Annotated in this window: 117 protein-coding genes, 1 pseudogene and 1 other annotated feature (2 of these 119 only partly in view); of the genes and pseudogenes, 65 read left to right on the top strand and 53 right to left on the bottom strand. The window is 66.7% G+C overall.

Going from position 1 to position 109,562, the window contains the following annotated elements; genetic code table 11:
• The 4 genes in view from BKA03_RS14040 to BKA03_RS14025 are tightly spaced (at most 45 nt apart) and all read right to left on the bottom strand, a layout consistent with a single transcriptional unit that may run on beyond the window.
• Nucleotides 1–308 carry the start of an ATP-binding cassette domain-containing protein gene (locus tag BKA03_RS14040; RefSeq protein ID WP_062075175.1) on the bottom strand. Its footprint begins 325 nt before the window's first position, so the window shows 308 of its 633 coding nt (coding positions 1–308); the start codon lies at nucleotides 306–308; its stop codon lies beyond the left edge, outside the window.
• Complete coding sequence (locus tag BKA03_RS14035; protein ID WP_062075174.1) at nucleotides 305–1,090, bottom strand: ABC transporter permease; 786 nt, start codon at nucleotides 1,088–1,090, stop codon at nucleotides 305–307. Before BKA03_RS14035 ends, BKA03_RS14040 begins: the two co-directional genes overlap by 4 nt.
• Nucleotides 1,068–2,105, bottom strand: coding sequence for an ABC transporter substrate-binding protein (locus BKA03_RS14030; protein WP_062075173.1), 1,038 nt, complete (start codon nucleotides 2,103–2,105; stop codon nucleotides 1,068–1,070). Before BKA03_RS14030 ends, BKA03_RS14035 begins: the two co-directional genes overlap by 23 nt.
• A 45-nt stretch (nucleotides 2,106–2,150) precedes the next feature.
• Nucleotides 2,151–5,327 (bottom strand): NAD(P)-binding protein, encoded by a 3,177-nt coding sequence (locus BKA03_RS14025; RefSeq protein WP_062075244.1) that lies wholly within the window; start codon nucleotides 5,325–5,327, stop codon nucleotides 2,151–2,153.
• A 732-nt stretch (nucleotides 5,328–6,059) separates the two neighbouring features.
• Between BKA03_RS14025 and kdpA the strand changes: the two genes are divergently transcribed.
• Genes kdpA through BKA03_RS13995 form a run of 6 tightly spaced genes read left to right on the top strand, consistent with a single transcriptional unit; the run spans nucleotide 6,060 to nucleotide 14,424 of the window.
• A complete protein-coding gene (gene kdpA, locus BKA03_RS14020) occupies nucleotides 6,060–7,712 on the top strand; it encodes a potassium-transporting ATPase subunit KdpA (RefSeq protein ID WP_062075172.1) in 1,653 nt (550 codons plus the stop codon).
• Nucleotides 7,709–9,748: a potassium-transporting ATPase subunit KdpB gene (gene kdpB, locus BKA03_RS14015; RefSeq protein WP_062075171.1), complete on the top strand. Its 2,040-nt coding sequence runs from the start codon at nucleotides 7,709–7,711 to the stop codon at nucleotides 9,746–9,748. Before kdpA ends, kdpB begins: the two co-directional genes overlap by 4 nt.
• A gap of 1 nt (nucleotide 9,749) precedes the next feature.
• On the top strand, nucleotides 9,750–10,319 hold the full coding sequence (kdpC, locus tag BKA03_RS14010; protein ID WP_062075170.1) for a potassium-transporting ATPase subunit KdpC: 570 nt from the start codon (nucleotides 9,750–9,752) through the stop codon (nucleotides 10,317–10,319).
• Complete coding sequence (locus BKA03_RS14005) at nucleotides 10,316–12,823, top strand: ATP-binding protein (protein ID WP_238579419.1); 2,508 nt, start codon at nucleotides 10,316–10,318, stop codon at nucleotides 12,821–12,823. Before kdpC ends, BKA03_RS14005 begins: the two co-directional genes overlap by 4 nt.
• Complete coding sequence (locus tag BKA03_RS15760; protein WP_083971605.1) at nucleotides 12,820–13,491, top strand: response regulator transcription factor; 672 nt, start codon at nucleotides 12,820–12,822, stop codon at nucleotides 13,489–13,491. The genes BKA03_RS14005 and BKA03_RS15760 overlap by 4 nt, the downstream gene beginning before the upstream one ends.
• A 33-nt stretch (nucleotides 13,492–13,524) precedes the next feature.
• Complete coding sequence (locus BKA03_RS13995; protein ID WP_062075168.1) at nucleotides 13,525–14,424, top strand: bifunctional helix-turn-helix transcriptional regulator/GNAT family N-acetyltransferase; 900 nt, start codon at nucleotides 13,525–13,527, stop codon at nucleotides 14,422–14,424.
• Here BKA03_RS13995 and BKA03_RS13990 read toward each other — a convergent pair.
• Complete coding sequence (locus tag BKA03_RS13990; protein WP_062075167.1) at nucleotides 14,421–15,041, bottom strand: GNAT family N-acetyltransferase; 621 nt, start codon at nucleotides 15,039–15,041, stop codon at nucleotides 14,421–14,423. The genes BKA03_RS13995 and BKA03_RS13990 overlap by 4 nt on opposite strands.
• 99 nt (nucleotides 15,042–15,140) lie before the next feature.
• Between BKA03_RS13990 and BKA03_RS13985 the strand changes: the two genes are divergently transcribed.
• From BKA03_RS13985 to BKA03_RS13970, 4 genes are all read left to right on the top strand, one after another.
• Nucleotides 15,141–15,494: a TfoX/Sxy family protein gene (locus BKA03_RS13985; protein ID WP_062075166.1), complete on the top strand. Its 354-nt coding sequence runs from the start codon at nucleotides 15,141–15,143 to the stop codon at nucleotides 15,492–15,494.
• Between the two features lie 284 nt (nucleotides 15,495–15,778).
• Nucleotides 15,779–16,591: a Cof-type HAD-IIB family hydrolase gene (locus BKA03_RS13980; protein ID WP_062075165.1), complete on the top strand. Its 813-nt coding sequence runs from the start codon at nucleotides 15,779–15,781 to the stop codon at nucleotides 16,589–16,591.
• Nucleotides 16,592–16,958: 367 nt separating this feature from the next.
• Complete coding sequence (locus BKA03_RS13975; protein WP_062075164.1) at nucleotides 16,959–17,558, top strand: hypothetical protein; 600 nt, start codon at nucleotides 16,959–16,961, stop codon at nucleotides 17,556–17,558.
• Between the two features lie 5 nt (nucleotides 17,559–17,563).
• Nucleotides 17,564–18,073, top strand: coding sequence for a GyrI-like domain-containing protein (locus tag BKA03_RS13970; RefSeq protein WP_062075163.1), 510 nt, complete (start codon nucleotides 17,564–17,566; stop codon nucleotides 18,071–18,073).
• Nucleotides 18,074–18,108: 35 nt separating this feature from the next.
• On the opposite strand, the gene BKA03_RS13965 is transcribed toward BKA03_RS13970, so the two are convergent.
• Nucleotides 18,109–18,873, bottom strand: coding sequence for a putative protein N(5)-glutamine methyltransferase (locus tag BKA03_RS13965; RefSeq protein ID WP_062075162.1), 765 nt, complete (start codon nucleotides 18,871–18,873; stop codon nucleotides 18,109–18,111).
• 370 nt (nucleotides 18,874–19,243) lie between these two features.
• On the opposite strand from BKA03_RS13965, the gene BKA03_RS13960 reads away from it, so the two are divergent.
• Nucleotides 19,244–19,588 carry an ArsR/SmtB family transcription factor gene (locus tag BKA03_RS13960; RefSeq protein WP_062075161.1) on the top strand — a complete coding sequence of 115 codons (345 nt, stop codon included), beginning with the start codon at nucleotides 19,244–19,246 and terminating at the stop codon, nucleotides 19,586–19,588.
• A 60-nt stretch (nucleotides 19,589–19,648) separates the two neighbouring features.
• Nucleotides 19,649–20,629: an SRPBCC family protein gene (locus BKA03_RS13955; RefSeq protein ID WP_062075160.1), complete on the top strand. Its 981-nt coding sequence runs from the start codon at nucleotides 19,649–19,651 to the stop codon at nucleotides 20,627–20,629.
• A gap of 5 nt (nucleotides 20,630–20,634) precedes the next feature.
• Here the strand turns inward: BKA03_RS13955 and BKA03_RS13950 are convergent, their stop codons facing one another.
• Nucleotides 20,635–21,204: a MarR family winged helix-turn-helix transcriptional regulator gene (locus BKA03_RS13950; RefSeq protein WP_062075159.1), complete on the bottom strand. Its 570-nt coding sequence runs from the start codon at nucleotides 21,202–21,204 to the stop codon at nucleotides 20,635–20,637.
• A gap of 62 nt (nucleotides 21,205–21,266) precedes the next feature.
• Here BKA03_RS13950 and BKA03_RS13945 point away from each other — a divergent pair, with 62 nt between their 5' ends.
• Both BKA03_RS13945 and BKA03_RS13940 read left to right on the top strand, forming a co-directional pair.
• A complete protein-coding gene (locus BKA03_RS13945; protein WP_202965730.1) occupies nucleotides 21,267–22,253 on the top strand; it encodes an ABC transporter ATP-binding protein in 987 nt (328 codons plus the stop codon).
• A 29-nt stretch (nucleotides 22,254–22,282) separates the two neighbouring features.
• Nucleotides 22,283–23,044, top strand: coding sequence for an ABC transporter permease (locus tag BKA03_RS13940; protein WP_062075158.1), 762 nt, complete (start codon nucleotides 22,283–22,285; stop codon nucleotides 23,042–23,044).
• Nucleotides 23,045–23,229: 185 nt separating this feature from the next.
• Here BKA03_RS13940 and BKA03_RS13935 read toward each other — a convergent pair whose 3' ends face one another.
• Complete coding sequence (locus BKA03_RS13935) at nucleotides 23,230–23,700, bottom strand: hypothetical protein (protein ID WP_062075157.1); 471 nt, start codon at nucleotides 23,698–23,700, stop codon at nucleotides 23,230–23,232.
• A 272-nt stretch (nucleotides 23,701–23,972) separates the two neighbouring features.
• Between BKA03_RS13935 and BKA03_RS13930 the strand changes: the two genes are divergently transcribed.
• Nucleotides 23,973–24,401: a cupin domain-containing protein gene (locus tag BKA03_RS13930; protein ID WP_062075156.1), complete on the top strand. Its 429-nt coding sequence runs from the start codon at nucleotides 23,973–23,975 to the stop codon at nucleotides 24,399–24,401.
• A 45-nt stretch (nucleotides 24,402–24,446) separates the two neighbouring features.
• Nucleotides 24,447–25,754, top strand: a pseudogene (locus BKA03_RS13925) (ATP-binding protein); the annotation flags it as partial.
• Between the two features lie 159 nt (nucleotides 25,755–25,913).
• On the opposite strand, the gene BKA03_RS13920 reads toward BKA03_RS13925, so the two are convergent.
• Nucleotides 25,914–26,486 carry a TetR/AcrR family transcriptional regulator gene (locus tag BKA03_RS13920; protein WP_062075154.1) on the bottom strand — a complete coding sequence of 191 codons (573 nt, stop codon included), beginning with the start codon at nucleotides 26,484–26,486 and terminating at the stop codon, nucleotides 25,914–25,916.
• Nucleotides 26,487–26,761: 275 nt separating this feature from the next.
• Here BKA03_RS13920 and BKA03_RS13915 point away from each other — a divergent pair, with 275 nt between their 5' ends.
• The 4 genes from BKA03_RS13915 to BKA03_RS13900 all read left to right on the top strand — a co-directional run bounded on the left by BKA03_RS13915 (nucleotide 26,762) and on the right by BKA03_RS13900 (nucleotide 31,619).
• Complete coding sequence (locus BKA03_RS13915; RefSeq protein WP_152649545.1) at nucleotides 26,762–27,379, top strand: dienelactone hydrolase family protein; 618 nt, start codon at nucleotides 26,762–26,764, stop codon at nucleotides 27,377–27,379.
• Between the two features lie 415 nt (nucleotides 27,380–27,794).
• Nucleotides 27,795–28,481 carry a response regulator transcription factor gene (locus BKA03_RS13910; RefSeq protein ID WP_062075152.1) on the top strand — a complete coding sequence of 229 codons (687 nt, stop codon included), beginning with the start codon at nucleotides 27,795–27,797 and terminating at the stop codon, nucleotides 28,479–28,481.
• Between the two features lie 44 nt (nucleotides 28,482–28,525).
• Entirely contained in the window at nucleotides 28,526–29,980 is a 1,455-nt protein-coding gene (locus BKA03_RS13905; protein ID WP_152649544.1) for a sensor histidine kinase, read from the top strand.
• Nucleotides 29,981–30,248: 268 nt separating this feature from the next.
• Nucleotides 30,249–31,619: an MFS transporter gene (locus BKA03_RS13900; protein ID WP_179398109.1), complete on the top strand. Its 1,371-nt coding sequence runs from the start codon at nucleotides 30,249–30,251 to the stop codon at nucleotides 31,617–31,619.
• A 7-nt stretch (nucleotides 31,620–31,626) separates the two neighbouring features.
• Here BKA03_RS13900 and BKA03_RS13895 read toward each other — a convergent pair whose 3' ends face one another.
• The gene (locus BKA03_RS13895) at nucleotides 31,627–31,881 is read right to left on the bottom strand and encodes a hypothetical protein (RefSeq protein WP_062075149.1); all 255 of its coding nucleotides are present in this window, start codon (nucleotides 31,879–31,881) and stop codon (nucleotides 31,627–31,629) included.
• Nucleotides 31,882–32,194: 313 nt separating this feature from the next.
• Entirely contained in the window at nucleotides 32,195–32,749 is a 555-nt protein-coding gene (locus tag BKA03_RS13890) for a hypothetical protein (protein WP_062075148.1), read from the bottom strand.
• 386 nt (nucleotides 32,750–33,135) lie between these two features.
• On the opposite strand from BKA03_RS13890, the gene BKA03_RS13885 reads away from it, so the two are divergent.
• A complete protein-coding gene (locus BKA03_RS13885; RefSeq protein ID WP_062075147.1) occupies nucleotides 33,136–33,483 on the top strand; it encodes a hypothetical protein in 348 nt (115 codons plus the stop codon).
• A gap of 475 nt (nucleotides 33,484–33,958) precedes the next feature.
• Here BKA03_RS13885 and BKA03_RS13880 read toward each other — a convergent pair whose 3' ends face one another.
• Genes BKA03_RS13880 through BKA03_RS13840 form a run of 9 tightly spaced genes read right to left on the bottom strand, consistent with a single transcriptional unit; the run spans nucleotide 33,959 to nucleotide 41,557 of the window.
• On the bottom strand, nucleotides 33,959–34,672 hold the full coding sequence (locus BKA03_RS13880) for an energy-coupling factor ABC transporter permease (protein WP_062075146.1): 714 nt from the start codon (nucleotides 34,670–34,672) through the stop codon (nucleotides 33,959–33,961).
• Nucleotides 34,673–34,685: 13 nt separating this feature from the next.
• The gene (locus BKA03_RS13875) at nucleotides 34,686–35,519 is read right to left on the bottom strand and encodes a DUF6390 family protein (protein WP_062075145.1); all 834 of its coding nucleotides are present in this window, start codon (nucleotides 35,517–35,519) and stop codon (nucleotides 34,686–34,688) included.
• A complete protein-coding gene (locus BKA03_RS13870; RefSeq protein WP_062075144.1) occupies nucleotides 35,516–36,445 on the bottom strand; it encodes an EamA family transporter in 930 nt (309 codons plus the stop codon). Before BKA03_RS13870 ends, BKA03_RS13875 begins: the two co-directional genes overlap by 4 nt.
• Nucleotides 36,442–36,750: a HypC/HybG/HupF family hydrogenase formation chaperone gene (locus BKA03_RS13865; RefSeq protein ID WP_062075143.1), complete on the bottom strand. Its 309-nt coding sequence runs from the start codon at nucleotides 36,748–36,750 to the stop codon at nucleotides 36,442–36,444. The genes BKA03_RS13870 and BKA03_RS13865 overlap by 4 nt, the downstream gene beginning before the upstream one ends.
• A gap of 5 nt (nucleotides 36,751–36,755) precedes the next feature.
• Entirely contained in the window at nucleotides 36,756–37,283 is a 528-nt protein-coding gene (locus BKA03_RS13860; protein ID WP_083971599.1) for a hydrogenase maturation protease, read from the bottom strand.
• The gene (locus BKA03_RS13855; protein WP_062075141.1) at nucleotides 37,280–38,587 is read right to left on the bottom strand and encodes a Ni/Fe hydrogenase subunit alpha; all 1,308 of its coding nucleotides are present in this window, start codon (nucleotides 38,585–38,587) and stop codon (nucleotides 37,280–37,282) included. The genes BKA03_RS13860 and BKA03_RS13855 overlap by 4 nt, the downstream gene beginning before the upstream one ends.
• Entirely contained in the window at nucleotides 38,584–39,465 is an 882-nt protein-coding gene (locus tag BKA03_RS13850) for an NADH-quinone oxidoreductase subunit B family protein (protein ID WP_083971596.1), read from the bottom strand. Before BKA03_RS13850 ends, BKA03_RS13855 begins: the two co-directional genes overlap by 4 nt.
• Nucleotides 39,466–39,469: 4 nt before the next feature.
• Nucleotides 39,470–40,363 carry an FAD/NAD(P)-binding protein gene (locus BKA03_RS13845; RefSeq protein WP_062075140.1) on the bottom strand — a complete coding sequence of 298 codons (894 nt, stop codon included), beginning with the start codon at nucleotides 40,361–40,363 and terminating at the stop codon, nucleotides 39,470–39,472.
• A gap of 18 nt (nucleotides 40,364–40,381) precedes the next feature.
• A complete protein-coding gene (locus BKA03_RS13840) occupies nucleotides 40,382–41,557 on the bottom strand; it encodes a 4Fe-4S dicluster domain-containing protein (protein ID WP_062075139.1) in 1,176 nt (391 codons plus the stop codon).
• Nucleotides 41,558–41,737: 180 nt separating this feature from the next.
• Here BKA03_RS13840 and BKA03_RS13835 point away from each other — a divergent pair, with 180 nt between their 5' ends.
• The 4 genes from BKA03_RS13835 (at nucleotide 41,738) to BKA03_RS13820 (ending at nucleotide 43,906) form a co-directional block, all read left to right on the top strand.
• Nucleotides 41,738–42,496, top strand: coding sequence for a DUF6308 family protein (locus tag BKA03_RS13835; protein ID WP_062075138.1), 759 nt, complete (start codon nucleotides 41,738–41,740; stop codon nucleotides 42,494–42,496).
• Between the two features lie 89 nt (nucleotides 42,497–42,585).
• Complete coding sequence (locus BKA03_RS13830) at nucleotides 42,586–42,876, top strand: type II toxin-antitoxin system TacA family antitoxin (protein ID WP_062075137.1); 291 nt, start codon at nucleotides 42,586–42,588, stop codon at nucleotides 42,874–42,876.
• Between the two features lie 9 nt (nucleotides 42,877–42,885).
• Nucleotides 42,886–43,434, top strand: a complete 549-nt coding sequence (locus BKA03_RS13825) for a GNAT family N-acetyltransferase (RefSeq protein ID WP_062075136.1) — start codon at nucleotides 42,886–42,888, stop codon at nucleotides 43,432–43,434.
• Nucleotides 43,435–43,495: 61 nt separating this feature from the next.
• Nucleotides 43,496–43,906: a hypothetical protein gene (locus tag BKA03_RS13820; RefSeq protein ID WP_062075135.1), complete on the top strand. Its 411-nt coding sequence runs from the start codon at nucleotides 43,496–43,498 to the stop codon at nucleotides 43,904–43,906.
• A 57-nt stretch (nucleotides 43,907–43,963) separates the two neighbouring features.
• Here the strand turns inward: BKA03_RS13820 and BKA03_RS15755 are convergent, their stop codons facing one another.
• On the bottom strand, nucleotides 43,964–44,242 hold the full coding sequence (locus BKA03_RS15755) for a hypothetical protein (protein ID WP_062075134.1): 279 nt from the start codon (nucleotides 44,240–44,242) through the stop codon (nucleotides 43,964–43,966).
• A gap of 25 nt (nucleotides 44,243–44,267) precedes the next feature.
• On the opposite strand from BKA03_RS15755, the gene BKA03_RS15750 reads away from it, so the two are divergent.
• On the top strand, nucleotides 44,268–44,564 hold the full coding sequence (locus tag BKA03_RS15750; RefSeq protein WP_062075133.1) for a TetR family transcriptional regulator C-terminal domain-containing protein: 297 nt from the start codon (nucleotides 44,268–44,270) through the stop codon (nucleotides 44,562–44,564).
• Nucleotides 44,565–44,912: 348 nt separating this feature from the next.
• On the opposite strand, the gene BKA03_RS13805 is transcribed toward BKA03_RS15750, so the two are convergent.
• The 3 genes from BKA03_RS13805 to BKA03_RS13795 all read right to left on the bottom strand — a co-directional run bounded on the left by BKA03_RS13805 (nucleotide 44,913) and on the right by BKA03_RS13795 (nucleotide 47,891).
• A complete protein-coding gene (locus BKA03_RS13805; RefSeq protein ID WP_373366736.1) occupies nucleotides 44,913–45,404 on the bottom strand; it encodes a transposase in 492 nt (163 codons plus the stop codon).
• A gap of 205 nt (nucleotides 45,405–45,609) precedes the next feature.
• Nucleotides 45,610–46,863, bottom strand: a complete 1,254-nt coding sequence (gene nhaA, locus BKA03_RS13800) for a Na+/H+ antiporter NhaA (protein WP_062075132.1) — start codon at nucleotides 46,861–46,863, stop codon at nucleotides 45,610–45,612.
• Nucleotides 46,860–47,891, bottom strand: coding sequence for a DUF4862 family protein (locus tag BKA03_RS13795; protein WP_083971589.1), 1,032 nt, complete (start codon nucleotides 47,889–47,891; stop codon nucleotides 46,860–46,862). The genes nhaA and BKA03_RS13795 overlap by 4 nt, the downstream gene beginning before the upstream one ends.
• Before the next feature lie 353 nt (nucleotides 47,892–48,244).
• Between BKA03_RS13795 and BKA03_RS13790 the strand changes: the two genes are divergently transcribed.
• From BKA03_RS13790 to BKA03_RS13750, 9 genes are read left to right on the top strand one after another with little or no spacing between them, the layout of a single operon-like run.
• The gene (locus tag BKA03_RS13790) at nucleotides 48,245–49,288 is read left to right on the top strand and encodes a TRAP transporter substrate-binding protein (RefSeq protein WP_062075131.1); all 1,044 of its coding nucleotides are present in this window, start codon (nucleotides 48,245–48,247) and stop codon (nucleotides 49,286–49,288) included.
• Nucleotides 49,289–49,320: 32 nt separating this feature from the next.
• Nucleotides 49,321–49,827, top strand: a complete 507-nt coding sequence (locus BKA03_RS13785) for a TRAP transporter small permease (RefSeq protein WP_062075130.1) — start codon at nucleotides 49,321–49,323, stop codon at nucleotides 49,825–49,827.
• A 14-nt stretch (nucleotides 49,828–49,841) separates the two neighbouring features.
• Nucleotides 49,842–51,152, top strand: coding sequence for a TRAP transporter large permease (locus BKA03_RS13780; protein ID WP_062075129.1), 1,311 nt, complete (start codon nucleotides 49,842–49,844; stop codon nucleotides 51,150–51,152).
• 41 nt (nucleotides 51,153–51,193) lie between these two features.
• The gene (gene kduI / locus BKA03_RS13775; protein ID WP_062075128.1) at nucleotides 51,194–52,033 is read left to right on the top strand and encodes a 5-dehydro-4-deoxy-D-glucuronate isomerase; all 840 of its coding nucleotides are present in this window, start codon (nucleotides 51,194–51,196) and stop codon (nucleotides 52,031–52,033) included.
• Nucleotides 52,034–52,071: 38 nt separating this feature from the next.
• On the top strand, nucleotides 52,072–52,911 hold the full coding sequence (locus BKA03_RS13770; RefSeq protein WP_083971584.1) for an IclR family transcriptional regulator: 840 nt from the start codon (nucleotides 52,072–52,074) through the stop codon (nucleotides 52,909–52,911).
• A gap of 54 nt (nucleotides 52,912–52,965) precedes the next feature.
• Nucleotides 52,966–53,754, top strand: a complete 789-nt coding sequence (locus BKA03_RS13765; RefSeq protein ID WP_062075127.1) for an SDR family oxidoreductase — start codon at nucleotides 52,966–52,968, stop codon at nucleotides 53,752–53,754.
• A gap of 44 nt (nucleotides 53,755–53,798) precedes the next feature.
• Entirely contained in the window at nucleotides 53,799–54,812 is a 1,014-nt protein-coding gene (locus tag BKA03_RS13760) for a C-terminal binding protein (RefSeq protein WP_062075126.1), read from the top strand.
• A gap of 1 nt (nucleotide 54,813) precedes the next feature.
• A complete protein-coding gene (locus tag BKA03_RS13755) occupies nucleotides 54,814–55,857 on the top strand; it encodes a zinc-dependent alcohol dehydrogenase (RefSeq protein WP_062075125.1) in 1,044 nt (347 codons plus the stop codon).
• The gene (locus tag BKA03_RS13750) at nucleotides 55,854–56,609 is read left to right on the top strand and encodes a glucose 1-dehydrogenase (protein ID WP_062075124.1); all 756 of its coding nucleotides are present in this window, start codon (nucleotides 55,854–55,856) and stop codon (nucleotides 56,607–56,609) included. The genes BKA03_RS13755 and BKA03_RS13750 overlap by 4 nt, the downstream gene beginning before the upstream one ends.
• 12 nt (nucleotides 56,610–56,621) lie before the next feature.
• Here BKA03_RS13750 and BKA03_RS13745 read toward each other — a convergent pair whose 3' ends face one another.
• Together BKA03_RS13745 and BKA03_RS13740 are read right to left on the bottom strand one after the other, a co-directional pair.
• Nucleotides 56,622–57,344, bottom strand: coding sequence for a FadR/GntR family transcriptional regulator (locus BKA03_RS13745; RefSeq protein WP_062075123.1), 723 nt, complete (start codon nucleotides 57,342–57,344; stop codon nucleotides 56,622–56,624).
• Nucleotides 57,345–57,382: 38 nt separating this feature from the next.
• Nucleotides 57,383–58,711, bottom strand: coding sequence for an L-fuconate dehydratase (locus BKA03_RS13740; protein WP_062075122.1), 1,329 nt, complete (start codon nucleotides 58,709–58,711; stop codon nucleotides 57,383–57,385).
• A 162-nt stretch (nucleotides 58,712–58,873) separates the two neighbouring features.
• On the opposite strand from BKA03_RS13740, the gene BKA03_RS13735 reads away from it, so the two are divergent.
• The 5 genes from BKA03_RS13735 to BKA03_RS13715 all read left to right on the top strand — a co-directional run bounded on the left by BKA03_RS13735 (nucleotide 58,874) and on the right by BKA03_RS13715 (nucleotide 63,476).
• On the top strand, nucleotides 58,874–59,899 hold the full coding sequence (locus BKA03_RS13735; RefSeq protein ID WP_062075121.1) for a 2-hydroxyacid dehydrogenase: 1,026 nt from the start codon (nucleotides 58,874–58,876) through the stop codon (nucleotides 59,897–59,899).
• 62 nt (nucleotides 59,900–59,961) lie between these two features.
• A complete protein-coding gene (locus BKA03_RS13730; RefSeq protein ID WP_238579418.1) occupies nucleotides 59,962–60,801 on the top strand; it encodes an IclR family transcriptional regulator in 840 nt (279 codons plus the stop codon).
• 109 nt (nucleotides 60,802–60,910) lie between these two features.
• Nucleotides 60,911–61,537, top strand: a complete 627-nt coding sequence (gene eda, locus BKA03_RS13725; protein ID WP_238579417.1) for a bifunctional 4-hydroxy-2-oxoglutarate aldolase/2-dehydro-3-deoxy-phosphogluconate aldolase — start codon at nucleotides 60,911–60,913, stop codon at nucleotides 61,535–61,537.
• Nucleotides 61,538–61,567: 30 nt separating this feature from the next.
• Nucleotides 61,568–62,677 (top strand): sugar kinase, encoded by a 1,110-nt coding sequence (locus tag BKA03_RS13720; protein WP_062075239.1) that lies wholly within the window; start codon nucleotides 61,568–61,570, stop codon nucleotides 62,675–62,677.
• 43 nt (nucleotides 62,678–62,720) lie between these two features.
• The gene (locus BKA03_RS13715) at nucleotides 62,721–63,476 is read left to right on the top strand and encodes an SDR family NAD(P)-dependent oxidoreductase (protein WP_062075119.1); all 756 of its coding nucleotides are present in this window, start codon (nucleotides 62,721–62,723) and stop codon (nucleotides 63,474–63,476) included.
• 408 nt (nucleotides 63,477–63,884) lie between these two features.
• On the opposite strand, the gene BKA03_RS13710 is transcribed toward BKA03_RS13715, so the two are convergent.
• From BKA03_RS13710 to BKA03_RS13655, 12 genes are all read right to left on the bottom strand, one after another.
• Nucleotides 63,885–64,781, bottom strand: a complete 897-nt coding sequence (locus BKA03_RS13710) for an NAD(P)-dependent oxidoreductase (RefSeq protein ID WP_062075238.1) — start codon at nucleotides 64,779–64,781, stop codon at nucleotides 63,885–63,887.
• A 347-nt stretch (nucleotides 64,782–65,128) separates the two neighbouring features.
• Nucleotides 65,129–66,193: a hypothetical protein gene (locus BKA03_RS13705; RefSeq protein WP_062075117.1), complete on the bottom strand. Its 1,065-nt coding sequence runs from the start codon at nucleotides 66,191–66,193 to the stop codon at nucleotides 65,129–65,131.
• 15 nt (nucleotides 66,194–66,208) lie between these two features.
• Entirely contained in the window at nucleotides 66,209–67,660 is a 1,452-nt protein-coding gene (locus tag BKA03_RS13700) for an HNH endonuclease signature motif containing protein (RefSeq protein WP_062075116.1), read from the bottom strand.
• Nucleotides 67,661–67,701: 41 nt separating this feature from the next.
• A protein-coding gene (locus BKA03_RS13695) for an IS3 family transposase (RefSeq protein WP_152649667.1) occupies nucleotides 67,702–68,990 on the bottom strand; the annotation gives its coding sequence in 2 pieces (ribosomal slippage) (nucleotides 67,702–68,717 and nucleotides 68,717–68,990; 1,290 coding nt in all).
• Nucleotides 68,587–68,718, bottom strand: a sequence feature (AL1L pseudoknot). (Overlaps the previous gene by 132 nt.)
• A 430-nt stretch (nucleotides 68,991–69,420) precedes the next feature.
• Nucleotides 69,421–70,194 carry a hypothetical protein gene (locus tag BKA03_RS13690; RefSeq protein ID WP_062075539.1) on the bottom strand — a complete coding sequence of 258 codons (774 nt, stop codon included), beginning with the start codon at nucleotides 70,192–70,194 and terminating at the stop codon, nucleotides 69,421–69,423.
• 86 nt (nucleotides 70,195–70,280) lie between these two features.
• Nucleotides 70,281–71,486: an ATP-binding protein gene (locus BKA03_RS13685; RefSeq protein ID WP_062075540.1), complete on the bottom strand. Its 1,206-nt coding sequence runs from the start codon at nucleotides 71,484–71,486 to the stop codon at nucleotides 70,281–70,283.
• A gap of 45 nt (nucleotides 71,487–71,531) precedes the next feature.
• Nucleotides 71,532–72,173 carry a hypothetical protein gene (locus BKA03_RS13680; RefSeq protein ID WP_062075541.1) on the bottom strand — a complete coding sequence of 214 codons (642 nt, stop codon included), beginning with the start codon at nucleotides 72,171–72,173 and terminating at the stop codon, nucleotides 71,532–71,534.
• Nucleotides 72,174–72,272: 99 nt separating this feature from the next.
• Nucleotides 72,273–73,238 (bottom strand): ATP-binding protein, encoded by a 966-nt coding sequence (locus BKA03_RS13675; protein ID WP_062075542.1) that lies wholly within the window; start codon nucleotides 73,236–73,238, stop codon nucleotides 72,273–72,275.
• 95 nt (nucleotides 73,239–73,333) lie between these two features.
• Entirely contained in the window at nucleotides 73,334–73,507 is a 174-nt protein-coding gene (locus tag BKA03_RS13670) for a hypothetical protein (RefSeq protein WP_179398107.1), read from the bottom strand.
• A gap of 241 nt (nucleotides 73,508–73,748) precedes the next feature.
• Nucleotides 73,749–74,951, bottom strand: coding sequence for a DUF2130 domain-containing protein (locus BKA03_RS13665; protein ID WP_062075544.1), 1,203 nt, complete (start codon nucleotides 74,949–74,951; stop codon nucleotides 73,749–73,751).
• A 121-nt stretch (nucleotides 74,952–75,072) separates the two neighbouring features.
• Nucleotides 75,073–75,399, bottom strand: a complete 327-nt coding sequence (locus tag BKA03_RS13660) for a type II toxin-antitoxin system HicB family antitoxin (protein WP_062075545.1) — start codon at nucleotides 75,397–75,399, stop codon at nucleotides 75,073–75,075.
• Between the two features lie 384 nt (nucleotides 75,400–75,783).
• Nucleotides 75,784–76,359, bottom strand: coding sequence for a hypothetical protein (locus BKA03_RS13655; RefSeq protein WP_152649587.1), 576 nt, complete (start codon nucleotides 76,357–76,359; stop codon nucleotides 75,784–75,786).
• Nucleotides 76,360–76,611: 252 nt separating this feature from the next.
• On the opposite strand from BKA03_RS13655, the gene BKA03_RS13650 reads away from it, so the two are divergent.
• The 3 genes from BKA03_RS13650 to BKA03_RS13640 all read left to right on the top strand — a co-directional run bounded on the left by BKA03_RS13650 (nucleotide 76,612) and on the right by BKA03_RS13640 (nucleotide 77,752).
• On the top strand, nucleotides 76,612–77,139 hold the full coding sequence (locus BKA03_RS13650; protein WP_062075547.1) for a hypothetical protein: 528 nt from the start codon (nucleotides 76,612–76,614) through the stop codon (nucleotides 77,137–77,139).
• Between the two features lie 179 nt (nucleotides 77,140–77,318).
• Nucleotides 77,319–77,558: a hypothetical protein gene (locus BKA03_RS13645; protein WP_062075548.1), complete on the top strand. Its 240-nt coding sequence runs from the start codon at nucleotides 77,319–77,321 to the stop codon at nucleotides 77,556–77,558.
• Nucleotides 77,546–77,752: a 3'-5' exonuclease gene (locus BKA03_RS13640; RefSeq protein ID WP_179398106.1), complete on the top strand. Its 207-nt coding sequence runs from the start codon at nucleotides 77,546–77,548 to the stop codon at nucleotides 77,750–77,752. Before BKA03_RS13645 ends, BKA03_RS13640 begins: the two co-directional genes overlap by 13 nt.
• 244 nt (nucleotides 77,753–77,996) lie before the next feature.
• Here BKA03_RS13640 and BKA03_RS15015 read toward each other — a convergent pair whose 3' ends face one another.
• Nucleotides 77,997–78,488, bottom strand: a complete 492-nt coding sequence (locus BKA03_RS15015; protein ID WP_062075550.1) for an excalibur calcium-binding domain-containing protein — start codon at nucleotides 78,486–78,488, stop codon at nucleotides 77,997–77,999.
• Nucleotides 78,489–78,541: 53 nt separating this feature from the next.
• Nucleotides 78,542–80,011 (bottom strand): GmrSD restriction endonuclease domain-containing protein, encoded by a 1,470-nt coding sequence (locus BKA03_RS13630; RefSeq protein ID WP_083971776.1) that lies wholly within the window; start codon nucleotides 80,009–80,011, stop codon nucleotides 78,542–78,544.
• Nucleotides 80,012–80,179: 168 nt separating this feature from the next.
• Between BKA03_RS13630 and BKA03_RS13625 the strand changes: the two genes are divergently transcribed.
• Both BKA03_RS13625 and BKA03_RS13620 read left to right on the top strand, forming a co-directional pair.
• Entirely contained in the window at nucleotides 80,180–80,407 is a 228-nt protein-coding gene (locus tag BKA03_RS13625; protein ID WP_062075551.1) for a hypothetical protein, read from the top strand.
• 283 nt (nucleotides 80,408–80,690) lie between these two features.
• Nucleotides 80,691–82,460 (top strand): AAA family ATPase, encoded by a 1,770-nt coding sequence (locus BKA03_RS13620; protein ID WP_062075552.1) that lies wholly within the window; start codon nucleotides 80,691–80,693, stop codon nucleotides 82,458–82,460.
• A 1,059-nt stretch (nucleotides 82,461–83,519) separates the two neighbouring features.
• Here BKA03_RS13620 and BKA03_RS13615 read toward each other — a convergent pair.
• On the bottom strand, nucleotides 83,520–85,391 hold the full coding sequence (locus BKA03_RS13615; protein ID WP_062075553.1) for a DUF2075 domain-containing protein: 1,872 nt from the start codon (nucleotides 85,389–85,391) through the stop codon (nucleotides 83,520–83,522).
• Nucleotides 85,392–85,532: 141 nt separating this feature from the next.
• Between BKA03_RS13615 and BKA03_RS13610 the strand changes: the two genes are divergently transcribed.
• Complete coding sequence (locus BKA03_RS13610) at nucleotides 85,533–85,889, top strand: nucleotide pyrophosphohydrolase (RefSeq protein ID WP_062075577.1); 357 nt, start codon at nucleotides 85,533–85,535, stop codon at nucleotides 85,887–85,889.
• Nucleotides 85,890–87,141: 1,252 nt separating this feature from the next.
• Here the strand turns inward: BKA03_RS13610 and BKA03_RS13605 are convergent.
• Genes BKA03_RS13605 through BKA03_RS13595 form a run of 3 tightly spaced genes read right to left on the bottom strand, consistent with a single transcriptional unit; the run spans nucleotide 87,142 to nucleotide 89,052 of the window.
• Nucleotides 87,142–87,627, bottom strand: a complete 486-nt coding sequence (locus BKA03_RS13605) for an endonuclease NucS domain-containing protein (protein WP_062075555.1) — start codon at nucleotides 87,625–87,627, stop codon at nucleotides 87,142–87,144.
• Nucleotides 87,628–87,637: 10 nt separating this feature from the next.
• Nucleotides 87,638–88,060, bottom strand: a complete 423-nt coding sequence (locus BKA03_RS13600; RefSeq protein WP_062075556.1) for a DUF8426 domain-containing protein — start codon at nucleotides 88,058–88,060, stop codon at nucleotides 87,638–87,640.
• Between the two features lie 8 nt (nucleotides 88,061–88,068).
• Nucleotides 88,069–89,052 (bottom strand): hypothetical protein, encoded by a 984-nt coding sequence (locus BKA03_RS13595; protein WP_152649588.1) that lies wholly within the window; start codon nucleotides 89,050–89,052, stop codon nucleotides 88,069–88,071.
• A gap of 76 nt (nucleotides 89,053–89,128) precedes the next feature.
• Here BKA03_RS13595 and BKA03_RS13590 point away from each other — a divergent pair, with 76 nt between their 5' ends.
• Both BKA03_RS13590 and BKA03_RS13585 read left to right on the top strand, forming a co-directional pair.
• Nucleotides 89,129–89,818, top strand: coding sequence for a DUF429 domain-containing protein (locus BKA03_RS13590; protein WP_062075558.1), 690 nt, complete (start codon nucleotides 89,129–89,131; stop codon nucleotides 89,816–89,818).
• A gap of 45 nt (nucleotides 89,819–89,863) precedes the next feature.
• Nucleotides 89,864–90,685 carry a hypothetical protein gene (locus BKA03_RS13585; RefSeq protein WP_152649589.1) on the top strand — a complete coding sequence of 274 codons (822 nt, stop codon included), beginning with the start codon at nucleotides 89,864–89,866 and terminating at the stop codon, nucleotides 90,683–90,685.
• 64 nt (nucleotides 90,686–90,749) lie between these two features.
• Here BKA03_RS13585 and BKA03_RS13580 read toward each other — a convergent pair whose 3' ends face one another.
• Nucleotides 90,750–91,484: an NYN domain-containing protein gene (locus BKA03_RS13580; RefSeq protein WP_062075560.1), complete on the bottom strand. Its 735-nt coding sequence runs from the start codon at nucleotides 91,482–91,484 to the stop codon at nucleotides 90,750–90,752.
• Nucleotides 91,485–91,617: 133 nt separating this feature from the next.
• On the opposite strand from BKA03_RS13580, the gene BKA03_RS13575 reads away from it, so the two are divergent.
• Together BKA03_RS13575 and BKA03_RS13570 are read left to right on the top strand one after the other, a co-directional pair.
• Entirely contained in the window at nucleotides 91,618–92,139 is a 522-nt protein-coding gene (locus BKA03_RS13575) for a hypothetical protein (RefSeq protein ID WP_152649590.1), read from the top strand.
• A 108-nt stretch (nucleotides 92,140–92,247) separates the two neighbouring features.
• Nucleotides 92,248–93,114 (top strand): DUF8757 domain-containing protein, encoded by an 867-nt coding sequence (locus BKA03_RS13570; RefSeq protein ID WP_152649591.1) that lies wholly within the window; start codon nucleotides 92,248–92,250, stop codon nucleotides 93,112–93,114.
• Here the strand turns inward: BKA03_RS13570 and BKA03_RS13565 are convergent, their stop codons facing one another.
• Complete coding sequence (locus tag BKA03_RS13565) at nucleotides 93,115–93,552, bottom strand: DUF488 domain-containing protein (protein WP_062075563.1); 438 nt, start codon at nucleotides 93,550–93,552, stop codon at nucleotides 93,115–93,117. It abuts the gene before it with no gap.
• A gap of 311 nt (nucleotides 93,553–93,863) precedes the next feature.
• Here BKA03_RS13565 and BKA03_RS13560 point away from each other — a divergent pair, with 311 nt between their 5' ends.
• Nucleotides 93,864–94,196 carry a ribbon-helix-helix protein, CopG family gene (locus tag BKA03_RS13560; protein WP_062075564.1) on the top strand — a complete coding sequence of 111 codons (333 nt, stop codon included), beginning with the start codon at nucleotides 93,864–93,866 and terminating at the stop codon, nucleotides 94,194–94,196.
• Nucleotides 94,197–94,465: 269 nt separating this feature from the next.
• Nucleotides 94,466–94,933: a nucleotidyltransferase domain-containing protein gene (locus BKA03_RS13555; RefSeq protein ID WP_062075565.1), complete on the top strand. Its 468-nt coding sequence runs from the start codon at nucleotides 94,466–94,468 to the stop codon at nucleotides 94,931–94,933.
• A 306-nt stretch (nucleotides 94,934–95,239) separates the two neighbouring features.
• On the opposite strand, the gene BKA03_RS13550 is transcribed toward BKA03_RS13555, so the two are convergent.
• Nucleotides 95,240–95,611 carry a hypothetical protein gene (locus BKA03_RS13550; protein WP_062075566.1) on the bottom strand — a complete coding sequence of 124 codons (372 nt, stop codon included), beginning with the start codon at nucleotides 95,609–95,611 and terminating at the stop codon, nucleotides 95,240–95,242.
• 188 nt (nucleotides 95,612–95,799) lie between these two features.
• Here BKA03_RS13550 and BKA03_RS13545 point away from each other — a divergent pair, with 188 nt between their 5' ends.
• From BKA03_RS13545 to BKA03_RS13525, 5 genes are all read left to right on the top strand, one after another.
• Entirely contained in the window at nucleotides 95,800–96,132 is a 333-nt protein-coding gene (locus tag BKA03_RS13545) for a hypothetical protein (protein ID WP_062075567.1), read from the top strand.
• A gap of 46 nt (nucleotides 96,133–96,178) precedes the next feature.
• Nucleotides 96,179–97,255 (top strand): ImmA/IrrE family metallo-endopeptidase, encoded by a 1,077-nt coding sequence (locus tag BKA03_RS13540; RefSeq protein WP_062075568.1) that lies wholly within the window; start codon nucleotides 96,179–96,181, stop codon nucleotides 97,253–97,255.
• 170 nt (nucleotides 97,256–97,425) lie between these two features.
• The gene (locus BKA03_RS13535) at nucleotides 97,426–97,764 is read left to right on the top strand and encodes a ribbon-helix-helix protein, CopG family (protein WP_062075569.1); all 339 of its coding nucleotides are present in this window, start codon (nucleotides 97,426–97,428) and stop codon (nucleotides 97,762–97,764) included.
• A 97-nt stretch (nucleotides 97,765–97,861) separates the two neighbouring features.
• Nucleotides 97,862–98,674, top strand: coding sequence for a type IV toxin-antitoxin system AbiEi family antitoxin domain-containing protein (locus BKA03_RS13530; RefSeq protein ID WP_062075570.1), 813 nt, complete (start codon nucleotides 97,862–97,864; stop codon nucleotides 98,672–98,674).
• Nucleotides 98,664–99,560, top strand: a complete 897-nt coding sequence (locus tag BKA03_RS13525) for a nucleotidyl transferase AbiEii/AbiGii toxin family protein (protein WP_062075571.1) — start codon at nucleotides 98,664–98,666, stop codon at nucleotides 99,558–99,560. The genes BKA03_RS13530 and BKA03_RS13525 overlap by 11 nt, the downstream gene beginning before the upstream one ends.
• A gap of 24 nt (nucleotides 99,561–99,584) precedes the next feature.
• Here the strand turns inward: BKA03_RS13525 and BKA03_RS13520 are convergent, their stop codons facing one another.
• Entirely contained in the window at nucleotides 99,585–100,130 is a 546-nt protein-coding gene (locus BKA03_RS13520; protein WP_062075572.1) for a uracil-DNA glycosylase family protein, read from the bottom strand.
• 162 nt (nucleotides 100,131–100,292) lie between these two features.
• On the opposite strand from BKA03_RS13520, the gene BKA03_RS13515 reads away from it, so the two are divergent.
• Nucleotides 100,293–100,613 carry a DUF4190 domain-containing protein gene (locus BKA03_RS13515; RefSeq protein ID WP_062075573.1) on the top strand — a complete coding sequence of 107 codons (321 nt, stop codon included), beginning with the start codon at nucleotides 100,293–100,295 and terminating at the stop codon, nucleotides 100,611–100,613.
• A gap of 17 nt (nucleotides 100,614–100,630) precedes the next feature.
• Here the strand turns inward: BKA03_RS13515 and BKA03_RS13510 are convergent, their stop codons facing one another.
• Nucleotides 100,631–100,936, bottom strand: coding sequence for a hypothetical protein (locus BKA03_RS13510; protein WP_062075574.1), 306 nt, complete (start codon nucleotides 100,934–100,936; stop codon nucleotides 100,631–100,633).
• A gap of 166 nt (nucleotides 100,937–101,102) precedes the next feature.
• Between BKA03_RS13510 and BKA03_RS13505 the strand changes: the two genes are divergently transcribed.
• The 7 genes from BKA03_RS13505 (at nucleotide 101,103) to BKA03_RS13475 (ending at nucleotide 105,844) form a co-directional block, all read left to right on the top strand.
• Nucleotides 101,103–101,702: a DUF6318 family protein gene (locus BKA03_RS13505; protein ID WP_152649593.1), complete on the top strand. Its 600-nt coding sequence runs from the start codon at nucleotides 101,103–101,105 to the stop codon at nucleotides 101,700–101,702.
• A gap of 10 nt (nucleotides 101,703–101,712) precedes the next feature.
• Entirely contained in the window at nucleotides 101,713–102,726 is a 1,014-nt protein-coding gene (locus tag BKA03_RS13500) for a hypothetical protein (RefSeq protein WP_179398105.1), read from the top strand.
• Between the two features lie 32 nt (nucleotides 102,727–102,758).
• Complete coding sequence (locus BKA03_RS13495; protein ID WP_062076346.1) at nucleotides 102,759–103,340, top strand: helix-turn-helix domain-containing protein; 582 nt, start codon at nucleotides 102,759–102,761, stop codon at nucleotides 103,338–103,340.
• Entirely contained in the window at nucleotides 103,334–103,792 is a 459-nt protein-coding gene (locus BKA03_RS13490; protein ID WP_062076345.1) for a hypothetical protein, read from the top strand. Before BKA03_RS13495 ends, BKA03_RS13490 begins: the two co-directional genes overlap by 7 nt.
• Nucleotides 103,793–103,893: 101 nt before the next feature.
• On the top strand, nucleotides 103,894–104,484 hold the full coding sequence (locus BKA03_RS13485; RefSeq protein ID WP_152649665.1) for a hypothetical protein: 591 nt from the start codon (nucleotides 103,894–103,896) through the stop codon (nucleotides 104,482–104,484).
• Nucleotides 104,484–105,530, top strand: a complete 1,047-nt coding sequence (locus tag BKA03_RS13480; RefSeq protein WP_179398103.1) for a hypothetical protein — start codon at nucleotides 104,484–104,486, stop codon at nucleotides 105,528–105,530. The genes BKA03_RS13485 and BKA03_RS13480 overlap by 1 nt, the downstream gene beginning before the upstream one ends.
• Before the next feature lie 146 nt (nucleotides 105,531–105,676).
• Nucleotides 105,677–105,844, top strand: coding sequence for a hypothetical protein (locus BKA03_RS13475; protein WP_179398102.1), 168 nt, complete (start codon nucleotides 105,677–105,679; stop codon nucleotides 105,842–105,844).
• Nucleotides 105,845–105,851: 7 nt separating this feature from the next.
• Here BKA03_RS13475 and BKA03_RS13470 read toward each other — a convergent pair whose 3' ends face one another.
• The 4 genes from BKA03_RS13470 to BKA03_RS13455 form a co-directional block, all read right to left on the bottom strand.
• Complete coding sequence (locus BKA03_RS13470; protein ID WP_062074389.1) at nucleotides 105,852–106,160, bottom strand: alpha/beta fold hydrolase family protein; 309 nt, start codon at nucleotides 106,158–106,160, stop codon at nucleotides 105,852–105,854.
• Between the two features lie 405 nt (nucleotides 106,161–106,565).
• Complete coding sequence (gene glpK / locus BKA03_RS13465) at nucleotides 106,566–108,065, bottom strand: glycerol kinase GlpK (RefSeq protein ID WP_062074442.1); 1,500 nt, start codon at nucleotides 108,063–108,065, stop codon at nucleotides 106,566–106,568.
• A 165-nt stretch (nucleotides 108,066–108,230) separates the two neighbouring features.
• A complete protein-coding gene (locus tag BKA03_RS13460) occupies nucleotides 108,231–109,118 on the bottom strand; it encodes a fructose bisphosphate aldolase (protein WP_062074388.1) in 888 nt (295 codons plus the stop codon).
• Nucleotides 109,119–109,294: 176 nt separating this feature from the next.
• Nucleotides 109,295–109,562: the 3' portion of a DUF2254 domain-containing protein gene (locus BKA03_RS13455; RefSeq protein ID WP_062074387.1), read on the bottom strand. The gene runs 989 nt beyond the window's last position; the window shows 268 of its 1,257 coding nt (coding positions 990–1,257); its start codon lies beyond the right edge, outside the window; it ends in the stop codon at nucleotides 109,295–109,297.

The raw sequence follows: 109,562 nt of genomic DNA, 5'->3' as shown, positions 1-109,562 counted from the left end.
CCGGAGCGGCGCTCGCGATCAAGCACGAGCCTGACGTTGGCAATGGCATCGAGGTGCGCACAGAGCCTGTCCTCTTGGAACACGGCGGAGCGGCGCAGGTCCTGCGCTCCGGTGACGCTGCCAGCGTCGGGCGTCTCGAGTCCGAGCAACAGCCGACCCACCGTCGTCTTTCCGACGCCGTTTGGCCCGGTGAGTGCGGTCACTCTCCCCGGCTCGAGGACCAGGCCGAGCCCGTCGAGCACCACCAGGTCGCCGTACCTCTTGGTGACGGCGTGGAGCGTGACGGGAGCCGGCGTTTTACTGCTCATGAGGCCCTCACAGGTGCACCGGGAACGGAGCGCAAGGCTCTGAGCAGCAGCCGCTCACATACGACGCTCAGCACCACGATCACGATCGTCCACGCGAACAGGTCCGCCGAACTGAGGAACACCTTCGCCTCGTAGAGGCGCTCACCGATGGACCCCGTCGCGACGCCGATGACCTCGGCCGCGACCCCGCTCTTCCACGCGAGGCCAACCCCCACGCGTGTCGCTGCGGCGAGGAAGGGAAGCGCCGCGGGGATGTCGATCGCCACGAGTCGGCGACGGAATGGCATGCGAAAGACCTGGGCGGCCTCCAGCATCTGCGGGTCTCGCTGCGCGATTCCCTGCAGCACGTTGGCGTACATCACGGGAAGCACCATGAGCAGGCTCGTGAAGACCGGCAGGTGCGAACTGTCGGTCCACAGGAGCAACAAGATGATGAAGCTCACGACCGGAGCGGACCTAATCGCCGCGATCGCGGGTTCCCACAACGCCCTCGCCACGGGCGACGCCGCCGAGGAGATCGCGAGCACCGCTCCAAGGACCACGGCGCCCGTGAAGCCCAGGGTGATGCGGCCAAGGGACCAGCCGATTGTGGCCCAAAAGTCGCCCGTCGGCAGGAGGGTGACGAGGGTGCGCGCCACCTGCATCGGCGAGGCGAGCAGAAAGTCCCTGTGAACGGCAACGGCGGCCGCCTGCCACATCGCCAGCCAAAAAACAGCCGCGCCAATGCGGCGGGCGACCGCCCGCGTCGCTGTGCCGGTCTTATCCGGCGAAGTAGAAGTCATCTCCAGGCATACTGCCACCGACCGACGCCGGGTCCGCGTTGAAGAGCACCTGCAAGTAGCCGGCGAGCGCCGACTTCATCGCGGCGCCGGACACATCCGTGATGTAGCACAGCGGGATGGCCTTCTCGGCGAGCGTCGCATTGGGCACGATGCCCGCGGCGACGATCAGCGGTGCGGCTTCTGCCGGCTTGGCGTTGACCCACTCGGTCGAGGCCGCGTAGTCCTTCATGAACTGTGCGACGGCGTCGGGGTGCTCGGTGGCGAACGAGTTGCGGACGACGACCACACCGGTGATGAGCTGCGAGTCGGGAGAGACCTTGGCCCACTCGGAGGTGAGGTCGAGTGCGGTGCGCAGGTCGGGGCTGGCCGCCTCGGCGATGGTCACGAACGGCTGCGGAAGAACGCCGATGGCGCCGGGCGTCGCGGTGAGCTTGGCGACGACCTCGGTGTGCTCCGACAGGAACTGGAGGTCGACGTCGACGCCGGGCTTGAGGCCCGCCTGCTCGAGCAGGTAGTCCATGACGTACTCGGGCGAGGCGCCCTTGCCGGTCAGGTAGACCGTCTTGCCCTTGAGGTCGGCGATCGAGTGGATGGTGTCACCGGACTCGACGATGTTGAGCACGCCGAGCGTGTTGATCGCCAGCACAGAGATCTGCGCGTCGGTTCCCTTGGTCTTCGCGTAAAGCACGGCCGCGAGGTTTGAGGGGACGAGCGCCATGTCGACGCTGCCCTTCGCGACGAGCGGGACGACCTCGTCGGGCGACGCGTACATCTGGACCTTGTAGTCCTCGGGGGCGGTTCCCTTGGTCGCGTCGTCCATCAGCCCGACGAGACCCATCGTGGTGGGGCCCTTCAGGGAGGCGATGTTGACGGCGACGGGAACAACAGGCGCCTGCGACACCACCGCGGTTGCGGTGGGCGACGGCGAGGTGACAGTGGCGGCGTTGCCGGTTGAGCATGCCGTCAGGATGAGTGCGGCGAGCAGGGCGCCCGACGCGGTAAGGGTTTTCTTCATGGGGTTTCCTTGTAGGTGAGACGTGGGGATCTCTAGTGGGTGGGCTTATGGCTTGGCTATGGCGTCGCCACGGAAAGGGGCGTAGGTGGTGTGGAGCAGTTCGTGGGCGAGGTGGGAGTTTGGCTCGCCGTAGAAGTCCTCGTAGAGGCGCAGGATGTCGGGGTTCTGCTGCGAGTCCTTGAGCGCCATGTCCTCGTCGATGTTCGACAGGATCATCGTCTTGATTCCGGTCTCGCCCTGGCTCTTGGGCTTGGGGTGACCCGCGCCGTTGATGCAGCCGCCGGGGCACGCCATGATCTCGACAAGGTCGAATCCCATGTCATCGCCTGCCAATAGGCGCTTGATGATCGGGTCCGCGTTGCCCAGGCCAGAGATCGCGGCGATGCGCAGTGTGCGACCTGGCGCCTCGATGGTGGCGACCTTGAGGTACGGGTACTCTTCGGAAGGCACGAAGTCGAGCCGGGTACGCAGGGGTTCGCCCGTGAGCTTCTCGACCGCCATGCGTGTCGCGGCCTCGGCCACTCCGCCCGACGAACCGAACAGCACGCCTGCACCGGAGACCTGCTTGTAGGGCAGGTCGAACTCCGCGGGCTCGATGTCTTCCTTCTCCAGGCGGAGCATCTGCACCATCTCGAGGAACTCGGTCGTGGTGAGGACTGCGTCGACGTCGCGGATGCCCTCGGGAGCGAACTCGGGGCGAGCGGCCTCACTCTTCTTGGCCATGCACGGCACGATCGAGACGACGTAGAGGTCGTCGAGGCTAATGCCCTCGCGCTTGGCGAAGTGAGCCTTCACCGTCGCGCCCATCATCTGCTGGGGTGACTTGCAGCTCGAAAGGTGAGGCAGTATTCCGGGGTAGCGGCGCTCGGCGTAGTTGACCCAGCCGGGGCAGCACGATGTGTAGAGCGGCATCACGCCGCCGTTGCCGAGCCTGTCAAAGAGCTCGGTCGTCTCCTCCATGATGGTGAGGTCGGCGGCGAAGACGAAGTCGAAGCTCTTGTCAAAGCCCATCTTCTTCATCATGCCGGCGACGAATGGAGCGACCTCCATGTGCGAGAGGCCATACTCCTTGGCGATGTGCGCGCGCACCGCAGGGGCCACGAAGCCCACGACCTTCTTTGTCGGGTCGTTGATCGCGGTGAAGACGTCGCCGCGCTCGCGCACATAGTCCAAGGCGCCCGTGGGGCACGTGCGCACGCACTGTCCACACGAGACGCAGTCGGTCATGTTGAGCGGCTCGCCAGTAGAGGTGCACACCCGCATCTGTCCCTCGCGGAACTGGAAAGCAAGCACGCCAGGGCCCATGATCTCGGCGCAAGCGGCTACGCACAGCCCGCAAGAGATGCACTTGTTCTGGTCGCGGATGATGAACTGGTGGTCGCGCACAATCGGGGAGCGCGGCCGCACGTGCAGCGTCGGCTCGAAGTGAACCTCGTGTGAACTCGCCTCCTTGCGGAGTGAGCAGGTGTTCTGCGCGGAGCAACCACACGTGAGGCAGCGCCCCGCCTCGGCGCGGGCCTGCGCCTCGGTGAGGCCAAGCTCGACCTCGCGGAAGCCGCCGAAGCGGTCGTCGATGCCAAGTTCCGCCATGACCGCGCGGGACAGGTTGGGGATGTCCTCGAACTCCGCCTGCGGCAAGTCCTCGAGGGATCCCCTGCTGCACGAGTAGTCCTCGTGGCTGGGCTTGATGTAGCCGTTGGTGAGGAACTCGCCGATCGCCTCTGCCGCGCGTCGGCCGGCAGCAATCGCCGCGATCACGGTGGCAGGTCCCGTCACACAGTCGCCACCCGAGAAGATCTTCGCCTCGGACGTCTGCATCGAGAAGCCGTCGACATCGATGTTGCCCCACTTGTTCAAGCGGACGGGCAGGTCGTTGTAGAGGAAGCCGGTGTCGGTGTTCTGGCCGATGGCGCCGATGATCGTGTCGGCTTCGATGACGAAGTTGCTGCCCTCGACGGGAACGGGGCGGCGGCGGCCGGAACGGTCGGGTTCGCCGAGCTCCATGCGCATGCAGTGGAGCCCCTTCATGCCGTTGTCGTCGACCGAGATTCTCTGCGGTGCGGCGAGGAAGACCATCTCGACGCCCTCGCGCAGGGCCTCGTGAACCTCGATGGCCTGGGCCGGCATCTCGTCCTGCGTGCGGCGGTAGACCAGTTTGACGTTCTTGGCGCCCCTGCGCAGCGCGGCGCGGGCGCAGTCGATCGCGGTGTTGCCGCCGCCGATGACGATGACGTTGTCGCCGATCTCGCCGTCGTTGCCCTTGGTGACGTGGCGCAAGTAGTCGATTCCGAGCACGACGCCGTCGGTATTGTCGCCGTCGATGCCGAGCGGGGTTGCGCGCCATGAGCCGATCGCCAGGTACACGGCGTCGAAGTCGCGCTTGAGGTCCTCCAGGAGGATGTGCGTGCCGAGCGCCTTGTTGCAGACGATGTTGACGCCGAGCGCCTCGATGAGGTCAATTTCCTTGTCGAGCGTCGTCTTCGGCAGGCGGTACTCGGGGATGCCGTATCGCATCATGCCGCCGGGCTCGGGCTGGTTCTCGAAGACCGTGACTCCGTGGCCCGCGATGGCGAGGTAGTTGGCGGCGGCCAGACCCGATGGCCCCGCGCCGATGACGGCGATGCGCTTGCCGGTGGCGTCGGCAAGGCGAGGGCGCCACGGGTGCTTGCGGGCCATGTCCCAGTCGGCCGCGAAACGCTTGACCGAGTTGATGGCGACGGGCTCCTCCACGAGGTTGCGGCGGCACTCGTCCTCACAGGGGTGAGGGCACACGCGTCCGCAAGCGGAAGGGAAGGGGTTGCGGTCCTTGATGACGCGAATGGCGGCCTCGAAGTTGCCGTCCGACACGTGCTGCAAGTACGTCTGGATGTCGATGTTCGCGGGGCAGGTCTGCACACAGGGGGCGACGCAGTCCGCATTGTGGTCGCACAGAAGCTGCTCGAGGCGCACCTTGCGGTAGGCCTCGAGACGGTCGGTGTGGGTCTTGATTTCCATGCCTGGAGTGATGGGCGTGAGGCAGGCCTTGACGTCACGGGGATTGTCGGAGCCGACTTCCACCACGCACATGCCGCAGCTGCCGTTGGCTCGCTTGAGGCGCACGTCATTGCAGAGCGAGGGGATGTTGATGCCCTCGTTGCCGAGCGCCTGAAGAATGTTCAGACCGCTCTGAACTTCAATCTCGCGGTCGTTGACCTTTACGGTCACGCGCTCCGGTTCAACCATGTCCGCCACGACTTCCTCCGACTGCCTTGTCCGTTTTGGTTGGCACGGCTTCTCGCCGCGGGACTCTCAGCCAAGGCCTTTGGGGGAGGCCAGATGCGTCAAATGCACCTCTTTTCACGGTAGGCCCGGGGGGTGTGGGAATCTACGGACCTCGGTCCCGGGGACCAGGGCGGGACCTTTTCGTAGGACCCGGGACTAGGGCCTTTTTGGCCCATATGCGGGCACGATGAGGCGCCGGGGCCGGACGTGCAGGGACCGGACGCGAGAGACCCGCGATGCCCGTGAGCAAGGCTTCAATGGCCCCTAGCGACCGTGGCTCCGGTGAAGAACTCACTACTCACTGCGCTCGCGGCCGCTCACTGGTGCTTGGCCTTCCCGGCGCTGGTCGTTGCAGTAGTGAGTTCTTCACGTCGGGGTTGGGGCGGTGGGGGTTGGGGCGGCGGGGGTTGGCGGCGCTCGGTGCCCGCGATCCCGGTGAGCAGCGCCTCGATGGCCCATTGCGGGCGCTGGTCGCCCGTTCCGCTCACCAGGTCGAGCCCGATGCGGGCCGGCTCCAGCCCGTCTGCGCGGCATCTGGACGCGTCTGGGTAGCGTCAGGAAACTGGCGCGGTAGGTCTTCGGGGGCCTGCGATGGGGCCATGGACACAGTTCTCGCCGTCGTCGCGGTGGTCGTTGGCTTGCTCTCGCTGATCTACATCGCCTGGACCCTCATCCAGCCATGGAGGTTCTAGGGTGCTCGCGCTCGGACAGATCGGCCTCCTCGTCATCGTGCTCGCCCTCGTGCAATGGCCTCTAGGCAACGCACTCGCCGCCGCAGCGACGGGGACCCGCCACACCCGCGTCGAACGCGCTGTCTATCGCGTCGTGGGGGTAAACCCCGAGTCGCGCCAGTCGTGGAAGTCGTACGCCATCGCCCTCATGGCGTTCTCCGTCGCAGGCGTGGCGGTGCTTATGTCGCTTCTCATGCTCAACAGGCACTTGCCTCTCTCGCAAGGCACGCCCGGCATGGCGTGGGCGGGGGCGCTCAACACCGCCGTGAGCTTTGTGACCAATACGAATTGGCAGTGGTATTCGGGGGAGACCACGCTCGGCTACGCGGTGCAGGCCGGGGGCCTCACGGTGCAGAACTTCCTGTCCGCAGCCGTCGGCATCGCCGTGGCCTTCGCGCTTGCCAGGGCCTTTGCGGCGCATAGGGCCGACGGCGTCGGCAACTTTTGGGTGGACATCACCAGGGTGACGACCCGCATCCTGGTCCCGCTCAGCGTGGGCGCGACGCTCTTGTTCCTCGGCGGTGGGGTCATCGACAACCTCAACGGACCTCGCGTTGTCACGACGCTCGCGGGGGCAAGCCAGACCATCCCTGGCGGTCCCGTCGCGACTCAAGAAGCTATCAAGCAGATCGGCACGAACGGCGGCGGCTTTTTCAACGCCAACGCCTCGCACCCATTCGAGAACCCGACGGCGTGGACCAACCTGTTATCCATCGCCTTGCTGCTGGCCATCCCCTTCGCGTTGCCGCGAGCGCTAGGCATCATCTTGGGCAGCAAGCGCCAAGGTCACGCAATCCTGGCGGCGATGGCCTCCCTGTGGGTGGCGACCGTCGGCCTGCTCACGTGGGCCGAATTTGCGGGCAAGGGAGCGGCTCCCGCGCTCGCGGGCGCGGCGATGGAGGGCAAGGAGACGCGATTTGGGTTGGCCGCTTCGGCGCTCTATGCCGCGTCGACGACCGCCACCAGCACCGGTTCCGTCAACGCGTCGCACGACTCCCTCACCGCGCCCGGATCGCTCACCGCCATCGGGTCGATGCTCCTGGGGGAGATCGCGCCGGGAGGCGTGGGCTCTGGCCTCTACGGAATGCTTGTCATCGCCGTGCTCGCGGTGTTCCTGGCGGGCCTCATGGTGGGTCGCACGCCCGAGCTCTATGGCAAGAAGATCGGCTCGCGCGAAATGTCGCTCGTTGCCGTGTACACGGTGGTGACGCCCGCGCTCGTGCTCGGAGGCACGGCCCTGACGTTGGGCGTGAAATCTCTCAAGGACGCGGCCGTCACACAACCGGGCCTCCACGGCGTCACGAGCGTCCTGTACGCGTACGCGAGCGCCGCCAATAACAACGGGTCCGCGTTTGGAAGTTTTGCGGCGGGAGGAACGTGGCAAGACCTGCTTCTCGCGGTGGCGATGTTCGCGGGACGTTTCGTTCCCATCCTGCTGGTGCTCGCCCTCGCGGGTGCGCTCGCGGCGGCGCCCCGCATCCCGGTTGGCGCCGGAACGTTGCGGTCCGATACGCCTCTGTTCACGACGCTGCTCGTGGGAGTGGCGCCCATCATCGCGCTGGTGGCATACGCCCCTGTGCTCGCACTCGGACCCCTCGGGGAGGCGCTTCAATGACCCGCACCGACACCGCAACGGGACTCGTGCTCGACGCGATTCCCACCGCCATGAAGAGCCTCAACCCCGCGCGCCTATGGCGCAACCCCGTGATGATGGTGGTGTGGGCCGGAGCGGCGGTCACGACGCTCGCCGCGGCCATGCGGCCGGGCTGGTTTGCCATCGGCGTCGCGGGCTGGTTGTGGGCCACTGTCGTGTTCGGTGCGTTGTCCGAGGCGGTGGCCGAGGGTAGGGGTAAGGCGCGCGCCGCCTCGATGCGCCGCAACAGGATCGACCTGGTCGCCAGGCGCATCGTGGGCCAGGGCGAGGAGACCATCTCGGCTGCCGATCTCCGCCAAGGCGATCTGGTGAGGGTGGCCGCGGGCGAGACCATTCCCGCGGACGGCGAGATTGTCGAGGGCGCCGCGACGGTCGACGAGTCGGCCATCACGGGCGAGTCCGCGCCGGTGATCAGGGAGTCGGGGGGCGACAGGAGCTCCGTCACGGGCGGCACGCGCGTGCTTTCCGACTCGTTCGTCATGAGGATTACCGCGAAGCCTGGCGAGAGCTACGTGGATCGCATGATCGCGCTCGTGGAGGGCGCTACCCGCCAGAAGACACCGAACGAGGTGGCGCTGTCCATCCTGCTGAGCGGCCTCACCCTGGTGTTCCTCGTGGTGGTGCTCACGCTCGGGCCGCTCGCGCAGGGCTCCGTCGGCGATGTCCCGAGCGTCGTCACGCTCGTTGCGCTGCTTGTGTGCCTCATTCCCACGACCATCAGCGCGCTGCTGCCCGCCATCGGCATCTCGGGCATGGAGCGCCTCATGAAGCGCAACGTGCTCGCCACGTCGGGAAGGGCGGTAGAGGCCGCGGGTGACGTGAGCGTGCTCCTGCTCGACAAGACGGGCACCATCACTCTGGGAGACAGGCACGCCACGCGCTTTGTGCCCGCGCCTGGAGTCGCCGCCGAACGCCTCGCCGCCGCCGCATACTCCTCCTCCCTCGCCGACGAGACCCCCGAGGGACGCTCGATCGTCACTCTCGCCTCACGGAAGCTCAAGGAGAACGTGCCTGAGGCGGGACTGCATGAGACCTTTGTTCCCTTCACAGCGACGACGCGGATGTCAGGCATCGACTCCAACAACGGCGTGGAAGTGGTGGCGCTGCGCAAAGGCGCGGCCACGGCGGTCACTTCGTGGGTGGAGGCGGCGGGCGGCGCGGTCGCAGTGACCGTCGACGTCGACGTGGCCGACGCGAGCGCCCAAGGCGCAACGGCCCTGCTCGTTGCCGAGCGGGTGGGCGATCGGATACCCGAGGCGCTGGGGGTGATCGTTCTCGAGGACATTGTGAAGGAGGGTCTTCCCGAACGCTTCGCGCTCTTGCGCAAGGTGGGCATCGAGACCGTGATGGTCACCGGTGACAACCCCCTCACCGCCGCGGCCATTGCGGCCAAGGCGGGGATCACCGACGTGATGGCCGAGGCGACACCCGAGGACAAGCTCGCGCGCATCCGCGCCGAACAGGCCCGCGGGCGACTCGTCGCGATGACGGGCGACGGCACCAACGACGCCCCCGCTCTCGCGCAGGCGGACGTCGGGCTGGCCATGAACACGGGGACGTCGGCCGCCAAGGAGGCCGGAAACATGGTCGACCTTGACTCGGATCCGACCAAGCTCATTGACGTTGTCGACATCGGCAAGCAGTTGCTCGTCACGCGCGGAGCGCTCACCACGTTTTCGGTCGCGAACGACGTCGCCAAGTACTTCGCGATCCTGCCCGCACTGTTCGCCACTTCGCTGCCCTCGCTCGGCGCCCTCAACGTCATGCGCCTTGCCACGCCCGCGTCGGCCATCCTGTCTGCCGTGATCTTCAACGCCTTGGTGATAGTGGCGCTCATCCCGCTCGCGCTCAAGGGCGCCAAGTTTCGCCCAGAATCGGCCGACAGGCTCTTGCGCCGCAATCTGCTTACCTACGGACTCGGCGGACTCGCCGTGCCCTTCGTCGGCATCGCGCTCATCGACCTGGCCGTCAGACATATCCCCGGACTCGGAGGCTGACATGAAGATCTGGATCCGGTCTCTCGGCGCGTCGCTGCGGATGCTCGTCGTAGCAACTGTGGTACTTGGAGTGGCCTACCCGCTGATCGGGCTCGCGGCGGGCCTCGCGCTCCCTCACCAAGCCGAGGGCTCGCTCATCACCGTCAACGGGAAGGTGATCGGGTCGTCGCTGCTCGGTCAAGACTTCGCAGGTGACGGGTGGTTCCACGGCAGGCCATCGGCCTCAAACTACGACGGCCTCGCCTCGGGAGGCTCCAATCTTGGCCCCAACAACCCCGCCCTGGTAGCCGCCATCGCGGATCGCATTGCCAAGGTCGCGGCGCGCGAGGGAGTCGCGCCCGCACGCGTTCCCGCCGACGCGGTGACGGCCTCGGCGTCGGGGCTCGACCCGCAGATCTCGCTGGCGTACGCCGAACTGCAGGTCCCGCGAGTGGCCGCACAACGCGGCATGAGCGAGGCCGCGGTCCGCGCACTCGTGGCCCACGCGACCACGGGAAGGGCGCTGGGCGTGCTCGGGGAGCCCGCCGTGAACGTCGTGACGCTCAACGCGGCCCTCGCGGGGCGACAATGACGGTTATGGACGATGCGGTGCCGACGCTCGGGCGAGGGCGCGGTCGTCTGCGCGTCTACCTGGGCGCCGCGCCCGGCGTCGGCAAGACCTACGCGATGCTCGACGAGGGCCACCGGCGCGCCGAACGCGGTGCGGATGTGGTCGTGGGATTTGTCGAGACTCACGGCAGGGCCGCGACCGCGCAGCAGGTCGAGGGCATGGAGGTCGTGCCTCGCGTGCGACGGACCGCCGCCGGCATCGAGGTCGACGAGCTCGACCTGGCGGCGGTCATCGCGAGGGGTCCCGACGTGGCGCTCGTCGACGAGTTGGCCCACACCAATGCGACGGGCTCCGGCAACCCCAAACGCTGGGAGGATGTCGAGGCGTTGCTCGACGCCGGCATCGACGTGGTCACAACGGTCAACGTCCAGCACCTCGAGTCGCTCAACGATGTGGTGTTCGACATCACTGGAGTGCGTCAACGCGAGACCGTCCCCGATGAGGTGGTGCGCGCGGCCGACCAAATCGAGTTGGTGGACATGAGCCCCCAATCGCTGCGTAGGCGCATGTCCCACGGCAACATCTACGCGCCGGAGAAGATTGACGCCGCGCTCACCCACTTCTTCAGGGAGGGGAACCTCACCGCCCTGCGGGAGCTCGCGCTGTTGTGGCTGGCGGATCGTGTCGATGCCTCGCTCGACACGTACCGCACGGAGCACCAGATCGACGCCGCGTGGAAGACGCGTGAGCGTGTGGTCGTGGCGCTCGGCGGCGGACAGGAGGGCGAGGCCCTCGTCCGCAGGGGAATCCGAATCGTCCAGCGGGCGAGCGGCGGCCAACTCTTCGCCGTGCACGTGGCGCGCACGGATGGCCTCGTCGCAGGCGGCGCAGGCGACCTCGCAAGGCAACGACGGTTGGTGGAGGAGGCGGGCGGCACCTACCACGTGATCGCGGGCGACGACGTGGCGTCGGCGATTCTCGACTTTGCGGCGGGCGTCAATGCCTCGCAGATCGTGGTGGGCGAATCCACGCGGCCCCGCCTTCTCGCCGCCTTCTCGACGTCGGTGACGCGGGCGATCATCAGGGGATCCGACGACGTTGACGTGCTGGTCGTCACGCACTATGGCTCCGATACGGACGCCGCGAGGCGTAAGCGCGAGGCAAAGCTCTCGGGTCTGCGTCAACGCTGGGGCTGGGTGATAGCCGTGGTGGGCAACCTCGCTCTCGCGTGGGTCTTGACTGTCTCAGGTGGCGACGAACTTCCCTTCGCGTTGATGTCCTTCTTGGTGATGACGCTCCTGGTTGCGTTCGTGGGTGGACTTGGCCCAGCGCTGGTGTCTGCGGCGCTCGCTGCGGCGTTGTCGAACGTGTTCTTCACCGAACCTCGGTTGACCTTCAAGATGTCTCATCCGGAACAGGCCGTTGCCGTCGTCCTGCTGTTTGTCGTCGCCGTCGCGGCGTCGCGGGTGGTCGCGACCGCCTCGAAGCGTTCTCGCGACGCGGGGATTGCGCGCACCGAGGCCGACCTCGTCACCACCGCGTCTCTCGACGTCCTGGCGGGTGCCGACAGGTTGCAGGCACTGCTGCTGAGGCTGCGGGAGGCCTTCGACCTCCAAGGTCTTGTCATCTTGGACGCGCAAGGAAACCTCATCGCGGCCGACCCCCCGGACGTGAGCGCCACGGGAACGACCGTCGTCGCCCTCGACGATGGCGCGCAGGTGGTCATCGACGGCCCGCCGCTGGGGCCTCGCTCGCTCAGGGTGATCGCCGCGATCGCGGCGCAAGCGAGCGCCTTGGCCGAGCGCACCCGCATGGCGCAGGAGCGCAGGGTTGCGCGGGTCGAGCGTGAGCGGGGAGCCGTGCGCGACGCGGTGCTCGCAGCCGTGAGCCACGACCTTCGCACGCCTTTGGCCGCGATCAAGGCGTCGGCGAGCGCGCTGCGGAGCTCCCAACTCACCGTCACGGCCGAGGACGCCAGGGAGCTGTTTGCCTCGATCGAGGACGGCGCGGACCGCCTCCAGGCGCTTGTCGACAACCTGCTCGACATGTCGAGAATCGACGCGGGGATCGTGTCTCCTCGTGCGGCGCCGACGTGGGTGATGGACTTGCTGGTGAGTGCGGTGTCTGGGGTGGAACCCGAGCGAGTAGAGCTCGACGTCCCAGCGTCGTTGGGGACCGTGATGATCGACGGCGGTCTCGTGGAGCGCGTGGTCGCCAACCTGGTCGAGAACGCCACCAGGTACTCGCCCCCCGACATTCCCGTCCGGGTGAGCGCCGCGCGCGTTGGAGGCGACCTCGTCATCACGGTGGTCGACCGCGGACCAGGCGTAGACGCCGGTGACCGGCAGCGCATTTTCGATTCCTTCCAGCGCCTTGGTGACGCGCCCGCCGGCTTGGGAGTGGGCCTCGGCCTGGCGGTGGCCCGCGGGCTCGCCCGATCCCTGGGCGGCGAGGTGAGCGCGGAGGAGACGCCGGGAGGCGGTCTCACCATGGTGGTCAGGGTGCCGGAGGCGGAGTCGCCGTGAGGGTGCTCATCGTGGAGGACGACGGCGCGCTCGCGGGCGCGCTCGCCATCATGTTGCGCTCGCGAGGCGATGAGCCGATCGTGGCGAGATCCGGGAGGGAGGCCCTCGACCTGCTGGCCTCCGTCGAGACGGACATCGTGATTCTCGACCTGGGCCTTCCCGACATGGACGGCGCGGCGGTCCTCGAACAGGTGCGCGCCTGGAGCGCCGTGCCGGTCGTGGTGCTCTCGGCCCGTCACGATGCCGCCCAAAAGGTCCGTGCCCTCGACCTGGGTGCGAACGACTACGTCACGAAGCCGTTCAACGTCGACGAGCTGCTCGCGCGGATGCGCGCGGCCACGCGTGGGGCGGACGCGGCGCCCGATCGACGCGTGGTGACAACCGCTGCCTTCAGCATCGACCTGGCGCGGCGCGTCGTGATGCGCGAAGGCGCGGAGGTGGCCGTGACGCCCACCGAGTGGCGACTGTTGGAACTGCTGGCGCGCGAGCCGGGCGTTGTGGTGGAGCGCGAGCGACTCCTCGACAGCCTGCGCGGGCCGTCGGTCCCCCACAGTTCTCACTACCTGCGGGTCTACGTCCAGCAACTGCGGGCCAAGCTCGAGCCTGCGCCAGGGACTCCGCGCCACCTCGTGACCGTGGCGGGTGTTGGCTACCGGCTGGATGTCTAGCGCGAGCGCCGATGTTTGACTAAGGTCAACCATATGGATGCGCGCCTCATCGGGACCTTCAGACAATTCCAACGCGTCGTCACCAGCGAGGTGGGCGCGCTGCAGGACGACTTCCTTGGCCGCGGACGCCCGTACGGCGCGTCGCGCGTGTTGTGGGAGATGGGGGACGGTCCGGTCGAAGTAGCCGACTTGCGCGAGCGCCTCGGTCTGGACGCGGGCTACGCGTCGCGCCTGCTGAGCGTGCTCGAGGGCGAGGGGCTTGTGAGCATCGACCCCAGTCCGGACGATGCCAGGGCCAAGGTGGTGTCGCGCACCGAGGCAGGGCGGGACGAGGCCGCAACGCTCGACCGCCTCTCCGACGGTGCCGCCGTCGACTTGCTTGCCCATTTGAGCGAGGCCGAGTTGGTCGAGCTGGACCGTGCCACTCGTGTGGTCACGCGAGCGCTGGCGCGACGCCACCTCACGATCGAGATCGTCGACCCCGACTCGCGCGATGCGCGCTGGTGCGTCGGCGAGTTCTTCGCGGAGATCGACGCGCTGTTCGATACGGGTTACGACCCGTCCAAGGCGGTCGCCGTCGGCGCCGCGGACCTCACCCCGCCCCACGGGGCGTTCCTCGTCGCTTACCTGCACGGACAGCCCGTCGGCTGTGGCGGCGTGAAGCTTCCCGAAGGCGAGCCGGCATTCCTCAAGCGGATGTGGGTTGCTCCGTCCGCGCGGGGGCTGGGCGTGGCTGGCCTCATGCTCGACCGGCTCGAGGCTCTCGCTGCGGAGGTCGGCGCGACCGCCGTCACGCTCGACACGAACTCCAAACTGACCGCCGCCGGGCGGCTCTATGGCACGCGAGGCTACGTCGAGGTGCCCGACTTCAACGGCGAGCCGCACGCCGATCGCTGGTACCGCAAGGAGTTATCAGCCGCGAGCGCGCGCTAAATGGCGCCGGACACCCAACCGGGCGCGGTCGACCGCGCCCACGTGACCGCATCGTCGTCGTCCCCGATGCGAGCAAAGCCCACCTTCGGGTAGAAGGCCTGCGCGGCCTTATTGGTGCGGGGGGCGACCAGGTGAACTCCGAGGACGCCCTGCTCGGCCAACTGGGCCACCAAGGTGTCGATCAGTCGCCTGCCCCAGCCGGCGCCCTGGAGTTCGGGGAGCAGGTCGATGTGCAGGTGCGCTGGATAGTCTGCGACGGCATCGGACAGGCACCGCGTCGGGTCGGCGGCCGAGGGCAGGAGCCACCCATCGCGGTCGGTCCTTGCCGTGTGAAGCGGTTCGCGTTCGGGCCACCACTCGCCACTGAACCATTGCTGAAAGGCCTCGGTATCCGCGGCGGCAACCACGTAGCCGCGGGCCTCACCGCCGATGTCCACGACCCACGCGAAGCACGAAGGGCCGTGCAGGTAGGGCGAGGCAAAGACATCGGCGAGCGCCGTGTCGTCCCCAAAGCGCCCAGCCGCGTCCCCGCCGTCCGCACCCGTGAGCAGGCAAATGCGCGCGATCTGCTGCTCGTCGGCTGGTGTGGCGGGGCGAATGCGCGGAATGGAGGCCATGATCTGAGGTTACGGCCCGACGGGCGGATTCGTCACTAGGAAGGTACGACCGATGGGTATCGCCGAGCGGATGCCGGCCGCGGGTGAAATCATGGACAGATGACTTACGACGAGGAGTTGGCACAGCGCATCCGCGAGCGCGTATTCGCCGAGCGCGACCTCGCGGAGAAGCGGATGTTCGGCGGCCTCGCGTTCCTGCTCGAAGGCAGCATGGCGATCGCGGTCAGCGGCCAAGGCGGACTGATGGCACGCGTGGCGCCCGCGGACGCGGCGGAACTAGTGACCCGAGACGGGGTGGCCCCCATGATCATGAACCGGCGGCCCATGCGCGGCTGGCTGCGGGTCGCGCCGGATGTGGTCGAGAGCGAAGAGGCGCTGGATGAGTGGGTCGCGAGGTCCGTCGCCTATGTGAAGGGCACGATCAACGCCCCCCAAGAAGGCGGACCGGCGTAGGCAGGGGCGCCAACCGTCGCAGACGGCGAATGCCCTGGCTGCGATCACCGGGGGCATGACCGCTGCGACCACCCGGCGTGTTCGCGAAGTCGGCGCACGTGGCACACCGGAACGGAGAGCGCTCGAAGTCAAGCCGCTGTTTGGTGGCGGGGTACGTGGTGACCCACTACAACGCGGTAGGGGCCGATGCGGGTACGTGGTGACCCACTTCCGGGGAGAGGGGGCGGGAGCACTGTGGGCCGAAGGGTCCGGGTTGCGCGGCGGGCGCCCCGTAGCCTTGACCCGTGAAACTCATAGGCACAGACATCGACGGCACCATCCTTCCGCGCACGGGCGTGTTCTCCGCGCGGACGATCGCGGCGCTGGGTTCGCTCGCGGGAGCGGGCATTCCGTTGGTGCTCGCCACCGCGAGGCCCCCGCGCTGGGTTGACTCCGTTGCCCTGCAGTTGGGCATCGCGGGCGAGGCCGTCTGCGCCAACGGCGCGGTGTTCTATGACCTGGCCACCCGGTCGGTCGTGGACCACATCGGACTGCCCGAGGAGGCGTTGCTCGAGGTGGCCGACGCGCTACGTTCCGCGTTCCCGGGAGTGATCCTCGGTCTCGAGACCACCACGGGGCTGGCGATCGAGCAGGGCTTTCCGGCCCGCGAGAGCAACACCAACCCGCGCGAGGTGGCCCCGTTCGAGCGCATGGAGTCGGTGCGTGATTTGACGGGCGTCAAGATGCTTGCGCTCCTGCCGGGAAGCCACCCCGACGAGATGCTCGAGATCGCGTTGCCCCTGGTAGGACACCTGCTTGAGCTATCACATTCCTCGGTCACCGACCCGCTTCTGGAGTTGGCCCCGCTGGGCATCAGCAAGGCCACGGGACTGGCACGGCTCGCGGCGCACCACGGCGTCGATGCTGAAGACGTGATCGTCTTTGGCGACGCGCCCAATGACGTTCCGATGTTCGAGTGGGCGGGCACCGGCTATGCGGTGGGCAACGCGCACGGCGCGGTGAAGGCGGTGGCGAGCCACGAAACCGCCTCCGTCGACGATGACGGCGTGGCCATGATTATCGAGGCGCTGGTGGCGGAGGCTCTCGCCGCGCGGTAGGGGTTTGCAGGGTATTGGCGCCGCCGCTACTCGCCGCTACTCTGGTGCCAGGCAGGGGGAGGGCATGGAAAATCCGGAGTACGGGCCGCCGCCCAGCGGCGAGCCCATCTGGCATGGGGCGCAGCCGCCCGCGCGCGCGCAGGATCCGACGCCCCAAAGCTCCTATCCACCGGGGCCAGCCTCCGCGCCGGCCAGTCCGGTCGCCTACCCCCCGACGTACCCGGTCGCCGGCCAGCCTACGTACCCGGTCGCCGGCCAGCCGACGTACCCGGTCGCCGGCCAGCCTACGTACCCGGTCGCCTACCCCTCGCCATACCCTGTCGCGTACCCGCCCCCGTTTGGGGCCGGAGGCACCGACAGGAACTGGATGGGCACCGTGTCCCTTGTTCTCTCGCTCGTGGGCATGTGGCTGCTGGGATTAATCTTCGGAATCCTTGGAATCAACGCCGCCAATAAGGGCCGCGCGAACAACCGCGCCATGTCTATCTGGGGCGTGTCGATTGGCGTCTCGTGGGTGATTGGCATCGTCGTGCTGGCGGCGATTTTCGGCTTCGGGAGTGGCTCGCTCTTCGGCGACCGCGTGCCCTACACGCAACTCGCGGTGGGCGATTGCATCCAGAAGCCACCAGGCTGGGACGACGCAGGGAGCGACCTGGGGGCGGTAAATGTCACGCGAGTGTCGTGCGGCAAGCACCACTGGGGCCAGGTCTATTACGCGGATGTCCTCGGCGGCGCCACCTACCCGGGCGACGACGCGGTGCGGACGAGGGTGGAGGACATGTGCTTCTCTGATGCCGCAGCGGCAAATATCGTCCCGGAGCACCTTGATCAGGTTCTCGTCTCCTACATCATGCCGACCGCCAGCTCGTGGACGCACGACAACCGCCACGTGATCTGTTTCGCGTCCGACGAGCAACATACGCTGACCACGTCGTGGGTAGTTGGGCCTCAGGTGGCGGAGGCGTGATGCCAATGGACGCACCGACAGGAATCGAGACGCGATACGTTCCCGAACGTCGGCTCGCGTCGGTACGCGGCGAGCTATTTCAGCCCGAGGTGGCGGCGTTCCTCGAGCGCGGCTTCACGCTCTTGTTCGAGTTCACGAACGCCCACCCGGGTCTCCGCTCGCGTCACACCACCCTTGAGTCGCCCACGTACGCCCTCTACTACGGCACCTTTGGATTCGACGCACCAACCCTCGTTGAGGCGTGTGTGGTCCTGGACGGCGATGTGGAACCCCATGGTGATATCGCCGTCCGCACCGAACCGGCGCACTGGGAGGCGTACGTGCCGCTGACAAAGCGCCGCCTCGCTCTGCCCGCATTGACCGCGGCCTATGACGAGTTGGGCGAGTGGGTGTCGCGGAGCGCCAGGATGCTGACGAGCATTCCACCGCGAGAGGTGTACATCGCGGACGTCATGGGCGCGGGCGCCGACGACCACGTGTGCGACGTGGCGTTCCCTTTCGAGCAGCGCAGGTAGGTTGCGCAGGTAGGTCTCGCAAGTGAGTCGCGCCGCTAGCGCCTCGCCACCACGACGACGGCGTCGATGTCGTCGTCGGTCTCCACGTGGGCGGTCAAGCCCGCGACCACGGCGGCCGCGAGGGTTGCGTCGCTCAGGTGATCGCTCGTCTCGACGATGCACACGCCATCGGGTGTGAGGAGTCGCAGCGCCGCCTCAAACACGCGTGCCTGCATTGCGGCGCCGTCGGCGCCCCCGTCGAGGGCGGCGAGAGGCTCATGGTCGCGCGCCTCCGGGGGCATGAGCGCAACCTCCCCGGTGGGCACATACGGAGGGCAGGAGGCCAACACGGCAACGCGGCCACGCAGCGAAGCGGGCAGGGCCGCGTCCATGTCCGACACCAGGGCTTGCGCGCCGAATCTGGCCAGGGCCTTCGACGCAAGGGCGACGGCCATTGGGTCGATGTCGGCGGCCCACACGGAGAGGTCGGGCCGGGCGTGCGCCACGGCCGCTGCAATCGCGCCCGATCCGCAACACAGGTCCACCACGATCGACGACGGTGGGGCGAACTGTGCGGCGAGCTTCGCGACGAATTGGGTGCGGACGCGCGGCACGAATACTCCTGCGGCCGCTGGGATGCGCAGGCCCGCAAACTCCGCGTAGCCGATCACGACCTCGAGCGGCTCGCCAGCGATGCGCCGAGTGACCATCGGCTCGAGCTCGTCCTCGTGGCCCGCAGCAGACCGCAAGGCCGCCGCCTCGTCCTCGGCAAAGACGCAGCCCGCTGCGCGCAAGCGTGCGACCAGGGCATCGTCCGTCATGGGTCCGACGCTACCCCTAGCGCCTGACGTTGTCCGGCAGCAAGAGCCCTACCGGAAGGGCGTGAAGAAGGGCGGTAGTGGCGATGAGCGCGGCCCGATTGTTGGACACGGCTGACGGTGACGTCGGGGAAATGTGATCAATATCGCATGGCCGTTTCTTTACATCTGCCAGGCGTTCTGCCGTTTGGTGAATCATGTCGGAGAATATGGTTGACGAGTTGTGCATGCTTGAGCACCTCACGCCGCAGGAGCGCGAGGCCCTCGCCGCGACGTTGGAGCGCGTCGTCGACACGATGGTGACGCACTAGGTGCCAGTCGCCCCCAAGAAACCTCTTGACGCGTCGTCGGTCGTGTCGTAACGTACAACCAAATGGTTGTAGAAATCGATCTCCCCGACGCCGAGGTGGACCTGATCTTCAGGGCCCTCGCCGATGCGACGCGCCGCGACATCGTGCGCCGCACCCTCACCGCCCAAGCATCGGTCTCGGAACTGGCACGCGGATACGCGATGTCGTTCGCCGCGGTGCAGAAGCACGTCGCCGTCCTCGAGGAGGCGGGCCTTGTCACCAAGCATCCCCACGGGCGCGAGCGCATTGTGACCGCGAACCCCGCAATGATCGCCCGCGCCAGGGCCCTGCTCGATCAATACGAGCTGCTGTGGCGTTCCCGCATCGACCGCCTCGACGGCCTCTTGACCGACGACGCCCCCCGTTAGTCTTCCGTCCCCACTGGTCCCCCATCCCCACGCCGCGATCCCGCACGAAAGGTCCCCGCCATGCCCGTCGTTTCGATTTCCAAGGACCCCGCAGCCCTCACCATGACCGTCGTCGCCGAGTTTGCCGCGGCGATTGATCGCGTGTGGGACGCGTACGCCGACCCCCGCCAGTTGGAGAAGTTCTGGGGCCCCGTCGAGTGGCCCGCGATGTTTACCAGGCATGACTTTGCGGTGGGCGGGCTTTCCTCCTACGTCATGACCGGTCCCGAGGGCGAGACCGCCGGCGGTTACTGGCGCTTCACGGCGGTAGAGCCGCTGCGCCTGTTCACGGTGATTGACGGCTTTGCGGGCGACGATGGGGCCCCGAACCCGGAGCTGCCGTCCATGAAGATGACGTTCACCTTTGAGGCCCTAGATGCGGGCACGCGGGTCACGACGCTGACGCTCTTCACGAGTGCCGATGCGCTTGAGCAGGTCATCGCGATGGGCATGGAGGAGGGCATGCGCTCGGCCATGAGCCAGATCGACGGCGTCCTCGCGGACCTGGCGACGTTCGCCGCCACGCTCCCCGTGGCCGCTCAGATCCTCTCCGGTACCCAGGTGCGGGTGTCTCGCGTGATTCGCGGCGACGTCGAGCAGGTGTGGCGCGCCCACCACGAACCGGAGCTCATGAAGAAGTGGCTGCTTGGCCCCGATGGCTGGACGATGCCTGTGTGCGAGGTTGCCGCCGAGGTGGGCGAGACGTACCGGTACTTCTGGGAGCCTGAGGGCGAGGGCGAGGGTTTCGGATTCGATGGCGAGTTGCTTGAATCCAACCCGCCCTACCGCTCCGTCGCCACCGAGCACATGACGGGCACCGACTATCCGAGCACCGTCAACGAGCTCACGCTCACGCCCACTGCGGGCGGCACGCTGCTGTCGCTCGTGATCACCTACCCGAGTGCCGAGGTGCGCGACATGGTCCTCGCGACCGGCATGACCGACGGCATGGAGACCTCGTACGTCAGGCTCGAGGAGGAGCTGGCACGGGCATCGGCGTAGGGCGACTACTCGTCGTCCCCGCGCCGGAGCCGAAGCGCCGAGACGTCGAAGTTGGCAATGCGGTCCGCCGCGGCGCGGGCTCGCTCCTCGTTCGTCGCCGTTCTTGGGGGCTCGACCTCCCGCAGGGCTCGAGCAAATGCGGCGTTCAGGTCGGTCGCCATTCGCTGAAACGTGCGAGCGGCCCGCATCTCTTCGTCGGTCAACGAGCTCCCCAACTCGACCCAGGCCTGCTTGAAGGGGGTGTAGATGGCCGCGAAGATCTCTCGTGATTCGGCGGTGGATCTCACGATCACCCTGCGCCTGTCAGACGCGTCTCGTATTCTCTCGACCATGCCCACGCGTTCGAGTCGATCGATCAGGGTGGTGACGGCGCCGGTCGTGAGCCCGAGGTGCTCGGCGAGGTCGCCCGCGGTGAGGTCTCCGTACTGGTCAAGCACGTCGCACGCGCGGCCGTCGGTCGCGTTGATTCCCATGAATGCGACGACGGCGTCGTCCATTGCGGCGCTCGCGCGTTTGGCCTCACGAGAGGTCTTCCGGAAGGAAATGGCCAGAGACTGGCGTTCTTCCCTTGGCATTCCGATTTCTCGATCTCAAAGATAACGACGACTCAAGATAGCCATACTGGAGGCACTACCCCATGACTGCCATCCTCAAAGCGCGCAACCTCAGCAAGACCTACAAGATTCGCTCCCGCGGCAAGGACGCGCCCAAGACGGTCGAGGCCGTCAAGGGCGTCGACATCACGGTCAACGAGGGCGAGATCGTCGGCTTCCTTGGCCCCAACGGCGCGGGCAAGACCACCACGCTACGCATGATCACCACGTTGCTCGACCCCACCGGTGGCGAGGCCACCGTGGCGGGCCACGACCTGGCTCGCGACCCGATCGGGGTGCGTCGCAGCATCGGCTACGTCGCCCAAATGGGAACTACCGACCCCTCCGCCATCGTGGGCGAGGAACTCGTCGATCACGCCAAGCTCTACGGCATCGACCCCAAGGTGGCCGCCGAGCGAGGCAAGGTTCTCCTCGCGGATCTCGACCTCCAGGACGCGTGGACCCGCAAGTGCGGGTCGCTCTCTGGGGGGCAGCGTCGGCGACTCGACATCGCCATGGGGCTCATCCACGAGCCCAAGCTGGTGTTCCTTGACGAGCCGTCAACGGGGCTTGACCCGCAGTCACGCGCCAACCTGTGGCACCATATCGCGCGCTTGCGCGAGGAGTACGGCACCACGGTCTTCATCACCACCCATTACATGGATGAGGCCGATGCCCTGTGCGATCGCATCCTCATCATCGACCACGGCGTGATCGTGGCCGAGGGCACGCCCGAGGAACTCAAGCGCCGGGTCGGCGGCGATCAGGTGATCCTCTCGGTCGCTCCCGAGCTCGCTGCCCGCACGGCAGAGGTGGCCGCCCGCCTGATCGCGGATTCGCATCCGGAGGTGGAGGGCGGCGAAGTTCGCCTCGTCTCCGCGGACGGGGGCACGGCGCTTCCCAAGCTCCTGGCGGGCCTGGCCGCGGCCGGTCTCGACATCGACGGCGTGGCCGTCAGGCGTCCCACTCTCGACGACGTCTTCCTCACCCTCACCGGTCGCTCGCTGCGCGACGACGTCGCCGCCGCCTAAGCCCGGCGCACCAAGAAAGGGACCCCATTATGACCATCATCCGTGACTCCTGGACCGTGTTCACCCGCGCGCTGCGACTCAGCGTTCGCCAGCCCATCTGGGTGGTCTTCGGTCTGCTCCAGCCCATCCTCTACCTCGTCCTTTTCGGCCCGCTGCTGAAGGGCATCGCGGCCAACAACCCGAGCTTCGGCGGCGACGCGTGGAAGGTATTCGTGCCCGGCCTGCTGGTTCAGCTGGGCATGTTCGGCGCCAGCTTTGTGGGCTTCGGCCTCGTGGCCGAATGGCGCTCGGGCGTCATCGAGCGCATGCGGGTTACCCCCGCGAGCCGCGCCTCGCTGCTCATCGGCCGCGTGGCACGCGACGTGCTCGTGCTGCTGATTCAGGGCTCGATCCTGGTACTGGCGGCGCTGGCCATGGGCCTGCGGGCGCCGTGGTGGGCGCTCGGGGTCGGCATCGGCACGGTGGCCCTGTTGGGAGCTTGCTTCGCGTCGCTCAGCTACGCCGTGGCGCTCAAGGTCAAGAGTGAGGACGCCCTGGCGCCGCTGCTCAACGGCATCATCCTGCCGGTCGCGCTGCTGTCGGGCATCTTCCTGCCCATGACGCTCGCGCCCCAGTGGCTGCAGCACGTGAGCGACGCCAACCCGCTCAAGCACATCATCGACGGCGTCCGCGCGATGTTCAGGGGAGACCTTACGTCGTCGACCTCGCTGTGGGGCATCGCGCTCACGCTCGTGCTTGTCGTGGGCGGCCTGCTTGTGGGCACGCGGGTGTTCCAGCGCGAGTCGGCTTAATCGGGGGCCGTCGTCGCCTGCACCTGCACCTGCGCCTGCACCTGCGCCTGCGCCTGCGCCTGCGCCTGCGCCTGCACCTTCGTCGGCACGGGCACGGGGTGCACGTCGGCCGACGCCTCCCTGTGTGCACGGCACAGGTCCGCAGTCCCCAGGGTGGCGGCGGCCAGGGTGTCCGACGCGGTCGCCTACTCGGAGCGACCCAAGTACGGGGTCGGCTGCGTCTGCTCGCCCTCGGGACCAAAGAACTCGAGGCGGCACATCGCGCGCACTGCGGCCACGAACCATTCGCCGATCATCTCGTCGTACTCGCCCTGCACTCCCGAGAAGCCCACGGCCAGCCCGTCGCGAATGATGCCGCCCGGCCACTTGATGTCGCCTGGCTGGTACAGGTGCGACATGTCTGTGCGGAGGCGCGTCGTGTCTACACCCGTGCGTAGCGCGAGCCTGGCCTTCGCGGCCGCGTATTCATAAAAGTTGACCGGGTCGTCTCCCAGGTGCGCCTGGAACAGGGGCTCCCCGGCCGGGTTGGCGGGGTTGAGCAGCACGATCGCGCCGATGTAGCCGTTGAAGATGTCCTGCTCGTACGCATAGCGAATCGAGGGCTGGAGGGTGTCCCACGCGCGGGCGCAGATCTCCGGGGTGAGTCCTGTGAACATCGTTGTTCCCTTCTTCCGGCCGCGCGGCGCGGCCACTGGACCCATTGTCTCTGGTCTCGGGTACTTGGTGTGCCTACAGGACGAGGGTGGCTGGGGGAACTGGGTACTTGGTGTGCCTACAGGAGGCGCGCGGCGAGGGGGTTCGCTGCACGGTTCCGGGTGCCGCCCGTGACGAACTCACTACCGGATTGACCAAGGCCCGGTTTCTCACGCACGCGGCGCCGGCGCCGGGTTGTTTTGGTAGTGAGTTCTTCACCGGGCACACTGGTCGCATGAGCGACTTTCAGGTGATTGAAATGGGCGGACTGGACGACTGGCGGGACTACTACGGCGGTTTCCATCCGGACAGGTCTCGCGACGGGCGGCGGGTGCTCGACCATGAGCTGCCGATGCAGTTCATCGGCGTCACCGCCAACTCGATGGAGCCGGGTGAGGACGCGGGGTACTGGCACACACATTCCTCCGACGAGGAGCTGTACATCTTCTTGGCCGGAACGGGCGCGATGGGCCTCGATGACGAGGTGGTTCCGGTGGGCCCAGGGACCACGATCCGCGTGGGCCAGGGCGTGTGGCGCACCTGGGGTTGTTCGGCCGATAGCGATGTGAACCTGCGGTGGCTCTGCATCCGCGGAGACGGCGGCGACCTCCCGCACCTTCCCGACGACGGCGTGCGCGACAACGACCGCCCGATGCCCTGGTAATTGCCACCCGGGACCTAGTCAGTCGATACGCCGAGGCGTACGCTCTGGCGGCAAGACCTGAGGAGGCCAACGATGACCGCCTGGCGCATTCGCGACATCCACGCCGACGACCTGGACGGCATTCTTCACCTGTACGAACAGCAACGCTCGTCGGGTGTCACGCCCGTCTACGCGCTCCCCGAGGTCCTCACCTCCGCTCGTGAAGATGTCGCGGTGGTGGCCACCACTCAGGATGGCCAGATCATCGGCGCGTGTGTGGGACGGGTGGCGCACAACCAGGCGTGGGTGGTCTTCCACGCGGTGACGCCGGAGAGGCGCTCGCAGGGAATCGGCAGCCAGATGCTGCGCGCGGTCGAGCAGCGCCTCGCGGACAACGGCGCCAACGTGTTGTCCGCCCTAGTTCCCGCGGAGGAGGTCCCCACACACGCCTTCCGTAACGCCGGCTATACCGAGAAGAAGCAGTTGCGCTACTTCGAGCGGCGCGTCCCCGTTCAGCGCGCGGAGGCCAAGAATCTGGCGGAGCTCGGTGGGCGCATCCTGCCCAGGGACCTGTGGGACGCGGTCGGCGGCATGCGGCGTGAGAAGGATCTGCTTGAGAAGCGGCTCGTGATGCCGCTCGCTCAGCCCGAACTCGCCGAGCAATATGGCGTCGCGCCCCCGCGCGCGGTGGTCCTCTTTGGCCCTCCTGGCACGGGCAAGACGACGTTTGCCAAGGCGATCGCGTCGAGGCTTGACTGGGCGTTCGTCGAGATATTCCCCTCGCGCCTCGCCGCGGATCCGGCGGGGCTCGCGGGCGCCCTGCGTGAGACGTTCCAGCGCATCGACGAACTCGAGCATGCCGTCGTCCTGATCGACGAGGTCGAGGAGATCGCCTCGCACCGCCGCGGCGATCCGCCCTCTCCCCTCCAGGGCGTGACCAACGAGCTCCTCAAGATCATCCCCGCGTTCAGGGAGCGCCCGGATCGCCTGCTGGTGTGCGCCACCAACTTCATTCGCTCGCTCGATAGCGCGTTCTTGCGCCACGGACGCTTCGATTACGTCATCCCGATCGGGCTTCCCGATGCCGATGCGCGGTCGTCGATTTGGGAGCGGTTCGTGCCCGCCTCATCGGCGGGCACGGTGGATCTGGCCTCACTGGTCGCGGCCTCGGAGGGCTTCACTCCTGCGGATATCGAGTTCGCGGCGCGGAGGGCGTCGCAGTCGGCGCTAGAGGCGGCGGTGGCGAGCGCCGATGCCGCTGCGGGCCCCACCACGGCCGACTACCTGGAGGCAGTGGGCGCCACGCGCGCGACGGTGTCAGCAGAGGTCGTCGCCGAGTTCGCGGAAGACATCGAGTCGCTCGCCCGCCTCTAGGGAATCCCGGAACACATAGTGCACTGACTATGAATGCGACCTAGGCGGGATTGGTGCCTTGCGGTGCGGTGCCATGCCTTGCGGTGCGGTGCCGTGCGGTGCGGTGCGGTGCGGTGCGGTGCGGTGCGGTGCGGTGCGGTGCCATGCCGTGCGGTTGCCCTACTCGCCAGCCCTGCGGATCCAGCGCTCGAGGTGCGCGGCCTCGCGCTGAAGCGGCTCGGGGTCGTCGAGCGCATGGGTGAGTGCGGCCGCGCCCTGCATCACGGCAATGAGGTGGGTCGCCCGCGCCCGCGCGGCCGCCTCGGCGAATCCGAGTTCGGCGAACTCTCCCGCGGCCCAATCGATCAAGGCCGAGAACACCTCGCCCGCCGCCGCTCCCAGCTCGGGAGAGTGCCTGCCCAGTTCGGCGCACACGGCACCCAAGGGACAACCGAACGCGCGCACGTTGTCCGCGTCGTCCAGGTACATATCGAGGAAGGAGACGAGCCTGTCCTCGGGAGCAGCCAGGTCGCGCCAACCCTCGATGACGGACAGGTAGCGCCCGGAAAGCGTGTCAACGATTGCTTGCCCGACGTCGTCCTTGGTCTTGAAGTAGTAGTAGACGGAGCCCGGGGCGACGCCGGCATGTTCGGCGATGTCCGCGATCGATGTTCGCTCGAAGCCGCGTCGGTACGTCAGGTCGAGCGCGGCGTCGGCGAGGCGGTCGCGTTTGTCGGTCGCGGGGCGCGGCATGGGATCTCCTACGAAGACGGTGAATCAACGAAGACGGTGAATCAACGAAGACGGTGAATCCACGAAGAAAGTGAATCAACTCAGTATCCTCCCTCTACCGAAATTCGGCCGCGCATTCCAAAGCGCGTGCGCGGCCGTCGCCCCGGGAGTCGTCGCGGAGTTCACCGAAGACATGGACACACTTGTGGGCCTCGCGCGTGTCGGGAACTCATCGCCATGCTTCGACCGTTTTGCAGAGGGCCCGCGCGCTCGTCGCCGCCCCATGCAAGACTGGGGTGGAAGGCCGCTTTGTCGAGCTAAGGGAGGGAGAGTCGATGGTCAACGTGGTGCTGACCCATTCCGTCCTTGGCCTGGATTCAAATATCGAGTCGTGGGCCGAATGGTTGCGCGTCGAGGGCCACCAGGTCATGACCGTGGACCTCTTTGGCGGCGACACGTTCTCCAACCTCAACGACGGGGTGGATCGAGCAGAGTCGGGCAAGATGATGGACTACGCCGCGGCGGTACGCGAGGCGGCTCGCGGAGCCGAGGCCCCCGTGGTGCTCATGGGCTTTTCACTCGGAGCGGTGGCGAGTGAAATTGCGGCGTTCACGGAGCCGGGCATTGCCGGACTCATTCTCGTGGGAGGCGCTAGCGGCCCCCAATGGTTTGGGGATCCCAAGTGGCCGGCGGGGCTGCGCGCCCAGCTCCACTACGCCGAGGACGATACGTGGATGGAGGGCGAGGAGGCGGCCGATCTTGTCGCGGCCACCCCCGAAGGAGGACTCGAGGTCTTCACGTACCCCGGAAGCGCGCATCTCTTCGCGTTCCCAGACTTTTCGGACTACGACGCATTGGCGGCGGACACGCTGCGCACCGAGACCAAGGCATTCCTGGCGTCGTTCGAGAAGTGACGGCGCGAGGCGGCTGCCTGGCCCCCACATCGGCTCCCCGAACCTGGCCCGGACGTGGCTGAGGGCCGCAGGGCTGGCAGTCCCCGCGACCCTCTGGAGCGTGCACTCCTGGCCTTGAAGGCCCCGCCGCGGTTCGGTCGTGGAAGCGATACCGTTGCGGATCTCCTCGTCGAATCCGACCGTCGAGAAGCAAAGCGCCTTATCCGAGCCGATGCCGATCGTCCCCACGACGAGCGACAACTTGGTGGTGGGGGCCGCGTCCCACATGTGCTGCGGCCCCCATCGCTTCCCATCACACCCTGTGATTCTCAAAGTGCGCGCAGAGACAGAGCATGAGCGGTCAAGAACTTACGTCCACAGCAATATCGGGGCGCCCTCTGAGCAAACATGGAGGAGTCGGTGCTTGACTGTGTCCATGATTAAGCGACGTATCTTGGTGGTTGACGACGAAGACAACCTCCGCACCATGCTCGTTGCCGCGCTGAAGTTCGAGGGCTACGACGTCACGGCCGCGCCAAATGGGCGCGAGGGCCTGCGATCCGTCAAGGAATCCAAGCCGGATCTGATCGTCCTCGATGTGATGATGCCCGAGCTTGATGGCTTCGGAATGCTTAGGCGCCTGCGCGAAACGGGGGACCGTACGCCCGTGGTCTTCCTCACGGCCAAGGACACGTCGGCCGACGCCGTCGAGGGCCTCGGGTTGGGGGCCGACGATTATCTGGCCAAGCCCTTTTCTCTCGAGGAGCTCGTGGCGCGTGTCGAGGCGGTCATGCGGCGCGTCGACTCGTCTCCCACCGCGTCGGCCGTGATGACGCTGGCCGACCTCACGATCGATGACGTCGCCCACAGGGTGACGCGCGGCTCCGAGGAGATCCACCTGTCGCCCACCGAGTACAAGTTGGTGGCGTTCCTGTTGTCGAACAAGGGTCGCGTGATGTCCCGCGGTCAACTGCTGACGAACGTGTGGGGCTACTCGCCGGATGACGACCCGTCGGTGGTCGAGACGTACATCGGCTACGTGCGCAAGAAGGTCGACTACATCGAGCCCAAGCTCATCCAGACGGTGCGCGGCGTGGGCTACACCATGAGGGTCGAGGGGTGAGTGCGGCCGATGCCGTGCACGCTCCCTCCCGTTGGGCGCGTGGCATGTCCCTGCGCTCCAGGGTTCTTGTTGGTCTAGCGCTCATCGGCCTGGTGGCCTCGGTCGCGGCGGTGGCCGTCACATTGACCACCCGCACCTACCTGGTGCAACAGTTGGATGGACGGCTGCTCGGTTTCGCAGGCGGCCCAAGCACCCATGCGGATGCGGCTCAGGACCTGACCAACTATGTGAACGGTGACGACGGTGACGGCGATGCCGATCCGCCGGTCGTACCCACCGACCCCACGAAGGACCGGCCCTCCGAGGCGTTACTCGGAAAGCTCTATATTGACGGCACCTACAGGGCGGTGCTGAACCCCAACGTGTACCGCACCGACGAGGCGACCACCTCGCTCCCCGAGATCGATCCTTCGGTACTTTCCGTCGCAGTCGACACCTACCTCACCGTGCCGTCGACGGGGGACCAGCAGTACCGCGTGCTGGTAAGGCCAGCGATAGACCACTGGGAGGTCATCGGGTTGTCGATGGAGCCGGTCGAGGCCGTCTCGCATCGCATGGTCCTGATTGAGGTGCTCAGCATCGCGGCTGTTCTCGTCGGGCTTGGGCTGGTCGCGTGGTGGGTCATCCGCCTGGGAGTGACGCCGATGCGGCGCATGGTCGACGCATCGATGCTCATCGCAAACGGCGACCTTTCGGTGCGCCTCGATGGGGCGGGCAGCGGCACGGAGTCTGCGGCTCTTGCCACCTCGCTCAACGCGATGATCGGCAGGCTCTCGGACTCGATTTCGGAAAGGGAGCGCTCGGAGGCGCAGTTGCGCGAATTCGTCGCCGATGCATCGCATGAGTTGCGCACGCCGCTCACCACCGTGCTCGGTTACGCACAATTGCACCGCAAGGGAGCCATTTCGGGGAAGCGCCAACAGACCGACGCGTGGACTCGTACGGAGGCGGAGGCGAGCCGCATGAAGCGACTCGTCGAGGACATGCTGGTGCTCGCACGCTTTGACGCGGAGCCGCAATTGCGCCTCGCCTCGATCGATGCCAAGCGCCTCGTGACCGAGGTTCTCGGCGATGCCGGTCGCGCCCACCCCGAGGTGACGTTCGCACTGGGGCACGGCCCCGTTACGGCCGACGTCGAGGCCGGCGTCATGGTCACCGCCGACTCCGATCGCTTGCGTCAGGCGGTGATCAACGTCGTCAACAACGCCGCTCAGCATGGCGCGGCGCACGTGACCGCGACGGTGACCGTTGTCGAGAGCGATCACGGCGAAAGGGTCCGCATCGACGTGGCCGACGATGGCCCTGGCATGACTGCCGAGATCGCCGCGCGCGCGACCGAGAGGTTCGTGCGAGGCGACAGTTCGCGCTCGCGGTCGACGGGTGGCGCCGGGCTGGGGCTGGCCATCACCGCGGCCATTGTCGACGCCCACGAGGGCACGCTGCAGATCTCCAGCTCGCTGGGCAAGGGCACCACCGTTTCGATCGATATCCCCGCGTAGCGCCACGCACATCGTCCCTCACGAACGGGGCGAATGGTATCGATCGGGTACATCTGATCGCAGGCACTGGAATTGCCGTGATGGTGTGTGCGAGAATGCATCGAAACGTTTCGAACGCGCGGCCGGGCCACCGTTGTCTACGGTGGCCATGGCTCAAGACTAGGCGCGTTGGGGGCGGTGTGGCGTCTGCCCTTCCCTCTGATTCGCAAGGAAATCGATGATGCCCAGCGTGCGGGACCGGCAGGGTGGACGGCGTCCGCCTTCTGCCGTGAAGGCGCCCGCCGTCCTCGGACCCCCCGCACCGGCTCACGACGAGCAGCGCGCGTATGCGAGTCCCGTATCGGGTGACGCGGTGTTCGTCCCCCAAGGCGACATTGTGGTGCGCCCAGACACCGAATCGGGAATGGCGGGCGTGCCTCGCACCCCCGGTACCCCGCTCGTGTCCCCTGGCCGCGCGAATGCAACCCTGGTGGCGCTCGGCGTCGCCGCGTTCCTCGTGGTGTCGAACGAGATTGCCCCGATGGGTCTCATTCAGACGATGGCCGTTGACTTGGGGCGCAGCGAGGCCGAGTTGGGCATGACCGTGACCGTGTTCGCGCTCGCCACGATGGCGGCCACCCTTCCACTCGCGTTCCTCACCACCCACATGGTCCGGCGTTGGGTGATTGCGGGCACGATGGCTTTCTGGTCGATCGGGGCGCTCGTGGGCGCCGTGACGGACAGCTACCAGGGGATTCTCGCGTCCCGCGTCCTCACCGGGTTTGGCCACGCGCTGTTCTGGGCGGCCGTGACCCCCGCCGCCGCGGGCATGTTCCCGGCTGCCAGGCGCGGACGTTCGGTGGCACGACTGTTGCTCGGCGCATCGGCCGCGGGCGTGATCGGCCTACCTGCAGAGACCTACCTTGCGCAGCACGTCGGCTGGCATGCACCCTTCTGGATTCTGTCGGCTGGTGGCGCCCTGATGGCCATCACCGTCGCGATACTCATGCCCAGCTTCCGCACCCAGCAGTCCTCGATCCCGCGCGGCGACGTTCCGTCGAAACCCCGCTTCCTCAGGATCATGGCGATCACGATGCTGACGACGTGGGCCATGACGATGACGTGGACGTACTTTGCCGCCCTTGTCACCGACGTCACTGGCTTTGCCGACAGTACGGTGCCTGTGTTGCTGTTTGTCGGTGGATTCGTGGGTGTGGGCACCACGTGGATGGTCGCGCGCTACGTGGACCGTTGGCCCGTAAAGTCGGTGGTGGTTGGCCAATTTGGGCTGCTGCTTATGTGGCTCGGAATGGCACTTGGCAGCCACTCCAAGGTGGCCGTCGTGGCGATGATCTGCCTGCAAGGGCTGTCCTGGTCGGTCCTGGTGGTCGCGATGATCAACTGGGCGCTACGCCACACCCCGTGGACGTCCGACATCGGCAACGGAACCTATGCCTCCGTGTTCAACGCGGGAAATGCGATCGGCTCCCGCGTGGGCGCCGTGATCCTCGGCGCGTGGGGGGCGCAGTGGCTGCCAGTGGGTTCTCTGGCTCTCACGGCGGCGGCGCTCGTGCTCGTGCTCACGGTGGGCGGGTGGGCGAGCCGCGAGGGCGCCATACGCCGCGTGGTCGCTGGGGGTTTGCACAGGGGCGTCGGCTAGGTGGCGGCTAGGTGCTGGCGGGCGTATTGGGTCCGCTGCTCGCCTCGGGCGCCAATGCAATGGGGAGGTTCGCCTTGTCGAGCTGGGGCGGCTTGACGCTCTTGTCGATCACGCTGATCGTGAAGAGGCCGTCGACCTGGTGGGAGTACCAGCCCGTGACGGAATGGCCGAGCGACGTCAGCGCGCCGGCGCTCGCGAAGTGGTAGAGCACCACCGTAAGCACCAGAGCAATTACCGCTTCGACCGCGCGAATAACCGCCATGTCTCTCTTCACGAACCCCCCAAACCCTTCAGGCGGTTGCCCGCCGTCGTAGTTTCCACCGACAACGGGTGGATGGACCTCGTGAGCCGGTCCATTCACCATTGTGCGTTGACCTCGGTCATCTGCCAACCGGGGCACCGGTGGAGGCGGGACCGAGAGCCGATGAACTCGCGGGCCCACCACCTGTCCGTGGCGCCCTGACATACCTATAACGGAGGCGGCACCTAAAAGGTTGGGTGCGATTTCACAAAGCGGTGGGATGCGGACGGCAAACGCCGCATGTGGCCCGAGTTCGGCAGCGCGGGTGGGGGCGTCAGTGCTGAGCGATGAGCGCGGCGAGCGACGCGAGCGGCTCGCGCACCATTTGCTTGACGATCAGTGGGTTGCTTCCCGATCCGGCGAGCAGCTCCAGCAGGGCCTCGCTCAGCGTTTCCATCGCCGTTTTGGCATCGCCGAGCGCCGTGTGGGCATCGGCGGTGACGGTGAGGATCGCGCCGCGAAGGGCAAGGACGGCGACGGGGTCGGTCGCCACCTCGGCAAGCGCTTGGTATTGGGTCTCCGCCTTGGCCGCGACCTCGAGCGCCTGCTCTGGCCGTCCCGCCTGGACCATGCAACGGGCGGTCCCGACGCAGATGCGAATCAGGTCGGTGCGCTCGAGTATCGAAGGCTCCGGGCCGGTGAGGACATGGCTCGCGACCTCGAGCGCCTCGGCCGACGTTGCCTGGGAGGCCTCGGCCTGGTCGCCAAGGGCCAATTGCTTCGAATACCAGGAAAGTCGATGTGCGAGGTGAAGTGCCCTTTCGCGGGGCTCCCGCACGAACTCGGCGCGCAAACGGTCGATGTCCCGCTCCGTGTGCTCGATGGTCACGTTTTCGAGTGTATGTGACGAACCCGACACTGGAAAGGGCAAGACCAAGCCTGTCAGCGGGCGATGCGGGCTATGTCCCGGTTTGTGCCAAAAGTGCCCCGGTCCGACGCGCAGGTTCCGCGCGTCGCGCGCTCCCGCGGCCCTCCCGCGGCGCTCCCGCGGCCCTCCCGCGGCGCTCCCGCGGCGCTCCCGCGGCCCTCCCGCGGCGCTCCCGCGGCCCTCCCGCGGCCCTCCCGCGGCCCTCCCGCGGCCCTCCCGCGGCCCTCCCGCGGCCCTCCCGCGGCCCTCCCGCGGCCCTCCCTTCCGCACCGGAATGAGCCTGTGAGTTGGCGCACAATTCTCTGAGAATGGGGCTCAAGCGCGCGATGCGTGCTTAGCCTGGAGTCATGAATCCTCTCAATCGTCTGCCAGGCCCCGGACCCCGCGGAGAGCGCGGCGGCGTCGATTTGTTTCACTTCGTTGCCGCGTTCTTTGGAGTCGCAATCATGTTGCTCGCGGTGGCGGCCGTCGTGCTCTTGCTGTGGAACTCCTTCAAGGTGCGCACCGAGGTGCGGGCGTTGCGCAACGAAGTCGCGCGGCTGGGTTCGGCCGCCGGAGCCGCGACCGCGGTTCCGGGTGCTCCCGCTGCCCCGGTATCCGCCGCAGTAAATACCAAGACCCTGGCCGTCCCACCGGCGCCCGCAGCCAAGACCCCGCGCGCGCCCAGAAAGAAGCCCTCCGACTCGGTCGAGTAGTAGCCACCGAGGCGACCCCGTCCTGGCGGACCATGCCCCTTTCGCCGGACGGGGTCGCTTTCTGTCCGGAGGCTTTTCACGGAGAGTCGCGCACGCCGACGAGAACGTGACGTGGGGCCTCCGCAGCGGGACCCCGTGGGGCGACCGTAGGGCGAGACGGCGCCCGTGGGACCACTTTCGCGCTGGGGCACATTCTCGTGCCGCGACCCATTCTCATGCCGGGGTACAGAGGAGCGGGCGGGCCGCTGAGGGAGGGCCCGCCCGCTCCTCTCCAAAAATAGTCACTCCTGACACGTTGCGCGAGCCGCCAAATATGGGGTAGTCGCGAAAGATTCATCACTGTTCGCGCGGGAGCCACGCGCAAAGTCGGCCCTAATCGGCCTCGGTGGGGTGCCTCGCGACTGCGAAGGGCGCGCAACGGTAGCGTCCCGACTCATGTGCCGACGCGACGGCGCTTACCTGGATAAGACGGCGCTTACCGGGATAGGACGGGCACGCGCTGGCCGATCTCCGCGGCGCCCTCGATGCGCACGACCGAGCGCCCCCAGGCCAGGCCGGCAGCGACGGCCACACCGGTGACGAAAGCCTCCAGCAGGCCCCACGCGGCATACCGCGGCAGCAGATCGCCGAGGGTTGCCTCGGGCGCTCCCGTCACGGCCCCGAGCGTGGTCACGCCGCCCACCGACACGAGCGAGACGAGCGTGAGAGCGGACGCCATGACGCTCAGCCAAGCCCCGGCGGCAGCGGCCGATGCCTTGGCCAACGCCGACGGTTCCTCTGCGTCTCTGTGCAGCCTCGAGGCAACCGCGAGGGCGCCTCGATATGCGCCGTAGCCGACCAGAATGCCCACGACTCCCATGACGAGCATGTTTGCGCCCAGCGTGGCGGTGCCACCGTCGTGCCACAGGAAGGCCTCGAGCGCCAGCGCCGTTGCCATGGTCATCATCGCCAGCCACGGCCCGATGGCGATGGCGAGCAGCGTGCCGCCAATCAGGTGGGCGGTGTACGGGCCGTACAGGGGCACGTCGGCGAGGTGAGCGATCAGGAGCCCTGCGGCTCCGCCGAGCGCCATGCCTAGGCGGGGCCGGCCGCGCCGCACCTCGTGCATCGACCAGGCGAGCGCGCCCACCGAGGCGGCTCCCGCCACCACGAGCGTCGTCGGGTTGAGAACTCCATCGGGCATGTGCATGATCCCTCTCCTCTCAAGCGAGCACCCTCGCGGGTGCGGAGTAAGCGCAGGAGCCCACGGCTGCGAGTTCGGTCGCGGTCGAGCTCCGCAGGTGGGCCAACTCGGATGGTCCGAGCCGGTCGCAGACCCAGTCCCAGTGCAGGGACACCCAGTCGCCTGGCTGCACGGCCTCGGCGAGCGCGTGGCCGTCGCGCCGCAACCGCGCGGTCTCCGCCGCGGGCGGTCCCAGCGCCAGCAGGCGCCCGTCCCACGTGAGGCTCCTGCTCGAGACCACCGCGGTGTCGCCGTGGATTTCGGCCACGCGGCCCCAGCGGATGCGGCAGCGGTCCAAGACGTGGAGCGGCGCGTCGCCCAGGCCGCCGTGGAGCAGTCCCACCCACGGATAGACGCCGAAGACGTGGAAGTTGTGGTGGGGGGTCGCTCCGGCGACGGCGGCGGCCGCGAGGCGCTCGAACTCGAGGCGCGACAGCCGGGGCCTGAACCTGGTCTCGAGCGCGTCCACCAGTGGCCGGCCGCCGCAGCGGGCGAGCTCGGGTCCGCCAAGCCAATAGGTGCGCACCACCGTCGGGTCGAGCGGGGAACGGCCAAGGCGTTCGCCGATGAACTCGAGGTATGGCCAGGCTCCCTCAAATCCGCGCACCACCTCGGCGAGCGCGGGGCCCGATGCGCCGGTCGCGACGCGCTCCAGGAGTTCGTCCGCGCGGTCGGGCCCGCAGTAGCCGCGCTCGTTGGGTGGGAACGCGTAGCGGCCAAACAGGATCGCGCCGTCGGTCTCGGCGGGCACCCTGCGAGGGTCCGCTGCAGAGGAGCCGGGAGGCGCTTGTGCCCGATGCTCGGTGGTCGTCATGTGAGGGCTCGCTGCTCGACGGGGACAGGGACGGGCTTGGGCGCGAGCCACACGAGCAAGCCACCCGCGGCGAGGAGCGCGAGCCACGGCGCCTTCGCGGCCAGCGGCGCACCGTCGAAGACGCCCGCGAGCACCGCGGTCACGATGGCGCCCAGCACCAGCACGGCGGTGACGTCGACGGCGGGCGCGCGCCACAGCGCCTGGTGCCACGTGAGCACGTAGCCGGCAAGCAAAACCCCGGTGAGCGCTACCCACGCCCATTGCGAGGAGGTGTGGGGCATCACGCCGCCGAGCGCGCCGGTCGCGGCGGCCCACGCGAGCAATGCGAGGGAGCCTCCGCCCATACGCACTAGGGACACGGTCCACGGCGTGATGCCAACGAGCAAACGCTTGGTGGCGACGATCTCGACGGCCCACATCAGGGTCGCGGCGCCGATCATGACGATGCCGGCGTCGGGGGCGAACGAGACGGCGCCGGCGAGCCCCAGTTGGCCCAGCAGCAGCAGGGCGATCGCGGCACCGTGCCACGGCGTGAACTTCTCCTTGAGCAGCGGCACGGCGAGCAGCGCGACCCACACGATGAGCGTCTTGTGCAGGAACGCGGCCTGAGTGGACGCCGTCGAGGCGAGCCCGCCGAAGAACAGCACGAACGGCACTGCGCCACCGAGGATCGCCACATACAGCAGACCCCACCATTGTCGGGGCCGGGAGGGGCGCGTGAGGGATACCGCGTCGGCCCCGCGGAGGCGGCGCGCGGCAAGGAAGATTGCGGCGATGACCACGGCCGAGGCGGCGTTCTTGGCGGTGGTGTACGCGGTGGGGTTGCCGTAGGCGGCCACGCCGCTCGAGTTGACCCAGATGGACACTCCGGAGATCACTGCCGTGCCGGCAGCGAGTGCGAGGCCGCGGTTACGGGTGGGGGTCATGGCGCCATCTCCTGGTGGTGTGGGGCGGCCGATGCCGCGGGGTCGGGGTTCGTGTTGTTGGAGTTCGTGTTGTCGGGATTGGTGGCACGGATCGCCAGCGCGTCGATCGCCCGCGCCTCGGAGATCCGCTCGAGCGCGAATCCGGAGTGGATCACCAACCAGTCCCCCGGCTCGATGTCGTCGTCGGCCATGGTTATGGCGAGCACCTCCTCGCGTCGGCCTGCGTAGTGAACGGCACCGTTCTCGACAGACGCGTGCTCCACCACTGCGCGCCCGCCCCTGTGCACCTCGACCACCTTCGCCACCGCCCCTAGGCACATGTCCCGGCCTCATATCCTTTGGTGGAGCTCCCCTTGGTGGCGATGCCGGCGCTCGCGAGTTCGGCGCACACGGCGGCCACAGCGTCGTCGATGCTCGCCTCCACCTTGGGCGACATGGGCCCGTGTTCGAAGGTGGTGGACTCGATGCCCACGATCGCGACGTGCTCCGGAAGCGTGCCGAGCGTGCGCGACAATTCGACCGCGCCCGCGACCCCGAAGGCGTGGCTGCCCCCTCGGCCCGCCGCGGCAAAGGCATAGGTGGGCAGCGGCGCGTCGTGGGTGCCCGCGCGGCGCACGGTGACGGTGCCTGCGGCGACGCCACCCGAGATCATGGAGTCGACAAGCACGACGACGTGGCGGCCGTGCCACGCGTGCACCAGGGCGGTCGGGTCCTCCCTGGTAAGCACCTCGACGCCGTCGCCAACCACCCCTCGCACCCGCTCGGCGACGGCGGCGCCCACGGCGTCGTCTCCCCTGTCGGGCGAGCCGAGGCCGATCACCATTGCCGGGGCTTTCATGATCGCTTGATCCTGAGGTCCAGGAAGTGGGTGGCGCAGGAGATGCAGGGGTCGTAGTTGCGGATCGCGGTCTCGCAACGGTGCGAGAGCGTGTGATCGTCGAGGTCCACCCACTGCTCCGCGGCGAGCCGCAGGTCCGCCTCGATGCTCGCCTGGTTTTGAGACGTGGGGGGCACGATCTGCGCGTCCAGGATCACGCCGTCGGCGTCGATCTTGTAGCGGTGCCAGATGGTGCCGCGGGGAGCCTCGGAGGCGCCGATGCCCTCCCCGGCCCTGGGCGCGACCGGTACCGAGGGCGCGTGGCCGTCGGTCCACAGGTCGATGATGCGCAGCGCCTCCTCGAAGGCGTAGGCCAGCTCCACCGTCCTGACGATGATCGACTTGAACGGGTTGCGGCACGTCTCACCCAGCCCCGCCTTGAGGGCGGCCTCTTGGCAGCGCGGGCTAAGTTGGTCGAAGTTGAGGCTGTAGCGCGCGAGCGGACCCACAAAGTACTTCTCGCCGTCGAAGCTCGCGTGCAGGGCGTTGGAATGCTCGACGTGGAACTCCTTGATGTGCTCGCCCACTTGGGCGACGGGGAACCGCACGCCGGAGGTCGCGACGATCTCGGTGCCGCGCTCGAGCGGGTACCAGTCGGGGTGGCGCAGCGAGACGTAGTTGTAGTCCTGCTCCATCTCGGGGAAGTCGAAGGTGGACACGAGCTGCACCGCCGCGAGCGCGTCCTCGAGCCCGCGCTCCAGGTCGGGCTTCAGACCCTCGAGCTCGGTGAGGGTGGGCATGCGATAGAAGCCGCCCACCTTGACGTTGACCGGGTGGATGGCGCGCCCGCCGACGAGCTCCATAACGTCGTTTCCCGCCTTCTTGAGGCGCAGCGCCATGTTGACCACGTCGGCGTGGTCCTTGGCCATCTCCAGCACGGAGTCGTACCCCAGAAAGTCGGGCGCGTGGAGCATGAAGATGTGGAGGGAGTGGGACTCGATCCATTCGCCGCAATACAGCAGGCGGCGCATGAGCTGGATCTCGGCGGTGGTGGTCACGCCGCAGATGGTCTCCATCGCCTCGGTAGAAGCGCTCTGGTACGCGACGGGGCAGATGCCGCAGATGCGGGCGGTGATGTCGGGAGGCTCCGTGTATTTGCGGCCGCGAAGGAAGCCCTCGTAGAAACGCGGCGGCTCGAAGATGTTGAGCTTCACCGAGACCACCTTGCGGTCCTTGATCTCGATGTGCATGCCGCCTTCGCCCTCGACGCGGGCGAGCATGCCCACGTTGAGCACCTGCCCGCCGTCTTTGAGCTGGTGGGTCATGACGCGCCTCCCGCGGCCACCTTGTTGCTGGCCGCCTCGAACTCGGGGGCGCCCGCATTGAACGTGCGGTAGACGCGCACGATGTCATCCCAGCGCATGCCGAGCTTGCGGAGTTGATGGGTGAGCGAGTCGGTGTTGGTGCTGTCCTGCGGGCCGAAGCATCCGTAGCATCCGCGCCCGTAGGACGGGCACAGGGCGCCGCATCCGGCCTGCGTCACGGGGCCAAGGCAGGGCTGCCCGGAGGCGATGGGCACGCACACGTTGCCCTTGAGCTTGCATTCGACACACACCGAGTAGGTGGGGATGCGGGGCTTGCGGCCGCCGAGGAACGCGGCGAGCACCTCGACGAGTTGCGACTTGTCCACGGGGCAGCCGCGCAGCTCGTAGTCGACGTCCACGTGGGAGGCGATGCCCGTAGAGGTGTCGAGGGTAGACAGGTACTCGGGGTGGGCGTAGACGATTGAGCGGTACTCGTCCACGTCGGCCCAGTTGCGCAGCGCCTGGATGCCGCCGGCGGTGGCGCAGGCGCCGATCGTCACGAGGGTGCCCGATTGGGCGCGGATCTCGTGGATGCGCTTGACGTCCTCCGGGGTGGTGATGCTGCCCTCGACGAGCGACAGCTCATAGGGGCCCTCGACCACGGCGCGGGTGGCCTCCGGGAAGTACGCGATGTGGACGGCCCCGGCGATGCTGAGCAGCTCGTCCTCGCAGTTGAGCAGGCTGAGCTGGCAGCCGTCGCAGCTGGCGAACTTCCAGACGGCGAGCTTGGGGCGGGCGGGCGCGGTCGGGGCTTGTGACGCGTCGGCGTCGCCGTGGGTGTGCGACCCGTCGGCGCCTTCGTGGGTGTGGGCGGGTGTGGTCGTTCCTGGGTCAGTCATGTCGTCACAGCTCCCTCACGGTCATGAACGGCTTGACGCGCGCAAAGTCGAGCACGGGCCCGTCGACGCAGATGAACAGCTCGCGCAGTTGGCAGTGGCCGCACAGGCCGACGCCGCACTTCATGGACCTCTCCATGGACAGTCGGATGCGCGTTTCCCGCACCCCGCGGCTGGTGAGCGCCGTCGCCGCGGAGCGCATCATCACCTCCGGCCCGCACACGAACGCATACGACCGTCGGGGTTGGAAGCCGGCGCGGGTGATCAGCTCGGTGACGAACCCGACCTTGCCCTTGTACCCGTAGGGGGCGTTGTCAACGGTCATCTGCACGTTGACGTCGTTGAGGTCTGCCCACCGGCGCATTTCGGGCCCGTAGAGGATGTCGTCGGGGGTGCGGGAGCCGTACAGCAACAGCACCTTGCCGTAGCGATCGCGCTCCGCGATCACGTCCAGGATTGCCGGTCGCAGGGGTGCCAGCCCGATGCCGCCGGTGACGAAGACGATGTCGTTGCCCGTCGCGTCGGCCACGTCCCACGAGGTGCCGAAGGGGCCGCGGACGCCCACCTCGGTGCCTGGCGGGGCGTTGACGAGGGCGCGCGTGACGGCGCCGACGTTGCGGATCGTGTGCTCGAGCGGTGCGGGGCTGCCGTCGCTCCGGATACCCCGCGGGTCGCCCGAAATCGAGATGGGCACCTCGCCCACGCCGAACGCGTGGAGCATCGTGAACTGGCCGGCGCGGAACATGATGGGCTCGCCGTCGACGGGATCGAGTAGCAGCGTGAAGGTGTCGCGGGTGTCTTGGCGCACCCGCGAGATGGCGTAGCGCCGCGGGACCATCGGGTCTGCAACTTTCGCAAAACCTGCGCTGTCAGTGACCCCTGCATCGGCCGTCGTCGTCATCGCCTGTCGCCGCCCGCCCTACGTCATTGCCGCGCTTGCTTTGGAGCCGAGGCCGCTCATGCGGCCCAGGGCCGCCGCCTCCTCGGTGATGTCGATGCCCGCCGGGCACCAGGTGATGCAGCGGCCGCATCCGACGCAGCCGAGCATGCCGAACTGTTCCTCCCAGGAGGACAGCTTGTGGGTGATCCACTGGCGATAGCGGGCCTTGGTGGACTCGCGGGTGGGGCCGCCGTGGACGTAGCTGAACTCGGAGGAGAAGCACGAGTCCCACACGCGGTGGCGCTCGGCGTTCTCACCGGTCAGGTCGGAGACGTCCGACACCGTGGTGCAGAAGCAGGTGGGGCACACCATCGTGCAGTTGGTGCAGGCGAGGCAGCGGCTGGCGACGTCGTCCCAGCGGGGGGACTCGGCGGAGACGCGCAGCACGTCGTGGACGGACTTGCGGTCGATGCGACGGGTCTGGCGGGCGGCCGCGGCGTCGGTGATCTCGATTGCCTGCGCCTGGTCGTGGCCGGTGCCCTCGCCAGCCTCGATGGCGTCGGCGACCTCGCGGCCGGCATCGGTGCCGATCTCGACTACGAAGTGGTGGTTGTCCTTGTCCAAAACCTCGGTGAACAGCAGGTCGTAGGCCGGCTCGCCGGTCTGGGGGTCGGTGGCGGCGGGGCGCGGGCCGGTGCCCATCGAGGCGCAGAAGCACGTGTCGGCCGGCTCGCCACAGGCGACGGCGATGACCAGGGTGCCGCCCCGTCGAGCCGTGTAGTGGGCGTCCTTGTACTGGCGGCTCGAGAGCACCCGGTCGTGGATCTGGACCGCGCGCAGGTCGCAGCTGCGCACGCCGAGCAGTGCCACGGGGGAGGCCTTGAGGGTGTCGCGCTCGACGGTGAAGTGGCCGCCCTTCTCGTGGTCGCGGCGGCCGCGCCACACGACCTCCTCGGAGGGGAAGAACACGGGCTTGGAGGATTGGGCGGGGGCGGCGAAGCCGAAGTAGGCGCCGTCGTCGCGCTCGGTCAGGCGGTAGTTGGCGGGCCCTTGGGTATCGCCGACGCCGTGCGGCAGGTCGGCGATCGAGCGGATCTCGTCGGTGACGATCGCATCGCCCCGGCGGGTTGGCCCCATGACTCGGTACCCGCGGGTTCGCAAATGTGCAATGAGCGTGCCGAGATCCGCTGCTGTGAAGATCCGGATGTCGCCCATGACATGCCTCCGTTTTTGACGTTAGACCCGTGGAGGAAGCCGGAAAGGGACGTACGTCCCGACGGCGATGGGTCCGACGCGAAGGGCGCGTGTGTCAGGCTTTGCGGTCGGCGACCCATGCCGTCGGCGCCGGTGAGCGGCGACCGTGCGCGCTATCCGCGCGTCTGCCACGCTGGGGAGATGACCACCGAAGAATTTACGTGGGCCGAGCTTGATGAGGCCGATTTCAAGAAGGCCCGCGACACCATCGTCCACGCGCTGGAGGTCGCCAACCTCGCCGCGTACTACCGCAGGTACGGCAATTATGCGGGGGTGACCTTCACGGACATCGAGCCCAACGATCCGTATGACCTCACGGCGTCAGACCTCCACGCGGTGTCGATGTTGTCCGTCACCGTAGAGCCCGCCGCGACTCGACGCCTGTTGGAGCCCAGCATGCTTCGCGAGGTGGTGCTGCACGCGCTGGCGCATGTGCCCGTGGACGTGAGGCTTGAGGACGCCAAGATGGAGCAGTTGGAGCGAGCCTGGAATCTTCAGGCGGCGCTCAAGGAGGCTCTCGCTCCGTACGGTGCCAACAAGAGCAACTGCTGGGTGACGGCTTCGAAGATCTCGGCCCGCAAGCGTCCGCTGCTCATCCCCGTGCGCGACAACGTGGTGGGCAGGGCGCTCGGCCCTGCCGCGCTCAAGAGCGCGGGGGTGTACTGGCAGCTCATGGCCGACGCGCTGAGGGATACCGCCGTGCAGGACGCGCTTGTGGAGGCTCAGAAGAGGGTCGAGACCTGCGTCGTCACCGGCAAGTGGGGCAGCAAGGTAGGCACGGAGCTGGGGCCGGTAGAGCTCGAGACCAACCCGATGCGCCTCATCGACGTGGCGCTGTGGATGGCGCACGCCAAGGGGAAGGCCGTGCCACTTGAGCCTGAGGAGACCGTGACCGAGTAGGCGTTGTGGGGCGACGCTGCTCTTGTGCACGACACGGGGACCGCCGTACACTGTCCGTACGTTGCCCCGGTGGCGAGAGGAGCCGTGCCATGTCAACCGACACCACTCAGCCCAAAAAGGACCAGCGCTTCGAGTTCCGCACCAGTACCGCGGACCGCGAGCTGTTCGCGCGCGCGGCCGACGCGGTGGGCACCCCCATCTCTACCTTCGCCAATGAGCAGTTGCGCATCGCCGCGCTGCGGGTGCTCGCCGATCGCACCGAGTTTGTGCTCTCGCCCGTCGAGGCGGCGTTGTGGGATGAGATGTGTGAGCGCCCCGCCCGTGACTTGCCCGATGTGCGCGCGCTGCTTGCCCAGCCAAGCACCTTCGTCGACGAGTAGGCGGATCGCATGACCACGCCACCCGCAGGTGAGGGTGCGGGGATCCCGCCGTCGTACGTCGTTCCCTCCCTGCTGCGCAGGGATCATGTGCTCGAGGGCTTTCGCTCGCGTTCGGCGGAGCAAACCCAGTGGCTCGTCGGGCAAACTGTCGGATCCCACGGCGGGGGCTTCACCCGCACATTCGTGGTGGTCGAGAGCGGAGCCAGCGACGTTGTCGCGTACTACGCGTGGACCATGGCGGGGCTCGGCTTTGAGGCGGCGCCCGTGCGTGCGGCAACGGGGGGCGGACGGCATCCCGTGCCCGTCGCACTGCTTGCGCGCCTCGCCGTCGACGAGCGGCACGAGGGACGCGGGCTTGGAAGAGCGCTCCTGCGGGATGTGGTCGCGCGTACGATCGACGTCGGGAGTCGCATCGGCTGTCGTGGGCTGCTGGTGCACTGTGAGACCGAGCAGGCGCGCGAGTTCTACCTGCGCCACCTGCCCTCGTTCGAGCCGAGCCCTAGCGACCCGATGCACCTGGTGCTGCTCATCAAGCATCTGAGACGGGCTGTGGGGTAGCGGCGACTTGGGCGCGGCAGTGCGCCCCTGGGTCACCTCGGAGCCGTGCCAGACTTCGAGCATGGATCAGAACTCGGCTACCCCGGCCGCGGCTGACGAGTCGCGCGCAACCGGCGTCAAGACCATTGGTCCGGTCGTTTGGCTGCTGATTTTCGCCTGGGGGTTCCTGACTCCGACGCTCGCCATGTACGCCGTGGGCTACTCGCACGGAAACTATCTCATCAGTGTTCTCGTGTTCGTCCTGATTCTGGGCGCCACTATTGTGTTCTTCCTCCCCAAGGGCTCCCTGTTCATCTCCAACAAGGCGGTGGGGCTCGCGGCGCGGATCGCGCTCAGTGCGGGGCTGGTCGCGCTGCTCGTCGTGAAGGGGCTGCCCGTGTGGGCCGTCGTGTATGGCGTGCTCGCGGTCGCCCTGCTCGTGGCCGTTCGGCGCATTCCCGCCACCCTTGCTGCGCCGGCCGCCTCGGAGTAGCCGGTGGCGGTCGCGCTTCGCCGGGTGCGCGTGCCTGCGTCGCGGAGCGCCGCTAGGTCAGGAGGCGTCGCCCTTGATCGCGCCCACTCCGCCGGCCGCAGCGCACCTGATGATGGATCGAGCGCCACTCGTCTTGTCCCACGCGGCCTCGCCAAAGCCCGAAGCGCCGGCTGCGGCGGTCTGCACGGCCTGCATCACGATCTTGGCCACCTTGCTTTGCGACTTCTCACCGAGCAGCATTCCGAAGACGAGCGGCCTGGCACGCTCCGCATCGCGCACCTCGATCCCGTGCAGCTCCGTGGCGGCGAGCACGTACAGGGCGCTGCTCGCAAACACGCGCGGATCGCTACAGGTACGGGACGTGGACCTCACGGTGGTGGCGTTCAGCGTGTGGACCGAGTCCACGCGCAACGCGGAGGTACGGGCTCTCGTCGCGCGCAACGACGACGCGGTACGTGCGTGTGTAGCCGACGCGCTCACTCGATGGCGTGATGCGGGGAGGCTCGCACCCGAAGCCGATGTTGCGGCGCTCGCAACCGTATTCTTTGCGACGGTGCCGGGGCTGCTGGTGCAGTCGCACGTGCTTGGCTTCGGGGACTGGGGCGCGCCGCTGGACGAGCTCGAGGCGCTGTTGACTGCCGCGGCGCCGCGGACGTAGGTGAGGGCTTGCGGCCCGGTGGCGTCGAGTTGTTGAGACGGTAGCGTCGTCGATAGTCGATAGTCGATAGTCGATAGTCGAGAGCGGGGACAACGATGTCAGGCTTCGCAGTCGTCGACCTGGAGACCACCGGGTTCGCCTACAACCACACGGACCGCGTGCGCCCACGGCCGTGTCCAAGGGGTACTCGTACACCTTGAGGATCTGCTTCATCATTACGGCCATCTGAATCCCGCGCCTTCACGCGGCGTCCAGGTGATCTTCGCCCATGCCCCTCCGGGCAAAGTGCCGCAGGCTCGCAATGCATGGAGTCGGTGGTTGATCGGGAATCGGCGCCCCTTCGGTGGGTTACGGCTTGTGACGCTTGATGTCCACTAAAGCACTTGGCTGTGACAGGTCGTGGCCGATGGTCAGGGTGACCAACGTGGCGTCCACATCCAAGACCACAACCCCGCCCAGGTCGCTGCCGCCGACCTGTGAGGTTGGCAGCTTGGGCAGTTGTTCCCACACGTGCCGGCGGACCCTGGCCCGGACCACCTCGATCCGCTTTAACGCCGCCGGCGTCAACTCGTCCAGGGCACGCCACACCGTCGGTGCCGATGCGACCGGCCCGAGCACCTGACCTTGGTGGCGCAGCACGTGGATGTCGCCGATCGCCTCACCACCGTCGGCCAGCATCACCGCCATATCAACCAGTACCTGGCCCCGTTGATGAACGGGAACGAACGAGCGTCTCGCGATGGCCCTGCCCAGGTCCTTGGTCAGCCCGGTCCGGTCGGTCAGCAACCCGACCGCGATGCTCCCGGCATGGGTCACCACACCCGTTCCGTCAGCGGACACGGATAAGGCGGGCAAAGAAGTCGGTGGAAGCGGAAACCCAGACCGGCTGGTGCTGTCCGGAGGGTGCCAGTACCTGTCTCGCGAAGTTGGCAGTGAACATGAACGGCTACAACTGCAGGGCGGAATCCAGCAACCAGAGCACCCGAGTGCTGTCTGGACGCCGCGTCGCGCCCGTCACAGTCCTGGTCAATAGGGGCTGCGGGCGTCAGACGCTGGGGACCGGCTCCTTGTTCGCCGCCTGAAGGCGCCTGTGCACGCGGGAGCGCCAGGTCAGCAGGATCCCGCCGAGTGCGGTGGACGTCAACGAACCGATGAGGATCGCCGCCTTGACGTGCGCGCTGTGCGGGGAGGTCGGGTCGAACGAGAGTTCGCCGATCAGCAGGGAGACCGTGAATCCGACGCCGGCCACGACGGCCACAGCGAACAGGTCCAGCCACTTCACGGTTGGGTCAAGGTTGGCCCCTGTGAGCTTCACGAGCAGCACCGTGGCCAGCAGGATCCCGATCGGCTTGCCGAACACCAGACCGAGGGCGACGCCCTGAGCAGCGGGGTCACTTGCGGCGTTTGCCAGGGCGTGCGGGCTCATGCTGACACCGGCTGCGAACAGGGCGAAGATCGGGACGGCAAGGCCTGCTGAGACGGGGCGCCAAAGGTGCTCGAGGTGCTCCGCGAGGCTCATGCGTTCATCCCCGCGGGCCAGTGCCGGGACGGTGAAGCCGAGGATCACGCCGGTAATCGTGGCTTGGATCCCGGAGGCGTGCATGAAGCCCCAGGCCGCGATCGCGAGCGGGACCAGCACCCAGGCGGTCATACCGCGTCGGCGGACGAGGACCGCGAAGAGCGTGATCGTGAGAAAGGCCGCTCCGAGCCAGGCGAACTTCAGGTCGTCGGCGTAGAAGATCGCGATGACCACGATTCCGAGGAAGTCGTCGACCACGGCAAGTGTGAGCAGGAACACACGCAGCGCGGTGGGCAGTCTTCTGCCGAAGATGCTCAGGACGGCGACGGCGAAGGCGATGTCGGTGGCCACCGGAATGGCCCAACCAGCCATCGCACCGCCTGCGCTTGTTGCGTTGATCAGCGCATAGATGGCCGCAGGTGCGGCCATGCCGCCAACCGCGGCGAGGATCGGGACGATCGCGGTGGAGGGTCGACGGAGTTGGCCGTCGACCATCTCCCGTTTGAGCTCGAGGCCGACCACGAAGAAGAAGATCGCCAGCAGACCGTCTGTCGCCCACTGGGCGAGGCTGAGGTTGAGATCCAGCGCGGCCGGGCCCACGACGATGTGGCCCAATGCGTGATACCCATTACCCCAAGGAGAATTGACCCAGACCAGTGCAACAACTGCGCCCGCGAGTAGCAAGATCGCACCGGTGTTCTCGGCGCGCAGGTCGACGGCGAAGCGGCGCTCGCCGCCTGGGGTCAGGCGGCTAAACAGGTTCTGTGGTCGCCTGGTCATGCGCGTCTCCCAGATGGGGTGCGAGGCGTTTGGGCTGGGGGGGTCCCGGCAGGCACCTCTTCGGTCGGTGTCAGAGGCACGTGCACGCGGCCGAGGGCAACCTGGTCAAGGGCGGCGCGGACGACGGCAAGGCGCGCGTGCACACTCGCATCCTTGGGGCGCATGGAGATCTTGACGGCGATGCGCAGCACATCACCGGCCGCCCGGAGCGTCGCCGAGATCTCGTCGGGACCCAGCAGCGAGGCCGACGACGCCGCAAGCGCAAAATCGTCACCGCGCGGCGGGATGTGCGCGTCGCTCCAGGCCGGTCCCCACGGCGTGCGGACATCGCTCGCACCCGAGAACACGAGGGCGCGCAGGACCCCAGCCTCGACCGCCGCCTGCACGTGCTCGACCGCGGTCTGCGCGCTGCGGCCTTCGATCGCCGAGCGACCCCAGTTGATGCTCAGACCGAGTTGGTCAGCGCCGCCGCCGACTGTACCGACCGCGGCGATCTCGTCCTCGATCGGTAAGAAGCCCTTGGCCGCGATTTGCCCCGGAATGAGGGCGTCGCAGTGCTCGACCAGCACCTGTGCACCCGCGAGGTCCCACGCCAAGATCTGATCGAGAGAGCGGGCGAACGCGTCCCGCGAGCCGCCCGCGGGCCCCGGCGCGCTGTGCACCTGGATGGCGACAACCCGACGCCGGCCGTGCTCGTCGGCAAGCCGCAGCGCGAGCTCCCGTGCCCGTGCGACGTCGGCCAGCGCGCGCGAGCGCCCCACCTCGTCGGCGGACGCGAGGCCGTACGCGGGCTCGGAGCCGAGCCGGCCCATGACCGTCGGGATGCACGTGACCAGCAGGTCCCACGCGGGCTGCACATTCCGCGCGATCCACGAAGGTTCGAGCGAGGGTGCGTCCTCGAGCGGGAGAGGCAGCTCGAGACCGCCCACATCGAGTTCGGCGACGCCTGCGTAGAACGTCTCCTCGGCCGCAGGGTCTGTGGGCGCCATCGCGTAGGCGCCCAGCAACAGGTCAGCGTGTGTGGCCATGGTTCCTCCGTCGTTTAGACAAAGTGCTGAGGCTCCCCGGTCATCGAGCCCGGTCGCGACACCGGAACGATTCCTGGGGCACTCGGGACCGGTTGACGAGCCCGAGCATTGAAACTACTATTCCATAGGACGGAAGTAAGTTCCACCCAGCGGACCGGCATCGAAGCGAGCCAACTCTTCGCGAAGATGCCCCGGGTGTCCGTCGGTACGCAGGATCTCGACGCATCAAGATCATCGGCAACACCAGGCGCTCACAATTGAGTGAGCCGAAAGAGGAGTCCAGAATGACACGAAACAGAGTTGTTTCGGCAACACCAGGCGCTCACACGAATGAGCCGAAAGAGGAGTCCAGAATGAGACGAAACAAAGTTGTTTCGATCGCCGCGTTGGTCGGGGCGACCGCACTCGCACTTGCGGCGTGCAGCGCTGGCGCGCCAGCCGCCACCCCCAGTGGGTCCAGCACTACGGCCGCTGCTCCGGTCGCGACGACGGTGTTCAAGGTGGCGTTCAACCAGCCCGAGACGCACCCGGAGTACATCGCCCTCAAGGCGATGGGTGAGCGCCTCAAGCAGCGCACGAACGGCGCCTACAGCATAGACGTGTTCCCGAACGAGACCCTCGGCGCGCAGGCGGACACCATCCAGTCGGTCCAGTCCGGCACCATCGCCATGTCCGTGATTGGCGGTTCGCTACTCGAGAGTTTGAATCCCGACTTCGTGGTCTTCGACCTCCCGTACGTCTTCACCTCGCAGGCTCAGCAGCGCGCGGTGACGAACGACCCGGCGGTCGTCTCGGGTCTCTATTCGTCGCTTGACAGCAAGGGCGTGCATGTGCTTGGCGCGTTCTACGGCGGGGTTCGCAACGTATACAACAAGACGAAGCCGATCAACACGCCTGCGGACCTCGCGGGGATGAAGATTCGCGTCATGCAGTCCGATACGAACATCGAGATGATGAAGCTCATGGGCGGCACTGGTACCCCGATGGGCCAGGGTGACGTCTACACCGCGATCCAGTCGGGCGTGCTCGACGGCGGCGAGAACAACGAACTCATCTACTCGACCCTCAAGCACGACGAGATCGCGCCGTACTACAGCTACACGCGCCACCTCATGGTTCCGGACTACCTGATTATCAACCCGGAGATCTTCAATGGGATGCCTGCCGCGGACCAGAAGATCTTCCAGGAGGAGCTCGTCAAGGCGATCGACCAGGAGAACACCGAATTCGGCGCCCAGGTCGATGCCGCCATCACGGCCGCCAAGGCTGCCGGTGCGAAGTTCAACGAGGTCGATACTGCGGCGTTCCAGAAGGCTGTCGCGCCGCTGACTGAGTCGAAGCTCACTGACGATGTCACCCGCAAGATCTACGCGCAGGTCCAGGCCGCCGCGAAGTAACCGACCGACCGTAGCCGAAGAGGTCCTCCAACATGAATGCTTTCAAGAATGCCTTGGATCGCATCCTGACGTGGGTGTGCGTAGCGCTGTTCGCGGTGCTCGTCGTCGATGTCTCGTACCAGGTCTTCGTGCGTCAGGTGCTGAACCAGCCGAGCGGCTGGTCCGAGGTGCTGGCGACGTACCTATTCATCTGGTTGGGCCTCTTCGGGTCGGCGCTTATGTTCGGCGAGAGGGGCCACATCGCGGTCGACTTCGCTGTGCGCAAGCTCCCCGAAAAGGTTCAGATCGTGGTCGCGGTCATCGTCCAACTCGCAATCCTCACCTTCATCAGCCTTGTGCTGGTGTGGGGGGGGTTCCGGGTGGTCGGCCTGTCCTGGGATCAGAACCTGCCGGGCTTGCCGGTGAACGTGGGCCCGCTCTACCTGGCGTTGCCGATCTCCGGCATCGTCACGGTCTTCTACACCCTTTACCACCTGGTCCGGATCGTGACGGGCGCCGAGCGCGCCGTCAATCTGGACGCCGAACCTGAGCTTCTGTAGAAAGGGGCTGACACATGGATTCCGCAGCAATTGCAGGTCTGATCCTGGTCGTAGGCATCGCTGTGTTCCTCCTCATGGGGGCTCCGATCAGCGTCGGCGTCGGCCTTTCGGCGATGGCGGCGCTGTTCGTCATCCTGGGCGTGCAGAACGGCGTTCTCACCTCGGCTCAGCGGGTTTACGGGGGGATCAATTCCTTCCCCTTGCTGGCCATCCCGTTCTTCGTCCTGGCTGGCGTAATCATGAACAACGGGGGGATAGCCGTCAGGTTGATTGGCGCCGCCAAGGTGATGGTGGGCAAGATGCCTGGCTCGTTGGCCCAGACTAACGTGGCGGCCAATGCGCTCTTCGGTGCTGTCAGTGGGTCGGCTGTCGCGGCTGCGGCGGCGATCGGGTCCACGATGGGCCCGCTGCAGGCCAAGGAGAAGTACGACAAGAACTTCGCGGCCGCGGTCAACATCGCTTCGGCGCCGTCGGGGATGCTCATTCCGCCAAGCAACCTGATGATCGTGTACTCGTTGGTCTCGGGCAGTTCGATCGCGGCGATGTTCGTCGCGGGGTACATCCCCGGCCTGTTGTGGGCAGGTGCCTGCATGGTGGTCGTGTATCTCTATGCCCGCAAGCGGCCTGAACTCAAGAGCACCGGCAGGATCGGTTTCGGCGCGGGTGCCAAGATCATGCTCGAGGCGGCGCCAGCGTTGCTGCTCATCGTGGTGGTGATCGGCGGCATCCTCGCTGGCATCTTCACCCCGACCGAGGGCTCCTGCATTGCGGTGGTCTACTCGTTGGCCTTGTCGTTCATCTACAGGTCCATCAAGGTCAGGCAGTTGCCGGGAATGCTTATGGACGCTACCCGGACCACAGCCGTGGTGATGTTCCTGATCGGCGTCTCGTCGATCATGGGCTTTGTGTTGTCCTTCGCGAAGATCCCGGCATTGGTCTCGTCGGCGATGTTCGGGCTTAGCAGCAACCCTGTGATTCTGCTGCTCATGATCTCGGCCGTACTGCTGGTGGTCGGGTGCTTCATGGATCCGACGCCCGCAGTGCTGATTTTCACGCCGATCTTCCTGCCGATCGCGATGAGTTTCGGGATCAACCCCGTGCACTTCGGAATCATAATGGTGTTCAACCTCTGCATCGGCACGATAACCCCCCCGGTAGGCCCGGTCCTGTTCATCGGGGTTAAGGTGGCGGGACTCAGGATTGAGGACGTCTTCCGGCGCCTGATGCCGTTCTTCGGCGTCCTCGTCGTGGTCTTCCTGTTTGTGTTGTTCGTGCCCAGCCTGTCGATGTGGCTGCCGACCACTCTCGGGCTCGTCAAGCCGTAAGCAAGCGGCCGCTCGATCAACCCAACACCGAAAGGCTTGTTATGGAACAGCGTTACGCTACCAGCCCTGAGCACGTCCCCGGCATGGACAGCGATGAATTGCGGCGCCGTTACCTCGTCCAGGGGCTCTTCGTCGCCGACGACGTGAACGCCGTGTACACGCACCACGACCGCGTGGTGCTGCTCGGCGCGAAGCCGGTCACCGGTCCGGTTGCCTTGCCGACCTTTCCCGAGATCCGCAGCGAGTTCTTCTTCGAACACCGCGAGGCGGGCATCGTCAACGTAGGCGGCATCGGCACGGTGACGGTCGACGGGACCGCATACCGGCTCGAGCATGCGTCGTGCCTCTATGTAGGCCGCGGTGCGGTGGACGTGACCTTCGGGTCCGAGAACCCGACGGGCGAGGCGGGCCCCGCTCGCTTCTACGTCGTCTCAGCACCCGCGCACACCGCGTACCCGACGACGCTCGTCGAGGCAGGCGCAGGGAACGTTCGCGAGCTCGGTGACGCGCTCACGTCGAACCGCCGCACTCTCAATCAGTACATCCACGAGAACGGTGTCCGTAGTTGCCAGGTCGTTATGGGCGTCACGACGCTCCATCCCGGCAGCATGTGGAACACCATGCCTGCGCACACGCACGACCGCCGGATGGAGGCGTACCTCTACTTCGACCTGCCTCCCGAGGCGCGCGTCGTCCACCTCATGGGCGAGCCGAGTGAGACGCGTCATCTCGTGGTCGCCAACGAGGAAGCGACAATCTCACCCAGCTGGTCGGTGCACTCGGGAGTCGGCTCGGCGAGCTACAGCTTTGTGTGGGCCATGGCCGGAGAGAACCAATCTTTCGACGACATGGACGGCTTTGCGATCACGGAGATGCGCTAACCTACCCGACACGACAACGAAAGGACAGGTTAAGGACCATGGACATCAAAACTGCACCGCTCCATGCCGCCGCCGGCGACGCTCCGACTGCCTCTGGCGTGGGTGTGGCGACGGCCTCTGGCGTGCGTGTAGCGACGGCCTCCAACGCGAGCGAGAAAACCCTGCTCGTGCTCGAGGCGGTGCTGAGCCACGACCGCTTCACCGACGTCGTCAGTGCCTCGGGCCTCGCCAAGGCGACCGTGCACCGTATCCTCGCGACGCTCATCGAGAGCGGGTTCGTCACCGCGTCCGAGGCGGACGGCTACCTACCCGGACCGAAGATCCTCGCATTGGCGGGGCGGGCGCTCCAACGGATCGATATTTCCGCCATCGCGCAGCCCTTCGTCGACGCCCTCGTCGACAGGGTCCACTGCACCGTGCACGTTGGTGTGGTTAACGGTGACGAGATCGTCTATCTGATCCGTAGCGACTCCGACAAGCCCTACCAGATGCCCTCTCGCGTCGGGCTGTCGATTCCCATGCACTCGTCGGGCATCGGCAAGGTCGTGCTCGCCGGGTACACCGATGGCGCCCTGGAGCAGTTCGTCGCACGGGCCGGGCTTCCGTACCGGACAGCGCACACGATCACCTCGCTCGAGGGCCTGAGGTCCGAGATTCACATGGTCCGGCAGTCGGGCTACGCGCTCGACCGCGAGGAAAACGTCCCTGGGGTTGGCTGCGTGGCAGCGCCCATTCGGGACCACACCGGCGCGGTCAAATACGGCCTGAGCGTCTCCACTCTCTTGCTCGAGCACACCCCTGAGCAGATCGAGGCCATGTCTCGCGACGCGATCGAGACGGCCGACGAAATTTCCCATGCCCTCGGCTGGAGACCCTGAGCACACCGCCCGGCACCGCACTGACCGAATAAACGACCCCGAAGGAAGCCCGCCATGAGCGTAGCCACCACACCCGCCGAGTTTGCCCACAGCCTGCTGGGCCTGGAGGGCAAGACGGCTGTCGTCACGGGAGCGAGCCAGGGCATCGGCCTGGCCATCGCCGAGACGCTCGCAAAGGCCGGCGCCGACATCATCGGAGTCAGTTACGACATGTCGGACGGCCCCAGCGATGCACGCACGGCCGTCGAGGCTCAGGGGCGGACGTTCACGCCACTGCGTGCGGACTTCTCGGTGCGCGCGGAGGTCACGAAGCTCGCCGCGGACCTCGCGGGGCGCAACGTCGACATCCTCGTGAACAATGGCGGCACGATCCGCCGTACCCCCGCCGCAGTCCACTCCGACGAGGACTTCGACTACGTCATGGACGTGAACCTGCGCGCCACCTTCATCCTGTCCCGTGAGGTGGGTCGCACGATGCTCGAGCGCGGCTCGGGAAAGATCGTCAACTCGGCGTCGATGCTCAGCTTCCAGGGTGGCATCAATGTGCCTGGCTACACCTCCTCTAAGTCCGCGATCGCCGGCCTCACGAAGGCGCTCGCCAACGAGTGGGCCGCAGGCGGAATTAACGTCAACGCGGTCGCACCCGGCTACGTCGCCACGGCAAACACCCACGACCTGCGCCAGGACGCCGCGCGCAGCAAGTCGATCCTCGACCGGATCCCCGCTGGCCGGTGGGCAGAGGCCGACGACATCGCGAGGGTCGTGCTCTTCCTCTGCTCGCCCATCTCGTCCTACGTGAACGGCGCGATCCTGCCCGTCGACGGTGGGTGGCTCGCGCGCTAGACGGCGCCGGCCCCTGCTCTACCTCTCATTTGGAAAGGCCTGAAGTGAAGATCGTCATTACCGAGTGCGACCACGACGCGTTCGACATCGAGCGTGCTGTGACGGACGGGGCTGGCGCAGAATTCGTCATCTCGCAGTCCCGCAATGCCGACGAGTTGATAGCCAATGCCTATGGCGCCGAGGGCATCCTCGTGCAGTACGGCCAGATCACTGCCGAGGTGATGGACGCCCTGCCGGAGCTCAAGGCCATCGGCCGGTACGGAGTCGGCGTCGACTCCGTAGATGTCGCAGCAGCGACGGCGCGAGGGATCGCGGTGTGCAACGTTCCCGACTACGGTACGGAGGCCGTCTCCGACCACGCCATCGGCATGGCGCTGGCCGCCGCCCGCGGGATCCCGCGGCTCGACCGTGGGGTGCGCGCTGGGGCATTCGACCTCGTGGCAGTTCGTCCGCTTTATCAGACGCGCGACAGGATCTTCGGTGTGATCGGGCTGGGCCTCATCGGCACGGCCACGGCGCGCAAAGCCGCGGGCCTCGGCTATCAGGTCATTGGCTACGACATCGCCGCCGACCCGAACGCCGAGACGTTTCGCGGCGTGCGGTCGGTGAGCCTCGACGAGCTGCTCGAACGTTCTCAGGTGATTTCGCTTCACACCCCGTTGACCGAGCAAACGCGCGGGATGATCGGCACCGAGCAGTTCGCGCGCATGCGCTCGGATGCGATCCTGGTCAACACGAGCCGCGGAGGGGTCGCCGACACCGACGCCCTGGTCGAGGCACTGCGATCCGGCACGATTCTGGGCGCTGCGATCGACGTGCACGAACAGGAGCCGCTTCCCGCAGATCACCCGTTGACCACGTTTGACTCCGTCGTCCTGACGCCGCATCTTTCCTGGTATTCCGAGGAATCCTACGCCGAACTCAAGCGGCGCACGGTCGAGAATGTCGTCGAGGTCTGTGCAGGGCGCGCCCCGCGCAACATCGTCAATCCGGAGGTTCTCGGGACCCCCGGTCGCAATGAGGCGTGCGTCACGACGTACGCCGTGACGGGGGCCTGACGTGACCGAACTGACCGAGATGACCGCGGCCGTGTGGACAGGCACGGATGCCGTCGACACCCGTCAGGTCCCGATGCCCGAGGTGCCCGAGGGTTGGGCCCTGGTGCGCATTGCCTATAACGGCATTTGCGGCACCGACCTATCGATCCTGCACGGTAAGCATCCGCGTGCCCAGGCTCCGCTGATCATGGGGCACGAGATGTCTGGCTGGATCGAAAAGGCGGGTGCCTCCGGCCCCGCCGTCGGCGCGCTCGTCGTCGTTGAGCCTCTGTTGTCGTGCGGGGACTGCAAGTCCTGCCGAGACGGCCACGCACACGTGTGCCGCAACCTTGGCCTGTACGGCATTGACACTCCCGGGGGCATGGCCGAATACGTCGCGCTGCCCCCCGAGGTTCTTCACGTGGTTCCCGAGGGCGTTGACCCGCGGACCGCTTCGCTCGCCGAGCCGCTCGCCGTGGCGGTCCACGCCGTCACGCTTTCGGGGATGAAGAAGGGTGACACCGTCGCCGTCTATGGCGCGGGCCCCATCGGAGTGCTCACGGCCCTCGTCGCGAGGCATGAGGGTGCTGGTTGCGTCGTCATCACTGAGCCAAGCGCATGGCGCCGGTCCGTTGTCGAGGGCATGGGCTTCACCGTCGTGCCCGAGGGACAGACGATGGCCGAGACGCTCGCCCCGTTCACGGATGGCGAGGGCGCGGACACGACATTCGACACCGCCGCCCACCCGAGCGTGGCCGCCGAACTGACCGATGTGACAAGGGTGCTGGGCCGGATCGTCGTCGTCGGCGTCTACAAGGCTCCGGCCCCAATCGACTTGCGCGCCGTGTGCTTCAAGGAGCAGACGATGGTCGGGATCCGGGTCTACACCACCCCCGACGTCGTTCGAGCGATCGAACTCATTGCTGCCGACGCCCTCGGGCTGGCCGCGTTCCCCACCAAGGCCTTCGGGCTGGACCAGGTCAGCGCCGCGTTCGACGCGGCCACCTCCGGGCAGGACTGCCTCAAGGTCCTACTCACTCCCCTTCCCGGAAAGACAGACGCATGAGCACCCCCTTCGACCTCACCGGACGCACCGCGCTCGTCACCGGGGGTGGACGCGGCCTTGGCGCCGGAGTCACCCGCGCGATGCTCGATGCAGGAGCCGACGTCATCGTTTACGGACGCAGCGAACTGCCCGCCGACCTGGTGGAGTACGCGGCCGAGCGCGGCAGGAAGCTCGACCTCTACTCCGTCGACCTCGGCGACGGCGACGCGATCGCAGAGGTGTCTGCCCGCGTGCTGGCCGAGCGCCGGGTCGACATTCTCGTCAACAACGCGGGCACGCAGGAACGCCACCCCGCCGTGGATTTTCCGCTCGAGTCCTTCGATCGGGTGATGGATGTCAACCTGAGGTCCGTCTTCCAGCTGTGCCAGATCTTTGGCCGTCCGATGCTTGAGCGCGGCGACGGAAAGGTCATCAACATGGCCTCCCTCCTGTCGTTCCAGGGCGGGTTGACCGTGCCGGCCTACGCGGCCAGCAAGGGAGCCGTTGCCCAGCTCACTAAGGCGCTGTGCAACGAGTGGTCCAGCAAGGGCGTCAACGTCAACGCTGTGGCTCCCGGGTACATGGCGACCGAGATGAACACCGCGCTGCTGGCCGACCCGGCACGTCTCGAACAGCTCTCCGTGCGCATTCCGGCCGGTCGCTGGGGCGAGCCGGAGGACATCGGCAACGTCGTCGTGTTCCTTGCTTCCGATGCCGCTGCCTATGTGCACGGCCAGGTACTCGCCGTCGACGGCGGTTGGCTCGCTCGGTAGGGTTGCGGCCGTTCAGCCGGTCGGTTCCGACCGGGCCCTGAGGAAGTCTTCGACCTCCAGCAGGTGGGTAGCCATCCGGACCTTTGCCCGCTCGGGGTCGCCGTCGGTGACTGCGGCGAGCACCGCTTCGTGCTCGTGTTGAGTGCGCTGGTCCGCGCCTGCGTCGGCGATGCCACGCCAGAGCCGGTGTCGCGCGGTGCGGCCGGCCAGGGCCTCGATGAGTGCTGCCAGGACGGGGTTGCCAGCGGCGTCGGCGATCGCCCGGTGAAAGGCGATGTCGGCCTGCAGAAGCCTTTCGTGGTCGACGTCTGCCGATGCACCGCCGGGGGAGCCGGCGAGCACATCGGCCGCGTCTTCGAGCGCTGCACTGGCGCGGCCGAGGGCCGACTGAGACTCCCCGGCGTTCGAGGCGGCGAGGCCCGCAGCCTCGGTTTCGAGCACTCGGCGCACAGCGTGAACAGGTAGCGCGTGCCCGGCGCTTTGCAGCTCGATCACCAGACCGAGCGGGGCGACGAGCAGGCTCGGATCGAGCGTGGTGACGTAGGTGCCGTCACCTTGCCTAGACTCCACGACTCCTAGCACCGACAGCGCGCGGACGCCCTCGCGGAGCGACCCGCGGGACACGTCGAGACGCGCGGCGAGTTCCTTCTCGACCGGTAACCGGTCGCCAGGGGTCAGTTCGCCGTCCAGGATCATTTGCGTGATCCCATCGACCACGTGATCGGGGCGCGACATACGAGGAGTATCCCCGACTGCCGGTGGTCTGTCAGTGCTCACGCCGACTCGGAGGCTAGCCGATCGGCCCAGTAGCTGCCGTGAGGGAAGCTGAACTCGGCCACCGACTCCGGGCGCATCTGCGTTGAGTACCCAGGCTGGGTGGGCAGAGTGTAGGCCGCGTTGGCGACAACGCACGGGTCGGTGAAGTGCTCGTGAAGGTGATCAACATACTCGGTGATGCGACCCTCGCGGGAGCCGGACACGGCGACGAAGTCGAGCATCGACACGTGTTGGACCATCTCGCACAGGCCGACCCCGCCCGCGTGCGGGCACACGGGGACGTTGAACTTCGCGGCCAGCAGCAGCACGGCGACAATCTCGTTGATGCTCGCGAGGCGCCCGGCGTCGAGTTGGCAGAAGTCCAGAGCGCCGGCCTGCATGAACTGCTTGAACATGACCCGGTTGTGGCAGTGCTCGCCGGTGGCGACGCCGATCGGCGCGATGGCACGCTTGATGGCGGCGTGGCCGAGGATGTCGTCCGGGCTGGTGGGTTCCTCGATCCACAGCAGGTCGAACGGGGCGAGCGCTTTGGTCCAGGCGATCGCCTGGTCGACATCCCACACTTGGTTCGCGTCGATCATCAGGATGCCTTCTGGACCGATGACGTCCCGCGCGATGCCGCAGCGGCGGATGTCGTCCTCGAGGCTCGTCCCGACCTTAAGCTTGATGTGGCGGTAGCCCTCGTCGACGGCCTCCTGGCACAGGCGACGGAGCTTGTCGTCGCTATAGCCGAGCCAGCCCGCCGACGTCGTGTAGCAGGGGTAGCCCGTCGCCTCGAGCTCGGCAATCCGCCCAGCCTTGCCCGCCTCCTTGGCCCGGAGCAGGGCGATCGCCTCTTCGCGGGTAAGCGCGTCGGACAAGTAGCGCAGGTCTGCGACATCGACGAGTTGTTCGGGTGTCATGTCGGCAAGCAGGCGCCAGACCGGCTTGCCCGCGAGGCGTCCGGCGAGGTCCCACACCGCGTTCATCACCGCAGACAGGGACAGGTGGACGACGCCCTTCTCTGGCCCGAGCCAACGGATCTGGGTGTCCGAGGTGAGGAGCCGGTAAACCGCGCCGATGTCGGCGGCCAGCGCCTCGACGTCCATCCCCACCAGGTGGGCGGCCTGCTGGCTGGCGGCCATCGCGACGATGTCGTTGCCGCGGCCCGTGGTGAAGGTGATGCCATGCCCGGCGAGGGGTGCCCCGTCAGGGCCGTCGCCGTCGGTGCGGAGCACGACGTAGACGGCCGAATGGTCGCCGTCCTTGTTCATGGCGTCCGAACCGTCGGCCGTCAGCGACGTGGGAAAGCGGACGTCCTCGATCTCGACTGCGGTGATCTTCATCGTGCTCTCCTCGCGTACGGACGTGGTGTGTATGCCCCATCGTAGGTCATTCATCAGATGAATAGTGGACTTCAGGCACATTTACCGCGGATCGAGGTGCTGTAGAGTGCTTAAAGAGCGGATCTCTGGAGGTCCGTCCTCCGGTCCTGAGGAGGGCAACACATGGCTGAAATCAGCGAGCCGTACCGGGTCGGACTGACCGCAGACTGCGCCGAGCCCGACGGCATGACCATTTTCGGCGACGTCGGCCTCGAGCGGCTCACTGCTGCGGGACTGACCTGGGAGGTCATGCCTCCGATCGTCGGCCACCTGCCGAACGCGGGTGACCTGGCTGGGTACGACGCCGTGCTGTCGTTTGGTCACCTCCACTTCACTCGGGATGTCGTCTCCGCTGCCCCGCAGCTCAAGCACATCGCGCGATACGGGGCCGGGTACGACGGGATCGACCTTGAGGGGCTCGCGGATGCCGGTGTTGTCGTAACCAACACTCCTCTAGCCGTGCGACGGCCGCTCGCCCTTGCCGCGCTGACGATGGTGCTCGCGCTCGGCCACAGACTGGTCGAGAACCACGTCGCAGCCACCGGAGGTCGATGGACGGACCGCGGCAACTACCGCGGTGCTGGTGTGTCCGGCCGCACGATCGGCATCCTCGGGCTAGGCGGCGTCGGCTCCGATGTGGTGCGTTTGGTCGCGCCGCTCGGGGTCCGCGTGATCGCCCCAGACCGTCCCGGGTCGCGGGAGGCTGCGGCGGCGCTTGGCGTCGAGCTCGTCGACATCGACCGCCTCGCGGCCGAATCGGACTACGTGGTGGTCACCGCAGCGCTGACTCCCTCCTCGTACCACCTGGTTGGCGAGCATTTCCTTGCCGCCATGAAGCCGTCGTCGTACCTAGTGAATGTGGGACGCGGGTCGCTGGTCGACCAGGTGGCGTTGACGGCGGCGCTGCGCGCAGGAAGCATCGCGGGCGCAGGGCTCGACGTGCTGGAGCAGGAGCCCCCGGCGGCGGACGAGCCCCTGCTGCACATGGACAACGTCATCGTCACCCCGCATGCGCTGTGCTGGACGGACGACTTTACGAAGGGGGTAGCGACGAGCGTCATCGAGGCGATCATCGACGTCGCGCAGGGCCGGCGGCCCGAGCACGTGCTCAACCCGCGCGCCGCCCAGGGGCTGCGGCCTAAGGTCTGAATTCTGCTGGGCCTGCCACGCTGCTGTACCTGCCGGGCCGTCGCTCCTCCTATCCTGGGCGCATGCCGGAACATAGGTTCGTGGCTGCGGGCGATCAGATCAACGATCAGGAGAGCACGATGTCGCAGAACTCTTCCCCGGTCGAGAGCGTCGACCGCGCCTTGCTCGCCATGCAGACCCTCGCCAGGGCGGGTTCGCGCGGGATGACCCTCGCCGAGCTCGCGGTGGCACTCGACCTCAACAAGACGACGGTGCACCGCGCCCTCGCCGCCCTGCGGTTCCGTGGCTTCGTCGCGCAGGAACCGTCCTCGGGTATGTATGTCCTCGGCCCGAGCGCGACCCAGCTCGCCGACGACTTCTTCAGCGACGAGAACCTTTCTGTGCTCTTGCATCCCGCCCTGATCGCCCTGTGCGGTGCCGTCCAAGAGCTCGTGCACCTCGGGGCGCTCACCGGCACCCAGGTGGTCTACCTCGACAAGGTGGAGCCGGACCGGTCAGTGCGGGTGTGGTCATCGATCGGCCGACAGAACCCGGCGGTCACGACCGCGTTGGGTCGAGCGCTCCTCGCCTACCGGGGCACTGACCGGTCGATGCTGGCGGGCTATGCGCGCGCCGCGGGCCGCGACACACCCGCCGAAGTTGAGCAAGTGTGGAACGCAGTGGAGCTAGCTGCCCTGCGCGGCTACGCGACGGAGGAGCAGGAGAACGAACCCGGCATCAGTTGCGTCGCGGTGCCGCTCATGCGCGCGGGCGTTGCGATAGCTGCGGTGAGCATCACGGCGCAGGCGGAACGGATGACTGCCGAGCGCATTGAGTGGCTGTACCGCCAGATGCTCGAGGTCTTGCCGCCGCTGTTGCCTGACGGCCTCATGCTGCCGGCCGAGGTCGCCCCGTCCGCGTAGTGCGATGCGGCGTCGTACGCGCCAGGGGGGTTGAGTCCGGGCGCGTTCCGTGGCATTCTTAGTTCCGTAGAGCGATACTAGCGTGTCGTCTAGCGGAATGGAATCACTAATGGACATCCTGTCAGCCCTGAGCGCGGCCCGGCTCGTTCCCGTTGTCGTCTTGGATGATGCCGCCGACGCCGATGCGCTCGCTGGTGCCTTGGTGGCTGGAGGCCTCCCAGTAGCGGAGGTCACCTTCCGCACCGCTGCGGCTCAAGACGCGATACGGGCGATGGCGGCTCGTGGCGACATCCTGGTGGGCGCAGGCACGATCCTGACTGTCGAGCAGGTCGACCAAGCGGTCGCCGCCGGTGCGTCCTACGTGGTCTCGCCCGGCCTGAGCCGCGCGGTCGTCGAGCGGTGCCAAGAGCTCGGCGTGCTCGCCCTGCCCGGCGCGGTCACCGCGACGGAGATCCAGGCAGCCCTCAAGTTCGGGCTCACCACTGTCAAGTTCTTCCCAGCAGGCACCTCGGGCGGCGCCGCGGCAATCGCCGCGCTCGCCGCCCCGTTCGTTGGGGTTCAGTTTGTGCCCACCGGCGGGGTAGGACCGAAGAACCTGCACGAGTATCTAGCCATCCCTTCCGTCGCCGCCGTGGGTGGCTCCTGGATGGTCCCCCGTGACCGCGTCAAGGCCGGCGACTTCGCCGGGATCACCGAGCTGACGGCCCAGGCGGTCGCCCTCGCAGCGCGCCCCTGACCAACGGACACACGACGAAGGACCATGACGATGACCGACAAAACCCTGACCATCCGGCCCGCCGCCGAATGCCGCTACGACGCGGTATCGCTCGGCGAGGTGATGCTTCGCCTCGACCCAGGTGAGGGCCGAATCCGCACCGCACGCTCCTTCCGTGCGTGGGAGGGTGGCGGGGAGTACAACGTGACCCGTGGCCTGCGTCGGGCCTTCGGCCTGCGCACCGCCGTGGTCACCGCGCTGGCCGAGAACGAGGTCGGACGCCTGGTCGAGGACCTTATCCTGCAGGGCGGGGTCGACACCCAGCTCATCCAGTGGGTGCCCTATGACGGCATCGGCCGCGAAGTGCGCAACGGCCTGAACTTTACCGAGCGTGGCTTTGGGGTCCGAGGGGCCGTCGGGGTCTCGGATCGCGGGCTGACCGCAGCGTCCCAACTCGCGCCCGGCGACGTCGACTGGGACCACCTGTTCGGCGAACTCGGCGTCCGTTGGCTTCACACAGGTGGTATCTTCGCCGCCCTCAGTGAGACGTCGGCCGACACAGTGCTCGAGGCCGTCAAGGCGGCCAAGAAGTACGGCACCATCGTTTCCTACGACCTCAACTATCGGCCCTCGCTGTGGCGCTCCATTGGCGGGCAGGCCAAGGCCCAGGAGGTCAACCGGGCCATCGCCCCTCACATCGACGTCATGATCGGCAACGAGGAGGACTTCACCGCGAGCCTCGGCTTCGAGGTCGAGGGAGTCGACGAGAACCTCTCCAGCCTCGAGATCGACGGGTTCCGGTCCATGATCGAGACCGCCGCTGCCGCCTTCCCGAACTTCCAGGTCATCGCGACCACCCTTCGCACCGTGCACAGCGCATCGGTCAACGACTGGGGCGCGCTCGCGTGGTCCCCCGCGTCCGGCCTAGTCGAGGCGACGCACCGCAAGCGTCTGGAGATCATGGACCGCGTGGGCGGCGGCGACTCGTTCGCCTCCGGCCTGATTTACGGCCTGCTCGACGGACAGCCCCTCGCGACCGCCGTCGAATACGGCGCAGCCCACGGGGCCCTCGCGATGACCACTCCCGGCGACACCACCATGGCCACCACGGCCGAGGTCCTCAAACTCGCGGGCGGCGGCGGAGCCCGCGTCGACCGCTAGCCTACGCATTCCCAACGCACACGACGCCCCCTAGGAGGCACGCATGACGCAGGACCTGACAGGACGACGCGCACTCGTGACCGGAGGTGGCGTCGGCATCGGCCGCGCCATCGCCCTTACCCTGGCACGGGCGGGCGCCGATGTGGCGCTCACCTACCGCTCGCATGACGGTAGCTCCGTTGCTGCGGAGATCGAGGCGCTCGGGCGTCGGTCAGGGGCCTTCGCGCTCGACGCGACCGACCAGGCCCAGGTGGACACCGTGATCGCCGCCGCGGCCGAGGCGCTCGGTGGCCCCATCGACCTGCTGGTCAACAACGCCGGCGGCCTCATCGGCCGGCAGACCCTTACGGAGATGACCGACGAGCACTGGTTCGCCGTCATCGACGTCAACCTTACGAGCACGTTCCGCGTGACGCGCGCCGTGCTCCAAGACATGCCAAACGGCGGCCGGGTCGTGTCGATCGGCTCGCAGGCTGGCGAGAATGGCGGCGGGCTGGGCGCCGTCGCGTATGCCGCCTCGAAGTCCGCGCTCGACGGATTCACGCGCGGTCTCGCCAAGGAACTCGGCCCGCGAGCGATCACCGTCAACTCCATTGCTCCCGGATTCATCGGCGACACCCCCTTCCAGGCGACCTTCACGCCGGAGGCCAGCCAGCAGGCCGCCATCGCCGCGACCGCCGTCAAGCGCGCCGGGTTGCCCGATGACGTTGCCGAGGCTGTCGCGTACCTTGCCTCCTCCGGCGCATCGTTCGTCACCGGCATCGTGCTCGACGTCAACGGCGGCGCCAACTTCCGCTGATCCCAGTCTGCGGGCGTCGGCGGGGCGGGGTGGACCCGGCCCGCCGTGCGCTCTACGGAGGAGTGGCCCGCCGTCCTCGTGGGGACGTTGGTAGCGCCACGCGACGAGGAGTTCGTTGGTATCGTCCGTCACCCCGCCGGTGACCACGGAGACGACCATGGGCTCGCTGGCGGGGGCGTACTCGAAGCAGAGCTTGGCCCAGGGCTGCGGCGTTGAGCAAGGACTCAGCGTTGAGGGGAGACCCCATGCAGGGTTGATGAAGAGGTCGCTGTGCGGTTCGGCCGTGACGCCGAGGGTGCTGACCGCCTCGTCCGCGAGTCACATGGAACCCGGGGACGGAGTGAGAGGGAAGGGCACGCCAGACGCTGCAGTCGTCGTCACCGCAACGGTCTCCTTCGGCGTGACCGGCTACTGACCGAGGCCCTCAGCGTCGGCTGTGGTGTCGTAGTAGAGCATGAGGGCCGCATTGTCGGCTGCCCCGTGGCCGGAAGCCGCGAGCCACCGGTGGACCTCGGAGACCGTGGTCGTCACCGGCAGCGGAATGTTCGCCGAGCGTGCGTAATCGCGTGCCGTCTCGAGGTCCTTGACCATGTTGCTGATCCGGCCGGTCGGCGTCAGGTCCACGTCGGCGAACTTCAGGAAGAACTCCTGGAGGACCCGCGAGTCGGCCCGGCCCCCCGTGAGCGCGGTGAGGACCTGTGCGGGTGCCAGACCCGCCGAGCGCACCATGGTGGCGGCCTCGGCCATGGCCCCGAAAGCACAACCGACGAGCACCTGGTTGACGAGCTTGACAAGCTGTCCGGAGCCTGCGGGCCCGAGATGGGTGATCGTGGCGGCGAGGTCGGTCAACGTCCGAGTGGCATCCGCCACGTCGTCATCGGTGCCACCGAGCATCAAGGTGAGCTCACCGCGGGCGACCGCTGGCGCACCCCCGGACAGAGGAGCGTCGACCCACCGCCCGCCGAGCCCGGTCACCCGGTCGGCGAAGGCGCGGGTCTGCGCCGGATCGATGCTCGACATGTCGACGATCAGCAGGTCGTCCACTGTCTGAGCCAGGATGCCGTCCGGCCCGAAGACGACCTTCTCGACCACCTCTGCGGTGTTGAGCGAGAGCACCACCACGTCGCAGGTGGACAGTTCGCTCGGTGAACTCGCTGGCCGGGCACCCGCGGCAGCGAACTCGTCCATGACGTCCTGGCGCACGTCGAAGACGGTGAGGTCGTGATGAGTGTCGAGGAGCCGCCGCGCGATCGCGGAACCCATCACCCCGAGTCCCACCAGCCCTGTCCTGTGGTCGTTTGTCATGTCATGACTCCTGATCGGCTCCGTCGTCGACTGGTGCCGCGCTTCGAACCCTCGCGTTCGGACGGCAGGGTTCGTGAGTGTTCCGATGCCCGAGACGGTCATCGCGGCCGTGCGGTCGCAGATCACGATAGCAGTGGGCTGAACGCGTGCCAAGATTCTGCACAGAGAATCCTGTCCCTTGCCGGTAGCCGGTAGCCGGTAGCCGGTAGCCGGTAGCCGGTAGCCGCGAGTTCGCCCGAGCCCGCGTCGGCGTCGGCGTCGGGAACCGGGTCGCTCGGGGCGTACACGGCGCTCAGTGCGTCTCCGAAGACCGCGCCGAGCCGATCGTTGCCATCGCGCGGGCGGGCCTAGCCCTTGCGCTTCAGGCGCGACCTCGCCGCGGCCGCCTTGGTTGCGCTGCCCCGAATCGCGTCGACTCCGCTCACCGCTGCCCCCTTGACCGCGTCGACTCCGCCAACCGCCGCGCCCCTGATCGCGGATCGCGCGCCGCTCGTCCTGTCCCACGCCGTCTCGCCGAAGCCGGACGCGCTGCCCGCGGCCGACTGCATGGCCTGCATCGCGCGGGACGCTTGGGCGCTCTCCAACACCGTGCCCGGCTCGGGCTTGGTGAAGTCCAGGAGGGCGTCGGGGAAGCGCGTCGGAGGCATCGGGAAGGCGAGGCGCGTGGCCTTGACCACGTCCCGCCCAAACGTGAAGCTGCCCACGCCGCCGATCACCGCGCCGATGCCGAAGGGCAGCACCTTGCCGAGCGTCCTGGCGGTCAACTTGCCGCTGGCCCTGAGCGCCTGACGGGCGAGGACGGTAGCGAGCGGCGCGAGCGCCGAGTCGGGGAGCTGCTGGGTGAGCACCTCGCCCCAGCCGTGGGGGAGAGCCTTGCCGACGGTGCGCGTGGCGACCGTGCGCGCCGTGTTGATGCTGCCCGCTCCCGCGGCGTGCATCACGATCTTGGCCACCTTGCTTTGCGACTTCTCGCCGAGCAGCATCCCGAAGACGAGCGGCCTGGCACGCTCCGCATCGCGCACCTCGATCCCGTGCAGCTCCGTGGCGGCGAGCACGTAGAGGGCGCTCGTCTCGTAGAAGAACAGCAGGTCGGCGACGCCTAGCGTGAGCGCGATTCCCGTGCCCACGGCGGGGATCGCGGCCGATGCGCCCACGCCGGTGCTCGTGATGGTGACGGTGGCGATGTAGCGGCGGTCGAGTTCTTTGAGGATCTCCGCAGGGGTGGCGTTGGGCTTGTCGCGGCGGAGGGACTTGAGGTACTCGAGCACCACGGGGCGCTGAATCGAAATGGCCTGGTACATCCTGGCCTGGAAGCCATCGGACTTGGCGGTATCGCGCACCTTCTCGACGACGACGTCGGTCAGGGGCTTTTCGTAGGCCGGTTTGGCCGGCGTGGGCTCGATGGAGGTCATGCGTCCCAAGCGTACTCAGGGGGTGGGTCGTGAGGGCAGGGACGACACTGCCCGCGCCGTCCGGACGTGCGCGAGTTCCTTCGTGCGGGTGGACGGGGGTTCGAGGTTGCCGATGTCGCGGATGGTGATTGCGGCGAGTCCGCCTGGTTGGGGTTGTCGTGCGGGGTCGATGGTGGGTGGTGGGATGAAGTCGACGCGATTCGCGTGGACGAGGATTTCCCAGCCTTGGCGGTGGATGTCGTGGTGGCATCTCGTACACAACATGACCCCGTTTTTGAGATCGCTGCGACCACCGTTTTCCCACCAACGAATGTGGTGGGCTTCGCAGTGTTCGGGTGGGGCGTGACACTTGGCGCACCCACCGTCACGTTCGAGTAGTGCGAGTCTTTGTGCCAGCGTGAAGAGCCTGACTCTGCGGCCCAGGTCAAGGACCTCACTTTCACCGCCGAGTACTTCGGGAATGATGCCTGCGTCCCCTGCGAGGCGGCGTAGCTGCCCCACCGAGACGGGCTGATCAACACCGTCGATGCGACCTAGCCCCCTCCCCGTGTCCAGACCACTCTTGTACATCCGCACGACGATGGTGGTGCGGATCCCTGACTGGTCTGTTTCCTTGCACCCGAGCGCATGGCGGCACACCTCGAAGAGGGCGTCGGCACGCATCTGACCCACGGTTCTCTGATCTTGGTCAGAGGGATCTTGATCCCGTCGGGCACGAAAGTCGTGGGTCACGATCTGTTCAATCACGGTGCGGATCGGTGCCGCGGTCACCGCATCGAGTTTGCCGGTGAACGTCACCATCCCGGTGTGGTCTTCCTTCCATGCCAAGAACCGCTCCGCGTGTTGACGCAGTTCGCGTTCCTCGTGACCTGGCAAGTCCGCCCGTGCGACCGCGGTCGCGACGAGCCGTCGCACGTCGTGGGGGGCAAGGTTCACGGCCTTGTCGACGAGGCGCCGCTCCAACTCATGCAGCCGCTCGGACGGCACCCGGTCCGCAATCGTCTCCAAACCTGACCTGATCAGCCCCGCGGCTTCCATCGACAGATCGCCGCAGAGCGCGGCGCTGGCCACCACCGGATACCGGGGTTCAGGTACACAGTCGGGCTGGGACGGGTCGGCCTGGTGGGACAGGTCCGGCATCAACGCAGGGTCGGGCATGAGCGCGAGTCCGGCCTCGATCGCCCGCATCGCCCCCGCCGTCGTCCCGCCCGTCACCCGCGACACCATTTGCCCCGCGTTCCCAAAACCCTGCCGCCGTGCGAGCCCGCCGCCGGGAAGGTCGGGCATCGAGCGTCGGGCGACATCGCCCGCAAAGCGCGCCCGTAGCATGTCAGCGAGCCTCCCAAGACGCGCCGCAGCGTCGTGAGCCGCGAGGAAGTCCTCTTGCGACAAACCCGAAACGTCCTCGCGCGCAAGCTCACCCACGAGGGCACTCACCCTCGCAATATTCGCCGCATCGACCGCCATGAAACAAGTCAACCTGAAGCGCCCCAGGTTCTCTGCCGCTCCTATGCGGGTTGCGGCTCTCGGTTGAGGGTCGCGTAGTGAGCTTGCTCGAACTCGGCCGGTGGAACGTAGCCGAGGCTTGAGTGAAGCCTACGAGTGTTGTACCAATCGACCCAGCCGGCGGTCGCGAACTCGACGTCCGCGATCGTCCGATACGGGCCCTCGTGGAACACGGTCGTGCGGATGCACTCGGCCTTGTAGAGCCCGTTGATCGTCTCCATCAGCGCGTTATCGTACGCGTCGCCGACGGACCCGATCGAGGGCGCGATGCCGTCGAGGGCGAGCTTGTCGGTGTAGGCCAACGAGACATATTGAGACCCGGCGTCCGAATGTGCTCGGAGCTGCTGCGGGAGGATCGGGTGGCCTTGGCGGCCGCGTTCCCAGAGGCCCATCCGCAGGGGGATCATCACCAGGTCGACGTGCTTGGTGGTCTGCGCATGCCACGCGACGATGCGCTGAGAGAACACGTCCACGATGAACGCGACGTAAACCCACCCGGCCCAGGTGCGGCAGTAGGTGAAGTCCATCACCCAGGTGTGATCCGGCTGCGGCGCGGTGAAATCCCGATTCAGCAGATCCCCGGCACGGACCCCGTCCTTCGCGGGGATCGTGGTGCGCACGCCCTTATCGCGGCGCACGCCCGACAGTCCGAGGACACGCATGGCCCGGTCGACCGCGCCTGTGGATGCACCAGGGATCGTGGTGCGGCGGATCAACGCGGTCATCTTCCGCCGCCCGTACAACCCCTCGGGAGTCATCTTGCGGCGCAGGGAACCATCGGGTGTGGGCACGTGCGTCCACGCGGTGTCACGGACCGCGTCGACGACATGCGCGTCTGTGACCGTGCGGACCGCGACGTGGCCTCCTCTCCACGCACGATAGGTGCGCGCGGCGACCTGGCAGCCCTGCTCACGCAGAACCCTGCAAGTCGACTCGACCGCGTGCCCCTCGGCTCTCATCGTGTCGATGAAACCCATGATCATCGATTGCGGGGGTCGAGCTCCCCCGCGAAGAAAGTTGTCGCCGCCCGTAGAATCGCAACGTCTTCGCGCAGCCGGCTGTTCTCCGACTTCAGACGCTTGATCTCCGCGTGCTCAGCGGACGTAACCCCCTCCCGAGAGCCGTCATCAATATCGGCTTGCAGCACCCACCGCCGCACGGACTCGTGGCCCACCCCAACCTGGCGGGCCACTGCCGCCGACGCGGCCGTCAACGAGGGATACTCCGAGCGGTGCTCACGCACCAGCCGCACCGCACGGTCACGGAGGGCAGGATCGATCTTCTTTGGCATGACATACATCCTTTCAACTCAAAAGGATGCGGCATCAAACCTAGGACGCGTCAACCACGGGGGTCTGACAACCAACTGCCAGGTACGACACTCTGTGGAGAGCCCGCCAACACTGGGCACGGGGACGACGCCACCACCGGCAAACGCGAGGCCCGCGCCCCACAACCCACGCGCGCCTGACGAGCCCCCGCGCGGTGGAAAGTGTTCCCCACAACAAGGGAATGGTGGCAGGCCACGCACGGGAGCACGTTTCACTTGCGACGCGGCGTTTGCCGTGGGCGGGATCCTGCTGGGCGGATGGGTGGTGCCTCCCGCCGTGGGCTGGAGCCTCACCGCGTCCGGGGCGGCAATCGGAGCCTTGGCCTCCTGGCACTTGTTCCGCCCGGACCGGTCGGAGCAGGCGCGGTGCTAGCGTCGGCGTACCGAACCGTCACCAGCCCAGCGGGCCCTCCTCGGGCTCGACGCCCTCGACCAGTAGCGACGCCGTTTTGAGGGCGGCGTCGGCGCTCGAAACCATGCGCGCGTAGTCGAGCTCGGTGCCGAGGAGGTTAATGGCGAGGGCCTCCACCGCGTCGTCGAGTGCGCGCTCCTTTTCGCCCAGAGCGGCGAACGCGCGGGCGCGGGCGCACAGCAGTTGCCAGTGGACAAAGGACCAGTCGGCGGGCTGGCGCCAGCCGCGGCCGGGCCTGGAGAAGGCGCCCGACGGCGTCTCGAATGGAACGGGTGGCTTGTCGTCGGTGTAGGGGCTCACTCGCGGCGGCAAACTGTCCATCTCAAGTCGGAACCGTTCCTGCTGGGCCTGCTCCTCCGGATTGGGCGGCGGAGGTGGTGGCCCAAACGTCGGCTGCACGATGGCGTCGCCCGCAAGATGCGCCAGGCGAGCGTGGACCTCGATGGTGTAGTCGAGCAGCCCCGCGGCATCGTCCGCGCGGTCGTCGATGAGCAGCCCCGACGCGAGGCCCACCACGATGCCCGCGTACCTGAACTCCTCGGCGGGCGGCAGTAGGAGCGGGTCGATGTGGGCGGCGATCACCTTGAGGGCCTCGATGGTGACCTTCGCGGACGCGTCGTAGTCGCCGCGCATGGCGAGGTCGATGCTCAGGAGGTTGAGCTGGTCGGCCAGGGCGAGCTCGTGCGCGCGCGGATCGGAGGCGACGCGCGCCCGGAGGCGCTCCACCTCGTCCCTGGTCTGCTCGATGGTCATGGCCCTCCCGTGATGCGGATCCTGTGATGAGGCGACGTTATCGCCAGGGTGTGACGCGAGTGGGAGTGGTGGGTGGACAGCAAACCTCAGCGCGAACCCCAGGCCGTTGCCGGCGCGCTCAAGAAGTCCTCAACCGAGATGCCGTCCGCGCCCACCAGCAGCGCCGCGTCGGGCCGGTATTCGGTCATGAACTTGTCCATGCCGGGAAGTCCGTCGCGCCGCGACCCGCTCTTGACCTCTATCGCGATCGTCTTGCGGCCGATGCGCACCACAAAGTCGACCTCGTAGTTGCCTTCGCGCCAATACAGCAGTTCGCACTCGCCCGCCGCCGCGGCATTCGCCAGATGTGCGCCGACGGCGGACTCGACCAGCCTGCCGTAGTAGGTCGAGTCGGCGCGCGCATCGGCGGGGGTGAGGCCGGATGTTGCCGACATGAGCGCGGTATTGAGCACCTGCAACTTGGGGCTCGAGCCGCGCTTGCGGACGGCGCTGCCCGAGTACTTCTGCAGGCCCGTGACCATGCCCGCTTGGGAGAGCAGGTCGAGGTAGTGCGCCAGGGTCGTGGAGTTCCCTGCATCCTGGAGTTGGCCCAGCATCTTGGTGTAGCTGAGGATCTGCCCCGAATAGTCGCAAGCGAGTTCGAAGAGCCGACGCAGCAGCGCGGGCTTGTCCACGCGCGTGAGCAGCAGCACGTCGCGGGAGATGGTGGTCTCGATGAGCGAGTCGAGAATGTACCGGCGCCAGCGCTCGGGGTCGGTGATGAGGGGTGCGGCGCCGGGGTATCCGCCAAAGTGGATGAAGTCCCGGAGGGTGAAGGCGAATGCGTCGCGCATCTCGGGATACGACCAGTGGGGCACGTGCAGCACCTCGAAGCGTCCTGCCAGGCTCTCGGTGAGTCCGCGCGCGATCAGCAATGGGGCGGAGCCGAGGATGACCACCTTGAGCGGCGTGCCCGTGCGGGTGTCCTCGTCCCAGAGCCGCTTGACGGAATCGGACCAGTGGGGGACCTTTTGGACCTCGTCGAGCACAAGGAGCCCGCCATCGGGGCCGATGCCCCCGCGGGCGGCCTCCCATTGCTGGCTGATCCACGCGGGGCCTTGGAGGGTGGGCTCGTCGGCGCTGGCAAACCTGACGGGGATCGCCAGGCGGTCCGCCACCTGCTGGACCAGCGTGGTCTTGCCCACTTGGCGGGGGCCGGTGAGCGCCTGGATGAAGCGCCGAGGTTCGGTGAGGCGCGACGCGAGCGCCGACGCGAGGGGGCGCTCGTAGGTATGGGATGGGTTGGTCGCCATGTTGAGTAATTTTACTCAATGCCTTGAGTATTTTCAAGGACCGGGTCAGGAGGCGTCGGCTCCAGGGGCTGTGTCCTCGTCCTCTATCACCTTGGCCATGCGGTTCGCGATGTGCCGCTCCAAGAACTCGACCTGCTGCGGGTACGCGTCGTGGCTCAGCGCCAACATGAGCGCGGCCTCGCTGTGGGCCTCGAGCGACTCCGCGTTGCGCCCGAGCTTGCTGAGCGCCGTCCCTCGAAAGTCAAGGTAGAGGGCTCTCCCAGCGGTAGCCCTCATGTCGTCCGCCTCCTCGCTCCTCGCCTTGGTGGCCACGGCGTCGAGCAAGGCGAGCGCCTCGTCGGCGCCGGTGATCGCATCGGCCGCGTCGCCGTCCGTGAGGCTGTACTGGATGTAGTTGAACAAGTGTGTGAGGAAGTCCTCGTGGGCGCGGATGTCTCCGGTCGTGGGGGTGGCGTGTTGGTAGGCGTCGCGCGCTACAGTCACGGCGCGGGCAAAATGGGCGCGGGCCCCGGCCTTGTCGCCTGCCACGTTGCGCGTGAGGGCGAGTCCGCTGAGCGCGTCGGCGAGTTCATACGCGTGCGCGGCGGGGTCGAACGCGTGCTCGGCCTCGAGCCGCGCGACCTCGCGGGCTTGGTCGTCGCGCGCCGGGTCGTTGCGCGCCGGGTCGGCACCGTGGGGACCGGTCATGCTCCGATGCTACGTCGGGTAGGTGACGGCGAAGGCGGGTGACATCTCGTGGCCGAGCCTATTGCTCGAGGAGAGTTTCGGGTCGCTCAGTTGCTCGCGTCACAGCGCGTCGGACAGGGTGCGCCACGTCAGCAGCTCGCGGGCGGGAACCGCCTCGATGCGCTCGGCCATGGGGAATCGGTCCGGTCCGCCGTGCGCGACAACGATGCGCTCGAGCCCCAGGTCCTCGAGTGCATGAAGCATGCTGGGCGTCACCCGGGGTGCGTCGGTTCGCTTGATCTCGACGCCCCACGGACGCGCGCCGGTGTCGAGCACGATGTCGATCTCTGCGCCCGCCTGCGTGCGCCAGTAGTGGACAGGCAGGCCCCACCGGGAGATGTGCTCGACGGCAAGGCCCTCCCAACTGGCGCCGACGATGGGGTGGGCGAGCAGCTCGTCTGAGGTGGAGATCCCCAGCAGTCGGTGCAGAGTGCCCGTGTCGCGCAGGTACACCTTTGGCGATCGCACCTGCCGCTTCCCGATGTTGGCGATCCACGGCTGCAGTTGGCGGACGACGACAGCGTCGGTCAGCGCATCAAGATACCTGCGAGCGGTCGGCTCAGACACGCCGAGCGAGCGGGCCATGTCGGCGCCGTTCCACGGGCCCGAGTGGCGGTGTGCCAGCATCGTCCAGAACCGTCGCATCGTCGTCGCCGGAACGCGGAAGCCGAGCTGTCCGAGAGCGCGCTCGAGGAAGGTGGCGATGTAGTCATCGAGCCATGAGGCAGCAGCTTTGACACTCGGCGCAGTGAACGCCTCGGGGAGGCCTCCGCGTAGCCATAGTCGGTCGAGATTCCCGGCGCCCACGTCGGCGAGCGTCAGGGGTCCCAGCTCGACGAGCGCGATGCGCCCGGCAAGCGACTCGGCACCAAGGCCCACGAGCTCTGGCGACGCGCTTCCCAGCAGCAGGAACCTGCCGGGCCGGCGATCCTGGTCGATCAACACCCGCAGCATCGGAAACAGCTCCGGCATGCGCTGCGCCTCGTCAATGACGACTGTGCCTGCGAGGCCCTCGAGCGCGAGCATCGGATCGGCGAGCCGTGCCTGGTCTCGAGGGATTCAATCGTGAATCACCTGGTAAATCTAATACGACACATTAGGTTTGCAAGGTATGAGGATTCTCATTGCTGGGCGAACTCATCCGAATCGAGCCGAGGATGCGCGTCGTAGGCGTAGCGCCAGACAGCGCCAACGCCGGGAAACGGGTCCGGCTGGACTCCCATGCGGCGATAGATGGCCCGCAGTTCGCCTTCGTTGTCGTTGCCGAGGCCGATGTCGAGATAGTCAGGGGCCATGCCGGGAACGAGCATCGGAATGTCGCGGCAACTCGAGCCGTCCGCCGGCCCACCGACGAGCAGACACGTAGCCGTGCGGCGGGGTACAGGCGATTCCATACGACTCGGTGGCTCCGGCAACGACTGTGCTCGGTGGTGATCGTGGGCCCCCATGATGTCTCTCCTCACTTTGAGCCCACGCTAGAGCCAGGGTCTGACACGGCACCGACCACCACCGTCCGGACGGGGTAAGGCCACGCCCCTAGTCCTCGCTCGCGGCGTCCTCACCCTTCAATTCGTCGAACTTGGCCGCCATCGTCGCGTTGCCGCGCGTCAGCTTCTTGATCGTCACGTCCTGTGCCTTGTCGTTCGCGAGGCGGAGGTTGCGCTCGGATCCCAGCAGCGCCTCCTTGGTCTTCTGCAGGTGGTCGATCGACTTGTCAATCTCGTCGATCGCCAGCTGGAAGCGTCGGGAGGCGAGGTCGTAGTTCTTACCAAACGCGGCCTTGAACGAGTCAAGCTCGTTCTCAAAGTCCGTGACGTCGACGCTCTGGGCGCGCACCAGCGCGAGCTCGGTCTTGTACTTGAGCGAGTTTTGGGCGGCGTTGCGAAGCAGCGTGATGATGGGGATGAAGAACTGCGGTCTCACCACGTACATCTTGGGGAAGCGGTGGGAGACGTCCACGATGCCGCTGTTGTAGAGCTCGCTGTCGGGCTCCAGTAGCGACACCATCACCGCGTACTCGCAGCCCTTCTCGGTGCGGTCCTTGTCGAGCTCCTTGAGAAAGTCCTCGTTCTTGTGCTTGGTGGCGGTGGTGTCGGACTCGTTCTTCATCTCGAACATGATGGACACGATCTCGGTGCCCGCGTCGTCGGCCTCCCGGAAGATGTAGTCGCCCTTGCTGCCGGTGCGGGCGTCGTTGTCCTTCTCGAAGTGCGCCTTCTGAAACGCCGTGGCGCGCAGGCGGTTGAACTCGGTCTCGCAGTGCTGCTCGAGGGTTTCGCCCACCATCTTGGTGGACAGCCGCACCTTGAGGTCCTTGAGGCGCTCGATGGCGTCGTCGCGGTCCTTGATCTGCGTCTCGTACTTGTCCTTCAGCGAGGCCTCCGCGAGCTTCATCTCCAGCTGCGCCTTCTCGAGGCCGCTCTTGAGCTCGTCGCGCTGCTTCTCGACCGCGGCGACCGCGTCCCGCACGGCCAACTGCTTGGCCACGTCGTCGGCCTCGAGCTTGGCCTTGAGTGCTTGGATCTCGGAGTCCTTGGCGGTGGCGGCCTTCTGAAGTTCGCCTTGGAGCTGAGCCTTCGCTAGCTCGACGGCGTTCTGCTTGTCCTTTTCGGCCGCGTGGAGGCGCTCCTGCAGGTCGGCGTTGAACTCCTTGGTGCGCACTTGGGCGACGATGTCGGCGTAGCCAGCCTCGTCGATGGTGAAGGCTTTGCCGCAGTGCGGGCAGGTGATCTCGTGCATGGCGTGGGTCCCCTCTTTGGTCGCAGTTTATGGCGCGCGGCCGACGGTGGGGTGGGGCAATCGCCGACGCTGGCGCTGGGTAGGCCGGGCCGATGCTGGGGTGCAGACGTCGCTGCTCTCCCTATCGCGAGGCAAGGGTGTCGCTCACGAGCCGGTTCATGGAGACGCCTGACTGTGCGGCCTTGATCGCGAGCGCCCGATGGCGGGCGGGCGTGAGGCGCACCACGAACTTTCCGGAGTAGTTGCGGTCCGCAAGCGAGTCGGGCGGGCGTGAACCTTCGGCGACCATCTGCGCTACTACATCGGCCACGAGGCGTCGGATGCCCGCGAAGGCCGCCTGCTCGTCGGCGTCGAGCCACGACAGCGAGGGAAATTCCGCGACGGTACCGACGTACTCGCCGTCCTCGGGGGACCAGGAGACCTGGTAGGTGTAATGGTTGGCGCTCATTGTGGGTCTCCTCTCTCTCGTTCGAGCCGCTCAAGTGCGGTCAAGACCTGACGGACCTGATAGGGCTTGGCCTGCCCGTTCCTGTTCTGGATGTTCACCCTTGGGTCGCCCGCCGCATCTGCTCCACTCTCTCCTCAATCTTGCTCATAGCGATAGTACTACTAGTGGTACCGAATTGGAAGAAGGTCGGCGGTCCTCGACCTCGGTGTTCGTCACGGTGCCCCCCTCTCCGGGCCTGTCGGCTCGTGCGCCTACCGTCTCGCCGCCCACTGACATCGTGTCGACTGCCCGGGCCGGATCTGTGGACACGCAGCATGTGCACCTCATCGACGCGGCCGACGCTGAAGTGGTCCCGGATGCGGCCGCCGGCGCGCTCGAGAACCGCTACGCGGCGAGACCCAGCCGGGTGCGCAGGGGGACGGTGCGCGGGTTGGCATCAACGGGCGCCAGTGCGTACGTCTCCCGCGTGGCCGACGCTGCCGCGACTATTGCGGCAGCGCCCAGGACCCTCCGCGGGCGGTCCAGCCAGGTGACATGCGCGGCGGCGGCGGTCAGCTCGCTGGAGGTCTGGAGGGGCAGGCACGCGACGGTGGTGGAGACGCCGGCATCGGCCAAGGCGCGGACTGAACTGCGCAAGATGTGAGATCCGCTGGCGATCACCACCTCGCTGTAGCGGCTCGCGATGAAGCTCGCGTCCTCGAGCGCGCTGCACAGCGCCAGGTCCGCGCCGTGACGGCCTCCCCGCACCATGAGGCGCGCGGAGGGGGCGAGTGCCTTGACGGTGAACGCCCAGTCGGGCGCGACCGCGATGACCAGATGGTCCGTGTCCTCGCGGAATCCCACGGCGCGGAGCGACTCGACGATCGCGAACTCCCAACACGCCGCACTGGCGTTGGCCGGGTGACAGCCGAGGAGGTTTTGAGCATCCACGGCGATGAGGTGGCGGCGAGTGGAGTACATGGCGATCACCCTTCGTTGGGCTTGACCCGGGCCGGCCGCCTCGGGCTTCGTGTAACGAAACAATAACAAACGAATAACGGAAGCACAACGACGGGATGGGGGTGGAGCGAGTTTTCGCGCCATTGGCGGCTGGCCGCTCGTACTCGAATCAACACCGTAGGCGCGGGAATCTGTGGACAACTCCGGCAGCGCCGTGCACGTGGGTGAAGATGGACTGGCGCTCGCGTGGACGCGCGGCAGGGAGGGGCGTGGATGCTCCACATGTTCTCCGACGAATCAAAGGCGCGGGGCTATATCACCGCGGCGGTCGTCGTGCCTGCGGGATCGGTGGCACGCGTCCGCTCCATGTGTTCGACGTGGGCCATGCCTGGGTCACGCAGGTTCCATGCGCAGAAGGAGAGCGCCGGGCGGAGGCGGTTCGCGCTGGCTTCGCTTGTCTCTGCAGCGGGCGCAGTTCAAGTGGTCATCGTTGAATCCGACCGGGGTCAGCATGACCTCAGCGCTCGTGGCGCGCATGTGCTCGCCCTGGCGGACTGGGCTGGCAAAGCCGGGGTGTCGCGGTGGGTCATTGAACGCGACGAGTCGGTCCTGGGGGCCGATCGGCACCTCCTGAGTGCGGCACGCGCGGCCGACGGAGCAGGCAGTTTCGAGTACGTGCACCTACATGCGGCTCAAGACCCAGTCCTGTGGGCCGCGGACCTCGTGGCGTGGGCGTGGGCGCACGGTGGTGAATACCGGGCCGGGATTGATCCGCTCGTGGCGGCGCGCATCCGAGTGTAGAAAGCGCGAAACCCGGCTCGCCCACCGTCCGGAGGGCTGCCGGGTCCACTTCTCAGGGCTATTGCCCATCGCCCTTCAAGTTTCCGCCGCGCTGGCTCGCTCGTCAAGTGCCGGGGCCCGATCGGTGGACACGGCCCGGCCTCGCGCTAGCCTCGGGAGTGCCGAGGGAGGGCACCCACATGAGCGGCTTCGCAGTCATCGATCTGGAGACCACCGGGTTCGCCTACAACGCGAACGACCGCGTGTGCGATTTGCGTCTGCTCGTGGGCCCCGACGGCCGCCGCGAGGACTCCTGGACCACCCTCATCAACCCCCAAAGAGACCTGGGTGCGCAACACATCCACCGCATCGACGCGCTCGCTTGCTTTGACGCCGTGCGCGCATCGCGCCCGTCTTCGCCGACGTGGTGGGAGACCTGACGGACCTGCTGGCGGGGCGCGTCGTCGTGGCTCACAACAGTGCGTTCGACGCATCGTTCCTGGTAGCCGAGTATGCGCGCGCCGGGTGGCCGCTGGGACTGACGCAAGACATGACGCTCTGCACGATGCGCCTGGCGGGGCAGTTTGGGGCGCCCGCGAAGCTGGGGGCGTGTTGCGCGCACGGTGGCTTGTAACAAACGCCGGCGTGGAATTGACCGATGCCCACGCCGCCCTGGCCGACGCCGAGGCCACGGCCGCGCTGCTGGCCGCGTATATGCGCGCGTCGGGCGAGCGGCGGATGTGGGACGAGTGGCTGGCGTTCGGGGAGACGATCGAGTGGCCAGCCCCGCCGCGGCTGGGGACGGCGCCGGTGTGGCGCAGTTGTCCCGTGGTTCGTGAATCGTTGCGTGCGGTCTCAGTGGACTCGCACCTGCGCCGTCAGAACTCGCAGACGACGCCGTCGCCGTCAGCGTCTCGGTACCAGTCGTATTCCGGGTCAACACCCTTGACGTAGTTGCCATATCCGGCGGGGATAGCGTCCTTGCAGTATTTGAATTTCGGATCCAATGCGGGGGCAACGGCCGGTGCGGGCTCAGGCTCGGCGGCAACGGGAGCGGCGGCAACGGGAGCGGCGGGTGCTGGCTCAACTACGGGGCCGGGTTCCGTCGTCGTGGGCGCCGGTGAAGGCGACGGCGACGGTTCAGCAGCAGGCTCCTCCGACGGGGGCTCGCTTTCAACCGCAGTCGGTGTCGTGATCGTCTCGACGAATCCCGCTGGCTGCGTCGTCTCGTTGGAGGTGTCGGTGTCCTCACATCCGGCGAGCGCGGTGGCCAGCATTGGCAAAGCGATGAGCATCGCCATGGCGTGCCGCCTCACGGCCTTCACCGTCCGGTCGCCCGACCCGGCCTGATCCTTGTGCTGCCTCTTCATTGTGTCCCCTCATGGATTGTCATGCTGTCGATTCTCAGGCTCTGTGTGCCGCTCTAGTACTCGCAGACGATGCCGTCGCCGTCTGCGTCTCGGTACCAGTCGTATTCCGGGTCGACGCCCTTGACGTAGTTGCCATATCCGGCGGGGATCGCGTCTTTGCAATACGGAAAACGTGGATCTAGGTCAACGGCAACGACCGGCGCAGGGGCGGGAGCAACAACAGGTGCCGGAGCGGGCGCGGGCGCTGGCGCTGGGGCCGACGTCGTGGGTGCAGGTGCAGGCGCTGGGGCCGACGTCGTGGGCGCGGGCCCGCCCGTGTTGCTCGCGATGATGGGTTGGGTTCCGAAGTCCGGAAGAGCCTGGTTGGGGCACTTGTCGAGCACCCTGACCATGGCGTCGAGCTCGGCCTGAGTGACCCACACGCTGTACTTGGTTTTCACCGCGACCTGTCGTGCGACGTAGGTGCACCGGTAGTCCTTGTTGGAGGGCAGCCACGTCGCGGTGTCGCCGTCGCCCTTTTGGCGGTTTGCGCTTGCGTCTACCGGTTCCACGTTCAAGGGGTCATTGGCGAACGCGACTCGCTGTGCGAATTGCCACGATGCTGCACCCTTTTGCCAGGCATCGGAAAGTGCGACCATGTGATCGATGTCGACCTCGCTCGCGCCGCCGTACTCGAAGCGGATCGTGGTGCCGGTGTAGGGGTCTTGCAGATCCCCGGAGAGCACCTTGCACGAGCCGCTCATTGTCTTGTTGGTCAGACGCAGCTTCAGTTCGTCGTTGCGGGTGTCGCATCCATTGCGGTCGATGTCCACCCAGCCACTGCCGAATTGCTCGCGCGTGTATCCGGTCTTGGGGGCGCGGCCCTTGACCGTCAGCTCCAGGGCGGCTGCCATCGCGGTGCCGTTGGTTGCGGAGTCGCCCGCCGGAACGGCCGACGCGGTAGGGCTGGGAGTCGCGGAGGCCGACGGGCCGGGCGAAGTCCCTGCCGATGCTGCCTCAGAACTGGGAGCGCTTGGGGTCTCCGATGCGGAGACGACCGGGGTTTGCGCCTGTGCGTCGGCGTCGGGCGTAGCGGAGGGTGCTGCCGCCGCCATCACGCCCAGAGAGGCGATAAAGAACGGCACGGCGGCAGCGGTTGCGAGCACTTTCTTCCAAGGCCGCTGGTCTTGCCTGAACCAAAAGAGCCAGACGCCGGGGACCACGAAGAGGCAGAGGCCCACGACGATCACGGGCCACGAGGTGAGCCACGGATGCGACGAGACGAGCTTTCGCGTCGTGATGACCGGCCCGGACTTGGCGCGCACAACGACGGGCGTTTGCGTGCGAAAGCGCTCCGTCCAGGTGGTGCCATCCCAGTAGCGGAGCTCTGTGGGCTTGCTCGGATCGGGCGGAAACCACCCGGCGGTGGCTACCGGCCCTGCTTGGGTGTGGAAGCGCTCGGTCCACGCGTTGCCGTCCCAATACCGCAGCTCTGTGGGCGCGCTCGGGTCAGGTGGAAACCACCCCGCCGCAGCGTTGCTCATTGTTGTCCCTCAGACTCACAGTGCCGTGTTCACGCTAGCGCGTGCCTATAGGCACGCCATAGGAACTGTGAGGTAGGGAACACCGTTGGGGGTTCGCGGGAGGCTCTTGCGCGAGTGGTCGACGCGGTGTGCGCCGACGACTAGCTCACGCACCAGGAGCGGGCGCTCGTGATCCAGCTGGCAAGGCTGCTGGACTTGCGCGACCTGGAGGTCGAGGCGCTGCTTGCTCGGGCCGAGGGGTTGGTGTCGCGCGTGGTAACTGAAGTGGAGCTGAAGCCGGGGGACCTGGTGGTGCTCACGGGGATGTCGGAGGCTCGCAAGCGGGATCTGACCGCGATGGCTGGGGCGCGGGGCTTGGTCGTGTGGCCCGCTGCGAAGCGGGGGTGGAGGCGGTGATTGCTCAGGACCCTGGGAGCGGGCCGGGCAAGGCGCGGAAGGCTCGGGAGTCCGGGATCCCGGTGGTGGGGGAAGGGGTGCGCGTAGTTCGAGAACACACGGCTGTGACTCGAGATAGTTGAACTATCGTGTCTCGCGACCTTCACGAATAAATGGTGGCGAGAAGCGGATGGCCGTGTGGATTGGCTTGCCGATTGTCGTGAGGGTGCGCGAAGGCTACTCTCAAGGAGAATGCCCTGCGCATCCAGCACGGTCATTGTGAAGTAGAAGGTGGGGCGTGCTAATGCATTGGCGTATCGAGGACTTCAAGGGGCTTGCCTCTGGTGAATTGGAACTTGCGGCGGGCACCGTGACTGTTCTCGCGGGAGCCAATAGCAGTGGAAAGTCTTCGCTGCTGCAGTCTCTGTTGCTGACGGCGCAAAGTGTCTACCAGGAAGGACCTGTGGTCCTGAATGGATCGCTGACACGGCTGGGGGAGGCCTCCGACCTCGTGCGCAACGGGGCCGAGACCACGCGGATCGCGATCCGGTTCCAGGGTTCCTCCGATTCGCATTGGGACGAGACTGTCGAACTGCCGATCGAGGAGGCAGTGCCCGAGTACCTGGCAGAACTCGAGTTGCGTCCCGATGGTAACGGTGGCGCCATGGTGCTTAACGAAGTCCGCGTCCTAAGGGAAGACTTGCCCGACAGTGTGCTGAAACTGAGCAAAGTGAACGCACGTGCGGGTGACGTGGCACAAGTGGCGAAAATCATAAAGAACAAATCGGCCGAAATACTCCATGTCAAATCTCTCATGGGAAGCCCCGAACGACCCTTGCGCACCTATGTCGCGTTTGTCGGCCTGATTCCTATTGCGCTCGTGAAACTTGAGACGGAAGCTCAAATCGAAACGCGGTACCGGACGAGGTTGATGTCCGCGCTTCGAGAAAGTACCCAAGGATTATCGGAGAACGGCATCAAAACGGTTGCAAACGTCCCGACTCCAGAACTCGTCTCGGCCTCACGTGAGATATGGTACGCGATGCGTATTCGCGGGAATGATCGGGAGTTTCAGAATGTGCTCCAATCAAGTCTGTCGCGATCGCAGGGAGCTCTTGTTCCCCAGCTGATGGCGCTAACCGCGACTGAACGGCCAAGGTTTGTGGACGCCTTCGCAAATCATCGTGCGCGCCGCCACTATATTCACATTCCGATCCGCAACCGTGAAGCGAAGCGTGGCTGGGCTACGTTTTCGGTTGAATCGGGATTGCTCGAGCATGGCCTTGCGGCTCGCAACGACGAGAGTTTGAAGGCGCTCTCGGCCATTGCTGACGAGTTTGAACACCTTGGAGCGCGTGTCCAATATCTTGGTCCACTTCGGGATGAACCGCGGGTGGTTTGGACTCAATGGAATGAGGAGGCCCGCGGCCTTCCAGTTGGCGCGCGCGGAGAGTTCAGCGCCGCGGTGCTTTCGCGGAGGGCCCAGCGAGCAGTGCGATACGTGAGTCCTCAAGGAGTGCCAGTAACGACTTCGCTCAACGACGCCGTGGACAGTTGGCTTGCCCATCTGCAGATCGGTGAAGCGGTTGCAACAAGGAGTCGAGGAAAGCTGGGGGTCGGTGTTGAAGTCCGCGTGGGCGGCAAGTTGCGAGACCTAACATCAGTAGGCGTCGGTGTTAGCCAAGCCCTTCCGCTGATCGTCGCGTTTCTATCTGTTCCGGACGACAGTGTCTTTATTGTCGAGCAACCCGAACTCCACCTGCATCCCGCGGTCCAGGCACGGCTCGCAGACTTCATGATCACTTCACGCCCCCAACTGTGCGTGGTCATTGAAACCCACAGCGAGTCGTTCTTGACCCGCGTTCGCCGGAGAGCAGCGGAAGGCACTCTCGACCCGGCACGTGTCCGGGTAACGTTCGTCGAAGGCTCAGACGAAGGAGCGCGCACGAGGGTACTAGAACTAAGCAAGAGCGGGGACCTTTCGGACTGGCCCCGTGGTTTCCTATCAGGCGCAGACGACGACACGGGCGCAATCTTGCGGGAAAACCTGCGGCGTGCCGGCGCTGACAGATGACCACTTTGGGACTGGAGTACATCTTCGACCCCGAGTTGATCGTCCCCTCGGAGACGGCAAAGTCCAGCATCGCGTTTTGGGCGCGACTCTGGAGGCGAGTCGAAGACCGCCAGCCGCGACTGGGCGCGGCCTCCCTGGAGGGACTCCTTGAACTCTGGGAGGATCCTCCCTCTCACGAGGTGATCGCCCCTGCGGACTTTCAGAAGTTGATCGGTCGGTTGGCAAGCCGCGCGATTGAGCGAGGGTCACCCGGACACGTTGTGTGCGCCGCGCACTGGTTGCCCGCGTATAAACCGTCACTAGGCCATGAGGAGAACCCTGCGCGGCTATTGCGAGACCTATCAGGTGTACCTTTCGGAAATGCCGTTTTTGTTTCAACGGTCGAAGAATGCTGGACTGATCTGGACGCAGTGCCCTCCTGTCAGGCCTGCGTAGGGCAGCGGGTCTACTTGGACCTGCCGGGCGGACCGACAGCAGTCAACATAATGCGAGCAGAATTTCTTCGTACTAGCCACGGTGACCCAAAGGAGATTTCAAACGCGGCGCTGGTGCTCTTTCCGCATCTCGTCTTCTCGGATGTTGCTTGGGTTGGACTCAGCACACTGACTGGCGACAAGAGAGAACTAACAGTGAGCCTAGTTCGGGACCTAGGCGTTTTGAATGATCACGCGTGCGCCATTTGGGAGCAGACGGTTCAGAATCATGAGCGTATTCAGTTGATGAAGACTTTCGATGTCGTGGCGTCTCCTGAAGGTACAAAGACACACCGTTCGCCGCGGCTAATGAGTCAGAGAGATTCTCTCTTCTCGGGCGTGTCTCGGAGATGTGAGTGGCACACCAAACTCTCACCGTCGATAAATCGCATCCACTTTGCGGTTGAAGGCCGAATTGTCTACATTGGCAAGATTGTGGACCATCTGGATACGGCTTAGGCGCGACGCCGTTGTTGGACTGAGTCGAAATGTGACGCGTTGAAAGGGGCTGCAGATCACCGTCGAGCGATCATTTTCAGCGGGGTTGCCGTCTAGCGTCACACCGTGCACGACTCCCCTATTCTCGCTAGCCGACTTGCTCTCGAAGGTACGCGAGCGTCTCGTCGTCCGTCGAGTACAACGCCGTGCCGATCATGCCCCGGGTGAGCAGCACCTTGTAGACGTGCCGCACCAGCCGGTCGAAGTCCGCATCGCTCACCGCGTTGCGGTTGCGGAAGTCGGGGTCCTTGTTGAGCTCGCGTCGGCTCACCCACACGCCATCGCGCACCACAAGGTCTGGCCCGAAGATCACGCCATTCCAGTCGTACTCAAAGCCCTGCGCCGTGTAGACACAGCCAACCTGACCGAACCCACCGTCCTCTGTGGCCCAGAGCGCGGACGTGGGAGCATCGCCAATGCGGCGATCGGATTTGGAGTTCCACGGCCGCGACCAGTCGCCGATCTGGACGTCGGGTACCAGGGCGTCGCCTTCGGCGTTCGACCACTTCCAGCAATACCCTGCTGTCATACGAGCCGAGTAACCCTCGTCGATCTTCTCGGCAAGGCGGGCCTCAAGATCCCCGACGGAGTCCGCGACCTCAACAGTGAATGACTCCTCGTTGGTCCAGTGGGGGGTAGCGCCTTCGCGCAGCCCCAGCAGATGTAGGACCCACGCGACGTAGGCGGCGCTGCCGCCCGCCCGGTATTGAGCACCTAGGTCCACCTGGCGAACCTGGAAACCACGGGACGCCGCGTGGGCCTTGATCTCCGCCACGGTACCCATCTCGCCAGGACGCACTACTTGATACTCGTCGAGCAGGAAGACCGGCACTCGGGCGACGTCAAGGAGCTCCTCCACCTGAGCACGGGCGGTCTCTCGAAGAAGCTTGGACGTGTAGCGGTTGACCGACTTCTCGCGGATGCGGTGCGCCTCGTCCAGGACCACGACGTCGAGGCCGTTCTTCTCGGCATCCATGAAACTGTTGAAGTACTTGAACAGTTGCTTGGTTTGTGGGGATCGGTGACCCGCCACCTTCCGTAGCGTCTCGGTGAAGGATCGCGACCCCGTTGCGTGAAGCACCGTCCGGCCCTTGCGCGCCAACTCGCCGAGCAGAGAAAGGGCAATCACGCTCTTTCCGGAACCAGGGCCACCCGTCACGATGATGACTTCTTTGGAGTCCGCAGACCTGGCGGTCTCCACGGCCCTCATTACTAACTCGAACGCGACCCTCTGTTCGTCGAGCAACACGAACTGCTCGCGATCACGGATCTCGTCCGCTGCGAGCTTGAGTAGTTGCTTCGAGGGAGCAACCGCGGATCCTATGAACGCGTCGGCGGCGGCACTTCCACTTTGGGGTGAGAGCCGGCTTCGCAGGAACGCAACGAACTCACCCCGACGCTCGCCCGTGTACATGCGTCCGTCGTCGCTCGGGGGGAGGGCCCACAGGTCCGCGACACCCGCATCGACCGCGTTGTGGAGGAAGGCTGCGCCGACGAGAGCGTCGGTTTTGCCGTCGAGGACCCTCAGGAAGTCTCGGTAATAGCGCGCGTACCCGCCAACCTGCAGCGCCGGATGGAGCACCGGGTTGTACGAGACGCCGTCGACATCGACGAGGGTTTCGGAGTCCTCGTGTCGGTGAGCCTTTGTCCATTGCTTGAGCTCAACGACGACATAAGACGGCTGGCCGGTGCGGGGATGAACACCCGCAAGGACTACGTCGGATCGTTTGCTGCTCAGCGGCAGACCGTGCTCGAGAATGACTTCAACGCCCATGAGTCCCGCGTCTGTGAGGACATGAACAAGTGGCGGAATGCTGTTGCGCCACGATGCCGACTCCTTGGCGTTTGGCACTCCGGCACCTCGAAACCTCCAGAGGTCGGCGAGGGCGCGCTCGACCGGCGAGAAGTCCCCCGTCGCGTAGGCGGCGAGAGTGGCGGCGCTGTGCCGAACAACCTGCATGGATTTTCCCCTGGCAGCACGAAGTGATCGTGCGGAGGGGGCATATCCAGACATCGGAAGCCCGTCGGACCGCTATGGCAAGCACTCTATCTGTGCGGACTGACCGCGACGGGAGTCGGTGTGTTGTGGGAGAGTCGGCGCATGGATAACTCGGACTCGATTGCGGCGCTTACGGCAGACATCAGGGAGTTCGCGCGCGAGCGTGACTGGGAGCAGTTTCACGATCCGAAGTCGCTGATTCTTGCGTTGGTTGGCGAGGTCGGGGAGCTTGCTGAACTCCTTCAGTGGGTGCCTGCCGCAGAGGCGGTCGAGGTGTTTTCTGAACCTGCGCGGCGGGCGCGTGCTGGGGAGGAAATCAGCGATGTGTTGATCTATCTGCTGCGGTTGGCCGACGTATTGGGGGTTGATGTTGGTACTGCGGCGGTCGCGAAGTTAGGGGACTCAAGGATGAGGTTCCCAACCGATGAGGTTGAGGGCATCGCGCCCGAGCGGCCTTGACGTGATGTCCCCAAGCACGGCTCGTGGCGTTCTTGCGCGCCGAAATATTCTGATTTCGTCGAATCGACGTACAAAACGGTCGCCTACTGTCGGGAAACCAAGAGTCCTGAGTATTGCCGATTCCTGACTCGTGGATGGACAAACTCGTTCGTAGGTGTCAACCTGGGTTTGTATATTTGGATGAATCGCGGTGGTTGTGCGTGAAATGGGGGGAATGCGATGAAGCCAGTAGGAATAGCTTCTGCTCCGCACAATGCAGGCTGTGAACGCGCCGCATTGCCGGACTGCGTATGCCGTTGTCACGGAGCGGGGCACCAGATCGACCTCTTGCGACGGGCCGCCACATGCGACTCTCGGGAGAATCTCGAAGAGTTGCAACGCGACCTTGAGCGTGTTTATGGGGGTTTCCATACGGGTCCGCGCGATGTAGCAACTCCTACGCGACGCGGGAGGCGTCTTCCGTCGGCGCAAATCGCGGAAGAGATGTCGCTGGATATCCGAGGGGGCGCGACGTGGTACGAAACTCTGATACTTGATGAGGCCCTGCATGCGGCAATGATCGATGTTGCACGGTCCAGCGTCGCAGCAGGTCCTGAGGCTCGGCGTTTACGCGGTGCCTTCATCGACGCCATGACATCTGAGGCGGTGGCGATTATCTCAATCGATCAAGTACCCGTTGGGAAAGCGGCGCCGCATGTCTGGTGCAGCATCATAAGTGAGATTGCCCACGCCCAATCTTCGGACGATCAGGACGACGAAGCGGATGCGGCCCGGTTCTCGTGGATCTGTTATCCCCGACAGTCGCGTGCCTCGATTCCAGTTGCGCTCGCAGGCGTCCGGGACGCGGGCCTTGACCACGTACGCCGCGTCCTTGAGAGCTTTGCCGAAAGGTCAGAAGTAGAGACGACCGCACTCGTGCACCTCACGGGCATGGCCACGTGCGCGAACCTTTGGCGGCATCCTTCTGTGGTGAAGGAGTGCGTGATTCCGTTCGCCTCGAGTGCGGCCGCTTGGCCTCCACACGAGACAAGCGTCGTAGCAACGAGGTTGGCAATCGATGCACTCGGACGACGTTGGAATCGGAAGCAACACTGGTGAATCTGCCGAATTGGACGACGAAGTACGCAGGCGCAGGTCGCTCGTGGCTCTCGCCGCTGCGTGAATCGGACTGGCGCGGGGGTGCAAGGAACGGCACCAGGCTTTCGTTGTAGGTGCCGACCCAGGCTCGACGGTTCTTTCGTAGACCCGACGACTACTCCCCAATAAGCCTGAACTTCACCTCGTACCTCATGTAACTCACATGGGGCACTTGCTGCAACGCGCGCTTGAGCTTCAAAGAATCCTCCAGCCCGATCACCACCCCACGCACGGCCTTGGTCGGCGCCAACTCGGAGACGTAGCCCATGTAGCGCAAGACCTGACCGACCACAACGTCGTCCAGGCGGCCTCGCTTGAGTTCCACGACCAGCATCTCAGAGCCGTCTTTGCTGCACGCCAAGATATCGAGTGGGCCAGTGTCGGTCTGATACTGACGGCCCACCACTTCGCCGTGTTCGTCGGTGTAGATGTCGTACTTGCGTCCAAGCTCCGTCCTGGACCAGTTGGAGACGAGGAAGTCTTCCAAGTGGCGCTCGAGGGCGAAAGAAACCTCGTCATCGATCTCCGCTTCCGGGGTAGCCGACGTGGGGCGTTGCGCCACCCTCGCGGCGATCTCGTCCGCGTAGTCGTCGAGCACCACGACCGTGCCGCTACTTCCGAGTGTTCTGCGGAGTGCGTCGCTCAGCGAGGACCGCTCTAGCGTGTCTGGGAGCCACGTGACGGGTCGCCTGTGTGACAACTCCGTGCCCCGGGGTGAACGTGTAGGGCCCCGTGACGCGGGCTACACGATAGCTGCTTTGGCCTGTGGGCACGAGGATCACGTCACCTTCGGACACGGTGTAACCAAGGGTCCACGTCATGCCGCACGCGAGGCCCGCTGTCACGTTGGACTCGATGTGATCCGTCTCTTTCAAGGTCGGGATGAACCGCTTGTTGAACTCGCGCCAGTCGTCAGCGAACTGTCCGGTCAGGTCAATATTGATCATCCAGCCGGTGCCGACGTAGTTATTGGCGAGGGCGTCCGCGAGGTAGGCGGCGTCCTTGCCGACCGAGACGCGGAAGTAGCGGGTCATGGGCCAACCTATCCGGCGAGCGGGACGAGGCGTTCGCGCCTACGGCTATCGAATCCGGCGGCCGTGTCGGAACTGAAGGCGCCGCACTTGTTACCCAGGAGCGCGGCTGTGGCTGTCTGGATCGCCGCCGTCTTTGGTCGCAGACCTTCGACGATGACCCCGCTTGAGTCGACTTCCACATAGCCCAACTCAAACAGAGCATCGCACCCGAGGACACACGCGAGCATCGCGACCTTGGAGAACTCGCGGCGCTCCGCGTCCGATAGCGATGCTCGCGGCGCTATGTGGGCCGCTACCAGCAGTTCCTTGGGCAAGGTCCGGCCGCACAGGTCGCACGGCGCTTCCAGGCGTCCGTTCAGGAGGCCTCCCCTCAACGTTCCCTGTTCCACCCGGACCTTGACCATCGCCGCGCGATCGGTCGGATCGGCCACAGGGCCGGAGGCGGCGTAGCCCTGGGGCTCTGGCTCCCAGATCGCATCCACGGTGACGCCCATGGCGCGGAGGAGGGTCCGCGCAACCGCGGCGTCAAGCCGTGCAATGTAGGCATGTTTTGCTACACCGTTCTTGTCGAGGGGCGTGCTGGTGCCGGGCCCGTAGCCGATGATCTCCGCGAAGCGGGCCCTCGGCATGGAGGCGTCGGAGCGCAACGGGGCCAAGTCGACGCGGAGGCCCCAGTCGCCCTCGCCGGGCCGGGCCGCGTAGTTGGCGGGCCTACGACACTCCCAGGGGTGCGACGTCACCAGGCTTACCGCGCGAATTGTAGAGTTGGCGTGATGGATCACGATGTCATTGGGCTGCAGGCGCGTGATCGCCTCTCGTTGCGCGTCCCAAATGCCATTGCGGTCGCGGCACGTCCAGAGCAAGCCCAAGTTGAAGACCTTGTTGAAGTTGCGGCTCTGACTCACCCACCAGTACCTGCGCACCGCGGCTTCGTCAATTTGGTCGGTGTCAGTCGCCACTTCGGTAGGTGGCTCGCTCGTCGTTGAACTCATAGTGACACGGTAGTCATGCGCGCAAGCGAGCGTCGTGGCGGTTGCCCCCGTCACACCCCTCTGCCAGGCTCGGCACATGACAGTGCTGGGGCTGGACGGGTGCAAGGGCGGCTGGATCGCCATCGCCGTCGACGACTCGGGATACGTTGACACCTTCGTAGCGCCCACCGTGGCCGCCGCCGAAAGCGTCGGCGTGGAGCGTTGGGGCATCGAAGCCATGGTAATCGACATCCCCATCGGCATTCCGGACACGGGGCCTCGGCTGGCCGATGTCGAGGCTCGGCGGTTCATTAAACCCCGCCACAACAGCGTGTTCCCCACGCCAGTGCGTGCGGCGCTCGAGGCACCCGACTACAACGCGGCGCGCATCGCCTCCCTCTCGGCGAGCGGCAAGAGCCTGTCCAAGCAGGCGTGGGCGATCAGCGACAAGATCCGGAAAGTTGACGCCTGGGTGCGCGGCGCGCAGGTAACGGCCTGCGAGGGTCATCCCGAGGTGAGCTTCCGCGCCATGGCAGGCGAGCCCATCGAGCACTACAAGAAGACGCTGAGCGGGGCGATGCTGCGCTGGCAGTTGCTTGGGGGTGAGGGGATCGAACTACCCGGATCGCTGGACGCGAAGGCGTTCCGTGGTGTGGATCTCGATGACGTCCATGACGCTGCCGCGATGGCTTGGACGGCGAGGCGGGTGGCGCGTGGGGAAGCCGTGTCGCTGCCCGCCGAGCCCGAGGTATTCTCCGATGGCTGGCAAAGCGCGATTTGGTTCTAGGGGGGCGAGGCCGAGGTGGATAGGCGACGAAGGACCGTGGCAGGCGTGCGACGTGATCGCGAACAATTGCGGAACGGGCGCGAGCGCCGGACGCTCAAGATCGTGCGAACGTTCGGCCTCACAAACTGGGAAGCTCTCGGCGCGCTGGGAGTCGCGTCGGGTGCGATCGCTGCGGCACTCCCCGCGATTTGGGCTTGGTCGGCTACTCGTAGTTTGAACCAGACGCTAGCGTTTGCGGCTCAACTTGACGCTTTGAGTGCCCTACGTGGACTCGCGCCAATTGGGCTCGCTTCGGTGTTCTTCGGAACGGCTATCGGCGGAGTTCTCCTCAATTTCTCGGCGTGGCCGATGACTCGCGGCGGTGGGATCATTCAGTCCGCGACTGTTGGCAAGAGCCTCACAGCCACGGGTGTCGCGGCTCTACTCGCGATCGTCGTGGGACTGGTGTCGTTGGTCGTGCCCTGGGAGCCAGCGGCCGCAACCGGTGCATGGTCGATCCTGATTGTCGCGCTCGTGCCCGCCGCCGCCTATTTCGCGTTGCGCGGCCGGAAAGGCGGCAGAGTCACCGTGGCACGGGGCGCCACGATTGTGGTGTTCCTCGCGATCGTTCTCTCGGCGCTCCTTGGTCTGGCTCAAGCCCTGCGACCGGTGCCGCTTGTCTCCCTGACTTTCGAAGGCGGCGATCCTGAAGTGGTGTATTTGGTTCGCTCGGAGGGTGGCGTGACATGGTTCCTGCGCCCTACCGGTTCTGATGCGATCCTCGTCGCCGATCGTTTGGTGATGGATGCCGACATGCGACCGGTCACCGAGCTCCACGTTTGCCGAGTAGCGCCCACTTACGGAGAGTACGTTTGCGACTTGCCGTAGGCCACTGGGCAAGACTCCGAGTGCTATCTGCTTCTAGCGTCTGGAGCCGACCCCAGCATCGGCGCTACTTGCGCGCCGCACGTCGCACGAACGCGCTCGGCTGCTTCCCTTCGCCGGACTTGCGTGAGGTCACGTCATACGACGGATGCGCGACCATCAGGTCCCTCAGCTTGCCGTAGCCCCACGTGCGGGTGTCAAAGTCGGACGCAAGTCGCGACAGATTGGAACCCACGACGCCGAGGTGCGCCCAGCCGTCGTCGCCCGCGGCGGTGTCCACGGCCTCGGACAAGAGCTTGTCGAGCGCCGGGTCCTTCTTGAAGGTGGGAGTCGCCGTCGGTGGGGGTGCGGCCTCCGCCACAGCCAGGTTCTCCACGTAGACGAACATGGTGCACGCCGCCACAAAGGGTTTGGGCGTCTTGCGTTGACCGAAGCCGTAGGCCATCAGGCCCTGCTCGCGGATCCGCGCCGCCAGCCGCGTGAAGTCGCTGTCGCTCGACACCAGGCAGAAGCCGTCCACCGTTCCGCCGTGGAGCAGGTCCATCGCATCGATGATCAGCGCGCTGTCGGTGGAGTTCTTGCCGGTCGTGTAGCTGAACTGCTGGATGGGCTGCACCGAGTGCGCGAGCAGCTCCGGCTTCCACTTGGCCAGCTGCGTCGACGTCCAGTCGCCGTAGGCCCTGCGCACGGTCGCGGTGCCGTACTTCGCGATCTCGACGAGCAGGCGCTCAAGATGCTGTGCGCTCGCATTGTCGGCGTCGATCAAGACGGCTAAGCGGGCCTCATGCGTGGGTTTTGCCATGAGAACACTGTGTCACCGATCGTCGGGGTGGCGACCATGGAGCGTGGTCACGGTGTCAAGATCACTCGGGCGCGCTGGGGCTGATGCGGCTACGCTCGGGCGAGAGACTTACGGGTGTTCTTGGGGGGACCACATGCTTCATCGTGATGCCATGGTGGGGGTTCGGCCCCTGCGCCGCCGTCAAGGCGTCGTCGCCGCGCTGTGCCTGATCCTCGCAGTCGCGGGGTGCGAGGGACCACCCGCCGGGGCCAAGGACACCGTTCAACGTCTGGCCGCGCTTGATATCGTGACGTCCCCGCCGCCGCAAGGGGTCCAGGTGGCACACGCCGAGGACTTGGGTCTGGACGGAACCATGGCGTTCAACCCCCCGACCGTCACGGTTGTCTACGCGACGAGCGCGTCGGTCCAAGAAGTCAACGACTTCTACATCTCCGCGTTTCCGGCTTATGGCTTCGGGGAGGGGTATGACGGGGGCCCGTCCCCACACATGGAGGGCAAAGACTTCTCAGGTGGCGACGAGATCTACTTCGACATCCGCATGAGCCAGGGCGCTCCGGACTACGGGGTCAACGGCGGCCCGACACCGGGCCCAACGCCCGTAGGGGCCGACCTCTACGTCATCGTCGAGGCGATCTGGTTTCCGTCGCAAGGATAGGACGCACAGCCGCCCCATGGCCCGTCGTCCACCAGCAGGTAGTTGCCCTCTGCAGCACCTTTCCACAGGCCCTGGCAGAACGGTAAGGGCGGGGAGTAGCGTCGGCCCATGGGGGATTGGGAGAGACGTAGCGTCGTAGGGCGAGCGCCGTACGTGCCCGCGCGCGACCATGAGGACGTTGCGACCGTGCTGGTCACGGTGAAGGCATACCCGGCGATCGGCAAGAAGAATGGCGAAGCGGTGTGCGTCGCCGGGGTGCGGCTCGACAGTGACATTCCCGAGTGGATTCGGCTCTTTCCCGTGGGGTTCAGAGACCTCCCTGCCGACAAGAAGTTTGACAAATACCAGGTGGTACGCCTGAAGGTCGCCCGGCCAACGTCGGACCGGCGCCCAGAGAGTCGAACACCCGACCTGGGGTCGCTTGTCTTGGGAGAACAGGTGGGCACCAAGAAGGGGTGGGCCGCCAGGGCTGCACTCATGTCGCCGCTCATCGGCGCGACCACCACCTGTGAGTTGCTCGCTGGGGCCCAACGCCAGGGTGGCTCGGCGCCTTCTCTGGGCCTCATCAAGCCCAAGGTCTTGGGGTTCACGGTTGAGGCAAATCCCGACTACCACCCGATTGCGGGAGGGCCCATCACGGTGGACCTTTTTGGGCACGAGAAGGACCTGCTGGAACAGTCACCCGTCGTCGCCAAGTTCCGGTACAAGTGCGAGGCGAAGAGTTGCAATGGGCACGGCCAAAGCCTGATCGACTGGGAGTCTGGCCGGCTCGCGAGGCGCAACAGGGGGCTAGGGGTCGCCGCGATGCTGAGGCTTCACCGCGAGCGGTTCCTCGACGAAATGTGCGGGCCGGGCCGCGACACTCACTTCTACGTGGGCAACATGCACCAGCACCCAACGGACTTCTTGGTCTTGGGGGTTTGGTCGCCTCCCGGTACCGCAGCGCGGCAGGGCCTGCTCGAACTCAAGCCCTGACTAGGCCGCGAGACGTGCCGCGTTGAGCGCGTGCAGTACCTCGGTGCGGTGGCAGCAGCGGCCGTCGGCCTCGAAGCAGACGAGCACCACGCCGTCGTGGGCGCCTAGCGCGCGCACCTGGTTCAGGGCCTCGGCGGCGGCGTCGGTCGCCAGGACCTCCGATGTGTATCGCGCGCGAGCCGCCGCCCCTTGGGGGCCGGAAGCGTCGGCGAAGGCTGCGCGATTGTCCCGAGGGTTGCCTAGGGCGGGGAGGTGAAGGTAGTCGAGGCCGGCATCGGCGACCGCCTGTGCGAGAGCGCGCTTGGAGAAGCCGGCCTTGCGGGAGATGGGGTTGAGGCGTACGTCCACGATCCACGCCGCGCCCATGGCGCGAGCGAACTCGACAAGATCCGCGACCGTGCGTCCCTCGTATCCCCAGCCGGTGATGCCGCTACCCATGTGACTTCCTCCGTCGGAATGCCTGAACGCGTCTTCACTGACACTACCTGGGCGTCGGGCTCGGCCCGCCCCGAGAGAGGCGGCCGGCTATCCCGCTCACGCGGGAAGAGGTCCCCTGGACCCCTTGTCACCGACCGCTTCCAGTGTAGTTCCGGAGCGTCGGCGTACGGCGGGCGCGAGTTGGGCACGTCCCCGCTTCCTCAATTGCGGTGGACACAATACCGAACGCGAGGGACACTGGGCCTTGTCGATCACGCCGGCCGACGCCACGGCCAAGGCCGCCGGATATGACCACTAGAAGGGAGCCCCTGATGACCCCCAGCCGAGACACCGAGGCTGCCCGCTTCGCCGCCGAACCCGAAGCCTGGGGCGAGCCCCAAGGGCGCTTGACCGGTGCCGAAGCCGCGTCACGCGGTCGCGCCCTGCTCGAGGCCGCTGGCGTCGATGTCGCCGCCGTCGAACGCCGCGTCGGCCGCCCGCGCATCGGCGGCAAGGCGGGGCGCAAGGGAGAGCGCAGCGCACGCGTCAACGTCGCGGTGACCGACGCGCAGGCCGCGATCATCGACGGGCTCGCGGGCCAGGGGCGCACCCGCAGCGACATCGTGCGCGAGGCTCTCGACGAGTACCTCGCGGCGCGAGCGTGAGCGGGCGCGCGCCAACTCGCCGTTGACTATCGGCATTCTGGATATTGAACTCCGTCATATGAGAACACCGGCGTCTCCGCTCGCCGTTTGGTCTCCTCGCCCGTGTCGCCGGGTCCTGCCTGTGCATGTTTTGGCAATTGATTAACGTGTTAACCAATCCCGAGGAGCAACCAACCCTTAGGACACGCGGCGCGCACCGCGCGATGGTGGCGTGGGTACGCAACCCGCGACTCGGTGCCTCCGAAAATAGGACATGCTATAGTCGTGCCATGGAGTCTCTCGCGTCGGTCGCCGAGCGGTGCGACGCTGCGGTAGAAACTGCCCGCGCCGAACTCGTCACTGCCGTGCGCCGCGCCTACGCACAGGGCATGACCCAGGCCGAGATTGCCGGTCAGATCGGGCGCAGCCAGCCCGAGGTGAATCGACTGCTGCGCTTCCACGGCTCAAGCTCCCGCGCCCGAGCCCTGCGGGACCATTCGACTCGCATTCGCGCCGCGATCAGAGACGCGGGCGGAGCCAGGGTGCGCGTCTTCGGATCCACGGCCAACGGCACAGACCGGCCGGACTCCGACGTAGACCTGCTATTCGACATGCGCAAGCCGCTGAGCCTCATGCAGTTGTCCACTCTCGAACGCGAACTCTCGGGGCTTATCGGCGCCCGCGTCGACCTTGTGCCCGAGTCCTCGATCCGCCCCGACTTGCGCGAACGCATCCTCCAGCAGGCCGTGCCGCTGTGAGTCGCACTGCGCGCGAACGCCTCGCAGACGCCACACTGCACCTCGATGCGGCGATGGCTTACGCCGCCGACGGCGCCTTCGGCGACAAGACGATCGACGCCATCTGCATGAGGATATCGGCGGGAATCGAAGCACTCAGCGCGCTGTCCCCGAGCCGTCGCGCTGAACTCATCCCCACACCTAACGATGGTGCGTTTGCGCGGCCCACGAGCGGCGCGCGCGTACCTGGACGGCCTACCGGACGCGCACCAGGCGACGATGCCCTAGGCCATGCCGCGCGACGTCACGGTTTCATTCGCGGTTCGGCTACCGCTCCCACGCCGCCTTGAACGGCACGCGCAGTTTGGGTAGCTGGGGGTCGAAGAACACCAGACCACGTTCCTCGGCGATGCGCGCGATGCGCGGCACCGCCGTTGCCGCCGAACCGAACGTCAGGACCGTGTCGAAGAGGCTTCCCGCAGCCTCACCCTCCAGCGGAAGGTATTTCCACGGAGTGCCAGCCATGGGGTCTCCGGGGAGGCCAGGCCACTCTCGCTTCAGCGCCGCCACGAAGTCGCGCAGCGTCTCTGTGGGTTCTACCCGCGGGTGTGCCTCCCGGTAGAGGCGCTGTTCAATCTTGGCCGCTTCGAGACTCGAGGCTGGCCGCGCGCCGTCCCAGACGTTGATGTAGTAGCCCATGACGCGACGATAGTGACCACCGGGGGTCCGAAAGGCTCTGACGCTGAGGAGGCTGTGGAGGAGCGTCAAGCGTCGTCGCCTGGGGACGACTTCTCTGCCTGTCCGGGCAAGACCCCCAACGTTCTGATCCGTAGTCACTTTTCAACTTTGACCTTTACCAATACGGTAAACGCCAGTACGCTGGTCAGATGGAGGTGGGTTATGAAGATCCGCGTTTCGAGACGTTTCTTCGCGACGAACGTGCGCTGAGGAGGGCCCACGGGGCGGAGGTCGTCAAGAGGTTAGCGATCCGCCTCACGGCCATCCGTGAGTCCAGCAACCTGGCCGAATTGCACCTCTTGCCCGGACGGACGCATCCGCTCAGCGGCAACCGGGCCGGGCGTTTCGCTATGGACCTCCCCAATGGCCGACGACTCGAGTTTCGCCCCACGCCTCCGGTGCCTTCCAAGCCCGACGGCGGCATCGACCTGACGAAGGTCACCAGCATCACGCTCATCGAGATTTCCGATCACTACACGTGACCCACTCCCTTCCCACGTGCCCCGAATCCGCCCTGAGGAACACACCATGACCGCCACATTTCCTGATCACCTCGTAGCCTCCCCAGGCGCCGTCCTGGAGGAGTGGCTCGACGAGCGACGCATGTCGCAGCGCGAGTTTGCCGACCGCACCTCCAAGTCAGAGAAGTTCATCAGCCAACTCATCAACGCCAAGGCGTCACTCACCGCCGACACGGCCCATGACCTAGAACTCGTCACCGGGGTCAGTGCGGACACCTGGCTGCGCATGGAGGGCTCGTACCGAGCGATGCTGAGGCGGCGCCAAGCCATCGACGCGGCGGGCGCAGCTGATTCCCCTGTCGAGGCGGTGTTGTTGAAGTTTCTTCGCGACGCCGGGATTGTCACCGCTCCGGCGCGGGCCAAGGGCGAACAGGTCGTCCAGGTATTCAGCCTGCTCGGCGTGAGCTCGACCGATGGACTGGCTCGGCTGACGAGGCGGCACTCGGCGGCATTCCGGGTGTCGACCTCGTTCACGCCCGATCCCGTGGCCACCGAGGTGATGATCGCGCTGGCTCAACGCCAAGGCGTCATGATCGTAAGAGGGTCATTCGACCCGGAGGCGATGCTGGCCAACCTGCCGGCGCTGAGGGCTCTCACCCGAAGCGCGCCTGCGCAGGGAGCGCTTGAGGCGAGAGAACTACTCGCGTCGGCCGGGGTCGCACTGGTGTTCTTGCCCAACGTGCCCAAGGCGCACTGCAATGGGGTGACGCTCTGGGGTCCCGGCGGGCCCGTCGTCGCGATCACGGACCGGGGCAGGCGCGAGGACATCTTCTGGTTCACGCTCTTCCATGAGTTGTCGCACGTGCTCGACGGCCAACGCGATGCGATCTATCTGGAGGGTCCGAGTGGCGCCGAAAAGCCCGAGGCGGAACGCCGGGCCGACGAGTTCGCGACGGAATTGCTCGTGCCACGGGCGCAAGAACACCTGTTGGCGCAGATCGAATCCTTCGATGATCTGGCGCTTGTGGCCCGGCAGCTGGGCGTCGGAGAGGGTGTCGTCATCGGGCAACTCCACCATCGCGAACTCAAATTGCCGTCGTGGGGGCAGCGCCGACTCGCGAAGGTAGTTGTCGCGGGGGCATAGGGGCATAGGGGCGTAACGGCGGCGTACTGCGGGTGAGAGTTGGACACGCCCCCGCCTTCCCAATTGCGGTGGACACAATACCGAACGCGGAGGAGACTCGGCCTTGTCGATCACGCCAGCCGACACCACGGCCAAGGCCGCCGGATATGACCACTAGAAGGGAGCCCCTGATGACCCCCAGCCGAGACACCGAGGCTGCCCGCTTCGCCGCCGAACCCGAATCCTGGGGCGAGCCCCAAGGAGGCCCCACCGGCGCCGATGCCGCCGCCCACGGCCGCGCCCTGCTCGAGGCCGCTGGCGTCGATGTCGCCGCCGTCGAACGCCGCGTCGGGCGCCCTCGCATCGGCGGCACGGCGGGACGCAAGGGGGAGCGCAGCGCGCGCGTCAACGTCGCGGTGACCGACGCCCAGGCCGCGATCATTGACCGGCTCGTGGGGCAGGGGCGCACCCGCAGCGACATCGTGCGCGAGGCGCTCGACGAATACCTCGCGGCGCGAGAGTTTGGCTGAACCAGCACCGACCACTTCACACGCCAACGCGGGAACGCGGGAACGCGGGAACGCGGGAACGCTTGAAAAGTAGCAAATAGGCAGATACAATCCAAGCATGCAAACCCGCGAGGCACGCCGAGCGATCATTCCGGTCGCCGAAGCGCAACGCGGCCTGGTCACCACGCGACAGGCCGCGCTCGTCGGCGTGCCCCGGCTCTCCATGTCGCGGCTCGAAGCGTCGGGAGACCTTGAACGCCTCGCCCACGGCGTGTACCGAGTGGCGGGTGCAGACCACGACGAGTACACCGACGTCTACGCGCAGTGGCTCGCGCTCGACCCCGGGCGCACAGCCGCCGAGCGCGTCGCCGACCGTGCGCACATGATCGCCGTGTCGCATCGAAGCGCCGCCGCCATCTACGACATCGGCGACCTGCCCGCCGATGTCGACACCTACACGTCGTCGTATCGCAAACAGTCGCAGCGGGAGGGCGTGCGCGTCCACACCGGCACGCTCGAGCCCCCCGACGTCCGGGTCGAACACGGCATGCTCGTCACCACGCCGGAACGCACGCTTGCCGACCTTCGTCGGACGGAGCCTGACTCGTCGCACGTGGCCGACGCCCTCGCCGATGCGCTCGAGGGCCGGCGCGTGACGGGTGCTTCCGTCTCTCGGGCTCTTGGTTCGGACGTGGTGGAGCGGATGCTCGCATCGAAGGGACTCGACAGTGCGGGCCTCGCCCGCGCGATCATGGCGTCCGCTACGGGAACTCGGGCTTTCAGGGCATTTCAGGAAGCGGTCGGCGGAACAGTGGCAGGGCACATCACCGCAGCCGCCTTCCCCACGGTGCTCCAAGACCTGCCGTGGAGCACGCTCGCGGAGGTAGAGCGTGCCTCTCGCATCACAGAAGGGGTTGCTGATGAGTCCTGACAAGCCCAGGCCGCTGTCCAAGCGCTCGGTGCTGGACCGCGCCAAGAGCGCAGGCGTCAAGGGTGACGTGGCGCTCCGCGATCTCGCATTCAACCAACTGCTCGCACGCATCGATGCGCACGCACCGGGGAGTTTCATGCTGAAGGGGGCGCAGGCGTTGCGGGTTCGTCAGGTCAGTTCACGGTCCACGCGCGACCTCGATCTTCGTTCGAGCGCCGGGACGGTCGCGCTTGCGGTCGATGCTTTGGTGGCCGCGATCGGCACCGACCTGGGCGACGGCATTCTCTTCCAGGTCTCCCGCGAGCCCGCCCCGTTGGGCCATGATCACACGGGCGGATCCATCGGCGTCAACATCCGGGTCGAGGTGCTCCTCGGGGGCGAATTCATTGCCTCCGTATCCATTGACCTAGTGACCGGGCGGGATCCCTCGGGCTCCGTTGCTCGGCTGCCACGACCTATGGCCATCGCCTTGCCGGGGATCGTCGAGGCGCACATAGACACGTATCCGGTAGAGGACCACATCGCCGACAAGGTGTGGGCGACCATGACGATCTACGGGGATCGGCCCTCGAGTCGCCCACGAGACTTGTATGACTTGTTCGCGTTTGCGCTGCGCTCGGAGCCCGAAGCGCTGGCACTGGGCGCAGCTCTGGAGGAGGAGCGACTGCGGCGAGGAATCGCGGCGACCGCGAGCTTCAACGTGCCGCCTGACTGGCAGGCAGGATGGGGGGCGCTCGTGACCACCTATCCTGACCGGGACTTCCCCACCGACTTCGGCGATGCGCTTGGCTTGGTTCGGCTGCTTCTTGAGCCCGTGCTCACGGGTGAAGTGACTCGTGGGCGATGGGATCCTGCGGCCGCATCATGGGCGGTGGAGGAGCGCTAAGTATCGCCGCGCCACCCTCGACCCTCACCCCTCGACCAACCCCACCAACCCCCGCATCACTTCGTCCGCGCGGGCAGGCACCTCAAACGGTCCCGGCAACCGGAACACCTGCGCGCCCCAAGACGTGCGCGTCGGTTGCAAACCCGGACTGCCCTCGGCGCCCAGCAGAGCGGCCACAGGTTGGCGGTACACGGCGATCACGAGTCGCACATGACGTGAGGCGAGCTTGGTAGCCAACACCGCACGACCGTGCGCGAGTTCCGCGGCGCTCACGCCCACCTCGCGCGGCGTCGGCCGCTTGACGATGTCCGTGAAGCCCACGCCTTGCGCGAGCCCCGCCTCCTCGAAAAAGCCGGTGTCGGGCACGTCCCAGCCAAGAGCGTCGGCGATGCGACCCAGCTGCCGCCTGCCCAACGGGCCCTGGAAGTAGTGCCCGGCCGCCACGGACCCGGGCGAGGGATTGATGCCGACGATCGCGGCGCGCGGGTGCTCGGGCCACACGTCGATGAGGCTGAGCACGCGAGTGCCCATCCACTCCTCGAAGGATTGGTAGCCGCGCAGCCCGCTCATAGGGAAACGCTAGCGAGATCCGTCGAAGGGCGCCCGCTCACGTGCGGCGCCCGCTCTCTCTCGGCCACGCTAGCCAGGGCCCAAAGCACCAGGCCATGGCCGATGTCAGCGATACCGTCAGGAGGCGTCCGCTCCTGCGGGCAACAACGAGGGAGAATTGTCATGAGCGTCACCCCGGGCGTCGGTCAGCCCAACACGCCCGTCTATGCGGTCAAGCCGCCGATGCTGACGCTCGCCGTCGTCTCGCTGTGCTTTGGCATCGCTGGCGTCTTGATGCTGTGGGTGCCGTTCTTTGGCTGGAGCCTCGGCATCGTCGCTGTACTGACGGGCCATGTCGCGGTGAGCCATATCAAACGCTCGATCCAGCCGCGTTCAGGCAAGGGACTGGCGATCGGCGGACTCGTGACGGGGTACTTCGCGACCGTTGTGGGGACGGGCTTCTTCATCGTGACCGTCATCATCGCCGTCGTCCGCAACCACTAGTCGGCGCGCATCGGCGCCTATTCGCGGCGGAGCGTGAGCGCCAGGCTCGGCACCAAGAACGACGCGAGGAAGATCGGCAGCAGGTTCTTGCCCGTGCAGCGGAAGGCGACGACCTCGCCGTCGGCGGCGTCGAAGGTCACGGCCCGGCTGGACTTGCGGCCGCTGCGCAGATGCAGGGTGTGAGGCCCTGGTTCCAGCGGCGTCTCGAAGGTGTCGTTCATGTCGACGGACCCGACGCGCGCGCCGTCGAGCTCGATGTCGTAGGTCCCGCGGCGGACCTCGACGCCGATGGACTTGTGCGTCACCGTCAGAGTTGCGGACATTGGTGAACTCCTCTTGGTTCGTGAGGCTCTTGCTGTGGGCGGTTGGCGACGGGGGTCGCGTACTCATCCCAGTATGCGCGCCGGTTTTCCACAGGGCCGATGCTTCCGGTAGCAGGCATGGCGCTTGCCCGGTATGGTCTCGTGCATGGCTCGATTGTCACGTTTTGTGACGGTTGTAGTCCTCTTGGGGGGCGCGACCGTATCTCTGTCTGCATGCACGGGTGGTTCTGACCCGATCGCATCGCCCAGTCCCTCGGTCTCGACCGTGGTGACTCCGTCGCCGTCGCCCAGCGCGTCGCCCTCGCCGACCGCGCTCACTGATGAAGAACTGCTCGCGCTGATTCCCGAGGAGGCCCGTGCCGAGAACTTCGGGAGTGCGAGCAACTTCGCCAAGTTCTTCATAGATCAATACCCGACGCTATTCCACACAGGGCACGACGGCGAACTCTTCCAGTATCTGAGCGCTGACGACTGTGTATTTTGCGCGAACGCCATCACGGACTCGGTGGCCACCGGGGCGGCCGGAGCCTACAACGAGGGCGGCACGTTCACGTGGCCCGATCAGCCGCCACGTGGAGGCCTAGAAAGCGACGGCTACTGGTATGTCACCCAGGGGTTCGAGGTGTCTGACACGATCACATACCTCGAGGACGGAAGTCAGTACAAGACGGAGCGTGGTGGCGCGGGCGAAGTCGGTTTGAAAATGGCTTTCGACGAAGGGGGATGGCGTGTCCATGGGGTGGAATTCGTCTACGACGACGAGTAGGAAGCGAGCCGTGGCGCTGATGGTGGCTCTGACGGCATTCGCTACCGCACCGGGGCCCGAGATTGGCGGCAGCACGCGAGGCGACAACGGCGATGCCAACGTGCACCTGAGCGTTGGTGAGGCTGCCGCCCAGGGTGCACCGACTTCGGGTACGTCCGCGGGTGACCGGTGGGTGCGTCACGAGATATGTCGTGAGTGGATCACGGTGGAGCGTACGGGGCAGATGTTCTCGGGTGTCTGGGATGGCGCGATCCCCGACTGTGCGGGAGAGGTGTTGGCGCCGCGGCAGCCTTGTGCTGACGGCCAGGTTGCGTTGGATCCGTGGTGGGTGAGTCGGGTCGAGGTCGACGGCTCGTATGGTCCTTGGTCGCAGGTGTCGAGTTTTCAGTGCACGGGTGACCTGATCTATGCGCAGGTCGCAAACGTATGGGAGACGATGCCGATCGTGCCGAACACGTATCAGGTTCAACCATCGGCGGGCTTCGCGATAGCTGAACTGGGCGTCAACCTCGTCGCGGACACCCACCCCCGCACGCTCGCCGTGACCCTCATGGGTGCCCCGGTCACGATCCGCGCGGTCGCGACCCAGTACACGTGGACCAACACCGACGGCACCACGTGGACCTCCACCGCACCGGGCAAAAGTTACGACCAGGGCGGGCGGCCCTTCGTCTTCCCTCGCACCGCCGAGCACCGCACGACGTTCACGTTGACGACGACGTGGCGGGGCGAGTTCACCACCAACGGCGGCGTCACCTGGCGCGACGCGCCGGGCACGGCGACCACCACGTCGGCCTTAACAACGGTCCACGTTTACAACCCCCACACCCACCTCGTGGACTGCGACCTGAACGGCAACTGCGTCGACGGCTCCCCAGGCGGCGGGAACCAGAAGACGATCCTGGACCCCGACGGCGACGGCATCGACAACTACCTCATCCCCGACAACCAGATCGCCGACTACCTCGCCACCCGCGACGCCGGCCACACCTGGACCCACACCGAACGCAAGACGTCCGCTTGACTATCGGTATTCTGGATATTAACCTCCGTTATATGAGAACAACGGCGCCGCTGCTCGCACCGATCTTCCGGTCCGAGGGTCAGGCGCGCCTGCTTGCAGCGCTCCTGCTGGGCGGCGACGAGTTGTCTATCTCCGACGCCGCGGACCGGGCGCACCTCGCCTACCCCACGGCCCACCGGGAGGTGGCCCGGCTTCTCGATGCCGGCATCCTTGAGGAGCGAAAAGTCGGCCGCATGCGCCTGCTGCGCGCCAATGTGAACAGCCCCCTGACCGCACCTCTGCGCGACATTCTGTTGGTGTCCACCGGGCCCGTGGTGCTGCTGGCCGAGGCCCTTGTGGGGATCCCCGGCATCGAAGCGGCGTTCCTCTACGGGTCCTTCGCCGCGCGCATGCGAGGCATCGAGGGCCCCGCACCGCACGACGTCGATCTCATGGTGCTCGGCTCGCCTGACGCGGCGCAGGTCTACGCCGCCTGTGCGCGAGTGGAGGAGATGGTGCACCGCCCGGTCAACCCGACCGTCATGAGCGGGGACGAGTTCCGCGGGCAGTCAGGCTTCCTGTCCGAGGTCAGGTCAGGACCCGCCATCCCCGTCATCGGGGAGCTCCCATGGTGATGACCCCGCTCACTGCGGCCCAACAAGCGGCGGTCGACGCCCTGGCACAGTCAGGGCGCATTGCGCCCGTACCGGTCGACCTGCTACGCGCGTCCTCATTCATGGGCAATGCTCGCGACCTCCTGGACGAACTTCCCAAGCTCACCGGCCCGAGCGCGCGCTACACCCTCGCCTACGACGCGTGTCACGATGCCGGAGAGGCGTTACTGGCGTCGTATGGCTTCCGCACAACGAATGGCCCTGGCCAGCATGAGGCGCTCGGCCGTTACCTGTGCGCAGTACTCGACATTCCGCCGAGCGACGCAGCGGCGCGTCGCTACGATCAACTGCGTCGGTCCCGCAATCAGCAGCGCTACCAGGCCGGACCCGTCGGCGCGGCCCAAGCGAACCTCGCAGCCCAGACCGCGCAGGAACTCTATGACGCGGCACGTCACAGGGGAATCGACGCCTAACAGTTCGGCGCGGTGAGCATTGTCCACAGGGCCGATGCTTCCGGTAGCAGGCATGGCGCTTGCCCGGTATGGTCTCGTGCATGGCTCGATTGTCACGTTTTGTGACGGTTGTAGTCCTCTTGGGGGGCGCGACCGTATCTCTGTCTGCATGCACGGGCGATTCTGACCCGATCGCATCGCCCAGTCCCTCGGTCTCGACCGTGGTGACTCCGTCGCCGTCGCCGAGCGTGTCGCCCTCGCCGACTGCGCTCACTGACGAAGAACTGCTCGCGCTGATTCCCGAGAACGCCCGGGGCGAGGACTTCTTGAGCGCGAGCAACTTCGCGAAGTTCTTTGTCGGGCTCTATCCCGAAATGATGCACGACCAAGACCCGGAATTGTTCAGCATGCTTTCCGACCCAGATTGTGTCTTCTGCAACAATGCCCTTGGAAACCTGGCGGACCTTGTGGCATCCGATGGGTCGATGACGGGCGGTGATGTCACCGTAGAGGTGGGACTTGCCTCAGGAGGCCTCGAAGCCGACGGCACCACGAACGCGTCCTTTGACGCCGAAACTGCTGACACCACCTTCTTGGATGTAGCCGGAAGTGTCACGTCCACAGTCCCTGGCCGGGGCGGTCGACTCGGTGTGAGTCTTCGGTACGACGTCGATCATTGGGTCGTGTTGGGCGTCGGATCTGAGGATGCCTGATGGTCGCCTTGGCGGGTGGCACATTGGGCGCACTAGGCACGGTCATGCTGTTCTTGGTCGCCGTGGTTACCGGTGACCCGGGCGACATCTGGGGCACGACCCATGGTGACTCGACAGAGGTTCACTCACCGAGCGAAGCCGCATCGCAAGGGGCTCCCGTGTCCTCCGCCGCCTCAGCGGGCAGCGATCGTTGGCAGCGTCACGCGATCTGCTCGGAGTGGGTGACGTTTATCCGGGTTGGCGAAGTGGGTGTTAGTGAGTTTACGAAGTCTTGGTCGCCGTCTATCCCTGACTGCACGGGCGCCCCCTTCCGGCCGCTAGCCGCGTGCCCGGATGGCACGACACCACTGGAACCTTGGTGGGTAAGCCGAGAGGACTCAGGTGTCTACGGCCCTTGGGAAATCGCCAGCTCCCAGCAGTGCGCGAGCGACCTCCTCCTGACCCAGGTCGAGCAGGCGTGGGAGACGATGCCGATCGCGCCGAACACGTATCAGGTTCAACCATCGGCGGGCTTCGCGATAGCGGAGCTGGGCGTGAACCTCGTCGCGGACACCCACCCCCGCACGGTCGCGGTGACCCTCATGGGTGCCCCGGTCACGATCCGCGCGGTCGCGACCCAGTACACGTGGACCAACACCGACGGCACCACGTGGACCTCCACCGCACCGGGCAAAAGTTACGACCAGGGCGGGCAGCCCTTCGCCTTCCCGCGCACCGCCGAGCACCGCACGACGTTCACGTTGACGACCACGTGGCGGGGCGAGTTCACCACCAACGGCGGTGTCACCTGGCGCGACGCGCCGGGCACGGCGACCACCACGTCGGCCTCAACAACGGTCCACGTTTACAACCCCCACACCCACCTCGTGGACTGCGACCTGAACGGCAACTGCGTCGACGGCTCCCCAGGCGGCGGGAACCAGAAGACGATCCTGGACCCCGACGGCGACGGCATCGACAACTACCGCATCCCCGACAACCAGATCGCCGACTACCTCGCCACCCGCGACGCCGGCCACACCTGGACCCACACCGAACGCAAGTAGGGCCAGGCGACGCTGCCTCGCATCGGCCCCGATGGCGGAGCGCTCGTTGGGTCCCCCTGGACTCGTCCGCTGTGGCCCATCCCGCTACCGCCCGCCCGCCCGGAGTAGATTGAGGGCGGTCGCCAATCAAGGACGAAGGCATTGACATGGCACACGAAGAGCAGTTCCCCGGTCAGGCCCCAGAGTCGACCGATCAAGCCCACGTCCAAGAGATCGAGGACCAGGTGCGAGACCTAGCGAAGATCAGGGACGAAGGCCTGCTGACGTACGAGGAGTTCGCCGCCAAAAAGGCTGCGCTGCTCGCGGAGTTGTAGCCGGCTCTCAGCCGGGACTCACCAAACTCACCCATTCCGCGACGCCATCGCGCACCTGCGGATCCACGACCAGTTGGAAGTGGCTCAACTCCGGGAACTCTATGAGTTGCGCGCCGTAGTATTCGGCCACCGGACGGCCGCGTTCGGCGGTGTAGTCGCGTCCACCCACGACGAGCATCGGGCACGTGATCGCGGGGACGCTGATTCCGCGCTTGCGCTCGCCCCGGGCCAGCGAGGACTCGGGCCGGTGGCGCATGCCCGGCACCGATGGGCCGTAGGTGGATTCGGCGTCGTACGTGCCCGGCTCCAGCCGCACAGAATCGCCGGCTGGTCCCCGACCGCTGCCAGCACCCTGTCGGCATAGTCGGACATCGTGGCATGGGCGATGTCGAGCCCCTCCTGAAGGTCGGGGATGCGCACGTCGTCGTGGGGCCACGGGGCGGACCCGTCATCGGACACCCAGCCGTCAAACACCCAGGGCCCGGACGTGGCACCGTGCACCAGCACCACCCGGGGACCGCCGGTTCCGCGAGGCGCTGCCGTGTTCTTGTCCGTGCCCTCGTTCACCTTCGTGTCCATGCGCCGAGACTACGCGCCGGCCGGTCCCACTCGTGCGGGAGCGGAAGTGGCTTACTTCGGAGGAATCGTTAATACGTTAACTATCTTCCGGAACGAGTCTTGAGCCACGCCGATGCTCGGGGGCCGCAACTCACGAGCCGCCTCACTCCACGTCGTCGTCCACCCAGTCGAGCGTCCTCTTCACGGCCTTGCGCCAGTTGCGATACAGCCGCTCCGCCTCGTCGCGAGGCATCATGGGAGACCAGCGCGCGTCCTCGCGCCACTGACCCTTGAGTTCGTCCAAGGATGACCAGAACCCCACGGCCAGCCCCGCCGCATAGGCCGCGCCGAGCGCCGTCGTCTCCACGATCACGGGCCGCACCACGTCCACTCCCAGCATGTCGGCCTGGAACTGCATCAGCAGCGAATTGACCGTCATGCCGCCATCCACGCGCAGCTCCGGCACCGTGACGCCCGTGTCCGCCTCCACGGCCTGGATCACATCGCGCGTCTGGAACGCGGTCGCCTCGAGCACCGCCCGCGCCAGGTGCTCCTTGGTGACAAACTGCGTGAGCCCCACCACGGCGCCGCGCGCATCGGGCCGCCAATATGGCGCGAACAGCCCCGAGAAAGCGGGCACGATGTAGGCCCCGCCGTTGTCCTTCACGGCGGCGGCGAGCGGCTCGATTTCGGCGGCCGACGCGATCATCCCCAGGTTGTCGCGCACCCACTGCACGAGCGAACCCGTGACAGCGATCGAACCCTCGAGCGCGTAGCGCGGGGGCTGGCCATCGAGCCGGTACGCGACCGTCGTGATGAGCCCATGCTTCGACGCCACCCGCTCGGTGCCGGTACCCACGATGATGAAGTTGCCCGTGCCGTACGTGTTCTTGGACTCGCCCTTCTCGAACGCGGCCTGCCCAAAAGTGGCCGCCTGCTGGTCGCCCAGAATCCCGGCGATGGGCACCCCGGTCAACAGCGAATGCCCGCCCACGGTGCCGTACAGCTCGGACGACGACCTGATCTCGGGCATCATCGCGCGCGGCACCCCGAACGCCGCCAGCAGTTCCTCATCCCACTCGAGAGTGTCGAGGTCCATCAGTAGGGTGCGCGACGCGTTGGTCACATCGGTCGCGTGCAGGCCGCCGCCGGTGCCGCCTGTGAGGTGCCACAGCAGCCACGAGTCGGTGGTGCCGAACAGCAGGTCGCCCGCCTCGGCGCGCTCCCTCGCCCCCTCGACGTTGTCGAGGATCCACGCGATCTTGGTGGCAGAGAAGTAGGTGGCGAGCGGCAGACCTGTCTTGAACTGGAACCGGTCGACGCCACCGTCGGCCGCTAGCGCGTCGACCTGGTGCTGGGTGCGCGTGTCCTGCCACACGATCGCGTTGTAGACGGGCTCGCCCGTGTGTCTGTTCCACACCACGGTGGTCTCGCGCTGATTGGTGATGCCAACGGCCGCGATCTGCAGGCGAGTGATGTCCGCACGTGTCAAGGCCTCGCCAACGACCCGCCTGGTATTCGCCCATATCTCGTGAGGGTCATGCTCCACCCAGCCTGCCCTCGGCAAGATCTGCCGATGCTCGAGCTGGCCCGTCGACACGATCGCGCCCGCGTGGTCGAACACGATGGCCCGCGTCGACGTGGTGCCCTGATCGATGGCCATGACGTACTGAGGGCCCACATCGAGGGGTCCTTCAGCGTCGGGGCGCGTCTCGTTCCTGAACAGTCGCGGAAACCTCATGCCCCATGGTGGGCGTGGCGGAGCGCATGGCGCAAGGGCGGCGGCCGCCGCTGTTCGCGCGCGAGAGCCGCAGCCCGGCATGCGAGGTCAGGTGATCGACGCCTCGTAGATGCTGGCGATCGAGGCGTCGAGCGCGGCGTCAAACTCGGCCTGGCTCTGCTGGATGGTGAGGCCCTCCGTCAGGGCGCGGGAGAAGCTGGCGGCGACGCCGTGGTTGCGGGCGAGCCTGCCGTTGGCCTCCTCACGCGTGTAGCCACCGGACAGGGCGAACACCCGCAACACGTTCGGGTGCTCGACAAGCTCGTCGAGGAAGCCGTCAACCTCGGGCAGCGTCAACTTGAGCAGGACCTGCTGGTCGGGGCCCAGCTGGCCCAACGCGTCCAGGAGCGCGGCCTTGAGCAGCACCTCGGCCCCTGCCTTCTCGGGGCTGAAGATGTCGATCTCGGGCTCGATGATCGGCACCAGGCCGGCGTCGAGAATCTGGCGACCCACCTCGAACTGCTGGTCCACCACGGCCCTCACGCCGGTCTCGTTGGCCAACTTGATGACCGAACGCATCTTGGTGCCGAAGACGCCGTGGTCCTTCGCTTCATCGAGGACCTCCGCCAGGTCGGGCATCGGATTCATGACTCGAGCGCCATCCGCCTCGGCAACGAGACCCTTGTCGACCTTGAGGAACGGGACGATGCCCTTCTCCTCCCACAGGTATTCGGCGGCGCCCTTGCCGCCGATCTCGCGGTCCATGGTCATCCCGAAGAGGATCGTCCCGAGGATCCGGTCGCCGGTGAAGACCGGGCTGGTCATGATCCGGGCGCGCATCTCGTGGACGAGGTCGAACATGGCTTCCAGGTTCGCGTACGCGTCGTCGTTGACGCCGTAGAACTGCAGGGCCTTGGGGGTGCTGCCGCCGCTCTGGTCGAGCGCGGCGATGAAACCCTTGCCGCTCTTCATCTTGTTGAACTGTTCGGTGTTCATGAGTCCGCTTCCTCACATCGTCGGGAGACGAGCCCCGGGCGGACTCGCGCGAATTCGGTATCCAGATCTGCCGGATCAACCGCTTCGCAGCAGGTCTTTCTCTCGGCTTACACCTGCAAATAGCGGGCGAATCGGGATCAAAGTCCCGGGCTCCGGGACCGGCGCCCCGCCGCACCTCATTCGCCCCGCCGCACCTCATCCGCGGCAGCCTCCACGAGCGCCACGTCGCCGGCATCGTCCAGCCCCCGGACGGCCCTGACGCACGCTCGCACCGACGCTTCCAGGAAGACGTCGCGCTCGCGTTCCACCTCGGCGATCCGCACCAAATCGCCTAGTACCCTCTGGACCCGCAGGCCCACTTCCACAAGGCCCGCGCCATCCCGGGCGAGCGGCCGGAACGCGTCCTCCACCAGGTCGCCGAGCGCCACCGCGGGCACGTGTACC

The sequence above is a fragment of the Demequina lutea genome (genome assembly GCF_013409005.1).
Classification (GTDB): domain Bacteria; phylum Actinomycetota; class Actinomycetes; order Actinomycetales; family Demequinaceae; genus Demequina; species Demequina lutea.
The sequence above is the reverse complement of the archived record's forward strand: the minus strand, read 5'-3'. Positions and strand labels throughout refer to the sequence as shown.

Bases quoted from the DNA above. Each gene is read 5' to 3' on its own strand.
- BKA03_RS13845 (WP_062075140.1), bottom strand. From the start codon at position 40,363: ATGACGACGACGGCCGATGCAGGGGTCACTGACAGCGCAGGTTTTGCG.
- BKA03_RS13630 (WP_083971776.1), bottom strand. From the start codon at position 80,011: ATGAGCAACGCTGCGGCGGGGTGGTTTCCACCTGACCCGAGCGCGCCC.
- BKA03_RS13535 (WP_062075569.1), top strand. From the start codon at position 97,426: ATGACCCCCAGCCGAGACACCGAGGCTGCCCGCTTCGCCGCCGAACCC.
- eda (WP_238579417.1), top strand. From the start codon at position 60,911: ATGGACATCCTGTCAGCCCTGAGCGCGGCCCGGCTCGTTCCCGTTGTC.
- BKA03_RS13945 (WP_202965730.1), top strand. From the start codon at position 21,267: ATGACTGCCATCCTCAAAGCGCGCAACCTCAGCAAGACCTACAAGATT.
- BKA03_RS13700 (WP_062075116.1), bottom strand. From the start codon at position 67,660: ATGGCGGTCGATGCGGCGAATATTGCGAGGGTGAGTGCCCTCGTGGGT.
- BKA03_RS13855 (WP_062075141.1), bottom strand. From the start codon at position 38,587: ATGACCCACCAGCTCAAAGACGGCGGGCAGGTGCTCAACGTGGGCATG.
- BKA03_RS13765 (WP_062075127.1), top strand. From the start codon at position 52,966: ATGAGCGTAGCCACCACACCCGCCGAGTTTGCCCACAGCCTGCTGGGC.
- nhaA (WP_062075132.1), bottom strand. From the start codon at position 46,863: ATGACCAGGCGACCACAGAACCTGTTTAGCCGCCTGACCCCAGGCGGC.
- BKA03_RS13885 (WP_062075147.1), top strand. From the start codon at position 33,136: ATGAATCCTCTCAATCGTCTGCCAGGCCCCGGACCCCGCGGAGAGCGC.
- BKA03_RS13675 (WP_062075542.1), bottom strand. From the start codon at position 73,238: ATGCTCGCGCTCGAGGGCCTCGCAGGCACAGTCGTCATTGACGAGGCG.
- BKA03_RS13970 (WP_062075163.1), top strand. From the start codon at position 17,564: ATGGACGCACCGACAGGAATCGAGACGCGATACGTTCCCGAACGTCGG.
- BKA03_RS13825 (WP_062075136.1), top strand. From the start codon at position 42,886: ATGACCACGCCACCCGCAGGTGAGGGTGCGGGGATCCCGCCGTCGTAC.
- BKA03_RS13930 (WP_062075156.1), top strand. From the start codon at position 23,973: ATGAGCGACTTTCAGGTGATTGAAATGGGCGGACTGGACGACTGGCGG.
- BKA03_RS13715 (WP_062075119.1), top strand. From the start codon at position 62,721: ATGACGCAGGACCTGACAGGACGACGCGCACTCGTGACCGGAGGTGGC.
- BKA03_RS13600 (WP_062075556.1), bottom strand. From the start codon at position 88,060: ATGACCCGCTACTTCCGCGTCTCGGTCGGCAAGGACGCCGCCTACCTC.
- BKA03_RS13950 (WP_062075159.1), bottom strand. From the start codon at position 21,204: ATGCCAAGGGAAGAACGCCAGTCTCTGGCCATTTCCTTCCGGAAGACC.
- BKA03_RS13520 (WP_062075572.1), bottom strand. From the start codon at position 100,130: ATGAGCGGGCTGCGCGGCTACCAATCCTTCGAGGAGTGGATGGGCACT.
- glpK (WP_062074442.1), bottom strand. From the start codon at position 108,065: ATGGCCATCGATCAGGGCACCACGTCGACGCGGGCCATCGTGTTCGAC.
- BKA03_RS13940 (WP_062075158.1), top strand. From the start codon at position 22,283: ATGACCATCATCCGTGACTCCTGGACCGTGTTCACCCGCGCGCTGCGA.
- BKA03_RS13575 (WP_152649590.1), top strand. From the start codon at position 91,618: ATGCTTCATCGTGATGCCATGGTGGGGGTTCGGCCCCTGCGCCGCCGT.
- BKA03_RS13645 (WP_062075548.1), top strand. From the start codon at position 77,319: ATGAGCGGCTTCGCAGTCATCGATCTGGAGACCACCGGGTTCGCCTAC.
- BKA03_RS13460 (WP_062074388.1), bottom strand. From the start codon at position 109,118: ATGAACACCGAACAGTTCAACAAGATGAAGAGCGGCAAGGGTTTCATC.
- BKA03_RS13545 (WP_062075567.1), top strand. From the start codon at position 95,800: ATGGAGGTGGGTTATGAAGATCCGCGTTTCGAGACGTTTCTTCGCGAC.
- BKA03_RS13830 (WP_062075137.1), top strand. From the start codon at position 42,586: ATGTCAACCGACACCACTCAGCCCAAAAAGGACCAGCGCTTCGAGTTC.
- BKA03_RS13735 (WP_062075121.1), top strand. From the start codon at position 58,874: ATGGCTGAAATCAGCGAGCCGTACCGGGTCGGACTGACCGCAGACTGC.
- BKA03_RS13750 (WP_062075124.1), top strand. From the start codon at position 55,854: ATGAGCACCCCCTTCGACCTCACCGGACGCACCGCGCTCGTCACCGGG.
- BKA03_RS15015 (WP_062075550.1), bottom strand. From the start codon at position 78,488: ATGAAGAGGCAGCACAAGGATCAGGCCGGGTCGGGCGACCGGACGGTG.
- BKA03_RS14025 (WP_062075244.1), bottom strand. From the start codon at position 5,327: ATGGTTGAACCGGAGCGCGTGACCGTAAAGGTCAACGACCGCGAGATT.
- BKA03_RS13665 (WP_062075544.1), bottom strand. From the start codon at position 74,951: ATGCACGAGATCACCTGCCCGCACTGCGGCAAAGCCTTCACCATCGAC.
- BKA03_RS13850 (WP_083971596.1), bottom strand. From the start codon at position 39,465: ATGACTGACCCAGGAACGACCACACCCGCCCACACCCACGAAGGCGCC.
- BKA03_RS13655 (WP_152649587.1), bottom strand. From the start codon at position 76,359: ATGTACTCCACTCGCCGCCACCTCATCGCCGTGGATGCTCAAAACCTC.
- BKA03_RS13595 (WP_152649588.1), bottom strand. From the start codon at position 89,052: ATGAGTTCAACGACGAGCGAGCCACCTACCGAAGTGGCGACTGACACC.
- BKA03_RS13690 (WP_062075539.1), bottom strand. From the start codon at position 70,194: ATGACCATCGAGCAGACCAGGGACGAGGTGGAGCGCCTCCGGGCGCGC.
- BKA03_RS13935 (WP_062075157.1), bottom strand. From the start codon at position 23,700: ATGTTCACAGGACTCACCCCGGAGATCTGCGCCCGCGCGTGGGACACC.
- BKA03_RS13620 (WP_062075552.1), top strand. From the start codon at position 80,691: ATGCATTGGCGTATCGAGGACTTCAAGGGGCTTGCCTCTGGTGAATTG.
- BKA03_RS13905 (WP_152649544.1), top strand. From the start codon at position 28,526: ATGTCCCTGCGCTCCAGGGTTCTTGTTGGTCTAGCGCTCATCGGCCTG.
- BKA03_RS13540 (WP_062075568.1), top strand. From the start codon at position 96,179: ATGACCGCCACATTTCCTGATCACCTCGTAGCCTCCCCAGGCGCCGTC.
- BKA03_RS13670 (WP_179398107.1), bottom strand. From the start codon at position 73,507: ATGGCCCCTGACTATCTCGACATCGGCCTCGGCAACGACAACGAAGGC.
- BKA03_RS13705 (WP_062075117.1), bottom strand. From the start codon at position 66,193: ATGACCTCCATCGAGCCCACGCCGGCCAAACCGGCCTACGAAAAGCCC.
- BKA03_RS13650 (WP_062075547.1), top strand. From the start codon at position 76,612: ATGCTCCACATGTTCTCCGACGAATCAAAGGCGCGGGGCTATATCACC.
- BKA03_RS13745 (WP_062075123.1), bottom strand. From the start codon at position 57,344: ATGTCGCGCCCCGATCACGTGGTCGATGGGATCACGCAAATGATCCTG.
- BKA03_RS13495 (WP_062076346.1), top strand. From the start codon at position 102,759: ATGAGAACAACGGCGCCGCTGCTCGCACCGATCTTCCGGTCCGAGGGT.
- BKA03_RS13480 (WP_179398103.1), top strand. From the start codon at position 104,484: ATGGTCGCCTTGGCGGGTGGCACATTGGGCGCACTAGGCACGGTCATG.
- BKA03_RS13550 (WP_062075566.1), bottom strand. From the start codon at position 95,611: ATGGGCTACTACATCAACGTCTGGGACGGCGCGCGGCCAGCCTCGAGT.
- BKA03_RS13785 (WP_062075130.1), top strand. From the start codon at position 49,321: ATGAATGCTTTCAAGAATGCCTTGGATCGCATCCTGACGTGGGTGTGC.
- BKA03_RS13475 (WP_179398102.1), top strand. From the start codon at position 105,677: ATGGCACACGAAGAGCAGTTCCCCGGTCAGGCCCCAGAGTCGACCGAT.
- BKA03_RS13985 (WP_062075166.1), top strand. From the start codon at position 15,141: ATGACTTACGACGAGGAGTTGGCACAGCGCATCCGCGAGCGCGTATTC.
- kdpC (WP_062075170.1), top strand. From the start codon at position 9,750: ATGAAGATCTGGATCCGGTCTCTCGGCGCGTCGCTGCGGATGCTCGTC.
- BKA03_RS13780 (WP_062075129.1), top strand. From the start codon at position 49,842: ATGGATTCCGCAGCAATTGCAGGTCTGATCCTGGTCGTAGGCATCGCT.
- BKA03_RS13895 (WP_062075149.1), bottom strand. From the start codon at position 31,881: ATGGCGGTTATTCGCGCGGTCGAAGCGGTAATTGCTCTGGTGCTTACG.
- BKA03_RS13820 (WP_062075135.1), top strand. From the start codon at position 43,496: ATGGATCAGAACTCGGCTACCCCGGCCGCGGCTGACGAGTCGCGCGCA.
- BKA03_RS13730 (WP_238579418.1), top strand. From the start codon at position 59,962: ATGCCGGAACATAGGTTCGTGGCTGCGGGCGATCAGATCAACGATCAG.
- BKA03_RS13515 (WP_062075573.1), top strand. From the start codon at position 100,293: ATGAGCGTCACCCCGGGCGTCGGTCAGCCCAACACGCCCGTCTATGCG.
- BKA03_RS13570 (WP_152649591.1), top strand. From the start codon at position 92,248: ATGGGGGATTGGGAGAGACGTAGCGTCGTAGGGCGAGCGCCGTACGTG.
- BKA03_RS13955 (WP_062075160.1), top strand. From the start codon at position 19,649: ATGCCCGTCGTTTCGATTTCCAAGGACCCCGCAGCCCTCACCATGACC.
- BKA03_RS14005 (WP_238579419.1), top strand. From the start codon at position 10,316: ATGACGGTTATGGACGATGCGGTGCCGACGCTCGGGCGAGGGCGCGGT.
- BKA03_RS13920 (WP_062075154.1), bottom strand. From the start codon at position 26,486: ATGCCGCGCCCCGCGACCGACAAACGCGACCGCCTCGCCGACGCCGCG.
- BKA03_RS13525 (WP_062075571.1), top strand. From the start codon at position 98,664: ATGAGTCCTGACAAGCCCAGGCCGCTGTCCAAGCGCTCGGTGCTGGAC.
- BKA03_RS13880 (WP_062075146.1), bottom strand. From the start codon at position 34,672: ATGCACATGCCCGATGGAGTTCTCAACCCGACGACGCTCGTGGTGGCG.
- BKA03_RS13910 (WP_062075152.1), top strand. From the start codon at position 27,795: ATGATTAAGCGACGTATCTTGGTGGTTGACGACGAAGACAACCTCCGC.
- BKA03_RS13685 (WP_062075540.1), bottom strand. From the start codon at position 71,486: ATGGCGACCAACCCATCCCATACCTACGAGCGCCCCCTCGCGTCGGCG.
- BKA03_RS13590 (WP_062075558.1), top strand. From the start codon at position 89,129: ATGACAGTGCTGGGGCTGGACGGGTGCAAGGGCGGCTGGATCGCCATC.
- BKA03_RS13660 (WP_062075545.1), bottom strand. From the start codon at position 75,399: ATGAGCGCCAACCATTACACCTACCAGGTCTCCTGGTCCCCCGAGGAC.
- BKA03_RS13835 (WP_062075138.1), top strand. From the start codon at position 41,738: ATGACCACCGAAGAATTTACGTGGGCCGAGCTTGATGAGGCCGATTTC.
- BKA03_RS13770 (WP_083971584.1), top strand. From the start codon at position 52,072: ATGGACATCAAAACTGCACCGCTCCATGCCGCCGCCGGCGACGCTCCG.
- BKA03_RS13995 (WP_062075168.1), top strand. From the start codon at position 13,525: ATGGATGCGCGCCTCATCGGGACCTTCAGACAATTCCAACGCGTCGTC.
- BKA03_RS13490 (WP_062076345.1), top strand. From the start codon at position 103,334: ATGGTGATGACCCCGCTCACTGCGGCCCAACAAGCGGCGGTCGACGCC.
- BKA03_RS13790 (WP_062075131.1), top strand. From the start codon at position 48,245: ATGAGACGAAACAAAGTTGTTTCGATCGCCGCGTTGGTCGGGGCGACC.
- BKA03_RS13680 (WP_062075541.1), bottom strand. From the start codon at position 72,173: ATGACCGGTCCCCACGGTGCCGACCCGGCGCGCAACGACCCGGCGCGC.
- BKA03_RS13555 (WP_062075565.1), top strand. From the start codon at position 94,466: ATGGAGTCTCTCGCGTCGGTCGCCGAGCGGTGCGACGCTGCGGTAGAA.
- BKA03_RS13860 (WP_083971599.1), bottom strand. From the start codon at position 37,283: ATGAAAGCCCCGGCAATGGTGATCGGCCTCGGCTCGCCCGACAGGGGA.
- BKA03_RS13795 (WP_083971589.1), bottom strand. From the start codon at position 47,891: ATGGCCACACACGCTGACCTGTTGCTGGGCGCCTACGCGATGGCGCCC.
- BKA03_RS13565 (WP_062075563.1), bottom strand. From the start codon at position 93,552: ATGGGTAGCGGCATCACCGGCTGGGGATACGAGGGACGCACGGTCGCG.
- BKA03_RS13530 (WP_062075570.1), top strand. From the start codon at position 97,862: ATGCAAACCCGCGAGGCACGCCGAGCGATCATTCCGGTCGCCGAAGCG.
- BKA03_RS13965 (WP_062075162.1), bottom strand. From the start codon at position 18,873: ATGACGGACGATGCCCTGGTCGCACGCTTGCGCGCAGCGGGCTGCGTC.
- BKA03_RS13840 (WP_062075139.1), bottom strand. From the start codon at position 41,557: ATGGGCGACATCCGGATCTTCACAGCAGCGGATCTCGGCACGCTCATT.
- BKA03_RS13960 (WP_062075161.1), top strand. From the start codon at position 19,244: ATGGTTGTAGAAATCGATCTCCCCGACGCCGAGGTGGACCTGATCTTC.
- BKA03_RS13990 (WP_062075167.1), bottom strand. From the start codon at position 15,041: ATGGCCTCCATTCCGCGCATTCGCCCCGCCACACCAGCCGACGAGCAG.
- BKA03_RS13610 (WP_062075577.1), top strand. From the start codon at position 85,533: ATGGATAACTCGGACTCGATTGCGGCGCTTACGGCAGACATCAGGGAG.
- BKA03_RS13615 (WP_062075553.1), bottom strand. From the start codon at position 85,391: ATGCAGGTTGTTCGGCACAGCGCCGCCACTCTCGCCGCCTACGCGACG.
- kduI (WP_062075128.1), top strand. From the start codon at position 51,194: ATGGAACAGCGTTACGCTACCAGCCCTGAGCACGTCCCCGGCATGGAC.
- BKA03_RS14035 (WP_062075174.1), bottom strand. From the start codon at position 1,090: ATGACTTCTACTTCGCCGGATAAGACCGGCACAGCGACGCGGGCGGTC.
- BKA03_RS13710 (WP_062075238.1), bottom strand. From the start codon at position 64,781: ATGACAAACGACCACAGGACAGGGCTGGTGGGACTCGGGGTGATGGGT.
- kdpB (WP_062075171.1), top strand. From the start codon at position 7,709: ATGACCCGCACCGACACCGCAACGGGACTCGTGCTCGACGCGATTCCC.
- BKA03_RS14030 (WP_062075173.1), bottom strand. From the start codon at position 2,105: ATGAAGAAAACCCTTACCGCGTCGGGCGCCCTGCTCGCCGCACTCATC.
- BKA03_RS13875 (WP_062075145.1), bottom strand. From the start codon at position 35,519: ATGACGACCACCGAGCATCGGGCACAAGCGCCTCCCGGCTCCTCTGCA.
- BKA03_RS13560 (WP_062075564.1), top strand. From the start codon at position 93,864: ATGACCCCCAGCCGAGACACCGAGGCTGCCCGCTTCGCCGCCGAACCC.
- BKA03_RS13510 (WP_062075574.1), bottom strand. From the start codon at position 100,936: ATGTCCGCAACTCTGACGGTGACGCACAAGTCCATCGGCGTCGAGGTC.
- BKA03_RS13870 (WP_062075144.1), bottom strand. From the start codon at position 36,445: ATGACCCCCACCCGTAACCGCGGCCTCGCACTCGCTGCCGGCACGGCA.
- BKA03_RS13975 (WP_062075164.1), top strand. From the start codon at position 16,959: ATGGGCACCGTGTCCCTTGTTCTCTCGCTCGTGGGCATGTGGCTGCTG.
- BKA03_RS13720 (WP_062075239.1), top strand. From the start codon at position 61,568: ATGACCGACAAAACCCTGACCATCCGGCCCGCCGCCGAATGCCGCTAC.
- BKA03_RS13580 (WP_062075560.1), bottom strand. From the start codon at position 91,484: ATGGCAAAACCCACGCATGAGGCCCGCTTAGCCGTCTTGATCGACGCC.
- BKA03_RS13740 (WP_062075122.1), bottom strand. From the start codon at position 58,711: ATGAAGATCACCGCAGTCGAGATCGAGGACGTCCGCTTTCCCACGTCG.